The 114,913-nt window shown below is 66.9% G+C and carries 107 protein-coding genes, 1 tRNA gene, 1 other RNA gene, 1 pseudogene and 1 riboswitch (2 of these 111 only partly in view); of the genes and pseudogenes, 77 read left to right on the top strand and 33 right to left on the bottom strand.

The genetic code is table 11. The annotated features are described in order from the left end of the window. From LK10_RS03165 to ssrA, 13 genes are all read left to right on the top strand, one after another. Window positions 1-336: the end of a type II secretion system F family protein gene (locus LK10_RS03165; RefSeq protein WP_043120003.1), read on the top strand. Its footprint begins 516 nt before the window's first position; 336 of the gene's 852 nt are visible here — the last part of the coding sequence; its start codon lies off the left edge, out of view; its stop codon occupies window positions 334-336. Then, window positions 333-1,274 carry a type II secretion system F family protein gene (locus LK10_RS03160; protein ID WP_043120001.1) on the top strand — a complete coding sequence of 314 codons (942 nt, stop codon included), beginning with the start codon at window positions 333-335 and terminating at the stop codon, window positions 1,272-1,274. The genes LK10_RS03165 and LK10_RS03160 overlap by 4 nt, the downstream gene beginning before the upstream one ends. A gap of 140 nt (window positions 1,275-1,414) precedes the next feature. Further along, window positions 1,415-1,597: a hypothetical protein gene (locus LK10_RS22980; protein ID WP_052206913.1), complete on the top strand. Its 183-nt coding sequence runs from the start codon at window positions 1,415-1,417 to the stop codon at window positions 1,595-1,597. Window positions 1,598-1,602: 5 nt separating this feature from the next. Further along, window positions 1,603-2,007 carry a TadE family protein gene (locus tag LK10_RS03155; RefSeq protein ID WP_043120000.1) on the top strand — a complete coding sequence of 135 codons (405 nt, stop codon included), beginning with the start codon at window positions 1,603-1,605 and terminating at the stop codon, window positions 2,005-2,007. A gap of 112 nt (window positions 2,008-2,119) precedes the next feature. Then, window positions 2,120-2,512: a hypothetical protein gene (locus LK10_RS03150; RefSeq protein ID WP_043119999.1), complete on the top strand. Its 393-nt coding sequence runs from the start codon at window positions 2,120-2,122 to the stop codon at window positions 2,510-2,512. A 47-nt stretch (window positions 2,513-2,559) separates the two neighbouring features. After that, complete coding sequence (locus tag LK10_RS03145; RefSeq protein ID WP_231567571.1) at window positions 2,560-3,045, top strand: pilus assembly protein TadG-related protein; 486 nt, start codon at window positions 2,560-2,562, stop codon at window positions 3,043-3,045. Between the two features lie 24 nt (window positions 3,046-3,069). Beyond that, window positions 3,070-4,188, top strand: a complete 1,119-nt coding sequence (gene prfB, locus LK10_RS03140) for a peptide chain release factor 2 (protein ID WP_043119998.1) — start codon at window positions 3,070-3,072, stop codon at window positions 4,186-4,188. Window positions 4,189-4,338: 150 nt separating this feature from the next. After that, window positions 4,339-5,115, top strand: coding sequence for a cell division ATP-binding protein FtsE (ftsE, locus tag LK10_RS03135; RefSeq protein ID WP_043119997.1), 777 nt, complete (start codon window positions 4,339-4,341; stop codon window positions 5,113-5,115). Next, a complete protein-coding gene (gene ftsX, locus LK10_RS03130; RefSeq protein WP_043119995.1) occupies window positions 5,115-6,029 on the top strand; it encodes a permease-like cell division protein FtsX in 915 nt (304 codons plus the stop codon). Before ftsE ends, ftsX begins: the two co-directional genes overlap by 1 nt. A gap of 1 nt (window position 6,030) precedes the next feature. Further along, on the top strand, window positions 6,031-7,458 hold the full coding sequence (locus tag LK10_RS03125; RefSeq protein WP_043119994.1) for a M23 family metallopeptidase: 1,428 nt from the start codon (window positions 6,031-6,033) through the stop codon (window positions 7,456-7,458). Between the two features lie 83 nt (window positions 7,459-7,541). Then, entirely contained in the window at window positions 7,542-8,012 is a 471-nt protein-coding gene (smpB, locus tag LK10_RS03120) for an SsrA-binding protein SmpB (RefSeq protein ID WP_043119992.1), read from the top strand. 59 nt (window positions 8,013-8,071) lie between these two features. After that, window positions 8,072-9,376 carry a glycoside hydrolase family 3 N-terminal domain-containing protein gene (locus tag LK10_RS03115; protein ID WP_043119990.1) on the top strand — a complete coding sequence of 435 codons (1,305 nt, stop codon included), beginning with the start codon at window positions 8,072-8,074 and terminating at the stop codon, window positions 9,374-9,376. Window positions 9,377-9,460: 84 nt separating this feature from the next. Then, window positions 9,461-9,829, top strand: a transfer-messenger RNA (tmRNA) gene (ssrA, locus tag LK10_RS21145). Window positions 9,830-9,876: 47 nt separating this feature from the next. Here ssrA and LK10_RS21680 read toward each other — a convergent pair. Then, window positions 9,877-10,095, bottom strand: a complete 219-nt coding sequence (locus LK10_RS21680) for a hypothetical protein (protein ID WP_156144007.1) — start codon at window positions 10,093-10,095, stop codon at window positions 9,877-9,879. Between LK10_RS21680 and LK10_RS03110 the strand changes: the two genes are divergently transcribed. Next, window positions 10,067-11,701, top strand: coding sequence for an MFS transporter (locus tag LK10_RS03110; RefSeq protein WP_197061832.1), 1,635 nt, complete (start codon window positions 10,067-10,069; stop codon window positions 11,699-11,701). The two genes, LK10_RS21680 and LK10_RS03110, sit on opposite strands and share 29 nt — an antisense overlap. A gap of 20 nt (window positions 11,702-11,721) precedes the next feature. Here LK10_RS03110 and LK10_RS03105 read toward each other — a convergent pair whose 3' ends face one another. The 8 genes and pseudogenes from LK10_RS03105 to LK10_RS22505 all read right to left on the bottom strand — a co-directional run. Further along, window positions 11,722-12,432 (bottom strand): metal-dependent transcriptional regulator, encoded by a 711-nt coding sequence (locus tag LK10_RS03105; protein ID WP_043119988.1) that lies wholly within the window; start codon window positions 12,430-12,432, stop codon window positions 11,722-11,724. A 10-nt stretch (window positions 12,433-12,442) separates the two neighbouring features. After that, window positions 12,443-13,717, bottom strand: coding sequence for an Nramp family divalent metal transporter (locus LK10_RS03100; RefSeq protein ID WP_081998227.1), 1,275 nt, complete (start codon window positions 13,715-13,717; stop codon window positions 12,443-12,445). 116 nt (window positions 13,718-13,833) lie between these two features. Next, the gene (locus LK10_RS03095; protein WP_043119987.1) at window positions 13,834-14,592 is read right to left on the bottom strand and encodes a class I SAM-dependent methyltransferase; all 759 of its coding nucleotides are present in this window, start codon (window positions 14,590-14,592) and stop codon (window positions 13,834-13,836) included. An 85-nt stretch (window positions 14,593-14,677) separates the two neighbouring features. Next, window positions 14,678-16,120 carry an aminotransferase class V-fold PLP-dependent enzyme gene (locus tag LK10_RS03090; RefSeq protein ID WP_043119986.1) on the bottom strand — a complete coding sequence of 481 codons (1,443 nt, stop codon included), beginning with the start codon at window positions 16,118-16,120 and terminating at the stop codon, window positions 14,678-14,680. Between the two features lie 33 nt (window positions 16,121-16,153). Next, a riboswitch (SAM riboswitch) is annotated at window positions 16,154-16,266 on the bottom strand. A 124-nt stretch (window positions 16,267-16,390) separates the two neighbouring features. Next, window positions 16,391-17,209: a histidinol-phosphatase gene (hisN, locus tag LK10_RS03085; RefSeq protein WP_043120184.1), complete on the bottom strand. Its 819-nt coding sequence runs from the start codon at window positions 17,207-17,209 to the stop codon at window positions 16,391-16,393. 49 nt (window positions 17,210-17,258) lie between these two features. After that, the gene (gene rsgA / locus LK10_RS03080; RefSeq protein ID WP_043119985.1) at window positions 17,259-18,407 is read right to left on the bottom strand and encodes a ribosome small subunit-dependent GTPase A; all 1,149 of its coding nucleotides are present in this window, start codon (window positions 18,405-18,407) and stop codon (window positions 17,259-17,261) included. Window positions 18,408-18,411: 4 nt separating this feature from the next. Then, window positions 18,412-19,800, bottom strand: coding sequence for a 3-phosphoshikimate 1-carboxyvinyltransferase (gene aroA / locus LK10_RS03075; RefSeq protein WP_043119982.1), 1,389 nt, complete (start codon window positions 19,798-19,800; stop codon window positions 18,412-18,414). Window positions 19,801-20,033: 233 nt separating this feature from the next. After that, window positions 20,034-20,552 (bottom strand): annotated as a pseudogene (locus tag LK10_RS22505) (DoxX family protein); the annotation flags it as partial. 183 nt (window positions 20,553-20,735) lie between these two features. On the opposite strand from LK10_RS22505, the gene LK10_RS03065 reads away from it, so the two are divergent. Both LK10_RS03065 and rsrA read left to right on the top strand, forming a co-directional pair. Next, the gene (locus LK10_RS03065; protein WP_081998224.1) at window positions 20,736-21,425 is read left to right on the top strand and encodes a sigma-70 family RNA polymerase sigma factor; all 690 of its coding nucleotides are present in this window, start codon (window positions 20,736-20,738) and stop codon (window positions 21,423-21,425) included. After that, the gene (gene rsrA / locus LK10_RS03060) at window positions 21,422-21,688 is read left to right on the top strand and encodes a mycothiol system anti-sigma-R factor (RefSeq protein WP_043119981.1); all 267 of its coding nucleotides are present in this window, start codon (window positions 21,422-21,424) and stop codon (window positions 21,686-21,688) included. Before LK10_RS03065 ends, rsrA begins: the two co-directional genes overlap by 4 nt. Before the next feature lie 155 nt (window positions 21,689-21,843). Here rsrA and LK10_RS22975 read toward each other — a convergent pair whose 3' ends face one another. From LK10_RS22975 to LK10_RS03040, 5 genes are all read right to left on the bottom strand, one after another. After that, a complete protein-coding gene (locus LK10_RS22975) occupies window positions 21,844-21,918 on the bottom strand; it encodes a 50S ribosomal protein bL37 (RefSeq protein WP_096498094.1) in 75 nt (24 codons plus the stop codon). A 109-nt stretch (window positions 21,919-22,027) separates the two neighbouring features. Then, complete coding sequence (locus LK10_RS03055; RefSeq protein WP_043119980.1) at window positions 22,028-22,747, bottom strand: PadR family transcriptional regulator; 720 nt, start codon at window positions 22,745-22,747, stop codon at window positions 22,028-22,030. After that, window positions 22,744-23,601, bottom strand: coding sequence for a DUF4097 family beta strand repeat-containing protein (locus tag LK10_RS03050; protein WP_043119979.1), 858 nt, complete (start codon window positions 23,599-23,601; stop codon window positions 22,744-22,746). The genes LK10_RS03055 and LK10_RS03050 overlap by 4 nt, the downstream gene beginning before the upstream one ends. A gap of 120 nt (window positions 23,602-23,721) precedes the next feature. Further along, window positions 23,722-24,324, bottom strand: a complete 603-nt coding sequence (locus tag LK10_RS03045; RefSeq protein WP_043119978.1) for a GDSL-type esterase/lipase family protein — start codon at window positions 24,322-24,324, stop codon at window positions 23,722-23,724. A gap of 237 nt (window positions 24,325-24,561) precedes the next feature. Next, complete coding sequence (locus LK10_RS03040) at window positions 24,562-28,446, bottom strand: multifunctional oxoglutarate decarboxylase/oxoglutarate dehydrogenase thiamine pyrophosphate-binding subunit/dihydrolipoyllysine-residue succinyltransferase subunit (RefSeq protein WP_052206872.1); 3,885 nt, start codon at window positions 28,444-28,446, stop codon at window positions 24,562-24,564. Between the two features lie 450 nt (window positions 28,447-28,896). Here LK10_RS03040 and LK10_RS03035 point away from each other — a divergent pair, with 450 nt between their 5' ends. The 6 genes from LK10_RS03035 (at window position 28,897) to LK10_RS03010 (ending at window position 36,083) form a co-directional block, all read left to right on the top strand. After that, entirely contained in the window at window positions 28,897-30,219 is a 1,323-nt protein-coding gene (locus LK10_RS03035; protein WP_043119977.1) for a hemolysin family protein, read from the top strand. Further along, window positions 30,219-31,289, top strand: a complete 1,071-nt coding sequence (locus LK10_RS03030) for a hemolysin family protein (RefSeq protein ID WP_043119975.1) — start codon at window positions 30,219-30,221, stop codon at window positions 31,287-31,289. Before LK10_RS03035 ends, LK10_RS03030 begins: the two co-directional genes overlap by 1 nt. A gap of 118 nt (window positions 31,290-31,407) precedes the next feature. Beyond that, window positions 31,408-32,397, top strand: a complete 990-nt coding sequence (locus tag LK10_RS03025) for a metal ABC transporter solute-binding protein, Zn/Mn family (RefSeq protein WP_043119974.1) — start codon at window positions 31,408-31,410, stop codon at window positions 32,395-32,397. A gap of 25 nt (window positions 32,398-32,422) precedes the next feature. Then, window positions 32,423-33,322 (top strand): metal ABC transporter ATP-binding protein, encoded by a 900-nt coding sequence (locus LK10_RS03020; protein ID WP_081998223.1) that lies wholly within the window; start codon window positions 32,423-32,425, stop codon window positions 33,320-33,322. Beyond that, window positions 33,319-34,233, top strand: a complete 915-nt coding sequence (locus LK10_RS03015; protein ID WP_043119973.1) for a metal ABC transporter permease — start codon at window positions 33,319-33,321, stop codon at window positions 34,231-34,233. The genes LK10_RS03020 and LK10_RS03015 overlap by 4 nt, the downstream gene beginning before the upstream one ends. A gap of 410 nt (window positions 34,234-34,643) precedes the next feature. Continuing rightward, the gene (locus LK10_RS03010; protein WP_156144005.1) at window positions 34,644-36,083 is read left to right on the top strand and encodes a hypothetical protein; all 1,440 of its coding nucleotides are present in this window, start codon (window positions 34,644-34,646) and stop codon (window positions 36,081-36,083) included. 90 nt (window positions 36,084-36,173) lie between these two features. Here the strand turns inward: LK10_RS03010 and LK10_RS03005 are convergent, their stop codons facing one another. Then, window positions 36,174-36,632 carry a Fur family transcriptional regulator gene (locus LK10_RS03005; protein ID WP_043119971.1) on the bottom strand — a complete coding sequence of 153 codons (459 nt, stop codon included), beginning with the start codon at window positions 36,630-36,632 and terminating at the stop codon, window positions 36,174-36,176. Between the two features lie 111 nt (window positions 36,633-36,743). On the opposite strand from LK10_RS03005, the gene LK10_RS03000 reads away from it, so the two are divergent. From LK10_RS03000 to LK10_RS02980, 6 genes are all read left to right on the top strand, one after another. Continuing rightward, entirely contained in the window at window positions 36,744-37,400 is a 657-nt protein-coding gene (locus LK10_RS03000) for an MBL fold metallo-hydrolase (protein ID WP_043119968.1), read from the top strand. A gap of 62 nt (window positions 37,401-37,462) precedes the next feature. After that, window positions 37,463-38,326 (top strand): sulfurtransferase, encoded by an 864-nt coding sequence (locus tag LK10_RS02995; protein WP_043119967.1) that lies wholly within the window; start codon window positions 37,463-37,465, stop codon window positions 38,324-38,326. 760 nt (window positions 38,327-39,086) lie between these two features. Next, window positions 39,087-39,383 carry a hypothetical protein gene (locus LK10_RS21670; protein ID WP_156144004.1) on the top strand — a complete coding sequence of 99 codons (297 nt, stop codon included), beginning with the start codon at window positions 39,087-39,089 and terminating at the stop codon, window positions 39,381-39,383. 14 nt (window positions 39,384-39,397) lie between these two features. Beyond that, on the top strand, window positions 39,398-39,829 hold the full coding sequence (locus tag LK10_RS02990; protein WP_043119966.1) for a hypothetical protein: 432 nt from the start codon (window positions 39,398-39,400) through the stop codon (window positions 39,827-39,829). 120 nt (window positions 39,830-39,949) lie between these two features. Then, window positions 39,950-41,161 (top strand): NAD(P)-dependent alcohol dehydrogenase, encoded by a 1,212-nt coding sequence (locus LK10_RS02985; RefSeq protein ID WP_043119965.1) that lies wholly within the window; start codon window positions 39,950-39,952, stop codon window positions 41,159-41,161. After that, the gene (locus LK10_RS02980; RefSeq protein WP_043119964.1) at window positions 41,158-41,586 is read left to right on the top strand and encodes an HIT family protein; all 429 of its coding nucleotides are present in this window, start codon (window positions 41,158-41,160) and stop codon (window positions 41,584-41,586) included. Before LK10_RS02985 ends, LK10_RS02980 begins: the two co-directional genes overlap by 4 nt. A 20-nt stretch (window positions 41,587-41,606) precedes the next feature. Here the strand turns inward: LK10_RS02980 and hrpA are convergent, their stop codons facing one another. Next, window positions 41,607-45,695: an ATP-dependent RNA helicase HrpA gene (gene hrpA, locus LK10_RS02975; RefSeq protein ID WP_043119963.1), complete on the bottom strand. Its 4,089-nt coding sequence runs from the start codon at window positions 45,693-45,695 to the stop codon at window positions 41,607-41,609. Between the two features lie 76 nt (window positions 45,696-45,771). Continuing rightward, window positions 45,772-46,554 carry an SDR family oxidoreductase gene (locus tag LK10_RS02970; protein WP_043119962.1) on the bottom strand — a complete coding sequence of 261 codons (783 nt, stop codon included), beginning with the start codon at window positions 46,552-46,554 and terminating at the stop codon, window positions 45,772-45,774. A 736-nt stretch (window positions 46,555-47,290) separates the two neighbouring features. On the opposite strand from LK10_RS02970, the gene LK10_RS02965 reads away from it, so the two are divergent. The 4 genes from LK10_RS02965 to LK10_RS02950 all read left to right on the top strand — a co-directional run bounded on the left by LK10_RS02965 (window position 47,291) and on the right by LK10_RS02950 (window position 50,139). Beyond that, the gene (locus LK10_RS02965) at window positions 47,291-48,031 is read left to right on the top strand and encodes a CPBP family intramembrane glutamic endopeptidase (RefSeq protein ID WP_156144003.1); all 741 of its coding nucleotides are present in this window, start codon (window positions 47,291-47,293) and stop codon (window positions 48,029-48,031) included. Next, window positions 48,028-48,966, top strand: coding sequence for an ABC transporter ATP-binding protein (locus LK10_RS02960; protein WP_197061831.1), 939 nt, complete (start codon window positions 48,028-48,030; stop codon window positions 48,964-48,966). The genes LK10_RS02965 and LK10_RS02960 overlap by 4 nt, the downstream gene beginning before the upstream one ends. A 91-nt stretch (window positions 48,967-49,057) precedes the next feature. Further along, complete coding sequence (locus LK10_RS20700) at window positions 49,058-49,705, top strand: hypothetical protein (protein WP_156144002.1); 648 nt, start codon at window positions 49,058-49,060, stop codon at window positions 49,703-49,705. Between the two features lie 35 nt (window positions 49,706-49,740). Then, window positions 49,741-50,139 carry a hypothetical protein gene (locus LK10_RS02950; RefSeq protein WP_043119958.1) on the top strand — a complete coding sequence of 133 codons (399 nt, stop codon included), beginning with the start codon at window positions 49,741-49,743 and terminating at the stop codon, window positions 50,137-50,139. 71 nt (window positions 50,140-50,210) lie between these two features. On the opposite strand, the gene LK10_RS02945 is transcribed toward LK10_RS02950, so the two are convergent. The 5 genes from LK10_RS02945 to LK10_RS02925 all read right to left on the bottom strand — a co-directional run bounded on the left by LK10_RS02945 (window position 50,211) and on the right by LK10_RS02925 (window position 53,613). Continuing rightward, window positions 50,211-50,286: transfer RNA gene (locus LK10_RS02945), tRNA-Arg, on the bottom strand. A gap of 110 nt (window positions 50,287-50,396) precedes the next feature. After that, window positions 50,397-50,639 carry a DUF2630 family protein gene (locus tag LK10_RS02940; protein WP_197061830.1) on the bottom strand — a complete coding sequence of 81 codons (243 nt, stop codon included), beginning with the start codon at window positions 50,637-50,639 and terminating at the stop codon, window positions 50,397-50,399. 56 nt (window positions 50,640-50,695) lie between these two features. Next, window positions 50,696-52,228 (bottom strand): FAD-dependent oxidoreductase, encoded by a 1,533-nt coding sequence (locus LK10_RS02935; RefSeq protein ID WP_043119954.1) that lies wholly within the window; start codon window positions 52,226-52,228, stop codon window positions 50,696-50,698. After that, window positions 52,225-53,091 carry an FAD:protein FMN transferase gene (locus tag LK10_RS02930; protein WP_043119952.1) on the bottom strand — a complete coding sequence of 289 codons (867 nt, stop codon included), beginning with the start codon at window positions 53,089-53,091 and terminating at the stop codon, window positions 52,225-52,227. Before LK10_RS02930 ends, LK10_RS02935 begins: the two co-directional genes overlap by 4 nt. Before the next feature lie 9 nt (window positions 53,092-53,100). After that, on the bottom strand, window positions 53,101-53,613 hold the full coding sequence (locus LK10_RS02925; protein WP_052206869.1) for an FMN-binding protein: 513 nt from the start codon (window positions 53,611-53,613) through the stop codon (window positions 53,101-53,103). Between the two features lie 167 nt (window positions 53,614-53,780). Here LK10_RS02925 and LK10_RS02920 point away from each other — a divergent pair, with 167 nt between their 5' ends. The 24 genes from LK10_RS02920 (at window position 53,781) to LK10_RS02805 (ending at window position 81,506) form a co-directional block, all read left to right on the top strand. Further along, on the top strand, window positions 53,781-55,079 hold the full coding sequence (locus LK10_RS02920) for an MFS transporter (protein WP_052206868.1): 1,299 nt from the start codon (window positions 53,781-53,783) through the stop codon (window positions 55,077-55,079). A gap of 4 nt (window positions 55,080-55,083) precedes the next feature. Beyond that, the gene (gene argS, locus LK10_RS02915; protein WP_043119949.1) at window positions 55,084-56,742 is read left to right on the top strand and encodes an arginine--tRNA ligase; all 1,659 of its coding nucleotides are present in this window, start codon (window positions 55,084-55,086) and stop codon (window positions 56,740-56,742) included. Between the two features lie 2 nt (window positions 56,743-56,744). Beyond that, window positions 56,745-58,295, top strand: a complete 1,551-nt coding sequence (locus tag LK10_RS02910; protein WP_231567570.1) for a diaminopimelate decarboxylase family protein — start codon at window positions 56,745-56,747, stop codon at window positions 58,293-58,295. A 19-nt stretch (window positions 58,296-58,314) separates the two neighbouring features. After that, entirely contained in the window at window positions 58,315-59,697 is a 1,383-nt protein-coding gene (locus tag LK10_RS02905; protein ID WP_081998221.1) for a homoserine dehydrogenase, read from the top strand. Further along, entirely contained in the window at window positions 59,697-60,809 is a 1,113-nt protein-coding gene (gene thrC / locus LK10_RS02900) for a threonine synthase (protein ID WP_043119948.1), read from the top strand. Before LK10_RS02905 ends, thrC begins: the two co-directional genes overlap by 1 nt. A 10-nt stretch (window positions 60,810-60,819) precedes the next feature. Beyond that, a complete protein-coding gene (thrB, locus tag LK10_RS02895) occupies window positions 60,820-61,800 on the top strand; it encodes a homoserine kinase (RefSeq protein ID WP_043120166.1) in 981 nt (326 codons plus the stop codon). 278 nt (window positions 61,801-62,078) lie between these two features. Beyond that, window positions 62,079-64,193: a transcription termination factor Rho gene (gene rho, locus LK10_RS02890; RefSeq protein WP_043120165.1), complete on the top strand. Its 2,115-nt coding sequence runs from the start codon at window positions 62,079-62,081 to the stop codon at window positions 64,191-64,193. Window positions 64,194-64,290: 97 nt separating this feature from the next. Next, window positions 64,291-65,364: a peptide chain release factor 1 gene (gene prfA / locus LK10_RS02885; RefSeq protein WP_043119947.1), complete on the top strand. Its 1,074-nt coding sequence runs from the start codon at window positions 64,291-64,293 to the stop codon at window positions 65,362-65,364. A 4-nt stretch (window positions 65,365-65,368) separates the two neighbouring features. Further along, on the top strand, window positions 65,369-66,289 hold the full coding sequence (gene prmC / locus LK10_RS02880) for a peptide chain release factor N(5)-glutamine methyltransferase (protein ID WP_043119946.1): 921 nt from the start codon (window positions 65,369-65,371) through the stop codon (window positions 66,287-66,289). Next, window positions 66,286-67,092 carry an L-threonylcarbamoyladenylate synthase gene (locus LK10_RS02875; protein WP_043119945.1) on the top strand — a complete coding sequence of 269 codons (807 nt, stop codon included), beginning with the start codon at window positions 66,286-66,288 and terminating at the stop codon, window positions 67,090-67,092. The genes prmC and LK10_RS02875 overlap by 4 nt, the downstream gene beginning before the upstream one ends. Further along, window positions 67,085-68,968, top strand: coding sequence for a glycosyltransferase (locus LK10_RS02870; RefSeq protein ID WP_052206867.1), 1,884 nt, complete (start codon window positions 67,085-67,087; stop codon window positions 68,966-68,968). Before LK10_RS02875 ends, LK10_RS02870 begins: the two co-directional genes overlap by 8 nt. A 3-nt stretch (window positions 68,969-68,971) precedes the next feature. Then, window positions 68,972-70,507 (top strand): MraY family glycosyltransferase, encoded by a 1,536-nt coding sequence (locus tag LK10_RS02865; RefSeq protein ID WP_081998219.1) that lies wholly within the window; start codon window positions 68,972-68,974, stop codon window positions 70,505-70,507. A gap of 75 nt (window positions 70,508-70,582) precedes the next feature. Then, window positions 70,583-71,119, top strand: coding sequence for a hypothetical protein (locus LK10_RS02860; protein WP_231567568.1), 537 nt, complete (start codon window positions 70,583-70,585; stop codon window positions 71,117-71,119). After that, window positions 71,112-71,408, top strand: coding sequence for an AtpZ/AtpI family protein (locus LK10_RS02855; protein WP_052206903.1), 297 nt, complete (start codon window positions 71,112-71,114; stop codon window positions 71,406-71,408). The genes LK10_RS02860 and LK10_RS02855 overlap by 8 nt, the downstream gene beginning before the upstream one ends. 88 nt (window positions 71,409-71,496) lie before the next feature. After that, window positions 71,497-72,300 carry a F0F1 ATP synthase subunit A gene (gene atpB / locus LK10_RS02850; protein WP_043119943.1) on the top strand — a complete coding sequence of 268 codons (804 nt, stop codon included), beginning with the start codon at window positions 71,497-71,499 and terminating at the stop codon, window positions 72,298-72,300. Between the two features lie 65 nt (window positions 72,301-72,365). Then, a complete protein-coding gene (gene atpE / locus LK10_RS02845; RefSeq protein WP_043119941.1) occupies window positions 72,366-72,584 on the top strand; it encodes an ATP synthase F0 subunit C in 219 nt (72 codons plus the stop codon). Window positions 72,585-72,641: 57 nt separating this feature from the next. Next, window positions 72,642-73,190, top strand: coding sequence for a F0F1 ATP synthase subunit B (locus tag LK10_RS02840; RefSeq protein ID WP_043119938.1), 549 nt, complete (start codon window positions 72,642-72,644; stop codon window positions 73,188-73,190). After that, on the top strand, window positions 73,190-74,020 hold the full coding sequence (locus LK10_RS02835) for a F0F1 ATP synthase subunit delta (protein ID WP_043119936.1): 831 nt from the start codon (window positions 73,190-73,192) through the stop codon (window positions 74,018-74,020). The genes LK10_RS02840 and LK10_RS02835 overlap by 1 nt, the downstream gene beginning before the upstream one ends. A 93-nt stretch (window positions 74,021-74,113) precedes the next feature. Beyond that, window positions 74,114-75,751: a F0F1 ATP synthase subunit alpha gene (atpA, locus tag LK10_RS02830; protein ID WP_043119933.1), complete on the top strand. Its 1,638-nt coding sequence runs from the start codon at window positions 74,114-74,116 to the stop codon at window positions 75,749-75,751. A gap of 91 nt (window positions 75,752-75,842) precedes the next feature. Then, the gene (locus LK10_RS02825) at window positions 75,843-76,733 is read left to right on the top strand and encodes a F0F1 ATP synthase subunit gamma (RefSeq protein ID WP_043119932.1); all 891 of its coding nucleotides are present in this window, start codon (window positions 75,843-75,845) and stop codon (window positions 76,731-76,733) included. A 63-nt stretch (window positions 76,734-76,796) separates the two neighbouring features. After that, window positions 76,797-78,248: a F0F1 ATP synthase subunit beta gene (gene atpD, locus LK10_RS02820; RefSeq protein WP_043119930.1), complete on the top strand. Its 1,452-nt coding sequence runs from the start codon at window positions 76,797-76,799 to the stop codon at window positions 78,246-78,248. A 1-nt stretch (window position 78,249) separates the two neighbouring features. Beyond that, window positions 78,250-78,531, top strand: a complete 282-nt coding sequence (locus tag LK10_RS02815; RefSeq protein WP_043119929.1) for a F0F1 ATP synthase subunit epsilon — start codon at window positions 78,250-78,252, stop codon at window positions 78,529-78,531. 9 nt (window positions 78,532-78,540) lie between these two features. Beyond that, entirely contained in the window at window positions 78,541-78,972 is a 432-nt protein-coding gene (locus LK10_RS02810) for a DUF2550 domain-containing protein (protein ID WP_043119928.1), read from the top strand. Next, complete coding sequence (locus tag LK10_RS02805) at window positions 78,963-81,506, top strand: phosphatidylglycerol lysyltransferase domain-containing protein (RefSeq protein WP_052206866.1); 2,544 nt, start codon at window positions 78,963-78,965, stop codon at window positions 81,504-81,506. The genes LK10_RS02810 and LK10_RS02805 overlap by 10 nt, the downstream gene beginning before the upstream one ends. Window positions 81,507-81,600: 94 nt before the next feature. On the opposite strand, the gene LK10_RS02800 is transcribed toward LK10_RS02805, so the two are convergent. The 3 genes from LK10_RS02800 to nucS form a co-directional block, all read right to left on the bottom strand. Then, window positions 81,601-81,804 carry a cold-shock protein gene (locus LK10_RS02800; protein ID WP_043119926.1) on the bottom strand — a complete coding sequence of 68 codons (204 nt, stop codon included), beginning with the start codon at window positions 81,802-81,804 and terminating at the stop codon, window positions 81,601-81,603. Between the two features lie 272 nt (window positions 81,805-82,076). Next, entirely contained in the window at window positions 82,077-83,312 is a 1,236-nt protein-coding gene (locus LK10_RS02795) for an N-acetylglucosamine-6-phosphate deacetylase (protein ID WP_043119925.1), read from the bottom strand. A gap of 86 nt (window positions 83,313-83,398) precedes the next feature. After that, entirely contained in the window at window positions 83,399-84,100 is a 702-nt protein-coding gene (nucS, locus tag LK10_RS02790) for an endonuclease NucS (RefSeq protein ID WP_043119923.1), read from the bottom strand. A 71-nt stretch (window positions 84,101-84,171) separates the two neighbouring features. On the opposite strand from nucS, the gene LK10_RS02785 reads away from it, so the two are divergent. Both LK10_RS02785 and LK10_RS02780 read left to right on the top strand, forming a co-directional pair. Beyond that, window positions 84,172-84,528: a hypothetical protein gene (locus LK10_RS02785; RefSeq protein WP_043119921.1), complete on the top strand. Its 357-nt coding sequence runs from the start codon at window positions 84,172-84,174 to the stop codon at window positions 84,526-84,528. A gap of 31 nt (window positions 84,529-84,559) precedes the next feature. Then, window positions 84,560-85,363, top strand: coding sequence for an alpha/beta hydrolase (locus LK10_RS02780; protein ID WP_043119920.1), 804 nt, complete (start codon window positions 84,560-84,562; stop codon window positions 85,361-85,363). 99 nt (window positions 85,364-85,462) lie between these two features. Here LK10_RS02780 and LK10_RS02775 read toward each other — a convergent pair whose 3' ends face one another. Beyond that, window positions 85,463-86,632, bottom strand: coding sequence for an AI-2E family transporter (locus LK10_RS02775; RefSeq protein WP_043119919.1), 1,170 nt, complete (start codon window positions 86,630-86,632; stop codon window positions 85,463-85,465). Window positions 86,633-86,892: 260 nt separating this feature from the next. Here LK10_RS02775 and LK10_RS02770 point away from each other — a divergent pair, with 260 nt between their 5' ends. The 8 genes from LK10_RS02770 (at window position 86,893) to LK10_RS22500 (ending at window position 96,875) form a co-directional block, all read left to right on the top strand. Continuing rightward, entirely contained in the window at window positions 86,893-88,656 is a 1,764-nt protein-coding gene (locus LK10_RS02770) for a hypothetical protein (protein WP_043119917.1), read from the top strand. A 73-nt stretch (window positions 88,657-88,729) separates the two neighbouring features. Next, on the top strand, window positions 88,730-89,740 hold the full coding sequence (locus LK10_RS02765; RefSeq protein WP_043119916.1) for a tetratricopeptide repeat protein: 1,011 nt from the start codon (window positions 88,730-88,732) through the stop codon (window positions 89,738-89,740). A gap of 86 nt (window positions 89,741-89,826) precedes the next feature. Further along, the gene (locus LK10_RS02760; protein ID WP_052206902.1) at window positions 89,827-90,624 is read left to right on the top strand and encodes an ABC transporter ATP-binding protein; all 798 of its coding nucleotides are present in this window, start codon (window positions 89,827-89,829) and stop codon (window positions 90,622-90,624) included. Beyond that, window positions 90,609-92,186: a hypothetical protein gene (locus tag LK10_RS02755; protein ID WP_043119915.1), complete on the top strand. Its 1,578-nt coding sequence runs from the start codon at window positions 90,609-90,611 to the stop codon at window positions 92,184-92,186. The genes LK10_RS02760 and LK10_RS02755 overlap by 16 nt, the downstream gene beginning before the upstream one ends. A gap of 62 nt (window positions 92,187-92,248) precedes the next feature. After that, window positions 92,249-92,572, top strand: a complete 324-nt coding sequence (locus LK10_RS02750) for a DUF3039 domain-containing protein (RefSeq protein ID WP_043119914.1) — start codon at window positions 92,249-92,251, stop codon at window positions 92,570-92,572. Window positions 92,573-92,599: 27 nt separating this feature from the next. Beyond that, entirely contained in the window at window positions 92,600-93,991 is a 1,392-nt protein-coding gene (locus LK10_RS02745; RefSeq protein WP_052206864.1) for an MFS transporter, read from the top strand. Further along, window positions 93,988-95,769 carry a DEAD/DEAH box helicase gene (locus tag LK10_RS02740; RefSeq protein WP_043119912.1) on the top strand — a complete coding sequence of 594 codons (1,782 nt, stop codon included), beginning with the start codon at window positions 93,988-93,990 and terminating at the stop codon, window positions 95,767-95,769. Before LK10_RS02745 ends, LK10_RS02740 begins: the two co-directional genes overlap by 4 nt. A 563-nt stretch (window positions 95,770-96,332) precedes the next feature. Beyond that, window positions 96,333-96,875, top strand: coding sequence for a DUF559 domain-containing protein (locus tag LK10_RS22500; RefSeq protein WP_231567566.1), 543 nt, complete (start codon window positions 96,333-96,335; stop codon window positions 96,873-96,875). A 151-nt stretch (window positions 96,876-97,026) separates the two neighbouring features. Here LK10_RS22500 and LK10_RS02730 read toward each other — a convergent pair whose 3' ends face one another. Beyond that, window positions 97,027-97,611 (bottom strand): isochorismatase family protein, encoded by a 585-nt coding sequence (locus tag LK10_RS02730; RefSeq protein WP_043120155.1) that lies wholly within the window; start codon window positions 97,609-97,611, stop codon window positions 97,027-97,029. A 19-nt stretch (window positions 97,612-97,630) separates the two neighbouring features. Beyond that, on the bottom strand, window positions 97,631-98,980 hold the full coding sequence (locus LK10_RS02725) for a nicotinate phosphoribosyltransferase (RefSeq protein WP_043119910.1): 1,350 nt from the start codon (window positions 98,978-98,980) through the stop codon (window positions 97,631-97,633). Between the two features lie 72 nt (window positions 98,981-99,052). Between LK10_RS02725 and clpS the strand changes: the two genes are divergently transcribed. Genes clpS through LK10_RS02705 form a run of 4 tightly spaced genes read left to right on the top strand, consistent with a single transcriptional unit; the run spans window position 99,053 to window position 101,783 of the window. After that, window positions 99,053-99,370, top strand: a complete 318-nt coding sequence (clpS, locus tag LK10_RS02720) for an ATP-dependent Clp protease adapter ClpS (RefSeq protein WP_043119909.1) — start codon at window positions 99,053-99,055, stop codon at window positions 99,368-99,370. Beyond that, entirely contained in the window at window positions 99,363-99,980 is a 618-nt protein-coding gene (locus LK10_RS02715) for a DUF2017 domain-containing protein (protein ID WP_052206863.1), read from the top strand. The genes clpS and LK10_RS02715 overlap by 8 nt, the downstream gene beginning before the upstream one ends. A gap of 4 nt (window positions 99,981-99,984) precedes the next feature. Beyond that, entirely contained in the window at window positions 99,985-100,989 is a 1,005-nt protein-coding gene (gene murI, locus LK10_RS02710) for a glutamate racemase (RefSeq protein ID WP_052206862.1), read from the top strand. Further along, window positions 100,986-101,783, top strand: coding sequence for an MBL fold metallo-hydrolase (locus tag LK10_RS02705; RefSeq protein WP_043119907.1), 798 nt, complete (start codon window positions 100,986-100,988; stop codon window positions 101,781-101,783). Before murI ends, LK10_RS02705 begins: the two co-directional genes overlap by 4 nt. On the opposite strand, the gene lgt is transcribed toward LK10_RS02705, so the two are convergent. Continuing rightward, a complete protein-coding gene (gene lgt, locus LK10_RS02700) occupies window positions 101,748-102,653 on the bottom strand; it encodes a prolipoprotein diacylglyceryl transferase (protein WP_043119906.1) in 906 nt (301 codons plus the stop codon). The genes LK10_RS02705 and lgt overlap by 36 nt on opposite strands. A 61-nt stretch (window positions 102,654-102,714) precedes the next feature. After that, entirely contained in the window at window positions 102,715-103,587 is an 873-nt protein-coding gene (locus LK10_RS02695) for an aldo/keto reductase (RefSeq protein WP_197061829.1), read from the bottom strand. Between the two features lie 126 nt (window positions 103,588-103,713). On the opposite strand from LK10_RS02695, the gene rph reads away from it, so the two are divergent. Both rph and rdgB read left to right on the top strand, forming a co-directional pair. Then, complete coding sequence (rph, locus tag LK10_RS02690) at window positions 103,714-104,484, top strand: ribonuclease PH (protein WP_043119905.1); 771 nt, start codon at window positions 103,714-103,716, stop codon at window positions 104,482-104,484. Beyond that, window positions 104,481-105,119, top strand: a complete 639-nt coding sequence (rdgB, locus tag LK10_RS02685) for an RdgB/HAM1 family non-canonical purine NTP pyrophosphatase (protein ID WP_043119904.1) — start codon at window positions 104,481-104,483, stop codon at window positions 105,117-105,119. Before rph ends, rdgB begins: the two co-directional genes overlap by 4 nt. A 26-nt stretch (window positions 105,120-105,145) precedes the next feature. Here rdgB and LK10_RS02680 read toward each other — a convergent pair whose 3' ends face one another. Together LK10_RS02680 and LK10_RS02675 are read right to left on the bottom strand one after the other, a co-directional pair. After that, entirely contained in the window at window positions 105,146-106,360 is a 1,215-nt protein-coding gene (locus tag LK10_RS02680) for an MFS transporter (protein ID WP_081998218.1), read from the bottom strand. Next, window positions 106,361-107,113 carry a DedA family protein gene (locus LK10_RS02675; protein ID WP_156144000.1) on the bottom strand — a complete coding sequence of 251 codons (753 nt, stop codon included), beginning with the start codon at window positions 107,111-107,113 and terminating at the stop codon, window positions 106,361-106,363. 69 nt (window positions 107,114-107,182) lie between these two features. On the opposite strand from LK10_RS02675, the gene LK10_RS02670 reads away from it, so the two are divergent. Both LK10_RS02670 and LK10_RS02665 read left to right on the top strand, forming a co-directional pair. Beyond that, window positions 107,183-108,187 (top strand): exonuclease domain-containing protein, encoded by a 1,005-nt coding sequence (locus LK10_RS02670; protein WP_043119902.1) that lies wholly within the window; start codon window positions 107,183-107,185, stop codon window positions 108,185-108,187. A 70-nt stretch (window positions 108,188-108,257) separates the two neighbouring features. Next, a complete protein-coding gene (locus LK10_RS02665; protein WP_052206860.1) occupies window positions 108,258-108,785 on the top strand; it encodes a DUF4395 domain-containing protein in 528 nt (175 codons plus the stop codon). 12 nt (window positions 108,786-108,797) lie between these two features. On the opposite strand, the gene LK10_RS02660 is transcribed toward LK10_RS02665, so the two are convergent. Continuing rightward, window positions 108,798-109,766 carry an ADP-ribosylglycohydrolase family protein gene (locus LK10_RS02660; RefSeq protein WP_043119899.1) on the bottom strand — a complete coding sequence of 323 codons (969 nt, stop codon included), beginning with the start codon at window positions 109,764-109,766 and terminating at the stop codon, window positions 108,798-108,800. 204 nt (window positions 109,767-109,970) lie between these two features. Between LK10_RS02660 and LK10_RS02655 the strand changes: the two genes are divergently transcribed. The 3 genes from LK10_RS02655 to LK10_RS02645 all read left to right on the top strand — a co-directional run. Beyond that, window positions 109,971-110,996: an aquaporin gene (locus LK10_RS02655; RefSeq protein ID WP_052206859.1), complete on the top strand. Its 1,026-nt coding sequence runs from the start codon at window positions 109,971-109,973 to the stop codon at window positions 110,994-110,996. Between the two features lie 65 nt (window positions 110,997-111,061). Next, on the top strand, window positions 111,062-112,225 hold the full coding sequence (locus LK10_RS02650) for an exonuclease SbcCD subunit D (RefSeq protein WP_043119898.1): 1,164 nt from the start codon (window positions 111,062-111,064) through the stop codon (window positions 112,223-112,225). Beyond that, window positions 112,222-114,913 carry the 5' portion of an AAA family ATPase gene (locus LK10_RS02645; RefSeq protein ID WP_043119896.1) on the top strand. It continues 443 nt past the right edge of the window, so the window shows 2,692 of its 3,135 coding nt (coding positions 1-2,692); it begins with the start codon at window positions 112,222-112,224; the stop codon falls past the right edge of the window. The genes LK10_RS02650 and LK10_RS02645 overlap by 4 nt, the downstream gene beginning before the upstream one ends.

The following is a 114,913-nucleotide window of genomic DNA, read 5'->3' as shown; positions in this document are numbered from 1 at the left end:
GACAGGATTGTGGAAGCGCTCCGATTGACGCGAGACGTCGGCGGATCCGACCTCGGCCGTCTCCTCGCCACCCTGGCGGAGTGCCTTCGCGAGAACCTGCGGACGCGAAGCGAGCTTGAAGCCCGGCAATCGTGGACAGTCAATGGCGCCCGTCTCGCCGTCGCGGCACCTTGGGCCGTCCTTCTCCTGCTAGCAGCCAGACCGGAGGCGATGGAGGCGTACGCCCGGCCGGCGGGGCTCTTGGTCCTAGGCGGGGGGCTCGTCGTCTCGTTCGTCTGCTACCGGCTCATGCTCCGAATTGGTGCCCTGCCCTCGGAAGAGCGAGTGCTTCGATGAGTCCTCTGACCGGATGGGCCGTTCTGAGCGGCGCGCTTCTTGGCCTAGGGCTGTGGATCACGTGCGCCCGCCTGCCTGTCCTACGCCGCACAACCTTCGCAGAACGTGTGGCTCCACAGTTGCGCTCGGTGGATGCGTCGTCGCGCCTGCTTCGATCAGACCACCTCGGTGTGACGCCGTTCGGCTCGATTGAGCGCGTTCTCCGACCAGCGGTTGCCGAAGCTGTCGCGGTGATGTCGAGTTTCGGTGCAGGCAAGGCGGCGCTCGAAAGGCGACTCGCACAAGCTGGCTTGTCCAGTCGAGTAACCGAATTCCGATCAGAGCAGATCCTCTGGGCAGGGCTTGCGTTCGGGGTTGGGTCCGTGGCGGCAATCGGGGCCGCTTCCGCCGGGAAGATCCCGCCCCCTCTCGCTGTTCTGCTGTCCCTCGCGGCCGGTGTCGCCGGGTTCTTGGGCCGGGAGTTCGCCCTTACAGCCACGATCCGCAGACGTCACCGCCGCATTCTCGCGGAATTTCCCGCTATAGCTGACATGTTTGCTCTTGCCGTAGGGGCAGGCGAGACCGCCGCCGGTGCTCTGGATCGCCTCGCGGGTGTCTCTGCGGGAGCACTCGCGGAGGAATTCTCAAGGGTAACGGCCGAGACAAGGGCGGGCGCAACGCTCGTCGGCGCCCTTCGAGCCATGGCCGTAAGAGTCGACCTCGCCCCAATTTCCCGGTTCGTTGACGGCCTGATAGTGGCGATCGAGCGTGGCACCCCGCTTTCGGACGTGCTTCGAGCCCAAGCTCAGGACGTACGTGACGCGGCGAAGCGAGACCTGATGGAGGCAGCCGGGCGTAAGGAGATCGGCATGATGGTCCCGCTAGTCTTCGGAATCCTCCCGCTCACCATCTTGTTCGCGGTTTTTCCCGGGTTCGCGAGTATCGCATTGGGGCCATAACGCCGTCCCCGTGCCTCGAAGCGACCACAAGCTATTCCACGCCAAGCAAGCGAAAAATCAACCGAAAGGGAATCATGAGCACCATCGCGCGTTACGTCCTTCATACTACGGGCAGATTTGGCACCCTGGTTCTCCCACCAATGGGAAGGGGTAGGGCTAGTCGCCCGGAAGAATCTCGTCATTCCGAACGGGATCGCGGGGATGTGCCGGGCTGGGTCATGATCACACTTATGAGCGCCGTGTTGGTCATGGGCCTGCTAGCCATCGCCGCGCCCGCGCTGGAAGGCCTGTTCCAGCAGGCGATCAGCAAGGTGAGCAAGTAGGCCTCATGCTGCGCGTTCCGTCTCATCGATGGGACCATCGTCCTGTCGACGCAGGTTCGGCTCCTGCCGACTTCGTGCTCGTCGGCAGCTTTCTGACTGTCCTCTTCCTCGCCATTGTTCAGCTCACGCTCGTGCTCCACGTTCGCAACACGCTTGTCGACGCAGCATCTTCGGGAGCCCGGTACGGTGCGCTTGCAGATCGTGGCCTCTCAGATGCGACCGGACGGACGGCCGAGATCGTGCAGGCGGCGCTCGGCCCCGCCTTCGCGTCTGAGGTGGAGGCCGTGCGAACGACGAGCGCGGAGGGAACACCGCTCGTCGAAGTCCGGGTGCGCGCTCCTCTGCCCCTCGTCGGCTTCGTTGGCCCTCGCGGCGTCCTCGGAGTATCGGGCCATGCGCCGCTTTCCTAGTCGGTTTCACACGGCTCGCCTGCTTCCCCAGCACCCCTCGGAAGGGCGAGCTCGAGCCGAGGCACCCATAGAAGGCGAGGCTGAAACGACCGCTGGCCAAGCGGGGAGCGCCGTGGTCGAGTTTGTCGTACTAGGCGCCCTACTGCTTGTTCCCGTGGTGTACTTCGTGTTGACCATCGGAATTCTCCAAGCGGCCGCATATGCCGCTGTGGGGGCTGCCGACCATGCGGCCAAGGCGTTTGCCGCGGCTCCTGATATCTCTGCCGCCAGGCTGCGGGCGGAGGAATCCGTCCGTGTAGCTGTTGCGGACTTCGGGATGGGAGCCGGAAGCGCCACCGTAAACGTGGCGTGCAGTCGCTCGGATTGCCTCGAGCCCGGGAACGTCGTCACGGTGAGCGTGGAGATCACGGCTCCACTCCCGCTCACCGAATCATGGGGAGAGGGCCAGCCGGGCGCTGGACGAGTCACGGCAAGGGCCAGTCACATCGTCGGGCGGTATCGATGACTCGGGGGGTACTAGCGATGAGGGGTCGTGCCCTGAGGCGCGGCCCGGTGGCGTACGAAGCGATGGGGACTGCGCGGCGGGCTGGGGGACAGGCGGGCCGCCAGCAGGAGTCAGGTCAGATCCTGCTTCTGCTCGCTGGATACGTCATGCTGTGCCTGATGGTCGCCTCTGTTGTCGCGGGTGTTTCGGCCGTTCATATTGAGCGCCAACGCCTGTTGTCAACGGCAGACGGGGCGGCAGAGGCTGCCGCTGACAGCTTCACATTGATCGACATCGTCGGCGGTCCTGACCTGCCCGGAGCAGCCCTGAGGCCTGAACGCGTGCGCGGTGCCGTAGCGGCTTTCCTAGAGGAAAGCGGTGCAGAAGAGCGCTTCGAGGGCTTCACAGTGGGCAGCGCTACCGGTTCGCCTGACGGCCGAAGCGCTCGGGTGACTCTGTGCGCCGTCGTCCGCTTTCCTCTCGCCGGCATCCTGCTGCCGGAAGGCATTCAGATCGAGGCGACCTCGACCGCACGGGCGCGGCTTAGCCGCTGAGCGATGACGTAACCTTGGAGGGTTATGGCTGAGATCGACTTCCCCGCAGAAATCCGCGCCCTCCGGAACACCCACGATTCCATCGAGCAGGTGACGGACGTGGATGCACTGCGCAAAGAGATCGCCGAGCTCAGCGAGGCTGCCGGAGTCCCCGACCTCTGGGACGACCCCGCCAAGGCCCAACAGGTCACCTCTCGCCTGTCCCACCGTCAGTCCGAGCTCGAACGCGTCGAGAAACTCGGAACGCGAATCGACGATCTAGAGGTGCTCGTCGAGCTCGCCCAGGAGGAATCCGACGCAGACTCCATGGCGGAGGCGGCAAAGGAGCTCGAGGCGATCAGGAAAGCCCTCGAGGAGCTCGAGGTGGTGACTCTGCTCAACGGCGAATATGACGAGCGCGAGGCGGTCGTCACCATCCGTTCGGGCGCGGGCGGTGTGGACGCGGCTGACTTCGCGGAGATGCTCATGCGGATGTACCTCCGCTGGGCCGAGCGGAGAGGGTACGCGACAAAGGTCATGGACACGTCCTACGCGGAAGAAGCGGGCATCAAGTCCGCGACGTTCGAGGTCAACGCTCCTTTCGCCTATGGCACTCTTTCGGTCGAAGCCGGCACCCACCGTTTGGTTCGCATCAGCCCCTTCGACAACCAAGGCCGCAGGCAGACGTCATTTGCCGCCGTCGAAGTCATTCCGCTCATTGAGCAGACGGACTCGATCGAGATCCCGGACAACGAGATCCGCGTGGACGTCTTCCGCTCGTCTGGTCCGGGCGGCCAGTCGGTCAACACGACCGACTCGGCGGTCCGCCTGACTCACATTCCCACCGGGATCGTGGTCTCGATGCAGAACGAGAAGTCGCAGATCCAGAACCGTGCGGCAGCCATGCGCGTCCTCCAGTCTCGTCTCCTCCTGCTCAAGAAGGAGCAGGAGGACGCTGAAAAGAAGGCGCTCGCCGGCGACGTGAAGGCTTCGTGGGGCGACCAGATGCGCTCCTACGTCTTGAACCCCTATCAGATGGTCAAGGACCTTCGCACCGAGCACGAAGTGGGCAACCCCGCGGCGGTGCTCGACGGCGATATCGACGACTTCATCGATGCCGGCATCCGCTGGCGGGCGTCTCAGCGACAGCTCGCGGAGAGCTAGTTCTTCCGCGGTCCGGCGACACGCCGCCACAACTGGTGGGCGGAAGCCGGGCCCCATGCTTATAGTCGAGCAGCCGGCGCTCTCCGTCCCCGAGCCCTGCCCGTGCGCCGGGTGCTGGATCTGTTGCGTCCATGCCGGGCCGGAAGTGCCATGATCCGCTTCGACAATGTCACGATGGTCTACGACAAAAAGGCCAGGCCAGCGCTCGACTCGGTCTCGATCGAGATCGAGCGTGGCGAATTCGCATTCCTCGTCGGCCCGTCGGGTTCTGGTAAGTCGACCTTTCTGCGCCTGGTGCTCCGAGAGGACCGCGCCACAGCTGGCGCTGTTTTCGTCGCGGGACAGAACGTCGCCAAGCTCTCCAGTTGGCGCGTTCCGCGGCTTCGCCGTGGAATCGGCGTCGTCTTCCAGGATTTCCGCCTCCTGCCCCAGAAGACTGTCTTCGCCAACGTCGCCTTCGCGATGCAGGTCATTGGGAAGAACCGGAGCGTCATTCGCGAGACGGTCCCGGAGGTGCTCAAGACCGTAGGACTTGAGGGCATGGGCCACCGCATGCCGCACGAGCTCTCGGGCGGCGAGCAGCAGCGCGTCGCCATCGCACGCGCCGTCGTCAACCGCCCGGGCATCCTGCTCGCCGACGAGCCGACCGGAAACCTTGACCCGACCACTTCGCAGGGCATCATGCAGGTTCTCGACAAGATCAACCAGAACGGGACGACTGTCGTCATGGCGACGCACGACGACGACATCGTCAATTCGATGCGCAAGCGAGTCATCGAGCTTGGGGCGGGCCGGGTACTTCGTGACGAGGCAAAGGCCCTCTACACCTCGATGATGCCTGCCGTCCGTCCCCCTCGGCTGGGGGAGCCCGCCGAGGACCGCCATAGTGTTTCGTCTCCCGCGGGTGCGGGCGAGGAGGAGATCTAATGCGCCTCGCGTTCATCCTCGGCGAGATCGCCAGCGGCCTCCGCCGCAACCTGTCCATGGTCGTTTCCGTCATCCTGGTGACGTTCGTGTCGTTGACCTTCGTCGGTGCTGCGGGCATTCTCCAGCTGCAGATCAACCAGATGAAGGGCTACTGGTACGACCGCGTCCAGGTCGCCATCTTCCTGTGTGGCCCGGGCTCAAGCTCTGCCGGCTGCGCGAGCGGGCCGGTGACCCCGGACCAGCAGAAGGCGATCCAGGCACTCCTCGACTCGCCCGCCGTGTCCCAGTACATCAGTGACTATCACTACGAGTCCCAGGCTGAGGCGTACCAGCACTTCAAGGAACAGTTCGCGAACTCGCCAATCGTGGACTCGGTCACTCCGGACCAGTTGCCGTCATCCTTCAGGATCAATCTCAAGGATCCGCAGAAGTACCAGATCATCAGCGAGACGTTCTCGTCGCGCCCAGGAGTTGAGACCGTCATCGATCAGAGACAGCTGCTGGAGAAGCTCTTCTCGGTGATGAACGGTGCATCAGTCGTGGCCATCGTGATTGCGGCGGTCATGATCGTGTGTGCAATTCTGCTGATCGGCACAACGATTAGGCTCTCCGCCTTCAGCAGAAGGAGGGAGACCGGCATCATGAGACTCGTGGGGGCTTCGAAGCTCGTGATCCAACTGCCCTTTGTCCTCGAGGGGGTGATCGCCGCGGTCATCGGAGCGGTACTCGCCTCCGCAACGGTGTGGGCGGTGGCGAAGTTCTTCCTCGGCGACGTCCTTGCACAGCAGTACCCGGACACCGCCTTCATTTCGCCGGGTCAGGCGCTCATGCTGTCCCCGCTTCTCGTCGGACTGGGCGTCGTGCTCGCAGGCACCTCATCCATGTTGACGCTTCGCCGCTACCTGAAGGTCTGACATGCCGACCACTTGCACCCCTGACGCTGGCCGGAGAGGGGCCGCGGCAGCATTCCGCGGGCCGGCCACTGTCGCCGCCATTTCGCTCGCCCTGACCCTTGCGGCCTCCGGTGCCGCCCGGGCCGATGACCTCGATGATCAGAAGGCCCAGCTCGCGCAGCAGGCGCAGCAGGTGGAGTCGTCCCTGGAGTTCCTCGACGGGCGGATCTCCCAGTCGGCATCCGATCTTGCGACCTACCGGGCGCAACTCCCGGGTGCGCAGCAGGCGCTGGTCGACGCGCAGGGGCGTGTTGCCTCCGCGACAAAGGAAGCAGACGCCCTCGCCGTTCGCGTGGATGCGGCGCAGCAGAACAAGGCCAAGATCACCCAGCAGATCGCCGACGATCGCGGCAAAGCGCAAGAGACTAAGAAGCTCATTGGACAGATCGCGACTCAGGCCTACAAGGCGGGCGGCGTTCCATCCGACCTGAGCCTGATCTTCGGCGACACCGGCGGCGGGAGTCTGACCGGGAGCATCGACCTCGCCGATCAGGCGCTGCGGAGCCAGAACGCCGCGCTCGAGCGGCTCTCGCAGCAGACGGCAGCGAACGTGAACTCGGAGGCTCGGCTCACCGCCGTGGAGAGCGAGATTCAGGATCTCAAGTCTCAAGCGGACCAAGCGCTCCAGCGTGAGCAGGCGGCACGCGACGACGCGGCGTCCAAGAAGGCTGCTGTCGACAAGCTCGTGTCTGACACAGACCGTCTGAACAAGGAACTCGAGGCACAGCGTCCCGCGATCCAGCAGCAGATGGCGGATGTCAAGCGACAGCAGGACCAGATCGCAGCGCAGATCGCAGACCGCGATCGCCGGCTGCGCGAGGCATGGGAGGCAGAGCAGCGCAGGCTCGCCGAGCAGAAGGCGGCCGAGGCGCGTGCTGCGGCGCTCGCAGCGGGCCGGAACAACTCAGCGGCCGACGCCGCAGCGCAGTCCGTGAGAGACCAGGCAGTCCAAGTCGGGTCGCCGTCAGCGTTCGGCCTGCGCTACCCGTTCGCTGGCAATCCGCCCATCACTTCGGGCTTTGGGTGGCGGGCGACGCCGCCCGGCACCATCGACTTCTTCGGCACCGGCGGCTACATGCACACGGGCATCGACTTTGGCGTGGGATGCGGAACGCCAGTGTATGCGGCGGCCGCGGGAACCGTGACGGTGGGCGGCTGGACGAACGGCGGCGGTGGATGGACTGTGATGATCTCCCATGGTGTGATCCAAGGGAACTCGCTCACGACGGTCTACTACCACAACTCGAGCGTCACGGTCTCGCCGGGTCAGTCAGTGAGCCAAGGCCAGCTCATTGCATACTCAGGCAGCACCGGAAACTCGACCGGATGCCATGCGCACTTCGAGACGTGGCTCAATGGCTCGGCGGTCAACCCGCTCACGATCATGTGAGTCCACTGCGATAGAATTTGAGGTCTTCGGGAGCCACCGGCTCCCCATCGAACCGGATCCGAGCCCAGTGAGGAGGGACAGGCGTGCCCAAGGAAACCGGCCGCAAAGCAGTAGCAACCAATCGCAAGGCCCGGCACGACTACCACATCCTCGATACGTGGGAGGCCGGGCTAGTGCTCATGGGCACCGAGGTGAAGTCCCTCCGGGACGGGCATATCTCCCTCACTGACGGCTTCTGCACGTTCTCCAACGGAGAGCTCTGGCTTGAGGGTGTCAACATCCCCGAGTACACGCAAGGGAGCTGGACCAACCACTCGGCGCGGCGGCGGCGCAAGCTGCTGCTGCACCGCGAGGAGCTCGTGAAGATCGAGCACAAGGTCAACGAGCAGGGACTGACCGTGGTCCCGTTGCAGGTGTACTTCAACGAGGGTCGAGCCAAGGTCGAGATCGCGCTCGCCCGAGGCAAGAGGGAATACGACAAGCGTCAGGCCCTTCGCGAAAAGCAGGACAACCGCGAGGCCCTCAGAGCCATGAGGGCCCGCAACCGTCGTTGAGTCGGTTGCTGCGCTGAATTGCCGAAGCCGAATTGCCGACCCCCTGACAGGAAGGGAACGTGGCACAGCCGAGCCGTAGGGCGGTGATCGCTATCGCCGTGAGTGTCGTGCTCGTCCTCGGCGGCGTCGCGGCTGTTGTAGTTCCCGGCCTGCTGGCCTCGATGACGACGCCGAGCGCCGCTCCGCCGTCGTCGAACATCCCGAGCCCGTCCCCGAGCACCCACTCACCTAGTCCCACCACGTCCACGGCGCCAGCGCGCCCCGGACCCACGCCGTCGGCCGCTCCGCCGCCGCCCCCAGCGCCGCCGCCGCAGAGCCGTGCGCAGCAGCTGCTCGCGTCGATGACGCTCGAACAACGCGTTGGGCAGGTAATCATGACGAGCGTTCCGGTCTCAGGGCTTGATGCGGCCTCTCTGGAGGCGCTCGGCAGCGATCACATCGGCAACGTGTTCCTCAAAGGGCGGACGACGGCGGGGGCTGCTGCCGTGGCGGAAGTCGTCCGGGCGGCGCGAGCCCAGGCCACTCCGGCGGCGACGCTCGGCGTCGCCCCCTTCGTGGCGACGGACCAGGAGGGCGGTCAGGTCCAGATCCTCCGGGGCCCCGGATTCTCCGAAATGCCATCTGCCCTCGTTCAAGGCACCATGTCTCCCGACGCATTGCGCGCCGCTGCCACGGAGTGGGGGCGCGAACTTGCAGCCGTCGGAGTGGACGTGAATTTCGCTCCCGTGATGGATACTGTCCCATCGGCGGCCTTTGCCCCGCAGAACGTACCGATCGGCAAGTATCAGCGCGAGTTTGGGTTCACCCCCGCTGAAGTCGCAGCCCATGGCGTGGCCTTCGCGCAAGGCATGGCCGACTCCGGAGTTGAGGCTACTGTGAAGCACTTCCCGGGCCTCGGAAGAGTCACGGCGAATACGGACACAAGTACAAACGTCACCGATTCCGTGACCACTCGAAGCGACCCCGACGTCGCGCCTTTCGCAGACGCTGTCCAGGCCGGGGCGCCATGGGTGATGCTGTCCAATGCGTTCTACCCTGCTATCGATCCCAACAACTATGCCGTCTTCTCGCCAACGGTGATTCAGGGAATGCTGCGTGGAGACTTGGGATTCAAGGGCATAGTCGCGTCCGACGACATTTGCGACGCCAAGCAGGTCTCCGGATTCCTCCTCAACTATCGGGGGGCGGATTTTCTGGCCGCTGGAGGCACTATGGTTCTTTGCTCCGACCAGACGCGCGCGCCTCTCGTCTGGCAGGGAATCGTGGACCGTGCCCGCTCCGATCCCGGATTCGCGAAGGTCGTAGATGCGGCCGCCCTGACGGTGCTTGAAGCGAAGGACCGGGCGGGACTCCTACCCCACTGACGGACGGGAATAGCGGGGCAGCCGAAGGCGCTATACTGGATGTTCCGGTCGCCGCGAGGTGCCGGTCGGTTTGACAACCGAATAGGGGATGATCGGTTTCGACGGTGTTGGTCGAGACAGGTGAAGCGGGCCGAGGATGCAGAGTCATCTCGTCAACGCTCTCTGCAAAACAATAAGTGCCAACTCTAAGCGCACTGACTTCGCTCTCGCTGCCTAAGTAGCGAACGAGTCCGTCAGCCCGGGAACGCTATCGTCCCGGATCCTGGCGTCGATTAGATAGCCACTGCTGGTAGCCCTCGTCATTGGGGCTGCTGGGACTTTTAGATGACTGAGCCCGGGTCAGCCACTTGTGTGCATGATGGCTGGGGCCGAGAAATCCCGAAGCACACTGCGCCCGGAGAAGCCCTGACAAAGCCGCATCGGACGGGGGTTCAATTCCCCCCATCTCCACATTCCACCCCCGGTCTTCGGACCGGGGGTGTTTTGTTTCTCGAGTGAGGCTAGGCGAGATGGTCGCCGTTGAAGTCCCGGAATCCGTAGGCCCGAAAGCGCGGGGCTCGGCCATGATGGTGGGAGGCGTTGTGCTTTTCGGCGCACGCGCGTGCTTGGTCCTTCTCCGGGAACACCACACCATACCGATGGGCATCACAGATGCTCAGGTACGCTCGGCCCTCACTGCTGTAGACCGGTGTGACAAACGCCCCGCCTGAAGACTTCATCGTTCTCCTCCTTTCCTTTCGGCTTACCCGATTCGGCCTCGCGCGAATCACGCGCGCCGTCCCCCTCGTGGGCGGGCTACCGATCCGCGCCCAGCCGAACGGCGAGGGTCGGGACCAGCCTCTCGACCTCAACCTCGCACGGGAGCAGGATGAGTCTGTGACGACGCCCCGTCCTGACCGCGACGAATCCGCGGCGATGACCCAGAACCAGCGACGGGTGCTATTCGTCGCGGTGTGCTCGAGCTGCCTCGTCATCCTCGACGGGAGCGCCGTCAACCTCGCACTCCCGGCGATGGGCCGGGAGCTCGGTGGCGGACTCGCCTTCCAGCAGTGGGTCGTGGACGGCTACCTTCTCACACTGGGCGCGCTGATCCTGGCCGCAGGGACGGTCGCAGACCGCTATGGTCGAGCCCGCCTTCTTGAAGTCGGGATCGTCGCCTTCGCCGTGACGTCCATCATCTGCGGGATTTCCTGGAACGCTTGGATGCTGGTCGCGGCGCGAGTCCTCCAGGGTACGGCCGCGGCGGTAGTGACGCCCAGTGCGCTTGCGCTCATCATTGGCTCGGCTTCCGGGGGAGTGAGAGCCAGAATGATCGGGCAGTGGACTGCTTGGACGGCGGCAGCATCAGTCGCGGCGCCGTTCATCGGGGGAGCAGCGGTGGATGTCGCGACGTGGCGGCTCGTCTTCCTCATCAACATCGTCCCATCAGCCCTCATGTGGCACCCGCTTGCGGTGCTCCGGCGGGAAGCACCGCCGCCGGGCAAGGCGGGCAGGCTCGATGCGCTCGGGGCGGCGCTCGCCGTCGTCGGCCTCGGCGGCCTGGTACTCGGCCTCATCCAGCAAGGAGCAGCAGGCTGGGCGGATCCCTTTGTGATCGCATGCTTGGTGATAGGCACCGTTGGCTGCGTGGGGTTTGTCGCCCGTCAACACACGGCAGCCTCGCCCATGCTCCCGCTGGGTCTCTTCGGAGAAAGGAACTTCGCGGCCGGCAATCTCGCGACGCTGTGGGCCTACGGCGGCCTGGGGATGAGCTTCTTCGTGCTCGGCCTGTATCTTCAGCAGCGGATGGGACTACACGCATTCGAGGCGGGGCTCGGATTGCTCCCCGCGACCCTCTGCCTCCTCTTCCTCTCTCCGACCGCGGCGCGGCTCGGCGCCCGGATCGGGCCGCGCATTCCCATGGCTGCGGGCCCGGCACTCGCGGCCTGCTCGTGCGCGTGGATGGCATTCGAGGTGCCTCCGCTCAGCTACTGGCGGGACATTCTTGCGCCTGTCATCCTGTTTGGCCTCGGACTCGCGCTCATGGTCGCGCCACTCACCTCCGCCGTCCTCGGGGCCGTGCCCACCGAGGACTCCGGCATCGGCTCTGCAGTGAACAACGCCGTCGCTCGCATTGCGTCGCTGGTCTGCATCGCGTCCGCTGGCGCGATCATGGGCGGGAAGGTCGACGACGCGGGGTTCCAGCGAGGCATGATTGCCACGGGCCTGCTGCTAGCAGCGAGCGCCCTCAGCTCGGCGCTGTGGATCCGTAACCCGGGTCGCAGCGAGACGGGCGCGGCGGGCGGAGGACTGTCCGGAGACGCAGCGAGCCAAGCAGGAGACTGAGCAGCAGGAGACCGAGGTGATCAGACCTGTTCGAGCGTGCAGCCCTCGTGCGGCGCCTCGGTGTGGACCCAGAGGGATGAGGCGATCGTGTCGGGCACGTCGAATTCGTGTGCGGTGCTTCCCGCGCCGATCCGGATCACCAGCGGGCCGCCGAACGGCTTCCGGCGCACGACATGGATGGTCGTATCGAGCACAATGTGCTCGCGCGCGAGATAGCGGAGCATCTCGGGGTCGTCGTCACTGATCCGGGTGATCAAGCCCTCATGCCCGGGGTCGAGCGAGCCGAGGGGGAGCGCCGGGGGGTGCTCGACGCGTCCGTTCGGGCTGGGGATCGGATCGCCATGGGGATCCCGCTCGGGGTGGCCGAGCTTCTCGGCGAGCCGCTCGACGAATGTGTCGGAGACTGCATGCTCGAGCTGTTCTGCCTCGTCATGCACCTCGTCCCAGCTATAGCCGAGCTCTTGAACGAGGAACGTTTCGAGGAGCCTGTGGCGCCGCACCATGGTGAGGGCGAGGCGTTCACCTTCCGGGGTCAGGCGGACCGCTCCGTAGGGCCTATGGTCTACGAGCCCTTGGTCCTTGAGCTTGCGCACCATCTCGGAGACGGAAGAGTTGGCTACGCCGAGACGGGCAGCGAGCTGGGATGACGTGATCGGCTTGTCTTGCCATTCCGTGAACGAATAGATCACCTTCACGTAGTCCTCGATTGAGGAGGATGGCTGGCTCTTCACCTTTCCAAGCCTACCGTTGGGCGATCGGCACGAGCGTGAGCCACAGGAGCGCGAGATTGAGTGCGATGACGAGACCTGCGCTGGCCCACGACGCCGCCTTGAGGAGGGGCGAGGATGCGAACGCGCCAACGAGCCGACGTTCGGACGTGAGCCGGATGAGCGGGATGAGTGCGAACGGGATCCCGAAGCTCAGAACCACTTGGCTCACGACGAGCGAGAGCGTCGGATCGACTCCAAGCGCGAGGAGCAGGACGGAGGGGACAAGAGTGATGGCACGCCGGAGCAGGACCGGGATACGGCGCTGAAGTAGCCCGTCCATGATGGTTGCGCCCGCGTACGATCCGACGGCGCTTGAGGCGAGCCCGCTGGCCAGGAGCCCGACGGCGAACACCGTCCCCACGAGCGGTCCGAGCGCCCCGGTGATCGCCGCGTGCGCACCTTCGATGGTATCGGTGCCGCCCCGGCCGCCCAGCGTCGCCGCCGCCAGGAGGAGCATTCCCACGTTGACGACGCCGGCGACCCCCAGCGCGATGAAAACGTCCAACCGCGTCCCACGGAGCAGACGGGCGACGGCGCTCGCGGGCACGTGCGTGTGGGAATCGGCCCTATGGCGGTCGCGGGAGAGCGCCGAGTGCACGTAGATCGCATGCGGCATCACGGTGGCCCCCAGCATCGAGGCTGCGAGCAGCACCGTATCGGAACCCTCGAAATGAGGCACGAGTCCCGAGGCGAGGCCCGCCGCCGAGGGAGGGCTCACCGCTAGTCCGGCGAGGAAACCGATGGTGATGACAGCCAGGAGGCCCATGATCGCCAGTTCGAAGCGTTGCTGGGTCCGGTGATCCTGGATCGCGAGGATGCCCAGGGAGACGGCGCCTACGATGAGGGCGCCGATCGGCAGCGGCACCCGGAACAGGAGCTGGAGGGCGATGGCGCCGCCCACGACTTCCGCGAGATCGGTCGCAAGCGCGACGACCTCGGCCTGGAGCCAGAAGAGACGCCTTGCGCGCGGCCGAAGGCGTTGGCTCAGAAGTTCGGGGAGCGTCTGCCCCGTAACAATTCCCAGTTTGGCGGACTGGTACTGGATGAGCATCGCCATTCCATTCGCGATGACGAGCACCCAGACGAGGAGATAGCCGTAGCGGGCGCCGGCGGTGAGGTTGGCGGCGACGTTCCCCGGGTCGACATAGGCGATGGACGCGACGAAGGCAGGGCCGAGGAGCCCGGCGGCGATGCCCCATGCGCCGCCCCGGGCCACCCGCGCAGTGTCCCGCGTCGTCCTGCTCATTCTCTCCGCCCCAATCGACCCCGCCCTCCCGACCGGCTAGATCTTTGACCCGCCTCATCCAGAGGTTTCGGTCTTCCTAAATCTATGCGTCGGCCCGGTGGAAGGACAAGGGTTGATCAGGCCGGAACGGCGCGCCAGACCTGGGTGATGTACGGGAGCAGGATCAGTTCGGTGTCGTCATGGCCCAAGTGATCGTGGAGATACCAATCGAGGTTCGCCTCGACGCGGTCCCGGTGCTTCTCCGAGGCCCGCAGATAGTAGCTTCGCGACTTCGCGAGTTCGACGATCCCAAGTGTGGTGACGGGCTCCTCCCAACGGAACGCAGCGGACTCCCAGGCCGCGAGTTCCGGTCCGGACGGAGGACGGTAGTCCGCCTTGTGGACATCCCCGGCATGCATGATGCGCGAGAGCCGGTGGACCCACGGAACCGACGTGTCGAGTTGGTTCCATACGAGCGCGGCGCAGCCGCCCGGCGCGAGCAGTCTGACCACTTCGCGCGTTGCCGCCCCTGCATCGAACCAGTGCCAGGCCTGCGCGGCCACGACGAGGTCCGCCGACGCGTCCGGCAGGCCCGTGGACTCGGCCGTGCCGACGACGGCGTGAACTCGCGGGTGCAGGCGGCGCAGCTCGCCGAGCATGTCGAGGCTGGGATCCACGGCGCTCACCTCGAGTCCGCGGGCTGCGAGCTGGCCTGAGAGCTTGCCGGTGCCGGCACCGAGGTCGACGGCGGTGCGAGCCCCGAGCGGGACGAGCCAGTCAACGGCGTCCTCGGGATACCCCGGGCGCACCTTCTCGTAGTGTTCTCCGCCAACCATGAACGCTTCGGCGAGCTCGCGCCGTCGTCGATCGTCGAACTTGGGGCCGCCCCGCGCCATGCCTTCTTCCTCCCGGAGAGCTTGTCCTCCGCGGAGGAATCTACCCGCCGGGAAGGCCCAGCCGCACCTCGGTGAAGGGACGTGCTCAGTCCTCGGATGAGCAGGGAGCAGCGCCGGCAGTCCCTGGCGTGTTCGGCGCCCATGCAGGGAACGGACGCGAGTCGGCCGCGGGAACCCAGCGACCGGCGTCGACCGTGTAGTCGAGTCCCAAGCCGCGGTCCACGAGCTCACGCACACCGGTCACGAGCCTTTCGACATCCTCTAGCCGTGAGCCGAGACCAAAGCTCGCGCGGAGAGACCCTGATGCGAGACCGAGGCGACGCAGGGCGGGATGCGCGCAGAAGCGCCCGTCGCGGAGGCCCACGCCATGCTCGGCCGAGAGATATGCGGCTGTCAGCCCCGCGTCATGGCCTTCGACCGAGAAATTGACGATTCCGACAGCACCACGGGACGCAGCGCTGACGCCAAGGGCCGAGTCTTCGAAGAGGTTGTGGACGGTCACGCCGTCGATCTGGCGAAGACCTGCCACGAGGGCGTCCCGGAGCTGCTGTTCGTGGGCGTACCACGAATCCGTGTCGAGGCTCGCGAGGACCTGTGCGGCCTTGGCAAGGGTGGCTGCACCGAGCACATTTGGCGATCCCGCCTCGTGTCGAGCGGGGCCCTCCGCCCAAGCCACGGAGTCGAGACGGACCTCGCGGACGGCGCCGCCCCCGGCAAGGTAGGGGCGTCCATTGTCGAGCCAGTCGCGGCGGCCTACGAGGGCTCCCGCTCCAAACGGGGCGTAGAGCTTGTGGCCCGAGAAAGCGAGATAGTCGATATCCGCGGCCTCGATGTCGATGCGGCGGTGGGGCGCGAGCTGCGCTGCGTCGACCACGATGCGGGCGCCATGTTCGTGCGCGAGGGCGGCCAACTCGGCGATCGGCAGGATCTCGCCCGTAATGTTGGAAGCCCCCGTGACAGCGACGAGACTGATCTCGCCGGCCTTGAGCCACGCCCTCACCCGCTCGAGCGTTTCCGCGAGCGTGCGGGCGGCGACGACGCTCCGGTGGGGCCGCCCCTGCCAAGGCAGGAGGTTGGCGTGGTGCTCGATGTCGAGGTACAGGACCTCGCCGGCGGCAGGAAGGCAGCCGGCGAGCAGATTGAGCGAATCGGTGGTGTTGCGGGTGAAGACGACCTCGTCGTCGGGCCGCCCACCGACGAACTCACGCACGATCGTTCTGGCGTTCTCATAGACGGAGGTGCTGACTTGGGAGGCATATCCGGCGCCCCGGTGCACACTCGCGTAGAACGGCAGCACCTCGGTGAGGTGCGTCGCGACCTCGCTGAGGGCGGGGGCGGATGCCGCGTAGTCGAGGTTCACGTACCGGGTGCTCCCACCGCCGACGAGCGGAGTGACGAGCTCTGCGCCGACCACTTCGGCGAGCGGTCGAGTGACATCCGGACGGTCCTTTGCCGTGACGGGCGCCGGGGATCCAGCGGAAGGAACCGGGTTCGCGGGGGACGGAGAAACGACGGTGGGTGTGCTCACGGTGCACCTCAGGGTCGGGGCCCCGCCTCGCGGGGGCCGCGCTTGCCAAGTCCGCTCCGGACTGGCCTGGTCGTCACCCGGGGCACCCCGCCGCGTCGGAGGGTTGCCGGCCAGCAAGCCGGGGCTTCGCGCTGGCACTCGTGACCTGACCACGAGAGTAGAGGACGAGGTGCGCCCGCCTCCAGCCCGCCACGGCGTATTACAACTCGTTAAGACTCACGCTGTTCGCGCAGCCCGCGATGCCGCTCCCTTTCTCGTGCGGGGAAGCTTTTATGAGCTGAGGAGGTCGTCGTGTTCCGGATTGAGGCGACGCAAAGCGTCCGAGTGGAGGATCCCGTTTGTCGCGAGCGCGTTGCTGCCCCAAGGGCCCTCGACGCCGTCGAGCGATGTGAAGCGTCCCCCTGCCTCCGTGACGATCGGTACGAGGGCAGCCATGTCGTAGAGCGCGAGTTCGGGTTCGGTGGCGATGTCCACGGCACCTTCGGCGACCAGACAGTACGACCAGAAGTCGCCGTAGGCGCGTGTGCGCCACACGTCCTCCGTTAGGGTGAGGAAATTGCCGAGGCTTCCCCGTTCCCGCCAGCCGGAGAGGCTTGAATAGGAGAGCGAGGCGTCTTCGATGCGGGCGACGTCCGAGACCTTGAGCCGGGTTGCCGCCGCGAGGGAACGGCCGGTGTACGCGCCGGCGCCCTTCGCAGCCCACCACCTGCGCCCTAGGGCCGGGGCACTGACGACACCGACCACGATCTCGTCGCCGTCAGCAAGAGCGATGAGGGTGGCCCAGACGGGGACTCCTCGGACGAAGTTCTTCGTCCCGTCGATGGGGTCGATGATCCAGCGGCGGGCTCCGTGGCCGGTCGTGCCGAACTCCTCGCCGATCACCGCGTCCCGGGGGCGCGAGCGTGCGAGCTGCCCTCGGATGGCCTCCTCCGCCGCTCGGTCCGCATCGGTGACGGGGGTGAGGTCCGGCTTGGTCTCGACCTTGAGGTCGAGGGCCTTGAACCGGTCCATCGTCTGGGCGTCGACCGAATCGGCGAGTACGTGGGCCAGACGGAGATCATCGGTGTAGCCTTCGGCGGCAAGGGTCATGGAGCCCACGCTATCGCTTCACACGCCCACCGAGTGGGAGGCTCTGGGCTCAGAGTGTGCCGAGCTCCTTCGCGTCAGCGGCCTCGTCGCGCGGGCTTGCCCCCAGAAGGCGGCGGAACGACGCGAGCCGTGCGGGGCCTTGGCTGCCTGCGTTTCCCCCCGCGACCCAGGCATCCAGACCGCACTCGATGGCGTTCGCGTCGTGACGGCAGCCGCGTGCGCACTCATCCGTCCCAGGGTCGAGGTCTGGGAAGGCACGCAGGATCCGATCGGGATCGACGTGTGCCAGCCCAAAGGAGCGGATTCCCGGGGTATCGATGATCCAACTTCCTGGAGGCGCCCCTTCGAGTCGGAGCGCGAGAGCCGACGACGACGTGTGGCGGCCTCGACCAGTCACAGCGTTGACCCCTCCCGTGGCACGGCTGGCCCCCGTGAGCGCGTTGACCATGGTCGACTTGCCGACGCCGGAGTGCCCGAGCAGCACAGTGACCTTGCCGTCGAGCTCTTCTCGCAGGCGTGCGACAGCGTCATCGTCGAGCCGCACACCGCGCGCCATCGGCTCGGTTCCATCGTCACCCCCGGCACCGTCGGCTCCAGCTTCGGCTTCGGTGGGCTCGGGCTCTTCGGGCTCCTCCGCGGTGCGGCTCACGACGACGGAGAGCGGCAGGAGTTCGTAGTTCGCCAGCAGGGGGGCGGGGTCCCTGAGGTCAGCTTTCGTGACCAGCAGAAGCGGCTCGATTCCCGCATCGTAAGCGGCGACCAAGGCTCGGTCGATGAAACCGGTTCGCGGCTCGGGGTTGGCCGCTGCGACGACGATGACGAGCTGGTCCGCATTGGCGACGACGACGCGCTCGACTGGGTCGTCGTCGTCCGCGCTCCGCCGGAGGACGGTGCGGCGATCTTGGACCCGCACGAGACGGGCCAGGGTGTCCGGACGCCCGCTTACATCGCCGACCAGCCCAACGAAGTCCCCCGGGACGACGGCGGTGCGGCGCAGTTCGCGGGCCCGAGCAGCGATGACGATCCGCTCGTCGGGGGTATCCTCGCCGACAACTGCGGTATAGCGCCCTCGGTCGACGGTGATGATCCGGCCGGTCACGGCGTCGTCGTGACTCGGCCGATCCTTCGTCCGAGGACGGCTTCCGCGCTTGTTGGGACGGATGCGGACGTCGCTCTCATCCCACTCACGGGCAGGCATCGGGTCAGGGGGCCTTGACCGTCTCGTTCGGCACCGGAGCGTCGCTCGAAGACCCCTGCTCCCCGGCGCTCTGGCCGAGCATGCGAGCCCACATCTGGGGGAACTCGGGCATCGTCTTGGACGTCGTGCCGATGTCTTCGACCTCGATGCCTTCGACAGCGAGACCCCAGACCGCCCCCGCAGTCGCCATGCGGTGGTCCGCGTAGCTTCTCACGAGGCCCCCGTGGAGCGGGGCCGGCCGGATGATGAGACCGTCGGCAGTCTCCTGCGCGTCGCCGCCGAGCCGGGTGATTTCGGAGACGAGGGCTGCAAGCCGGTCCGTCTCGTGCCCTCGAAGATGCGCGATCCCGGTGAGTCGCGACGGAGTCTCGGCGAGGGCGCACAAGGCGGCGACCGTCGGTGCGAGTTCGCTCGTTTCAGCGAGGTCTGCGCCCGTGATCCGTTGGCCCCCGCGCACGGTGAGCGTGCCGCCGTCGAGCGTCACCTCCGCGCCGAGCTTGGGGAGGATCTCCCGCCAGGAATCCCCGACCTGGGTCGTGTGCTCAGGCCAGTTCGGAATGCGGACAGTGCCGCGCGTTGCGAGCGCGGCAGCGAGGAACGGCCCCGCATTCGAGAGGTCCTGCTCGATGCGGACGTCGAACGCGCTGATCGGCCCTGGCTGCACAATCCAATGGTTCGGGACGGAGTCGTCGACCTCGACCCCGAGCTCCCGGAGAACGCTCACCGTCATGGCAATGTGGTCGAGGCTCGGCACTGGCTTGCCGACGTGCTCGAGATGGAGGCCCTCGTCGAAGCGAGCGCCCGCAAGCAGGAGTGCGGAGACGAACTGGCTCGACCCGCTCGCGTCGACCACGACGTGGCCGCCCGGCACGGACCCCGTGCCGTGCACCGTGAACGGGAGCGACGTGGGCCGCCCTCCGTCCGGGGAGGAGAGGGAGACGCCGAGGGCCTCAAGGGCGTCGATGACGGGACCCATAGGGCGGACCCGCGCGTGTGGGTCCCCATCGAAGGCGATGTCGCCACGGGACAGCGCTGCGAGCGGCGGCACGAACCGCATGACCGTCCCCGCGAGCCCGCAGTCGATTGCGACTTCGCCGAGACCGCCGCTAGAGCCAAGGCCTCGCGACTCCGGCGGGATCGGGGTGATCTCCAGGTCGGGCCCGAAGTCGCCGTCGCCCGCAACCTCCCGCACGCGCGCCCCGAGGCTGCGCAGCGCGGCGACCATGAGCGCCGAGTCGCGCGAGTGCAGGGGCGCGCGGAGCCTGCTCGGACCCTCTGCGAGCGCCGCGAGGATGAGGTACCTGTTTGTGAGCGACTTCGAGCCCGGAACGGTCACGGTCGCGTCCACCGGCCGGCGCGCCAAAGGCGCCGGCCAAGGTACGGGAGCACTCACGCGAAGCTGCCGCTGGAAAGCTGATGGGCCGCGGACCGGGCGGCTTTGGCGGCGTCGTCCTTGGCCGCGAGGGCAGCCTTGACTGCGTCCTCACGCACGCCCTTCGCCGCCTTGAGCGCGTCATGCTTCATGTGCTGCGCCTTCTTGGCAGCCTTCTTCGCAGCTTTGTTGGCTGCCTTCGAGGCGTCGGCGCGCACCGACTTGGTCGTGCGCGCTGCGTCGGAGCTGACCGAGCGGGCCGCCTTCGCGGCGTCGGAGCTGACCGAGCGGGCCGCCTTCGCGGCGTCGGCGCGCATACCCTTCGTGGTCTTGGCCGCGTCCGCGGCGAGATGCTGGGCGCGCCACGCAAGGCTGGGATTCCCGGCCGTATCGACCGAGGCGAGCAGGACGCCGCCGACGAGCGAGATGTTGCGGAGGAGGCGGCCGCGCCGAGCCGAGCGGAGCTCCTGCGACCCGATATCTGCCGTCCGCCACTCGACAAAGGTGTTGAGGGCACTCGTGAGGGCGAGTACCGAGGCCGAGAACCGCGGCGCCTTGCCGAACGCGAAGAGAACGCCCGCGCCCAGTTGGGTCGCGCCCACGGCACGGGCAAGCGTCTTCTCTTCCACGCGCACCGGGAGCGCGTCGGCCGCGCGACGCAGGACCGGCGAGAGTTGCTCGGCCGTCTCGTCCGCGTTCTTGAGCTTGTCCACGCCCGCGACGATGAACGAAGAAGCGAGCAGGGGTCGAGCGAGGAAACGAACTACCGACATGGGGCCTCCTACGTGGATTTCCGTGGCTAGATAGGCTTTCCAGCTGCTCCAGTCTTGCACTTTCAGGGAATATTTTCCCTTTACACGCAGTTGCCCCCTTAGTCGAGCACGCCAACTGGAGAAGGAGAGCCCGTGCTGGTCTTGGACCAACCGCGTCCCGCCCCGCCAGTAGACTGGACCGCAATGAGCACCGTCGATTCCATCGAGCCCGACGAGCCTGCTGCCGGTTCTGCCGCTGGCAAGGGTCCTGCCGAGGAAACCCCCGAAGAGCGGCGTGAGCGCTTCGAGCGCGACGCCATGCAGTACGTCGATCAGCTGTACTCCGCGGCCATGCGCATGGCGCGCAATCAAGCCGATGCTGAGGACCTGGTCCAAGAGGCGTACGCGAAGGCCTTTGCTGCCTTCCACCAGTACAAGCCGGGCACCAACCTCAAGGCGTGGCTCTACAGGATCCTGACGAACACCTACATCAATCTCTATCGGAAGCGTCAGCGGGAGCCGCAGCAGGCACAGTCGGACACGGTCGAGGACTGGCAGTTGGCACGGGCCGAATCGCATTCGTCGACGGGCCTGCGTTCTGCCGAAGCAGAGGCGCTCGACCACTTGCCGGACTCAGACGTGAAAGATGCGCTCCAGTCAATTCCCGAGGAGTTCCGTCTGGCGGTCTACTTCGCGGACGTCGAGGGCTTCGCCTACAAGGAGATCTCGGACATCATGGGCACGCCGATCGGCACGGTCATGTCGCGCCTCCACCGCGGGCGGAAGCTCCTGCGGGACCGCCTCGCGGACTACGCGGCGGAGCGCGGCTTCGCGGGCGCGCGGTCGGCAGGGGCAGTGGACTCGGACTCGAGCAAGCAGGAGAAGGAACAATGAGCAACTGTCAGGGACTCGGAGACTGCGACGAATCGCGTCTCGAACGCCTCTACGAATACCTTGACGGCGCCCTTCCGGCTGCCGATGTCGCGGAGATCCGCGCGCACCTCGAAGCGTGTACGGAGTGCCGCGAGGAGCACAATCTCGAGTGCATGATCCGCAGTGCGATGAAGCGCAGCTGCACGGAGCAGGCCCCGGCAGCGCTCAAGGCAAGCATTCTCGACAAGATTCATTCGATCCGCGCGGAGGCCGCCGAGGTCTAGGAAGCATCGTCTAGGAATCATCAGAAGAAACATCATCTGAAGAAACGAGGAAGGGCCCGGAGCGAAAGCTCCGGGCCCTTCTGCACCACCACGGTTCCCATCAACGCGTTTGTCCGTCAAGCACATTTGTTCCTGACGGTCAGCCTGCCGGCTGCTCAGGCGTTGGGACGCTTCCCGTGGTTTGCGCCGCCCTTCTTGCGGTCACGGCGCTTGCGTGCACGCTTGCTCATAGGTGGCCTCCTTCCGACTCAGTGACATGTGGCCCAGAAGGCCCTCAATATCCTCCCATACAAGCGGCGAAGGCACCTAAACGAGGTCCGGGTCCTGGCTCTTATTCCCTCATCCCCGGAGCGAGTTCCGTACTGCGATACGCGCCTGGTCAAGGACCGTCCGCAGAGTTTCGACAGTCACGTCGGTCACCGGCTCGCGTGCTGCGTGGCTCCGAAGCTCGACCCGTACATCGTCCCGGAACGCTTGGACGAGCATTTCCGCTTCCTTGAGCCGCCCTTGGCTCTCTCGGCTGAGGGGCTCGCCCGAGGGCTTTCGGGGCGGCGTCTCGCTCGGCTCATTTCGGTGAGCGGACGACGTCGCTCCGTCACCCGCGGACCGCTGGCTCGGCGTCGTCCATGGCTCGCCGCGCGCCCCCCGCGCTGACTCCTTCGCGCGAAGCCGAGCCGACTCCGCGCTCGCAGCGAGGTCGGCCCGCAGTCCCCGCATGCTCGAACGCAGTTCGTCTCGCAGAGTGTCCGCGAGGCGACGGACCGAGGCGCTGATGTCCTGCTCTACGTCCGCGACCTCGTCACGGCGTGCATCGAGCTCGGCCCGACCGGCGTCGGTGATGCGGTAGACGCTCCGCCGCCCCTCCGCCTCAGCGGCAACGAGGCCTTCCTCCTGCAGCTTCGCGAGGCGCGGGTAGACGGTTCCTGGGCTCGGTGCGTAGGTGCCACCGAAGCGATCGCTGAGTGCCTTGATGAGTTCGTAGCCGTGCCGGGGCCCATCTTCGAGGAGGGCCAAGAGGTACAGCCGGAGCGCCCCATGCGCAAAGACCGGTGGCGTCACCCCGCCGCCTGCCCGTCGTCGTGCGCGCTGCCCGCCTGAGGCGCCGAGGCCCGGTCATCGGCATGCACCACGGACACGTCGCCTGAGACGGTGTTGGTTCTCAGGAGCATGAGCTGAAGATCGTTGCCGAGGATCGTCTCGAGCTTGCCCTTGAAGGACGTGAAGCGGGATTCGCCGACGACGACGCGTCCCGACACAGTGGTCGCCGCGAGGTCGACCCCGACGTCGCGGGGGAGACGGATCGTGACATCACCGCTCACTGTGCTCGCGCCCAGCGAATGGCAGTAGCCCTCGGTGTCGAAGACAAGATCCCCTGAAACGGATTTGGCCCGCACGTCCTTGAGGCGCCCCGAGGCGGTGATCTCGCCCGAGACGGTGTTCGCCGTCAGGATGCCGTCATGGTTCCGGGCAATGACGTCTCCGCTCACCGTGTTGAGGTGGAGTTCGCCCTCAGTGCGGTCGCTGAAGACGGAACCCGACACCGTGTTGAGCTTCGTGAGGGGGCCGGTGCCCGAAACGAGGCCGTCTCCTCCGACAGTGCCGATCTCCACCGCGGTACCCGCAGGAACCGCGATCGAGATGACTGCCCAGTTCTCGCTCGTCCCCGAGACCGTTCCCATGAGGTTCTTGAACCAGCCTTCGAGGCCGTGCAGCTGGTGACGCACCTCGAGGCGGCCGTCATGGAGGCTCACGGCGACCGGATCTCCCCGCACTTCACTGACCTCGATCACCGCGTCTTCTGATTCGTGGACGATCACATCGAGGCGGCCGCCCACGATCCCCGCGCGCAACGAGCGAACGCCTTCTACCGTGACGGTTTGGGGCTCGGTGATGCTCCAGTTTTCCTCTGACATGTCCCCTCCTCGCCCGGCGTTCGCCGTCGAAGCCGGAGAACGCGTTATAACTCGATGTTCAAATCACGATATATCGCGAACGGACCGGTGGCAAGCCCCTGAATCAGAGGCTTCGCAGGCTTACTGAGGCTGGGGGAGGCGCAGCCAGGGGAACCAGCCGCGGTGGAGGACGAGCCAAGCGATGAGGCCATAGCCGGCCTGGCCCGGCGCTCCGGCATTTCCGGCGAGATCGCCGCGCCATTGCTCATGGTTGAGAAGGGGCGAGAACGTGTCCACGTAGTAGTGCTTACGCCGCGTCGTCACATCGGCGAAAGCCGTGTTCAGCTCGGCCAGCCGCCGGTTCTGGACGGGGTCGAGCGTCGGGGGAGGTCCAACCACGAACACTTCGGCGCTGTTCTGGGCCGCGCTGTCGAGGATGTTGGCCACGTTGAGCCGACTGCGGGCAGGGGAAATGCCGAATTCGATGTCACGGCCGGAGAGCCCTATGACCAAGCGATTCTCGAAGCCGTCGCCGAAGCGGCGCTGTGCCTCGTCGAGCCAACGGGTCGAGAGGGACTCCGTTCCTTCCTGAGGTGCCGCGAGCACATAGCTCTCGAGAGTGAGTTCTTCCCGCGGTGTGCGCGCCAGTACCCGGCCCAGCCAGCCAAGCGCGCGGGGATCACCGTTGCCTGCGAGCAGTTCGTCGCCGATCGCCGCGAGGCGAACCTTCCTCTCGTGCGCCATGCGCCCCTCCCAGTGACCAGCTTCCGCCGTGCGTCAGCACGACTCCTTCGGCTCCCGAGTCTAGCGAACGGAGGGCGCGGTACTGGGGACGCCGTGCCATCGGGGCGGGTAGCTTGAGCAGACGTTCCGGCTAGAGCAGACGACGGCGGCCGCACCTTCGCTGGGAAGGTGCGGCCGCCGTCGTTCTTGGCTTTCCGGGTGCTCCGCCGCTGAGGAGCCGAGCACCCGCGCTATCGGCTAGGCGTTGGCCCCAACCCCCGCGCGGAAGCAGAGCTCCAGGAGGGTGGACTCCTCAGCCGCGTGCCGCTTCATGGAGCCGGCGGACGTGGCCGCCGACGCGGGCCGCGACACGACGCGCAGTGGCCGGTCGAGGGTGGGTGCCAAGTTGAGGGCGAGGTAGGTCCAAGCACCCTGGTTGTTCGGTTCGTCCTGTGCCCACACGACCTCGGCGTTCGGGTACTTCGCGAGCTCTGCGGCGATCTCAGCCTGCGGCAGCGGGTAGAGCTGCTCGATGCGGACGATCGCCGTCGTCGTGTCCTTCGCCTTGGTGCGCGCGGCCAGCAGGTCGTAGTACAGGCGACCCGAAACGAGCAGGACACGCTCCACCCGCTGACCGTCGAGGTTCTCGTGCTCAGGGATCACCGGGCGGAACGTGCCCGACGTGAACTCCTCGACTGGCGACGACGCCGCCTTGAGGCGAAGGAGCTGCTTCGGGGTGAACACAATAAGCGGCTTCCGGGGCCGGCTGTACGCCTGGCGACGCAGCAGGTGGAAGTGCGACGCCGGCGTGCTCGGGTGCGCGACGATCATGTTGTCCTCGGCGCACAGCTGGAGGAAGCGCTCGATGCGGGCGGACGAGTGGTCAGGCCCCTGCCCCTCGTAGCCGTGGGGGAGAAGCATGACGAGTGAGGAGCGTTGGCCCCACTTCTGCTCTGCGGAGGAGATGAACTCGTCGATCACGGTCTGGGCGCCGTTGACGAAGTCGCCGAACTGGGCCTCCCAGAGGACGAGCGCGTCGGGGCGCTCGACCGAGTAGCCGTACTCGAAACCGAGGGCGGCGTACTCCGAGAGCGAGGAGTCGTAGATCGAGAGCTTCGCCTTGCCGTCGGAGAGGCTCGCGAGCGGCGTCCACTCAGCGCCCGTCGTCCGGTCGTGGAAGACCGCGTGGCGCTGCACGAACGTGCCGCGGCGTGAGTCCTGACCGGAGAGACGGACCGGCACGCCCTCGGAAACGAGCGAACCGAAGGCTGCGAGTTCACCGAAGCCCCAGTCGATCCCGCCCTCGCGCGACATCTGCTCGCGCCGCTCCAGGAGCTGCTTGAGCTTGGGATGGACCGTGAAGGAGTCCGGAATCTCGAGATGGGCATGACCGATGCGAGCGAGCAGCTCGGTGCTGATCGCGGTCGACTCCGGCCGCTGTTCGCCCGAGTCCTCCTGCTGCTGTGAGATCGGGCGCTCGAGGTCCGAGACGGCCTTGAGGTCGCTCGTGACGATCGGGATGGGCGACGTCTGCGCCGCGTGCGTCTCCGCGAACACGCGCTCGAGTCGCTCCTGGTAATCGCGGAGCAGCTGCTCGGCTTCTTCCTGCGTGATGTCGCCGCGCCCGATGAGGCTCTCCGTGTAGAGCTTCCGCACGGAGCGCTTCGCCTCGATGAGGTTGTACATGAGCGGCTGGGTCATCGACGGATCGTCGCCCTCGTTGTGACCCCGGCGGCGGTAGCAGACGAGGTCGAGGACGACGTCCTTGTGGAAGCGCTCGCGGAAGCGGTAGGCGAGCTGCGCCACGCGGACAACGGCCTCGGGGTCGTCGCCGTTCACGTGGAAGATCGGCGCCTGAACCATCTTCGCGACGTCCGTCGAGTACACAGACGAACGCGAGGCCGAGGGCGACGTCGTGAAGCCGACCTGGTTGTTCACGATGATGTGGATCGTTCCGCCCGTGCGGTAGCCGCGCAGCTGCGAGAGGTTGAGCGTCTCCGCCACCACGCCCTGCCCGGCGAACGCGGCGTCGCCGTGGACGAGGATCGGGAGGACAGGGAACGCTTCGCCGGCGTCGAGCCGGTCCTGCTTGGCGCGGACGATGCCTTCCAGAACCGAATCGACGGCTTCGAGGTGCGACGGGTTGGCGGCGAGGTAGACCTTCGTCTTCTTGCCGTTCTCCGCGGTGAAGGTCCCCTCGGTGCCGAGGTGGTACTTCACGTCGCCGGAGCCCTGGACGCTGCGCGGGTCCTGCGTGCCCTCGAACTCGCGGAACACCTGAGCGTAGGTCTTGCCGGCGATGTTCGTGAGGACGTTGAGGCGTCCGCGGTGGGCCATGCCGATGCCCACCTCGTCGAGGCCGTCCTCGGCGGCCTCTGAGAGGATCGCGTCCAGCATCGGGATGAGCGATTCGCCGCCCTCGAGCGAGAACCGCTTCTGGCCGACGAACTTCGTCTGGAGGAACGTCTCGAACGCCTCTGCCGAATTGAGTCGCGAGACGATCCGGAGCTGCTCCTCACGGCTCGGCTTCTTGTAGGGATGCTCGATCTCGTCCTGGAACCATTTCCGCTCGGCCGGCTCCTGGAGATGCATGTACTCCGTGCCAGTGGTGCGGCAGTAGGCGTCGCGGAGAACACCCAGGATGTCGCGGAACTTCATCTTCGGCTTGCCGCCGAAGCCCCCCGTCGGCCATTCACGGTCGAGGTCCCACAGCGTGAGCCCATAGGTGAGGACGTCGAGGTCAGGGTGCCTGCGCTGGACGTACTCGAGCGGGTTCGTGTCCGCCATGAGGTGGCCGCGCACGCGGTACGCGTGGATGAGCTGCTGGATCCGGGCCACCTTGTTGATGGTGTCCTCGGGGTTGATCTGCAGGTCCGGGCTCCAGCGCACGGGCTCGTACGGGATGCGCAGCGACTCGAAGATCTCGTCGTAGAAGCCCTGCTCGCCGAGCAGGAGCTGGTGGACGATGCGGAGGAACTCGCCAGATCCTGCGCCCTGGATGACTCGGTGGTCGTAGGTCGAAGTCAGGGTGATGATCTTGCCCACAGCCTGAAGCGCGAGGGTCTTCTCCGACGCGCCCTGGAATTCCGCGGGGTATTCGAGCGCACCGACGCCGACGATGGCCGCCTGCCCCTTGGAGAGGCGCGGAACCGAGTGAACGGTGCCGATGCCGCCCGGGTTGGTGAGCGAGACAGTGGTGCCCGAGTAGTCATCCGCGGTGAGCTTGCCCAGGCGAGCGCGCTTGATGAGGTCCTCGTACGTGTGCCAGAACTCCGAGAAGTTCATCGTCTCGGCCTTCTTGACGTTCGGCACGACGAGGAGGCGCGTGCCGTCGTCCTTGGGCAGATCGATGGCGATGCCGAAGTTGACGTGTGAATGCTGAATGGCGACAGGCTTGCCGTCGATCTCGTCGTAGCTCACGTTCATCGACGGCATGAGCTTCAGGGCGCGGATCACGGCGAAGCCGATGAGGTGCGTGAAGGAAACCTTGCCACCGCGGACGCGCGTGAGGTGGTTGTTGATGACGACCCGGTTGTCCATGAGGAGCTTCGCGGGGACCGCGCGCACCGTCGTGGCCGTCGGGACCTCGAGGCTCGAGATCATGTTGGACGCGATCGCCTTCGCGGGGCCGCGGAGGGTCGTGACGACGTCTTCCTCGACCGTCTCGTCCTTGGCCTTCTTCGGCAGCTGGGCGGGGATGGGTCCGCTCGCCGAAGGCTTGGCGCCATCGCGTACGACGGCGGCAGCGCCCTTCTTCGGGGCGGCGGCCGAGGGAGCCTGCTGGCTTGGGGCGGTCGGCTGTGCCGGGGCTGCGGCGGGCCTGGCCTGGGCCGCGGGGGCGGACTGGGGGGGAGCAGCAGGCTGCGCAGGGGCCGTCTGCGCAGGCGCGGCAGGGGACGGCTTGGTGGCCGGAGGCATGGTCGGCAGCTGCTTCGTCAGCGTGTCGACGGTCTGCGCCTTCGCGGATCCGTTCACAGCCGGAGACCCGTTTGGCGAGCCTTCGTTTTCGAACGATTCGAACAGTGGCCACCACTTGGAGTCGACCGAGTTCTTGTTTTGCTGGTACTGCTCGTAGAGCTCGTCGACAAGCCACTCATTGCCGCCGAATTCTTCAGGCAGGCGGTGGGTTGGCAGTTCTGGCACTGGAGATACGCCTCTTCCATCGATCTGTTGGGCCAGGAGGCAGGTCTTCACAGGCCAGCCACCGGACCATGGCCCGGCAGGCGGTTCGATGTCGGGACAGGAGCCGCCTGCCACCGTGAATCGGAGAAGACTGGGCCTTCCGGTTCACACTCCCGTCTAGTCTAGTGAGGCAGCGCGCGAAACGGGCAATCCGTGGGCAGTGTCACATCCTTGATCGCCATCCGTTTCAGTGCCAGTGCCGCTCCGCTGAGGGGAAGGCATGGCTGATAAGCTGGAACGGCCATGGACGACGACCCTCCACGAAGTTCCAAACCGTGCCCTGAACCGAGTTGCAAACCAAGTTCTAAAAAGCGTTCTTTCAGCACAGCGCGGGGAATTCGAGCAATTTCTACACTCTGTCGAAATTCCGAATTTCATCTCCCTGCATTCTCCCGGGCGGTCGGTGCCTGAATGGAGTGGCTTCTCCTCGCTGCGGGAATCATCCTCGTCCTCGGCACTGGCTTCTTTGTCTCAGTCGAGTTCTCACTCGTTGCGCTTGATCACTCGACAGTTCAACGGAGCATCGACCGTGGGGAGCCGGGGGCCAAGGCGCTCATGCAGTGCATCACGAGCCTTTCGACGCAGCTCTCGAGCTGTCAGCTCGGCATCACTCTCACGACCCTGCTGACGGGCTTCGTCATGGAGCCTTCAGTGGGCAAGCTGCTCGAGCCGCCGCTCGCGGGCCTCGGTGTTCCGGCTGCGGACGCCGTCTCGCTCGTCATCGCCATGATCATCGCGACGCTCGGTTCGATGCTCCTCGGAGAGCTTGTTCCCAAGAACCTCGCGATCGCCCGAGCGTTGGGCGTGGGCCGCGCCGTCGCCCGCCCGCAGCTCATCTTCACGGCGGTGTTCAAGCCCGCCATTGTCGTGCTCAACGGATTCGCCAACAAGGTCCTCCACGCAATGGGCGTGGAGGCCCAAGAGGAGATCTCGGGCGCGCGCTCGCCCGCGGAGCTTGCCTCCCTTGTGCGGCGCTCCGCCGAGCTCGGCACCCTCGATGAGGGAACTGCCCGCTTCGTCTCCCGCACGTTGAGCTTCTCGGAACGCACGGCGGCCGATGTCATGACGCCTCGGATGCGCGTTACAACCGTTGACGCCACAGATTCAGTGGAGGACGTCATCGTCGCCGCCCGGGCCACGGGGCACTCTCGTTTTCCTGTCATCGGTGACTCGCCCGACGATGTCCGGGGACTCGTGCACGTCAAGAAGGCCGTCGCGGTCCCTGCCGAGCGCCGTGCCTCTCTCGAGGCCGGCGCGATCATGACTGACGTGCTCCGCGTGCCCGAGACGATCCATCTCGACGCGCTCATCTCCCAGCTTCGCGCCGGCAACTTGCAGCTTGCCGTGGTTCTGGACGAGTACGGCGGAACCGCGGGCGTCGTCACTCTCGAGGACCTGGTCGAGGAGATCGTTGGCGAAGTCTCCGACGAGCATGACCGGCTCGCGCCCGGTGTGCTCCAGAGCGCCGCCGGCGATTGGTTCTTCCCGGGGCTCATGCGCCCGGACGAAGTGTCCGAACAGGTGCCCGGGCTGGTCGTCGACGACGATCCCGCCTACGAGACTGTGGGCGGCTTCGTGATGCGATCCCTCGGCCGTGTGCCCGTCCAAGGTGACCGAATCGACGTCGAGGGCGGGGCACTCGAGGTGACCCGGATGGACGGGCGTCGCGTCGACAGGCTCCGGTTCGTTCCCGCACCGAAGGTTTCTGCCGGAGCCGAAGGGGCCGAGGCGTGATGGGCGACTGGGGAGGCATCGTCTGGCTCGTCGTGCTCCTGCTCGGCAACGCGTTCTTCGTGTCGGCGGAGTTCGCCATCATGTCGGCGCGCCGCAGCCAGATCGAGCCGGTCGCCGAGGCCGGCTCCAAGCGGGCGGCCACGACGCTGCGCGCAATGGAACACGTCTCGCTAATGCTTGCGTGCGCCCAGCTCGGCATCACGGTGTGCTCGCTCCTCCTGCTCCAAGTCGCAGAGCCCGCGATCCACGATCTCGTCGGCGTTCCGCTCGCCGCGCTCAACATTCCTGCGGAGGCCTCCGAGACCGTTGCGTTTATCGTCGGGCTTGGGCTCGTCACGATCCTGCACGTGACGTTCGGGGAGATGGTGCCGAAGAACCTCTCGGTGTCCGTCGCCGACCGCGCCGCGATCGTGCTCGCGCCGATCCTCGTCGGGATCTCGCGGCTCGTCCGTCCCATCATCGTAGCGCTCAACTGGTCGGCGAACGGCGTGCTGCGCCTCTTGGGGGTGCAGCCCAAAGACGAGGTGTCCTCCTCGTTCACCCTTGAGGAGGTCCAGTCGATCGTCGAGGTCTCGACCAAGTCTGGCCTCGTCGACGACGAGTCCGGCCTTCTCTCGGGCGCGCTCGAGTTCTCGGACCAGACGGTCGCCTCGATCATGGTGCCGCTCGAGCTGATCGTGACGCTTCCGACGTCGGTCACGCCCTCAGGCTTCGAGAAGGCGGTCGCGAAGACGGGCTTCTCCCGCTTCCCCATGGTCGACGACGACGGCGAGCTCACGGGTTACCTTCACGTCAAGGATGTCCTTGCAATCCCGGAGGCCGCACGCGACCGCCCGATAGGAGAGGCCCGCGTTCGCTCCTTGGCCAACCTCGGTCTGGACACCAATATCGAGGACGCGCTCACGGCGATGCAGAAGACCGGCCTCCACGTGGCCCGTGTGATTGGCCCTGAGGGCGGCACACGAGGGGTGCTCTTCCTCGAGGACGTCATCGAGCAGCTCGTGGGCGAGATTCGGGATGCGACCCAGGCGGGACAGTCCCGCCGGTTCGAGAGGGAGCGGCGAACCTGAGTCTGCAGGGCTAAATGGGAATTGTTCCCAAGAGGCGCTACAGTGACTCTTGTTGCGATGAATTCGCATTAGCCTGTCTGTCGGCCCTCCCTGCCGCTCGAACCGAACCGAGGTCCCAGTGCACTTTTCGTTCCCCAGCCTTGCTCGGCGCCTTCTTTCCCACGCTTCTCCTACCCGCCTTGGACTGGCGTCGGTCTCCCTCGCAAGCGTCGTAGCTCTCAGCGCATGCGGTACGCAAGCCGCAGGGGGCTCGGGAGCGGGCGCGTCGGGCTCCAGCCAGATTTCGGTCGTCGCCTCGACCAACGTCTACGGTGACATCGCGAAATCGATCGGCGGCGACAAGGTCAGCGTCACCTCGATCATCTCGAAGGCCAGCCAGGATCCGCACTCGTATGAGGCGACGACCCAGGACCGCCTTGCGGTCGCGAAGGCGAAGCTCGTCATCGTCAACGGCGCGGGATACGACGACTTCATGACGAAGCTGACCGACGACGCCAACCTCTCGGGCGATGCCGTCCTCAATGCCGTTGACGCGTCGGGGCTCCGCGCAGGTGCCAGCGCCTCAGCCGCAGCCAACTTCAACGAGCACATCTGGTACAGCCAAGATGCAATGCAGAAGGTCGCCCAGACGATTGCTGACAGACTGGGGAAGCTCGACCCGGCCGACGCCCAGGCGTTCAAAGACCGGGCCAGCCAATGGGACAGCAAGCTCGCCGGGATCACCTCGAAGCTCCAGGCCATCAGGGCAGCCCACTCCGGGGAGGGTGTCGCAGTGACCGAACCCGTGCCGCTGTACATGTTGGAAGCCGCGGGTCTCCAGGATAAGACGCCCGAGGCCTTCAGCTCGGCCGTCGAGGCAGGCAACGATGTGCCGCCCGCGGCGCTCAAGGAGATGCAGGACCTGCTTTCGAGCCACAGCATCAAGCTGCTCGCCTTCAACCCGCAGACGGAGAGTCAGCAGACGGAGGCGCTCAAGACGTATGCGCAGAACGCGAAGGTCCCGGTCGCGAACTTCTACGAGACGATGCCCGAAGGCAGCGACTACGTCACATGGATGACGCAGAACGCCGACGAAATCGCAACGGCGCTCGGGGGCGCCCGCTCGTGAGCGGGCTGACCTAGACTTGGCAATCATGACGAACGACGGCGGTCGGGCCAGCGCGCGCGAGAGCGCCTCCGGTCAGCGGCCGGAGGCATCCGCCGTCGTGCTCCGGGGAGCCTCGTTGGCGTTCGGGGCGCGCACGCTCTGGAGTGGGCTTGACCTCGATATCAAACCGGGCGAATTCTTCGCCGTCCTAGGGCCTAACGGCAGCGGCAAGACCAGCTTCCTCAAGGTGCTCCTCGGGTTGCTCCCGCTCACCTCCGGCACCGCGCGTGTGGCTGGGCATTCGCCCGGGTCCAGAGGGCGCGACATCGGCTACGTCCCCCAGCAGAAGGGGTTCGCAGCTGATGTGCCGCTTCGCGCCCGGGACCTCGTGGCGCTTGGCGTGGACGGCCATCGCTGGGGCGTCCGCTGGCGGCGGCGCGACGTGGACGCCACTGTAGACGCTCTGCTGGAACGCGTGGGCGCCACCCCCTACGCGAAGGTGCCGGTGGGACAGCTCTCCGGCGGCGAACTGCAGCGGCTCCGGGTCGCGCAGGCGATTGCCGGGAACCCGAAAGCGCTCCTCTGCGACGAGCCGCTCCTCGCGCTCGACCTCAACCACCAGCAGGGCGTAAGCGCCCTCATCGATCGGCAGCGGGCCGAGACCGGGGCTGCAGTCGTCTTCGTGACGCATGAGATCAACCCGATCCTCGACTATGTCGACCGCGTTCTCTACCTCGCGGAGGGCCAGTTTCGCGTCGGCTCCCCCGAGGAGGTCATGCGGACCGAGATCCTGTCCGAACTCTACGGAAGCCGAGTGGAGGTTTCGCGCATCAACGGCCGAATCGTCGTCGTAGGCCTCCCGGACGCGACGACGCACCTCCACCATGGGCATGCGCTTCCGTCTGAAGACGAGTCGGCAGGGGAGAAGGAAGGGGCTGACAGATGAGCTTCTCCGACATCTGGAACTCGATCTTCTCTTTCGACAACTATGGCCAGCTCCTTCAATTGGTCCAAGACTCGGTCTGGGCCGGAGCCGTCCTCGGCCTGCTCGGCGGACTGGTCGGCACCTTCGTGGTGCGGCGCGATCTCGCGTTCGCCGTCCACGGCGTCTCGGAACTCTCATTCGCCGGGGCCTCATTCGCGTTGCTCGCCGGGACCGACGTCGTAACGGGCTCGCTCGTGGGCTCGGTCCTGGCAGCGCTCACGATGGGTTTCATGGGAGGCCGCGCGCGGGCGAAGAACTCCATCATCGGGGTCTTGATGCCGTTCGGCCTTGGTCTCGGCATCCTCTTCCTCTCCCTGTATCAGGGGCGTTCTGCCAACAAGTTCGGGCTCTTGACCGGGCAGATCGTTGCGGTGGACACGGTCCAGCTACAAGTGCTCGCGATCGCGGCGATCGCTGTGATCGTCGTGCTCCTGATCGTGTGGCGCCCCCTCTCCTTCTCGAGCGTTGACCCAGACATGGCACGCGCGCGGGGTGTCCCCGTGCGGTTCCTCGGGATCCTGTTCATGTTCCTGCTGGGCGTCAGCGTCGCGCTCTCGATTCAGGTGGTCGGCGCCCTCCTGGTTCTCGCCCTGCTCATCACCCCCGCGGCCGCGGCACAGAAGGCAACCTCGTCCCCGGCCCTCGCGGTGTTCCTGAGCGTGGTCTTCGCCGAGATGGCCACCGTCGGCGGCATCCTCCTCTCGCTGGGCGGCCGCATTCCCATCAGTCCCTACATCACGACGCTCTCGTTCCTCATCTACCTCGTGTGCGCGGGGATCGGGCTCCTGCGCGTCCGCCGAGGGAATTCCGGAAGGGTGGTCGAGGAGGGGTCGACCCGGGAAGCCGCGCAAACGGCGGAATCTGCCGTCTAGGAGCGCCTTAAGGCAACCGCCCTGACCACTGACCCGTTCTGAAAGCAAACACTCAATTCGGCCGCTGCTGCCACTGAGATGTGTCTGGAAACGGGGCAGACCACGGAGAGAGTTGCCTCAAGGACACTGACCCGGGGAAGCCAGGAAATAGCGTGAACGAGGCGTTGCCTCGTGGCTCGCTGCGGTAACCGTTCAGCTCACGTGCGCGGACTTGTCTAGGTCGCCCTTGGGGGCGCTCCTCTTGTAGGCGCCAGAGGGACCTGTCCCGATACGCCCGGGAATTCGTCCGTGGACCGACGTGTCGATCGTGCCGCCATAGCAGTACTCGCACCTGAAAGGCATTTTCTGGCATGCAAGAGCAGAAGAATACATTGGGGCGCCGTTCCGTCCTCCAAGGAGCAGCTTGGACCGTGCCTGTTGTTGCTGCCGTCGCCGCGGCTCCACTGGCAGCAGCCTCCGGATCAGGCACCATCTCCTTTGATCAGCCGAACTATTCCACAAACGCGGGCGGCACGTACACCACGATCTCGGGCAAGGTGACGTTGACGTCCGGCACCTACCCCAGCGTCGTCACCTTGCTCTACCCGGACGGCTTCACTGGGCCCCCTACGGCAACCGTGGATCCGGTCACCGGGGCTTTCACCGTTGGCCTGGTCAAAGCTCCGGCCACGCCGGTCGCCTCTGCCACTCTGACAGCCTCAGCGACGAGTTTCACCCCTGGCAGCACAACCCTGTCCGTGACGCTGGTCGCCGTACCGCTCGCGGGGAGCGGCCTGGTCTGGGGCTACGGGACTATGAATGGAACCGGAATCTCGCAGACGCCCTACAACCGTCCCTATGCGGCGGCGCCACAGCGGGTGATCGACCAGGGCTGGACCCGGTACCGCGACGTCGCCCAGGTGGGGGACGAGCACACCTACATGATCTCGCCCGACGGGCTCTCCTACGTATCGTTCGCTGGCTCTCCGGTGACAAGGACCAATCGCACCATTGCGTTGAATCCGGGCGAGACCATGGTGTCGCTCGCCGGGGGTCCACAGGTCATCGCTATCCTCACGTCGCAGGGCCGGGTATTCACGGAGCACTACGTCACGACGAGCATGACCGCGAGCCAGGTGCGCAATCCTCCAGGCGTGACGTTCGTGCAGATCGCCCACTTCTGGAACGATCTCGCCGGGGCAGTGGCGCTCTCCTCGGACGGCAGGGTCTTCATCCTCCCGTCGAGGAACACGGGCCCTGCGCCCGTCACGGTCAAAATGCAGGACGGCACCGATCTCCGGGGGGTTGTTGAAATCGCAGCAGGCACCGACCCGCAGATCACGGCACGGAAGGCGGACGGCACCGTCTGGTCCGTCCGGGCGACCACCGGGACGTCCACCCGGCTCGCGGGATACGCCGAGCAGGTTTGGGCCGGAAGCCAGAACTCACCCCTTCTGGCGAAGAGCCTCGCGGTGCACACAAGCCCGTACACGGATTCGGGATACGTCACGGCGGCGGTTGGCCAGGACGGACTGGTGTGGGTCTGGGGCGGTCGGACCCCGACCACGGTTGCCGGCGGCAGCGTCATGGATCGGTTCGCGCGATCCGTCGACGTGGTCCGTGCCCTCGGCCTGTCCGGGGTGACCGTCAAGAACGTCTCGGTCTCGGCGCCGGTATTCGCGACCCTGTCAGACGGGCGCGTCGTCAGCTTCGGGAATCCCAGCGACGAATGCGAACGCGGACAAGGCCCGGCGAACCAGTTCCTTACAACGGTCGCTCCGGGGTTCGTGGTGGATGTCAACGGCGCTCCGATCACCGGCATCGACCGTGTCGCCACGACGCGCGGTGGAGGGTGGGCGATCCGCCCCTGATCATCTCGAAAAGGTGGACGGGGCGAGAGCCGCGGGCTCTCGCCCCGTCCCTCTTCCTTCCGGCGTCCCTTTATCCTTCGGAGTGCTCGGCTATCCTTCGGAGTGCTCGGCGGCCAAAGCCGCCGAGCACTCCGGGCAGAGCCCGAAGATCTCTACCGTGTGCTCGACGGCCGTGTAGCCGTTTTCTGCCGCGATCCTGCTTGCCCAGGCCTCGACCGCTGGGGCCTCGATCTCGACCGCCTTGCCGCAGCGGCGGCACACGAGGTGATGATGATGGCCGTGGGCCTCGCAACGACGGTAGCGCGCTTCGCCGTCGTCCGCCCGGAGGACGTCGAGCAGCCCATCCTCGGCCATCGACTGGACGATCCGGTAGGTCGTGGCGAGCGAGATCGAGGCGCCTCGATCCTGCAGGATGCGGTGCAGCTCCTGAGTGGAGACGAAGTCCGCGAGCTCATCCAACGTGTCGCTTACCGCGACCTTCTGCTTCGTGACGCGCTGCTCACGTCCGCCTGCTGCGCGGGCTCGGCCCGACGCCGTCGTCTCGGCCACTGCACCCTCTCTTCCGCGGGAGGGGAATTCCCGCCCGATTCTTCCCGCGGAGGCAAACGTGGCGCGTCCCCGCAGGTATTCCAGCCTAGCAAGCCTGCCTAGACTGACCGCATGAAGCTCACCAAGTACACCCACGCGTGCGTCCGCTTCGACAAGGGCGGGCGCGCTCTCGTCATCGACCCCGGCAGCTTCTCAGAGGTTGAGGACGCCCTTGCTGGCGCCGAGGCCCTTCTTGTGACCCATGAGCACGCGGATCACCTGGACATTGACCGCGTCAGTGCAGTTCTCGAAGGGACGGACTCACTCTCGGCTTGGGCTCCCGGGAGGGTCGCCGATCAGCTGCGTGATGCGGCGCCAACTGCAGCCAGTCGCGTGCACACGGCGGAGCCGGGCCAGGAGTTCGAAGCGGCAGGCTTCCGCGTGCAGACCTTCGGCAGCCAGCACGCTCTCATTCATCCTCTGGTTCCCGTAGTGGCCAACATCGGCTACGTCGTCGACGGGGAGGTGTTCCACCCCGGAGACTCCTTCACCGTCCCGAACGGCATCGAGGTCGAGACACTGCTCGTGCCGGTGCATGCTCCGTGGAACAAGATTCAAGAGGTCATCGACTTCATCATCGCAGTGCGGGCACGGCGTGCCTTCCCCATCCACAACGCGCTCATCAACGACCTCGGCACGGGCATCGTGGAAGGCCACGCGAAGCGGATCGGCGCCCTTTACGGCACCGAGTACCGGCATCTCGAACCGGGGGAGTCGGTCGAGATCTGAGGGAAGCACGCCCAGCTCCTCCGTTCGCGGTTAGGTGAAGACGCGTGGTTAGGGTGAAGACCATGGAAATCCAGCAGCAGGTGCTCATCGGCATTGACGAGCTCAAGCGTCGCCTCGACGCGGAGCAGCGCACTGTCCTCCTCGATGTCCGTTGGTCCCTCGCTGGGCCGCCAGGCCGAGAGGCCTATGCGGCTGGGCACCTGCCGGGAGCGGTCTTCGTGGACCTCGAGCAGGAACTTGCCGTTCCTGTTGGTTCCGGGAGTCCTGAAGAGGCTGCCGGGGGCCGCCACCCTCTGCCGACTCCGGAAGGATTCGAGGCAGCGGCGAGGCGGTGGGGCATTGACGACGGCGACGTGGTCGTCGCGTACGACGATTCGGCAGGGCAGGCCGCGGCACGGGCTTGGTGGCTCCTGCGCGATGCGGGTTTCGAGAACGTCTATCTCCTCGACGGCGGCCTCGGCGCGTGGCGTGCCGCTGGCTTCCCACTGGCCGAGGGCGTGGAGACTCCGACGATCCCCGGCACAGTGCACTTGGACAGCAATCGGCTGCCGACCATCGACGCCGACGAAGCGGCTTCGTTCGAAGGACTCCTCCTCGATGCGCGCGCTCCCGAAAGGTACCGGGGCGAAGTCGAGCCGGTCGATCCGCGTGCGGGGCACATCCCTGGCGCCGTGAGCGCTCCCACCTCGCGCAATCTGGGCGACGACGGACGGTTCCGGCCTCCCGAGGAGCTCAGACGCCGTTACGCCGAGCTTGGGGCCGAACCCGGCCGGCCCGTCGCGGTCTACTGCGGCTCCGGCGTCACTGCAGCGCACGACATCGCCGCGCTCGCCATCGCAGGGATTGACGCGGCACTCTATCCCGGTTCCTTTTCCCAATGGTCCAGGGACCCCTCTCGGCCGGTGGCGACGGGTGAGGAGCCCTGAGCGTAGTGTCTGGCCGAGGTCAGGAGGCATCTACTCGTCTGGCCTGATCTTCGGGTTCCGGTCATCGCGCGGCGGCGGTTTGACGAGGTGAATAACACCGATTCCCCCGTCTCCGAGCACTGAGAATCTCGAAGAACCCGTCCTCCAACACGGACGGCGGGGCCTGAAGTACGGATGCGACATTCCACTCCACGGATTTTTCTTCCTGGTGCCACTGATTCTCCTCTGTTCGATGGACTCAGTGTTGCGAGGATACTCGTTGTAGACCTAAGCTCTCAGGACACATACCTAAACCCTTATAGAACAAGGAAGTTCGGGGGAATTATGACTGGGTTGGTAAATCGCGTAAGGAAATTATCACTAGTGCCCTTGACGGCATTCCTCAGTGCTCTCAGCTTACTCATGGCGTCGCCCCTGATGCATTGCAATCAGCATCGGGATTGATGGGGATAAGATGAAGAAGCCAGCAGTTACCGTCTCGGCCGCCCTCGTCTCCGCGATAGCCATTGCCGTCGGCTCTGGAGCCAGCGCCCAACCTCTTGCCAGATTGGGAGCCGAGGATCTGGCTCCAGGTCTGCTCCGCGCGCCCTCTGAAGCAGACATCGCTGCGACCAGGAGTTTGGCGTCCCCATTGTCCGCCCGCATCGACGCTGGCTCTCTGCGCATCGCCGGGACAGACAAGTTAGGCCGATATATGCTTGCCTCCGCTCAAGACAAGCGGGAAGTGTGTATGCTCCTCACCACATCCTCGGCTCGACCTGTGACAATCGGAAGCTGTGCAAAGACCGAAGACTTCTACGATATCGGCTTGCGTTTGGACACAGGGGGATCTGCGATAGGAAGAAATCTTGTTGTCTTCCTGCTTCCAAAAGGGGTCGATGCGACTCCCCTGAAGTTGCTTCCCGGCGTCTCTTATGTCGGTACGGGCAAGGGAAACCAGCAAATTATTGCATCCACGACTCCTGAAGAAATCCCTGCGAGGTTGGAGTTGCGCCGCGATCTTGGCCCTGCCTTTGAATTTGATGGAGTCAAGAGAGTGGTAGGCGCTGTGCGTTGAGGGAAAGGATTTCAATGGGCAGCCGGAGAATATTCCTAGGGATCGCTCTTGCCGCAGTGACGGCAACGGGTCTCGGATACATAGCCATGATGATTGAGGGCCTGACTCACGGCTATATCCTTGGCCTCAACGGCGTCCCTGCCTACGCACTTTCGCCCAGATATCCCTGGGAGCTGCAGGTTGCACAGTTCCTAATTGTGGCCGCGTTCTGCGTCCTGTACCAGCGAAGGCTTTCTCAAAGGGCGTCGCGAGTTGCCATTCTTCTCTTCTTGTCTGGCACCGCCGTCTTCGGGGCAATTAATGCCACATCATTGGACCAGCGGGCCGCCTTGCCGCCTCCCGTCGTGCTTGCTGCTTATGCAGGAACGTCACCCGCGTGTGCCGTTCTGGCAGGGGTCGTGGCCTTCATCCCGGACTGGAAAAGGCCCCACTCCGGCACGCCTTGATCAGGGCCATTCCTCGCTGAGGTCGGATAGCTTCTGGGAACATTCGGGCAGGTGCCGTGCACCCGATAGACCGGATCGGGTGGGTGCGTCGGATAGTCCGGATGGGATAGCTTCGACGGTATGAGCCCAGGACGTCCTGTCATCCCCGGTGCGGATAAGGTGCGGCGCACGTTGACCGACCAAGGGGGCGAATCGCCGTCGCCCGTTCGAGGAAGCGAAGCGGAGGCTTCGAGCAGTGGGCGGGAAGTAGCTGCGTACGGTGCCACCTCTGCTCAAAGCGGCCTTGTGCCGCTCACGATCAGGCGTCGGGCACTCAAGCCTGACGACGTCGAGATCGACATCGACTTCTGTGGCCTGTGCCATTCCGACGTGCACGCGACGCGCGGCGAATGGGGAGAGCGTCCGTGGCCGCTCGTTCCGGGTCACGAGATCGTTGGGCGCGTGCGTCGGGTAGGCGACGACGTGCGGTCTTTTAGTGTGGGGGAAAGGGTCGGGGTCGGCTGCATGGTCGACTCGTGCGGGGAGTGCGAGAACTGCCTCGACGGGGTCGAGCAGTTCTGCGATCGTGGAAACGTCCTCACGTACGGTTCAGTAGACCCGCGCAACGGCGGGGAGATCACTCAAGGGGGCTACGCGCAGCGGATCGTGGTGACGGAGAAGTTCGTGCTCCACGTTCCCGAGGCCCTCGACCCGGCCGCCGCGGCGCCCCTCCTGTGCGCCGGGATCACGACCTATTCGCCCCTCCGTTATTTCGGGGTCGAACCTGGCGAGCGGGTCGGCGTCGTCGGGCTGGGAGGTCTCGGCCACATGGCCGTCAAACTCGCGAAGGCCATGGGGGCGGAGGTGACCGTCTTCACACGCTCGGCGCGGAAAGCCGACGCGGCGCGAGAACTCGGTGCGGACGGCGTCGTCGTCACGTCCGAGGCGGGCGCCCTTGAGGGCGCCCAGCGCACTCTCGACCTTGTGATCGACACAGTCGCCGCGCCTCACGACGTGAACCCATACCTGCAGACTCTTCGCCTCGACGGCGCGCTCTTCCAGCTCAGCCTCCCGTCCGGGACCATGGCGCCCGTCGATCCCGGGCTGCTCATCCGACGGCGGCTCTCCTACGGCGGCTCGCTCATCGGCGGGATCGCAGAGACGCAGGAGATGCTGGACTTCTGCGCTGAGCACGGCGTGACGGCGGAGGTCGAGCTCGTCTCCGCTGACGAACTCAATACGGCCTACGACCGTATGGTCGAGGGGGATGTCAAATACCGGTTCGTCCTCGACGCCACGACTCTGGCGAGTACGGGGACAGGTTCGGCTCAGGCCGAGGAGGGCGAAGAATGAGTACGATTTTCACGAAGATCATCGACGGCGAGATTCCGGGACGGTTCGTCTGGAAGGACGAGGACGTCGTCGCGTTCCTGACCATCGGGCCCCTCGCGGACGGCCACACGCTCGTGGTGCCGCGCGAGGAGGTGGACCGCTGGACGGATGCTTCGCCCGAGCTTCTCAGCAAGGTCATGCTCGTCGCCCAGCGGATTGGGCAGGCGCAGGTCCAGGCGTTCGACGTCGAGCGAGCAGGCATGATCATCGCAGGCTTCGAGGTCCACCACCTCCACGTACATGTATGGCCCGCGACGTCGGAGGCCGAGTTCAATTTCCAGCGGGCTCAGCACAACCCGGACCCGGCGACCATGGACGCAGCGGCCGAGAAGCTCCGGCAGGCCCTCCGCGATGGGGGCCACGGCGAGTTCGTCCCCGAGTCGTAGCCGAAAGTTCGCGAGGGCTACTACGCCGGCGCGAGCGCCTCGTTGAGCGCCTGCCGCACGCGCTTCTCCGAGACCTTTCCCGCAGTTCCGAGTTCGACGGCGAAGAGGCTCACCCTGAGCTCCTCGATCATCCAGCGCACCTTCTCGAGCTTCGCGCGGTTCCGGCCGGTGGGCGCGAGCGCGGCCACCGCGTCGTCGTAGTCGTCCTCGAGCGCCTGGACCGCCGCCATGGCGACCGCATCTCGCTGGACGTTGGCCGGCATCTTCTCGAGCCGCCGTTCGATCGCCCGGAGGTAGCGGGGGAGATGCATGAGCTGGGCGTAGCCGGTCCGCGCGACGAAGCCGGGATAGACGAGCTGCTCGAGCTGGGTCTTGATGTCGTTGAGCCCGCTCACGAGGGCAAGGCTCGTGGTCCCCTTGAGCTGCTTTGCGATCCGGTTGGCCGAGGCAAGGATCTCCTCGACGATCGCTGTCACGGCGAAGACCGTGTCGATGAGCTCCGCCCGCACGTGGTCATAGAGCGCGTCGAACGCCGCGCGATCCCAAGGCAGCGATGCCGGGACGAGCCGGTCGATCGCCGCGAGCACGCAGTCTGCGATGAGGTCCGCGACGCTCCCGTGCGGGTTCTGGCTGAACGTGAGCTTCTCGCGGTTGTTGAGGTGCTCGAGCACGTATCTGTCGGGCGGGGGAACGCGCAGCGCGAGGAGGCGGATGACGCCGCCGCGATGGGCCTGAAGCTGGTCGTCCTCGCTCTGGAAGACTCGCAGGGCCACCGTGCCTCGCGCCTTCGGCTGCCCCTTGGTGCCCCGTCCTTCGTCCACCAACGCGGGATAGCCGGTCACGGTGTGTCCGGCGACCACGGTGCTCGCCGTGCGCGGAATGCTCCCGACGCTCCATTCGGTCAGTCCGCTCCGTTCGGCCAACCCTGCGCCGTCGTCGCCCGCCGTCGTCGTGCCCCGTGCCGATGTGGCGCCCTTCGCCGACGATGACGACGACGCGAGCGCCCCAGCGTCTGCTGCCGAACGCTCGCCTCGCGGCTTCGACGACCGCGCGGACTTCGGCGTCGCCCCGAGGGATTCGGCGATGGCGCGGCGGGTTGCGGGTGCGAGCTGCTCTTGGAGCGATACGAGGTCCTTGCCTGATCCGAGCACCTTTCCCCTGGGGTCGACGACGTTGAACGACATCTTGAGGTGGGGTGGGACGGCCTCCCAGTTCCACGAACCAGGGGGGACTATCTGGCCCTTCACGCGGCGGAGGGCGAGTTCGAGCGAAGGTTCGAGCTCGTCCTGCTGCGGATCGAAGTCCGCGTCGAGGACGGCGACTGCCTGCCGCGCGACGTCCGGCGCCGGGACGAAGTTCTTCCGGACCTGTTTGGGGAGCGACTTGATGAGAGCCGCAACGAGCTCGACGCGCTGCCCCGGGATCTGCCACCGGAACGGCTCGGGGTCCAGCTGGTTGAGGAACAGGACGGACACCTCGGCCGTCACCCCGTCGTTCGGGTCGGGCGTTCCCCCTGGGGCGACGGGCTGGAACTCATAGCTCAGCGGGAGCTCGAACGATCCTTGCCTCCAGACCTTGGGGTAGGCGGCGTCGTCCACATCCTCGGCGCGCTCGCTCAGGAGCAGCGCCCGGTCGAAGTCGAGGAGGTGAGGGTCCTCCTGCTTGGCCTTCTTCCACCACGCGTCGAAGTGCCGCTCCGACATGATGGTCGCGGGAAGCCGCTCGTCGTAGAAGTCGAAGAGGGTCTCGTCGTCCACCCGAAGGCCCCGCTGCCGGACGCGCGTCTCGAGCTCGTCGACCTCTTCTAACAGCTCACGATTACGTCGGAAGAACGCATGATGCGTGCGCCAGTCGCCCTCGACGAGCGCGTGGCGAATGAACAGCTCGCGGGCGAGTGCCGGATCGACGCGCCCGTAGTTGATGCGGCGCTGGGCGACGACAGGAACACCGTAGAGAGTGACCTTCTCGTACGCCATGACCGAGCCCATGCGCTTCGACCAGTGCGGCTCCGAGTACGAGCGCTTGACGAGGTGCGGGGCCACGAGTTCGGCCCACTCAGGATCGATCTTTGCGGCCGTCCGTGCCCAGAGCCGGCTCGTCTCGACGAGCTCTGCGGCCATGACGTAAGTGGGGCTCTTCTTGAAAAGGGCCGAGCCGGGGAAGATGGCGAAGCGCGTCCCGCGGGCGCCCGCATACTCGCGCTTGCGCTCGTCAAGGAGCCCGATGTGACTCAGGAGCCCGGCGAGAAGCGAGATGTGGACGGCGTCGTGGTTGCCCACCGGATCTGTTTCCCTGCCCTGCCCAAGGCTGATGCCGAGCGGTCGTCCCAGCTGACGGAGCTGCTGGAACAGCTCCTGCCACTCCCGGACGCGGAGATAGTTGATGAACTCTGATTTGCAGAGCCGGCGGAACGCCGACGAGGAGAGCTCGCGCTGCTTCTCCTGAAGGTAGTTCCAAAGATTGAGGTAAGCCGAGAAGTCAGAGTTCTCATCCTTGAAGCGCGCGTGCTTTTCATCGGCCTGCTGCCGCTTCTCCGTGGGACGCTCGCGGGGGTCCTGGATGGTGAGCGCCGCGGCGAGAACCATGACCTCGCGCGCGCAGCCCCGCTTCGAGGCCTCAACGATCATGCGACCGAGCCGGGGGTCGACGGGAAGCTGGGCGAGCTGATGCCCGACGGCGGTCAGTCCGCCTGGGCGGCTGCCCTCCTTGCCGCGGCCACGGCCGTTCTCGCGCCCCCTGCCGAACTGTTCTGGTTGAGCTCCGGGCTCCGCCAGAGCGCCGAGCTCCCGGAGGAGCAGGACGCCATCGTTGATTGCGCGGGTCTCCGGCGGTTCGACGAAGGGGAACGCCTCAACATCCTTCGGTCCTCTCGCGATGCCCATCGCGGTCATCTGGAGAATGACGGCGGCGAGATTGGTCCTCAGGATTTCCGGGTCCGTGAATTCGGGCCTCGAGAGGAAGTCCTCTTCGGAGTAGAGACGGATGCAGATGCCCTCCGAGACGCGGCCGCAGCGGCCCGCGCGCTGGTTCGCGGAGGCTTGCGATACCCGTTCGATCGGCAGCCGTTGGACCTTTGTCCGATGCGAGTACCGCGAGATGCGGGCCGTGCCGGTGTCGATGACGTACTTGATGCCCGGCACGGTGAGCGAGGTCTCGGCAACGTTCGTCGCGAGGACGATCCGTCGTCGTCCCCCTGGCGTGAAGACGCGGTGCTGTTCCGCTAGCGAGAGCCGCGCGTAGAGCGGGAGGATCTCCGTCCCGGCGAGGCGGCGGTTCGATTGAATGCGGGCGCCGAGGGCATCTGCGGCGTCTCGGATCTCGCGCTCACCGGAGAAGAAGATGAGAATGTCGCCGGGGTCTTCGCGGGAAAGTTCGTCGACGGCGTCGCACACAGCGTCGAGGGGGTCCCGATCGTCCTCGAGCGCATCGTCGGACCGCGCGACGGTTGTCTCGTCGTCGTTCGCTGCGCCGGCGGCCGGTGCGTCGGCAACCAGCGGGCGGTAGCGAATCTCGACAGGATAGGTGCGGCCCGAGACTTCGAGCACGGGTGCCGGCTCGCTCGTTCCGTCGGGCAGCTCCCGCGCGAAGTGACGGGCGAACCTCTGCGGGTCAATGGTCGCCGACGTGATGATGACTTTGAGGTCCGGCCGTTGGGGGAGGATTCGCTTGAGGTAGCCGAGGATGAAGTCGATGTTGAGGCTGCGTTCGTGCGCCTCGTCGATGATGATGGTCGAGTAACGCCGGAGGAGACGGTCCCGCTGGATCTCGGCCAGCAGGATGCCGTCCGTCATGAGCTTGACCTTGGTTTCCGGGCCCACCTCGCCTGTGAAACGGACCTGGAACCCGATCTCCTGGCCGAGCTCGACACCGAGCTCGTCGGCGATACGCTCGGCGACCGTCCGGGCTGCGAGTCGCCTCGGCTGGGTGTGGCCGATCAGCCCCTTCTCGCCGAGGCCGAGTTCGAGGCACATCTTGGGGATCTGGGTTGTCTTCCCCGAGCCGGTCTCACCCGCGATGATGGTGACCTGGTTGGCGGCGATGGCCTCCATGAGCTCGTCGCGCCGCTCTGAGACCGGCAAAGCGCTGGGATAGGTGATCGTCAAGGCCATGGCTGATCCAGTCTAGTTGGCCCCTCCAAATCCCTAGGCTTCTACGCTGGCGCCACTCGAGCGGCGCGAGGCTGGTTCACCAGACGGCATCGCCTCGCAGAACAACGTCGCTTCCGCCGTCGACGTAAATGATCTGCCCGCACACGTGCGTGTTCTCCTCGCCGCCGAGCCACGCCAGCAGTCGGGCGACGACGATGGGATCAGCGATGCCGTTGAGGGGCATCGGGACGCTCTGCAGCAGGGCCTCGCGTCCCTGCTCCGTCGAGATGAAATCTGCTGTCATGGGGGTGGCGATGATGCCGGGAGCGACGGCATTGAGGGGGATCCCAGAACCGGCCCACCGTTGAGTCGCAGCCTCACGGCGCACCCAGCGGGAGAGGCCGAGTTTGGTGGAGGCGTAGATGAGTGCGCCCGTTGTAGCTGGTTCCTTGGCGAGCACCTCCGCCCGGGCAAGTGCCCCTGCCTCGTCCGCTGCTGAGAGCAGGCCGACGAGTTCTTCATCGCTCGGCATGAGGGCTGCCATCGACGAGACCAGGACTGCCCGCGGCGAGGGAGAGCCGAGCAGAAGCGGGCGGAGCCCGTCGAGTGTTGCGACGGTGCCGAAGAAGTTCACTGCCACGGTGGCCGAGGTCGGGGCGGCAAGGCCCGCGACGGCGAAGACGGCGTCGATCGAGCCTCCGCTGAGCTTGCGGACGCTGTCCACCAGCGCCAGACGGCCGTGCGCCGTCGAGAGGTCGGCCTCGACATCTGCGTCGTGGAGGTCGACGCCGATGACCCGTTCGCCGCGCTGCTCCAGCAGCTCCTTGGTTGCCTTTCCGATGCCGGAGGCGGCACCGGTGACGACTGATGTGCGTGACATGAGTCCTCCCATCCTTGTTTCTTTATGAGGTGGATGCTTGTGGGCTGGATTCCGCCGACGGGGCGGCTTCGCCCACAGTCCCAGAGTCGCTCTTACCGGGGACTTGGTTCAGAGGCGTAGGTCCCGGAATGCGGCTAACTACCGGTGGACCAAGGAACAGCTTGTATTTGTAGTGGCAGATACTTGTATTTTCGACAACCTGAATTTGACAGCGGCGGTCCGATCGCATCACGATCTATCTGACAAGCACCAGAGCGAATAAGTGGGGGACACAAATGGTGTCAGCAGCAAGAGCCTCTAATCCAGTCCGAACCAAGGCTGTTGCCGCCGCTTTGGCCGCGGCTGTCCTTCTTTCGACGCCTACTGTGGGACGACTGTTTTCAGCGACGCCAATCTCTCCAGCATCGATATCAGCCACCGGGCAGAAGTTGGGGGAATTGGGCCTCCGATCGATGACGCCTCTCCCGCAACTCAACGGTGTGGGCCTACCCTCCGGATCGGATGGGGTGATCAAAGACGGGCAGAAGCGTATCAACGTGGGGCCTCTCCTGAACTGGATTTGGTCCAATGCGCGTTACCTCTGGAATTCGATAGTCAATGCCGTTAGGTGGGGGTGGTCGTCCTTCGTCGGCTGGTGGAACGGTCTGAACGGCTGGGTACGCGGTGTATTCAGTTGGTTCGCCGGCGGAACACTCTGGGACATTTACGTCAGTCTCAGGCACTACTTCTTCGGGTGGTGACACCTTCCTTCGGTCCGACAGGGACGAGGAGCCAGCTCGGCAGACTCGTAGCCGCAGCCCTTGCGCTTCTCGGGATGGTGGCCCTTCTGCTCGCTTCGAATGCTGTCGCCTCAGCCATGGGGGCTTCCGAAGAGCTCGCGAACTCGGCTGCGCTCGCCGTCACCACGGCGATCACGAGTGTCGTGGTGAGAATTGGAGGCTTGTTTGCGCCCCAATTGTTTGGCCGTACACAATTTGTACGTCGACTGGGCATCGCCTCGGTCCTGGCGTCCCTCATTCTGGTCGCTGGATCGATTGGTGCAGGTCTCGCCGAGGAGAAGCTGCGAGCTCTCCTGTTGGTTCCGTCGGCGTTATTCGAAGAGCTGCTTTTTCGGGGCCTTCCGTTCCTGATCCTTACCTCGGGCCGGAAGCTTCGACGCCCCGTACTCGTCGCGGGCGTCGTCCTGACCTCATTCGTCTTTGCACTACTGCACCCCTCGCCGCACATCTCCGTCTTCTTCGATGCATTTGTTTTTTCTCTGCTGGCATTCGGGATGCTCTTGGCTACACATTCCATATGGCCGGCGGTTGCCTTCCATATAGTGGCCAACGCGACGGTTGCGACTTTCCCGGACGCCATCTTCGGTGGCGAGGCAAGAATTTCGACGGTCATCTTTGATGCAGTGCTAGGTGTGCTGATTCTTGCGTTTCTCGCCTTCTGGCTCAAGAGGGCGAAATGGAGGGAGGTGTCGCGATGAAACTCGAGGTCGAAGACATCTCCAAGTCCTACGGGGGGATTCAAGTCTTGAGCCACGTGGGCTTCTCGTGCGACGCGGGAACGATCATGGGTTACATCGGGCCCAATGGCTCTGGAAAATCCACCACTCTCAAGGTGATCGCCGGCCTTGTACGCCCCGATGCGGGCCGTGTTCTCATCGATGGCCAGCCCTATCGGTCGCTCGAGAATCCGGGCCGGAAGGTTGGCTTTCTCCTGGACCCGGGAGCGCACCATCCAGGAAGATCGGTGCGAGAGACGGTCACGCTCGCGGCCATGATGATGCGTCTCCCCAGAAGCCGAGTGGATGCGGTGTTGACCGAAGTCGGTCTTGCATCTGTGCCGGCGCGGAAGGTAGGCGCCCTCTCCCTTGGGATGCGTCAGCGCATGAGCCTCGCCATTGCGCTCCTCGGAGAGCCCGAGGTTCTGATTCTGGACGAACCGGCAAACGGCTTGGATGTCGAGGGAATGACGTGGCTCAAGAGGCTGCTGCGTTCGCTTGGGGACAAAGGCACGGCAGTCGTCGTCTCAAGCCACCTGCTGAATGAATTGGAGACCTACGTCGACAGAGCGGTCATCCTCGATCGCGGCCGGGTGGTGTCAGATCAGATCGTGCGGCGCGGGGCCGTGAGCGAGTGGAGCTTTGTCAGCGGCCCTGATTTGGATGAGATCGAAAAGGTTCTTGTTGCCCAGGGATTCGAGCACCGTCGAGGGGACGAGCCATCCGCTGGTCCAGGATTTCGGGTCCGCCGTACGGCGAACGAAATTGGCGAGGCAATGTGGTCGCGCCGGGTCCGAGTGAACCATCTCGGCCCAGCTGCAGCAGTGACGCTTGAGGCCCGGTACGGCGCGGTCACGTCGCCACAATTCAGGGCCGGTTCCATTGAGCACGCCATCGGCGACGGGGAGGAAACCTAAGATGCCAGCCTTCCTTTCGGGGCCTCTTGCCGTTGCTGTTCGGGTGGAGTCACGGAAGCTCGTGGACACTCGGAGTGCACGCTGGCTCCTCTTGGCGATGATTCTCGTCGGCCTGACGGTGATAGCTCTCGCGGCGGGACTGGCTGTCGAAAGAGGCGGCGTCTTGGAAGTGTCCCTCCTCTTGATGGGATTGGCACTTCCAGGAGCCATCGTCGCGCCCCTGCTTGCTATCCTTTCGGTGACTTCGGACTGGCAGCACAAGGACGTGATGACTTTCTACGTTCTGCAGCCGAGGCGGCTCGCGATCTTGGGCGCGAAGTACATCGCGGTCACACTTTTTGCGACGGCGGTCATGGCGGCAATCTGCCTCTTGGCGGTGCTCGTCGCGGTGGTGCTCGCGGGATTCTCCAGCCTCGAGGTTACTTACGCGGGCCTCGGGCAGGGGCTCTGGTACGCCGCCTGCGCCGTTCTGATTGGTTCGATCTCGGGCGCCGCGGTTGCTTCAGCCCTGATGTCAACGCCCTTGGCCGTTGTGGTCGTCCTGATCCAGTCCACAGTCGCCGATCTCTTGATCGGGCTGGTCCCCAATATCCCGACGTCGTATGTGCAGTCTTCAACGTTTTCCAATTTCCTCAGCGAAGGCGGCGAGGTTCTTCCCGCCCTGAGCTCCGCGGTGATCTGGATTCTGGTGCCGGCAGGAGTTGGAGCATGGCGGCACAGGCGTAGGGACGTGAATTAGGCAGGAGGTTGGCTGGGACATGACGAGAGGGTGTTATGGAAAGAGCACAAGCGAAAGAACTTGCCTCGGCACTGCGCAAACGCGGCGTCGGCGAGTCCGCCCTTCCGGGCTTGCTCGCGAAGGCAGACGAGATTTCAGTGGAGCAAGGCGATCGCTTCCGGCCCTGTCTCTTCGCAGAGCAGGTCCCGCGTTCGAAGCATCAGTCAACAGGAAAGATACTGGGGAACCTTGCGGCGTATTTCGCAATCCTCGCCCTCGGCGTGCCTCTCGCAGTCAAGCTGCTGACGGGCGCGTCCTTGGGGCTGCGCGGACAACTCGCCTATTTGGGGTGCGCGATTGTGATCCTGCTCGCGCTGGTCCTCACGGCCGCGAGCCTCGACCGAAGACTGCCTGCAGGATGGAAGCCGGAAGGCGATCCAGAGCGTAAGGCGTGAACCGGCCTCGCCGAAGTCGTTGCCTCTCATTGCCAAGAAGGCCCCGCCGACCAAGTCGGCGGGGCCTTTCGTGGTGCCCTCGATAGGATTCGAACCTACGGCCTTCTGCTCCGGAGGCAGACGCTCTATCCCCTGAGCTACGAGGGCCCGTCCGGGGGGACCCATTGAGCTTAGCAGGTGCTCACCCCGGCCACGCAAGCCGGCCGGCACGCAACCCGCCACGCCGTTGGAAGCCGCGGAAAGGCCAGCCGCCGCGCCTATTCGAGGTAGTTCTCGACGACGTCCTCGGATCGCGGAGCTGCCTCGTTCGGGTTCTCGCCGTACTGGCGCTTCGCACGCCGTTGCCGCAGGAGATCCCAGCACTGGTCGAGCTGCGCCTCGACGGACGTAAGCCGCCGGTGCTCCTCATCCTCGGAAATACTTCCGTCCCCGAGGGCCGAGCGCAGGCTGTGCTCTTCGTCGATGAGTTCCTTGATGCGGTTGTGGATGTCCTGGTCCATGCTCACTCCTTCCAGAAGGGGTATCCGCTCGTCAGCCTACGCCGATGGGCAGCCCGTCAGTAGCCCGAGAAGGCGTCGCGACGGACGTGCCGAGCCCCGGCAGCGCGCAACTCCCGCGCCACGGCTCCCACGAACGATGGCGGCCCGGAAACGTACGCCGTACGCGAAGCGATATCCGGAACGAGCTGTCGAAGCCTCGCGGCAGTGAACGGCGCGGAGCCGGCGTCCTCGGCGAAGTCTGCGGGAGCTCCGCCGTCGGACGCCCGGACGATGACCCGCGCGACGGAGGTTCGCAGGATGTCCGCGAAGGCGAGCTCATCGGGGTTGGGCACTGAGGCGACGAGCACGACGTCGCGCGCATCGCCCGAGTTCCGCATCGCCCTGAGCATCGAGGCGAACGGCGTGATTCCGATGCCTCCGGCGACAAGCAGGAGCGGCCGATCCACGTCGCGGGGGAGCACGAAGTCGCCCCCGACGGCTGCCAAGTACACCCTTTGGCCCGGAGTGAGGTTCATGAGAGAACGCTTGGAGTGCGAGACTGGCGGGGCGGTGCTCACGCCGAACGCGAGGATGTCGGAGGAAGGCGCACTCGTGAAGCTGAACGTCCTTCGGCTGCCAGCGCGGGCCGGGCCTCCTCTGGGAAGGGAGAGCTCGGCGTATTGACCGGCCGCGAAGCGCACGCGGCGTGACGGCACGAACACGAACTCGTGAGAGCTGGGCGTAAGGGTGCGCCTTTCCACGAAGCGAAGGCTCACGCCACGGGTCAGCCCAAATGCGAAGGCGGCGAGATTGCCGACGAGGAGCGCGAGCTCGGGCGAGCTTGAGACAGGGCCGAGGGCAAACGGCAGCGCGTACGCGAGGCCGATGAGCGCGGAATAACCGAGTTGATGGAGACGCCGGCCTGGCATCGTGAGCGGCTCAGAGAGCATGAAGCCGGCGAAGAAGACGAGCGGGCCCTGAGAAAGGGCCTGCCAGAGTGACGAGAGCGGGCTCACGCCGACTTGGGCGACGACCGCGATGGCGACGGCGAGGGCAACGACGGCGAACAGGCCGGCCATCGCGAGGCGCTGCACGCGATAGAGCACGAGGAGGGCGCCGGGGAGTACGAGCCACAGCATGGCAGGCGTCCCCACCCACCACGTGGCAGCCCCCCATCCGGTGAGGCCGACGACGAACGCACCCAGAGCAGCGGGATTGAACGCGTGGCGACCCCGAAAGGCCAGCAAGTACTTGGAGAGGGTGGCCGCGGTGGCTGCGAGCGCGGTGACGGCGAGATCGAGAGGAGCGAGGCTCGGCCAGAACAGGAAGTACAGCAGTAGGCCGGTGATGAGCGCGGAGTCCGGCTGCGGCGCGACGTGGGCCGCGGCCGCGGTGACCCGGTTGACGCCGTAGGAGACGGCAAGGCAGACAACAAGGGAAGCGAGCATGGCCGGGGCAGTGAAGGGCAGCCAGTCGAGGACGCCGAGCACCAGGCTGTAGGCCGCCAGGACGGCGAGGACCAGGACGACGAGGCGGTACATGGTGAGCCGCCCGAGGGCAGCGACGAGGCGCAGGCGCGCGGCGTTGGGCGCCGAAACAGTGGGCGTCACGAGAAAAGGCCTTCGAGGAAGACCTGGCTGCCCTCAGCATGACCGTCGGAAAAGACCTGGAGCCACTGAGGATCCGCTTCCGGGAATTCGGCCGTGAGCACGGAACCCGGCGCGACGAAGAGCGCGGTGGCGAGGGCGTCGGCGGTCATCGCGTCGTGGGCCATCGCCCAGGTCGCGACGACGGAGCGCACCGGGGAGCCGGTCCGCGCGTCGAGCAGGTGATGGAAGCCGTCTCCCCAAGCCCGACGGTTGCCTGCCGACGCGCAGAGCGCGCCTTGGGCCAGTTCAACGATTCCGATCGCTTCTTCCGGATCGTAAGGGTGCTCGAGCGCGGCTCGGATCGGTTCGGTTCCCGAGTGCAGGATGTCGCCGCTTCCGTCGACCACGTAGGCGTCGTGCCCGGCGTCATCGAGGATCCCGCCCAAGCGGTCGACGAGGAGTCCCTTTCCGGCCGCCCCGATATCGAGGACGGCAGGACGGGCGAGGACGACGGCGGTGCCTTCCCACATATGGTCGTCGTCCCAAAGAGGGGCAGGCTCGGGCGCACCGGTCGGTACGAGTTCGTAATGAGGGCCGTAGCCGAGGCGCTCGAGACTCGAGCCGATCCAGGGGTTGATCGCGCCGCGGGTGACCCTGTAGAGCCGGGCGTAAAGCCTGGCCAAGTCGGCGCTCTCGGAGGGCATGTCCCACCGGCCTCCATTTGCCCGCATCTGCGCTACGAGCGAGTCAGGCCGGAAGCGCGACCACACCCAGTCGAAGCGCTGGGTCTCCCTCAGCAGCTCCCGGCCGGTCCCGTCGTCGAGCTGGCCCTTCGTGCGCACCTCGAACCGTGTCCCGAGGGCGTCGAACGCGAACGTCTCCATCCCGCCGTCCTAGGACGCCTCGCGCTTGATGACCGAGACCGCGTCGTTGAACCCTTGCCCTGTGAGCGACGAACCGGAGACGACGCCGACGTTGAGGCTGTCGAGCTTCTTCCCCACGACCACGTCCTTGATGCCCGACGCGAAGTGCCGCTGGTAGAGACGGGTGTTGGCGCTCGTCGGGTGCTCTATGATCTGCACGTTCGTCACGACGCCCGACTTGAGCGTGAGCGCTACGCCGATCGTCTCGGGACCGTTGGGGGAGACGTAGTGGCCGTCGGCGCAGAACGTGCCGTCGCGGTAAGGCTGCGACCCGGCGCCGCTGGCCGAGCCGGAACCCGCGGACCCAGTCGGCGAGCTCGCACAGGCCGCAGGGCTCGTCGTCGGGTCCGGACCTGCAGCCGCACCCGAGGGCGCACATCCCGCGACTGCCCCGACGAGGGAAGCGCCCGCCAAGGTGGTCAGGACGACCTTCCGCGCGGGGAAGGAGGAGGGATGAGCTGCGGACGGGGGCAAGGCTGGCATGAACGTGCTTCCTGGAGATGGTGAGGGAGGGAGAATCTCCCCATTAAACGTAGCCCCGGCTTGAGCACTTCATGCCCCTCTGGTCTGTGTGGAGGCTATGAGGGTGCCGTTGGAACGCTGAGTATCCCGATGGATCACGTTCCCCGTGACTGCTGTAACGTCGTGGGGTGAGCGAACCGGGGACACGAGCGAATCAGGCGGACGGCGAGAGAAACCAAGGGTCCCGTACTCGCAATCGCATCCTTACCGGCGGTGGCATCCTCATCGTGGCGTTCACGCTGCGCACCGCCGTCACGAGTGTTCCCCCGCTCACAGGCGCCATCGCCCACGATCTCTTCCTCCCGACATGGCTCGTCGGCGTCCTCGGGATGCTCCCAACTGCGCTTTTCGGGATCGCGGGACTCGTGACTCCTCTCCTCATGCGGAGGTGGAGTGTGGAGGCATTGGCGGTGATGGCGATGGGAGCGGCGGCCGTCGGCGAGATCGTCCGCGCCGTTGCCCCGGAGACCGGACTCTTCCTCGCGGGTTCGGCTGTCGCGCTCGCGGGCATGGGAGCCGGCAACGTCGTCTTGCCGCCCATGGTCAAGAAGTACTTCCCTCGCCGCATCGGTCTCATGACTTCCCTCTACGTGACGCTCATCAGCTTGGGGACGACGATTCCGCCGCTGCTCGCCGTGCCCGTCGCGGACGCCGAGGGGTGGCGCCTGTCGGTCGGCTGGTGGGCGGTGGTCAATGTCGTCGCATTGATTCCGTGGCTCACCGTGTGGCCGCGCCGAGTGGATGAGGGTGCTGCTCACGCGGCCCGTGTGGCCGCGTCTGCCCATCCGCGCACGGTTGTCCGACCCTGGCGCTCGCCGGCCGCTTGGGCGCTTTCGCTCCTGTTCGGGATCACGTCGCTCAATACGTACACTCTGTTCGCCTGGCTTCCCGAAATCGCTTCGGGCGCGGGACTGAGCACAGGCGATGCTGGTCTGCAGCTAGCGATCTTCTCGGGGATCGGACTCCCTCTCAGCCTGATCGTCCCCCTTCTCGCGGGGCGGATGCGCAATCCGTACCCGATCGTGGCCTTCGGTCTCGTGTGCTTCGTGGGTGGTTACCTTGGACTCTGGCTCATTCCCGGGACAGCGACGTGGCTGTGGTCCCTGCTCGCCGGCATGGGGCCGGCGACGTTTCCCCTCTCACTCGTCCTGATCAACTTGCGGACGCGCTCGCACAGGGCGTCCGGGGCGGTCTCGGGCTTCGCGCAGGGCGTGGGATACCTGCTCGCGTGCGCTGGACCGCTCTTCGCCGGCATCCTGCACGACGCGACAGGCGGCTGGACCGCGACGTTTGCCTTCCTCGGCGTGACCCTCGTGGTGCTGGCGATCGCTGGATGGGTTATCTGCCGACCGCGCTACATCGATGATCATCCCGGCGTCGTGGAGGCCGTGCAGTTTCAGGGCGGCGGGGCGCCGCCGGTAATCTAGGTCCGTGACTCCCGAAGAACTCTCCTCCGCCATCTCTGCCTGCCTTGCGGATGCCGTCCGTGCCGGCGAACTCGCCGTCGACGTGCCGGAGGAGGTTCGTGTGGAGCGACCCAAGAACCGGGAGCACGGCGACTGGGCCACCAACATCGCACTCCAGCTCGCCAAGAAGGCGGGCATGAACCCGAGGGCATTCGCTGAGGTCCTGGCGGGCCGTCTCTCGTCGTTCGACGGTGTGAAGAGCGTTGAGGTTGCTGGACCCGGGTTTCTCAACATCACGCTCGACGCCGCCGCTGCCGGTGCGTTGGCGAAGATCATCGTCGAAGCGGGCCCCGTCTATGGGCGCAACAATGCCCTCGCCGGGCACATAGTCAATATGGAGTTCGTCTCGGCGAATCCGACTGGCCCCCTCCACATCGGCCACACCCGCTGGGCAGCGCTCGGCGACTCGATCGCACGCGTGCTGCGCGCATCGGGCGCCGAAGTCACGGCCGAGTACTACATCAATGACGCTGGCAACCAGATGAACGTCTTCGCGAATTCCGTGCTCGCCCGCCTGCATGGGCGCGATGTTCCTGAGGGCGGGTACCCGGGCCAGTACATCGTGGACCTCGGACACGATGTCCTCACCGCCCATCCCGACGTGCGCGAGCTGACGGACGACGCCGCCCTGCCGATCGTCCGCCACGCGGCTTATGAGGCCCAGATGCGTGACATCAAGGAGACGCTCGCCGCCTTCGGGGTCTCCTTCGATGTCTACTTCTCGGAGAAGGAGGGGCTGCACGACTCCGGGGCGATCGAATCGGCCGTGGCCCGTCTGCGCGAGCAGGGCCACGTGTACGACGACGGGGGCGCCGTCTGGCTGCGCACGACCGACTTCGGCGACGACAAGGACCGCGTGCTCGTCCGCGCGAACGGTGAACCGACCTACTTCGCGGCCGACGCCGCGTACTACCTGTCGAAGAAGGACCGCGGGTTTCCCGAGAAGATCTACCTTCTCGGTGCCGATCACCACGGCTACGTCAATCGCCTCAAGGCGATTGCTGCCTGCGCAGGGGACGACCCCGAACAGAGCATTGAGATCCTCATTGGCCAGCTCGTGTCCGTCAACGGCGCCAAGCTCTCGAAGCGGGCGGGCAACATCATCGAGCTCAAGGACCTCATCGACTGGCTCGGCAAGGACGCGGTGCGCTACTCGCTCGCCCGGTACCCTGCCGATTCACCCCTCACGCTGGACCCGGAGCTGCTCCGCAAGCACTCGAATGAGAACCCGGTCTACTACGTCCAGTACGCCCACGCACGTTCGCGGGGGGCTGCGCGCAATGCCGTGGAGGCCGGCGTCGAGCGTTTTGTCGACGGGCGTGACGCGTTCGACGCCTCACTCCTCACCCACCCCACCGAGGGCGAGCTTCTGGCGCACCTCGCGGCCTACCCGTCGATCGTGGGCAAGGCCGCCGAGTTCCGCGAGCCGCACCGGGTGGCCCGGCACCTCGAAACCGTCGCGACGGCGTACCACTCGTGGTACGACAACTGCCGGATCGCTCCCCGCGGCGACGAGGAGATCACCGACGTCAACCGCACGCGCCTGTGGCTCAACGATGCCACGAGCCAGGTCCTCGCCAACGGCCTCGACCTCCTCGGCGTCTCCGCCCCGGAGAGGATGTGAGCATGGCCCCGGACATGCAGCCCGGATCGGGTGCGCGCGCAGCGTCCCCCCTGGCTCCGGCCTGGCTTGCGCTCCCACGCGACCTCAATGAGCTTGAGCCGAAGATGTGGGCGCACGACGTCGAGCGGACCCCGAGCGGCGAGCTCGCCGTGGGTGGGGTGAGCGTGGAGCATCTGGCCCACGAATTCGGAACGCCGCTCTTCGTCATGAGCGAAGACGATTTCCGCGCCAGGGCGCGGGCGTTCAAGGAGGCGTTCGACGCCGCTTTCGCCGACGTGTGCGGGGGAGTGGATGTCTACTACGCCGGCAAGTCCTTCCTGTGCTCCGCCGTCGCGGCGTGGGTCGCGGAGGAGGGGCTCCGGCTCGACACCTGCTCCGGCGGCGAGCTCGCCGTGGCCGCCAAGGCAGGCCTCCCCGGAGAGCTGTTGAGCCTCCACGGCAACAACAAGTCGGACTCCGAGATCGAGCGCGCGCTCGACCTGGGTGTGGGACGCATTGTGGTGGACAGTCTCGACGAGCTCGAGCGGGTCGCGGCGATCGCTGCAGCAAGAGCAAGCCAAGACCCCCAGCATCGCGAACTGCGCGCGAAGGTCATGCTGCGCCTGACCCCCGGCGTCCATGCGCACACCCACGAGTTCATCGCCACGGCGCACGAGGACCAGAAATTCGGCCTGTCGATGGCCCCCGGAACGGCGAGTGCTGAATTCCGGGCGGAGGTCGCGGGGGAGTCCGGAGAGGCCGCGGCCGGGGCCGTCTCGGCCGCTGAAGAGGCGGTCGCGGCGGCCGCAGGCCATGACAGCATCGAGCTGCTCGGCCTGCATTGCCACATCGGTTCGCAGATCTTCGAGTCTGAGGGCTTTGAGCTCGCGGCGAGCAAACTGCTCACGTTCCTCGCAGCGATGCGTTCGGCGTACGGCGTCGCCCTTCCGGAACTCGACCTCGGCGGCGGCTACGGGATCGCGTACACGCCGGTGGACACCCCGCGCCCGCCGCAGCAGATCGCTCAGGCAATGGCCGCCGTCGTCCGCTCGACGTCAGCCGAACTGGGCATCACGCCGCCGCGCATCTCGATCGAACCGGGCCGCGCAATCGTCGGCTCGACGACGTTCACCCTGTATCGAGCGGGCGTCACCAAGGACGTGGTCGTAGACCTGCCGGGTCCCGGCGAAGAGTCGTCGGAAACTACGGCGGTGCGACGCTACCTCTCCGTCGACGGTGGCATGAGCGACAACGCGCGCCCCGTCCTCTACGACGCGGACTATTCAGTAGTGCTCGCCTCACGGGCCTCCGACGCCGCCCCGCAGCTCACGCGCGTGGTCGGCAAGCACTGCGAGAGCGGTGACATCGTGGTGCGCGACGCTTACCTTCCCGACGACGCCGGGCGCGGTGATCTTCTCGCGGTTCCGGGGACAGGCGCCTACTGCTGGGCTCTCTCGAGCAACTACAACTACCTCGGACGGCCCGGGGTCGTCGCAGTGCGTCACGGTTCGGCGCGATGGATCGTCCGCGGCGAAACTGAACAGGACCTGCTCTCCCGTGACATGGGAGTGTGACGACCCGATGGGAGATCGGATGACCGAGACTCAGACGCGGCCCGAGCCAGAAGCTGCCCTCGACGATGCTGCAGCGCCCGAGGCACGCAAGGTGCTGAAAGTTGCGCTGCTCGGCTGCGGAACAGTCGGCAGCCAGGTGGCCCGCATCCTGCTCGAGGACGGGGACTCGCTCGCCGCCCGCTCGGGGGCGCGGCTCGAACTCGCCGGCATCGCCGTGCGCAGCATGGACGCGAAGCGCGACGTCGACCTCCCGCGGGAGCTCTTCACGGACGAGGCGGAGGCGCTGGTCGACTCGGCTGATCTGGTAGTCGAGCTCATGGGCGGCATAGAGCCGGCGCGCTCGCTCATCCTCCGCGCCATCCGCAAGGGCGCGTCGGTCGTGACGGGCAACAAGGCGCTGCTCGCCCAAGACGGGCCGGCGCTGTTCGAGGAAGCGGACCGCAACAATGCCGAGCTGAGCTTCGAGGCCGCTGTCGCAGGCGCCATCCCGATCATCCGGCCGATCCGCGAGAGCCTCTCGGGAGACCGCATCACCCGGGTATTGGGCATCGTCAACGGGACCACGAACTACATTCTCGACCAGATGGACACCACCGGGGCCGCGTTCGCCGACGCGCTCGCCGAGGCCCAGCGGCTCGGGTACGCAGAGGCTGACCCGACGGCCGACGTCGAGGGCCACGATGCCGCCGCGAAGGCCGCACTCCTCGCGACCCTCGCTTTCCACACCCCGGTGAGCCTCGACGACGTTCGCTGCGAGGGCATCACCAAGGTCACGGCCGAGGACATCGCTGCGGCAAAGGATTCGGGCTTCGTCATCAAGCTTCTTGCGATCGCAGAGCTGGTCCGGCTAGGCGACGGGGACGGCGCCGAGGGCACGAGCGTGCGGGTCCACCCGACTCTCCTCCCGCGAGAGCACCCTCTCGCCGCAGTGCGCGGGGCGTACAACGCGGTGTTCGTCGAAGCCGAGAATGCCGGTCAGCTCATGTTCTACGGCGCCGGAGCTGGCGGCCGTCCCACTGCGTCAGCCGTTATGGGCGATCTGGTCTCGACAGCACGCCGCCTTGTAGCGGGGGCGCCAGGGCGCACCGACACGGCGACACGCAGACTGCCGATGGCCGGTGTCGAAGGAATCTTCACGAGCTACAGCATCGGACTCGAGGTCGCTGACCAGCCTGGCGTCCTATCGAGGGTCGCGGCCGTCTTCGCAGAGCACGGGGTCTCCATCGAGGCCATGCGCCAGACGCTCGGCGACGGTGCGGCGGGTGCTGGAAACAGCCGCGCCGAGCTGCGCTTCGTGACCCACCGTGCGACGGAGAAGGCTCTCGCCGAAACCGTAGCGGACATCAAGAACCTCGACGCCGTCGAATCCGTGACGAGCGTCCTCCGAGTCGAAGGAGTCTAGTGGCCCACCAGTGGCGCGGAGTCATCCGCGAATATGCCGATCGTCTGCCCGTCACCGAGGCCACCCGAGTGATCACGCTCGGCGAGGGCGGGACCCCGCTCGTCCACGCCCAGCAGCTCTCGGCGCTCACGGGCTCGGAGGTGTATCTCAAGGTCGAGGGGATGAATCCCACCGGTTCCTTCAAGGACCGGGGAATGACCATGGCGATGACCGCGGCCGTGCAGGCGGGGGCGAAGGCGGTCGTGTGTGCCTCGACGGGCAACACCTCCGCCTCGGCGGCCGCCTACGCGACCACTGCTGGGCTCACGTGCGCCGTCCTCGTGCCCGAGGGCAAGATCGCGATGGGGAAGTTGAGCCAGGCGATCGCGCATGGCGCGACCCTGCTCCAGGTGGACGGCAACTTCGACGACTGTCTCGAGATCGCGCGCAAGCTCGCCGAGGCTTACCCGGTCTTCCTCGTGAACTCGGTCAACCCCGCCCGCATCGAGGGGCAGAAGACGGCGGCCTTCGAGATCGTCGACGCCCTCGGGGACGCGCCGGACGTCCATGTGCTGCCGGTCGGCAACGCGGGCAACATCTCGGCCTACTGGAAGGGCTACAAGGAGTACGCAGGCGAGTCCTCGTACGGCGAGGGGGCCGAGGCGCGGACCCTCCCGGCCGTCTCGACGAAGCTTCCCGTGATGTGGGGATTCCAGGCCGAGGGCGCGGCTCCGTTCGTCGCGGGCCACCCCATCACCCACCCCGAGACGATCGCGACTGCTATTCGCATCGGGAACCCGGCTTCATGGGAGACCGCGGTGGCAGCGCGCGACGAATCCGGCGGACTCATCGACGCAGTCTCGGACGAGCAGATTCTGGCAGCGCACCGCTGGCTCTCGGCCAAGGAGGCCGTGTTCGTGGAACCCGGTTCGGCGGCGAGCGTCGCGGGCCTGCTCAAGATGCACGCAGCCGGGAAGGTCCCGGCGGGGCAGCGGATCGTGTGCACCGTGACCGGCCACGGCCTGAAGGACCCGCAGTGGGCGCTCCGCACAGAGAGCGGCGAGCAAGTCGAGCCGGTGAAGGTTGCCAACGACGTCGTGAGCGTCGCCGGTGTCCTTGGCCTTGAACCGTAATCCGGTGACCATGCAGTCCACTGCCCGGGAATCTTCGCTCCGGACCGTCGAAGCAGGGCAGCGCGTCACAGTGCGGGTTCCGGCGACGAGCGCCAACCTAGGGCCCGGATACGACAGCCTGGGCCTCGCCCTCTCGCTTTACGACACGGTCCGGGTGGAGACGGCCGACGACGGCGAGTTGGCTTTCGAGCTCAGCGGTGAGGGGGCCGACACTCTCCCGCGCGACGCAACCCACCTCGTAGTGCGCACGGTCGACGCAGCGCTCGCGCGGCTTGGCTACCGCCGCGAGGGGCTGCGCATCACGGCAGAGAATGTGAGCCCCCACGGGCGAGGCCTCGGTTCCTCCGCGTCGGCGACCGTGGCCGCCGTGTTGGCCGCGACGGAACTCGTGCCGCTCAATGAGCGGCCCGGACGTGAATGGGTACTGCAGCTCTGCAGCGAGATCGAGGGCCACCCAGACAATGTCGCGCCCGCGATCTTCGGCTCGCTCGCGCTGTCATGGCAGGACGGCGATGCGTTCAGGACGGCGATCGCCCGTGTGCATCCCGATGTCGTGCCGATCGTTGCGGTGCCCGACTACGAGCTCTCAACGGAGCTTGCGCGCTCGCTCCTGCCCTCCTCCGTGCCGCATCAGGCCGCCGCTGCGAACGCGGGCCGGGCGGCGCTCCTCGTGCACGCCCTGACGAAGGATCCGTCGCTGCTCGTCCCGGGCACCGAGGACTACCTGCATCAGAGCTACCGCGCCTCCGCTATGCGCCCGAGCGCGGAACTCATCCAGCGCTTGCGGGCCGAAGGCCATGCCGCCGTCGTCTCGGGCGCGGGACCGACCGTGCTTGCCCTCGCGGGAGGCGAAGCCGAAGCAGACGAGGTGCAGGCCGCCGTCGAACGCTTTGCCTTGGGAAGCGAGACTCGGGGAGGCGAGACTCGCTGGCGTGTCATGCGGCTCGCTGTGGATTCTGAAGGTGCTAGAGTAGAAGTGCATTCGCGGTAGCTTTCGCCCCGCAGGCCCACGTCCTTCTCATCGGGACATCCAGCAGGCCCAGCACATCCGCTTCGAATGCCGTCCCTACCAGCTCCGCAGCCGGTCAGCCCGCTTGCAGCTGCCGCAAGCTCTGTCCCCCTTCGTACGCCTGGGGCGAATCCGCAGTGTGCTCCGTTCCGCCGTTCTGGCGCGACGGAGCAGCCATCCGACCGCTGTATCTGAATGCGGTCACCAACACGATGCGGCCGCTTCTGATAGCTGCCGCAGTCGACGGGGAAGGATCCTTCGTGACACAGACCACTGAGCTGAACCCGGCAGTGGACGCCTCCACTTCGCCTGAATCCAAGGGCATCGCGGGCCTCAAGCTCGCACAGCTCCAGGCGCTGGCCTCCCAGCTGGGTATCACCGGCGGTTCCCGCATGCGGAAGGGCGACCTCGTGGCCGCCATTTCCGCCCACCAGAAGGGCGAGCCCGTGGCGCGTCGCAGCGCCCCGGCCGCCAAGCCGTCCGAGCAGCCGGCCGCTGCTCCCGAGGCCAATGAAGCCGCTGCGCCCGCCGCTGAGGAGGCGGCTCCGGCGCGCGGTCGAGGCCGCACCCGTCGTCGCGCTGGAAGCGACGGTGTCGTGACGGCGCCCGCCGAGACGGCGCAACCCGTGCAGGCCCAGCCTGCTCAGGAACAGCCTGCTCAGGCTCAGCCCACTCAGGCTCAGCCCACTCAGGCTCAGCCCACTCAGGCTCAGCCCGCCCAGGAGCAGCTTCCGAGCGAGGCGACCACCGAGCGTGCCGAGGCTGCGCCTGAGGCGGCTCCGTCAGAGGCGCCGCGTCAGCCGCGCACCCGCAACCGGAACCGTCGTGCAGCGAGCGATGGCACGGTTGTCGCCGAGTCGGCCCCCGCCACCGAGGTCGCTCCCGAGTCTGCCCCGGCCGAGGCTCCTGCGCAGGCGCCTGCCGAGGCCGGTCAGCCCGATGGCCAGCCTGCTGAGGCCGGTGAGCGTCGCCGGGAACGTGGCGACCGCGGCGACCGTGGCGACCGCGGCGACCGCGGCCAGCAGGAGCGCCGTCGCGACGACTCCGAGGGCGAGGACGGGGGCAACCGCCGCAGCCGTCGCAACCGGCGCGGGCGCGAACGTGACCGCGAGGAAGGCCGCAACGAGCGCTTCCGCGACCGCAACGACCGCCGGCGCGGCCGGAACCAGGGCCCTGACGTCGATGAGACCGAGGTGACTGAGGACGACGTGCTCGTCCCTGTTGCCGGCATCCTCGATGTCCTTGAGAACTATGCGTTCATCCGCACGTCCGGCTACCTCCCGGGCCCGAACGACGTGTACGTGCCCCTCGCCCAGGTCAAGAAGTACAACCTGCGCAAGGGCGACGCGGTCGTCGGCGCCATCCGTGCGCCCCGCGACGGCGAGGACAACCGCCAGAACCAGGGCGGCCGTCAGAAGTTCAATGCCCTCGTCCGGGTGACGAGCGTGAACGGCAAGAACACCGAGGATCTCAAGAACCGCGTCGAGTTCAACAAGCTCGTCCCGCTCTACCCCTCGGAGCGACTGCGGCTCGAGACCGACCCGAAGAAGGTCGGGCCTCGCGTGATCGACCTCGTAGCACCGATCGGCAAGGGCCAGCGTGGCCTCATCGTCTCGCCTCCGAAGGCTGGCAAGACGCTCATCCTGCAGTCCATCGCGAACGCGATCACCGTCAACAATCCTGAGGTCCACCTCATGATGGTGCTCGTCGACGAGCGGCCTGAAGAAGTCACCGATATGCAGCGATCGGTCCGCGGCGAGGTCATTGCCTCGACGTTCGACCGTCCTGCGGACGACCACACGACCGTCGCCGAACTCGCGATCGAGCGCGCCAAGCGTCTCGTCGAGCTTGGCATGGACGTGGTGGTGCTCCTCGACTCCATGACCCGCCTCGGCCGCGCCTACAACCTGTCCGCGCCGGCCTCGGGACGCATCCTCTCCGGCGGTGTCGACTCTGCAGCCCTCTACCCGCCGAAGCGCTTCTTCGGCGCGGCGCGCAACATCGAGAACGGTGGCTCGCTCACCATCATCGCGACAGCGCTTGTAGAGACCGGCTCCAAGATGGACGAGGTCATCTTCGAGGAGTTCAAGGGCACGGGCAACATGGAGCTCCGGCTCTCCCGCCAGCTCGCCGACAAGCGCATCTTCCCCGCGGTGGATGTCAACGCTTCCGGCACGCGCCGGGAAGAGAACCTGCTTTCTTCGGACGAGGTCAAGATCATGTGGCGCCTGCGCCGCGTGCTCTCCGGGCTCGACACCCAGCAGGCGCTCGAGCTGCTCACGTCCAAGATCCGCGAGACGCAGTCGAACGTCGAGTTCCTCCTGCAGGTGCAGAAGACGACGCTCGCGTCGAAGTCGGAGAACGACAAGCACTAGCTGCCCCGCACGGCGGCCGGCCCGGATACTCCGGCGCCGGCCGCCGTCGTCGTTTCTCGAGCCTCAGAATCCGCCAAACCCTCAAGAAAGGCCCCACATGTTCGAGTCCGTGAAAGGACTGCTGGACGAGCACGCAGACCTGCAGAAGCAGCTGAGCGACCCCGCGGTCTACCAGGACCAGGCGCTCGCGCGGAAGCTCGGCCGTCGCTCGGCTCAGCTCAACGGCATCGTCGAGGCCCACACCCGGTGGAAGCAGCTCTCCGACGACCTTGAGGCGGCGCGGGAAATGGCGGCCGAGGATCCTGACTTCGCCGCGGAGGTGCCGGAGCTTGAGGCCTCGCTCGCGACCGCGCAGGAGAGGCTTCGCCGGCTGCTCATTCCGCGGGACCCCAACGATGCACGCAACGTCATCCTCGAGGTCAAGGGCGGTGAGGGTGGCGACGAGGCGGCACTCTTCGCGGCCGACCTCCTGCGGATGTACACGCGTTACGCGGAATCGAAGGGCTGGAAGACCGAAATCCTGTCCTCGACGGAGTCGGACCTCGGCGGCTACAAGGACGTGCAGGTCGCCATCAAGGGCTCGTCCAACGACCCGGCGGAGGGCGTATACGCGCACCTCAAGTACGAGGGCGGCGTCCACCGCGTGCAGCGCGTGCCGGTGACGGAGTCGCAGGGACGGATCCACACCTCGGCGGCGGGCGTGCTCGTTTTCCCGGAGGTCGACGAGCCCGAGGAAATCGAGATCAACACGAACGATCTCAAGATCGACGTGTACCGTTCGTCAGGCCCGGGCGGCCAGTCCGTCAACACGACGGACTCCGCGGTGCGCATCACTCACCTCCCGACTGGCATCGTCGTGGCGATGCAGAACGAGAAGTCGCAGCTGCAGAACCGCGAGGCCGCGATGCGGGTCCTCCGCTCGCGCCTGCTTGCGCATCAGCAGGAACAGATCGACGCGGAGAACGCCGAGGTGCGCAAGTCCCAGGTCCGCACCATGGACCGCTCGGAGCGGATCCGCACGTACAACTACCCTGAGAACCGGATCGCAGACCACCGCACCGGCTACAAGGCGTACAACCTCGATGCCGTCATGAACGGCGACCTCGGTCCCGTGGTGCAATCCTGCATCGACATGGACGAGCAGCATCGCCTCGACGCGCTGGGCGAGTAGGCACGTGGGCACGCTTGCTTCCGAGGAGGGCGGCGAAGACCTCGCGAGCGCGCTGCGAAGGGCGACGGCGATGCTCGCCGAGGCGGGTGTGCCCAGCCCCCGAGCGGATGCGGAACTGCTGGCCGATCATTTGCTTGGATGCGGGCTCGGGCGCCTCCGCTCCCTCGCGGTCATCGGCGCCGGCGTCCCGGACGGCTTCTGGGAGCTCGTCGAGGAGAGGTCCAAGCGCGTTCCGCTCCAGCACCTGACAGGGACCGCGCACTTCCGGCACCTCACGCTGAGCGTGGGACCCGGCGTGTTCGTTCCCCGGCCGGAGACCGAGACCCTCGTCACCCTCGCGCTCGACTGGATCTCGGCCCAGAGCCCGGTGCTCGCGGCGCCCGTCGTCGTCGACCTCGGCACTGGTTCCGGAGCAATCGCCGCCGCGATCGCCGCCGAATGCCGGGCGAGTCGAGTACATGCAGTGGAGCTGTCCGAATTCGCGTACGCGTGGGCAGCCCGGAACGTCGCGCTGCCAGAGGTGGGCGGCCGCGTGGAGCTGGTCCTCGGCGACTTGCGCACGGCATTTCCGGAATTGGACGGCCAAGTGGATCTCGTCGTGAGCAACCCGCCGTACATTCCGGCAGGCATGGTTCCCCGAGAGCCCGAGGCTGCGGAACATGATCCCGAACTTGCACTGTACGGCGGCGGTGAGGACGGACTCGAACTCCCGCTCGCCACGATTGCGTCGGCGGCCCGACTGCTGCGTCCGGGCGGATTCTTCGTCATGGAGCACGCGGAGGTACAGGCTGAAGCCCTTTCGGCGCGCCTCGCCCGCGACCCTGCCTGGACCAGTGTGACCTCGCATCGCGACCTCAATGACCTCCCACGCGCCACGTCGGCTGTCCGGGTCGAGGCCTCGCCCGTGGAAGAATTGAGGCCGTGACGACCACAAGCTACGACTGCAACGACCGGGAACGGCGAGCCGAGGGGCTCGCTCATGCACAGCGGGCCATCGCTGCCAAGCAGTGCGTCGTGATGCCGACGGACACCGTCTACGGCATCGCGGCCGACGCGTTCTCGGCTCAGGCAGTGGCGACCTTGCTGGCCGCGAAGGGTCGCGGCCGGTCGATGCCGCCGCCCGTTCTGATCCCGCGGCTCCAGACCATGGACGGCCTCGCAACCGAAGTCCCGGATGCCGGGCGCCGCCTTGCCGAGAAGTTCTGGCCGGGCCCGCTCACGCTCATCTTCCATGCGCAGCCGTCGCTGACGTGGGACCTTGGCGATACACAGGGAACCGTCGCGCTCCGCATTCCTGACGACGAGGTCGCCCAGGCACTCTTGACCATCACCGGGCCGCTTGCGGTCTCGTCCGCGAACCGCACGGGGCACAAGGCGGCTCAGACCGCGGGCGAGGCCCAGGACCAGCTCGCCGAGTCCGTCGAGGTCTACCTCGACGGCGGGTTCCGCCCGGTTGGCGGCGGTGCCGAGGGCGTCCCGTCGACGATCATCGACTGCACGGGGGAGCGGCTGCGGGTTGTGCGCCAGGGCGGTGTGAGCCTCGACGCCCTGCGGGAGATCGTGCCGGACATCCTCGGCTTGGGCGAGGAGCCCGAGAGCACCGAGCCCGAGACCCTCGCGCCCGAGAACACGCCTCAGAACACCGAGCTTGAGCAAACCGACGCCGAGGGGCCAGCAGCAGGGCAGGAAACGATCGCGGGGGTCACCTCGGAGCAACCGCGTGACTGAGGCCCGCGCGCCGCGGGTAGTCGCCGTCGTCGTCAGTTACAACCGACGCGAGCTGCTCGAGCGGTCCCTCCTTGCGCTTGCGGAGGGCGAGCGGGCCCCCGATGCGCTCGTGGTGGTCGACAACGCCTCGACAGACGGATCGGGCGAGTTCCTCGAGGGGCTGGAAGTTCCCTTCGAATACGAGCTGATCCGTCTCGCCGAAAACACCGGCGGCGCCGGGGGCTTCGCCGTCGGGATGGCCGCCGCTCTCACGCGGCACCGCCCCGACCTCGTCTGGATCATGGACGACGATACGGTTCCGCTGCCGCGCACGCTCACCGAGGCATTACGCCTGTGGGCGGCCTATCCTGCGACTGACAAGCCGGCGTTCATCGCAAGCCGCGTCGCCTGGAGCGACGGCCGGGACCACCCGATGAACACCATGCGCGACAGGTGGGATGCAGCTCCCGCCGACCGGTCCTTCGCCGCCGGCCATCGGGCAAGGGTCATTCGCTCGGCGTCGTTTGTCTCGCTCTTCGTGGATGCGGATGCCATCAGGGACCTCGGCCTGCCTGTTGCCGACTACTTCCTCTGGAACGACGACTTCGAGTTCACCGCGCGCCTCGCCCGCCGGCGCCTCGCCCTCGCGAGCCTCGACTCGGTCGTCGAGCATCACACGAAGGCATACGACTCGCACACTGTGGACGTGGGGGAGCGTTTCCGCTTCGAAGTCCGGAACAAGGTGTGGATGTTCTTCCGCTCGCCCGCCCTCGCCCCGGTGGACAAACTCCTCTACGGTGGCTCGACCCTGCGGCGCTGGGGCGTCATGGTGCGGAACAGCGCTCACCCGGGGATCGTGCTCAAGGCCGGCCTCGCAGGGCTGTGCGAGGCGGTCTCCCACGCTCCGCGGCCGAATGAAGAGGTTCTCGCCGCCGCTGGCGGCCTCCCCGGGGCCGCGCCCTCAGACCCGCAGGGCGAAGCCGCCGCGCCCGTGCAACAGGAACGGGGTGCGCAACGGGAGCGGGGCGCCTTCCCCGAGTTCTCGGTCCTCCTGCCCGTCTATGCAGGAGACGCGGCAAACCGGGTCAGCCGGGCGATCGCCTCGGTCACCGTTGACCAGACGGTCCCGCCGGCCCAGCTCGTCATCGTGCGCGACGGGCCTGTGGGGGATGACATCGAGGCCGTCCTGCGTGAGGCCGAGGGCAACCTCGATCATCCGGCGGACGTTCTGCGGCTCCCCGCGGGCGTCGGCCTTGCCGGCGCACTCGACGCGGGGCTCGAGCGCTGCCGCCACGACGTCGTCGCCCGCATGGATGCGGACGACGTCGCACTGCCCGAGCGCTTCGAGCGGCAGCTGGCGCTTCTCGCAGAGGGCTACGACATCGTCGGTTCGGCGATAGCCGAGATCGGCGACGACGAGTCCCACCGTTTCGCGAGCCGTCCTGTCCCAGTGACGCACCGCGAGATCATGGCACAGCTGGACTTCCGCACCCCGTTCAATCACCCGAGCGTGATGTACAGGGCCTCGGCCGTTCGGGCAGCGGGCGGCTACCGGGGCGTTCCGGACATGGAGGACTACTGGCTGTGGGCCAGGATGCTCCACGGCGGAAGCCGCGGGGCCAACGTGCCGGACGTCCTCGTGCTGTACCGCGTGAGCGACGGTGCCTATGCCCGCCGGGGCGGAGGCCGGATGCTCCTTGCCGAGCTCCGGCTTCAGCGCCACATGCTTGCCTCGGGCTATCTCGGGCCGCTTTCCTTCGGCCGCAACGTCCTCGTGCGCGGCGCGTACCGCCTCGTGCCCACCCGGGTACGCCGACGGAGCTATCGGAGCGCATTCACTGAGCTTCCCGCCGCAGCGCAGCAAGCGAGGGTGGGCTCGGGGGAGGCCGCCGGCTGACCCATGTTCATCTATGTCCTCGTGGCCATGCTGGCCGCCATCGTCACGTATGCCGCGACCGGGGTAGTGCGCGTCGTCGCTCTCAAGCTCGGGATCGTCTCGCCTGTACGTGAGCGAGACGTCCACACGCGCTCTGTGCCGCGTCTCGGAGGGATCGCGATGCTCGCGGGGTTCGCCGCCGCGTTCTGGGCGGCATCGCAGACCGTCTGGATCCGCTCGATCTTCTTCGACACACCGCAGACGTGGGCCGTGCTGGGAGGGGCGGCGTTCATCGTCCTGCTGGGCGCGATCGACGACATCGTGGACCTCAACAGCTGGGTGAAGCTCGCCGGCCAGATCGTAGCGGCCGGAATCGTGGCGCTGTGGGGCCCGCGCGTCACGTTCCTGCCCCTGGGCCTTCTACCCGTGACCCAGCCTTGGCTCCAAATCGGCCTCACGATGTTCCTCATCGTGCTCACCGTCAATGCGATCAACTTCGTGGACGGCCTCGACGGTCTCGCGGCTGGGGTGGCCGGCATCGGGGGTTTTGCGTTCTTCCTGACCGCGTACTGGGTGCACCGGAACGCACTCCTGCCGGACTACACCGATCTCTCGACGCTCCTCATGGCACTCCTCGTAGGAATCTGCGTGGGCTTCCTGCCGCATAACACGCATCCCGCGAAGATCTTCATGGGCGATTCCGGCTCCATGCTGCTCGGCCTCGTCATGGCCACAGGTGGTGTTGTCGCGACGGGCCAGATTGCCTCGGGCCTGTACGACCGGGCGGAAGGCATCCCCACCTTCGTCCCCGTCGTGCTGCCCATCGTCGTGATGGTCCTCCCGTTCCTCGACCTCATCCTCGCCGTCCTGCGCCGCACGGCCAGTGGACGCTCACCCTTCTCGCCCGACCGCGAGCATGTGCACCACAAGCTGCTCGACCTCGGCTACACGCACCGCCAAGCCGTCGCCGTCATGTACGTCTGGACCGCCTTCGTCGCGTTCGGCGGAGTCGCGTACGCGTTCGTCCCGTGGATCCCGCTCACGGTCTTCAACCTCATCGTCCTGCCCGCGGTCGCATTTCTGACCATGCACCCGTGGGTCCGGGAGAACGTTGCCAGCAGCCCAGTCCGGCGCGTATGGCTGCGCTTTACCCCGTGGGTTCCGCGGTTCACCGTGCCGTTCGCGGCGACGGTCGCGGCTGCCACGTTCCTCGGGTTCACGGGCCTCGGGAACGGGGGAGTGCCTTTGCTCTACTCGACGTTCCTCTCGCTCGCGGTCGTGGGGGTTTGCGGGGGTGCGCCGGTTGTGATCCTCCACGCCGCGGCTCCTACGCTTCCGTTCCGGCGCCGCACCCTCGTCGCCGATGTGCTCATGAAGGTGGTCGCATTCGCGATTGCGCTCCTCGTCGTCGGCTCTCCCCCCTGGTCGGACAGGGGCTGGTACTGGCTCTCGCTCTGGGTGTGCGGAGCGGCGTGGGTCGTAGCGCAGGCGGCGGTGGCACTTTCCCAGTGGAAAGCGACGACGGGCGGTGTGGCCGCACGTCCGAGCGTGGGCCATTGAGTTCTATCTCATGTAGAATAGAGACCGCACCCACACCCACGCCGGCACCGCTACGATGACGCACAGCATCGACGGATGGCCGCCGACGAACGGCTCGAGATGAACAGCACGCCCGCACGCCCCGGTCGCAGCACCGGACCCGCTGGCGTGACCTTCTCCTCAATCTGGCTGCGACTCGCCGCCCTCTGCTCGGGCGCGACCGCGGCCTTGGACGCCGTTCTCGCTCTCGTCGCGTGGCTGGCCACGGGCGCCGCCGCCGCTGGGAGCGTCGCCTTCGCCGCCGTCGTCGTCATCGCCTTCTTCGCCATCAGCCTCCTCGTGGGTCATTTCGTCGGGCGGCGCAATCCTGCTGGGGCGATCGGCATGTTCGCCGTCGTGTACCTCATCAAGATCGTCGGGTTCGCGGCAGTGCTGATCTGGATCGGCACGCCTGCTTGGATCAACCCTCCGTGGTTCGGAGCGACCGGGATCGCGACGGTCGTCGTGTGGCAGGCCGTCGAGCTGTGGGGGTTCAGCCGCGTGCGGCTCCAGATCTTCAACGACCCGGAAGACCCCGGCCAAGGCGCTTCGCCGACCTCTGGAGCGACACCTGAAGGTGGTCCTCGTGCCTGACCGTGAAGCTGCTCCTGAGCCCCGTAATCCACCGCCATCGGGCGGCAGCGGCTACAACGGCGGTATGGCCGTCTTCAGCTACATCATTGGCGGGACCCTTGTCTGGAGTTTGATAGGGTGGGGGCTGGATACTCTCCTCAAAACCAGCTGGTTCGTGCTCGTTGGAGCCCTGCTGGGGATTGCTGGTGGCCTGTACCTCGCCGGCAAGCACGGACTCTTCTCGCCGCAACGCGGACCAGCGAAGACCGAATCCGGAGACGACGACGTCGAAGGGAACGGTGGCTCGTGATGGAGCAACCGACAATTTCACATGTGGGGGTCGAAGCCACTCGCCCCGGCACCTGCCCGATGAAGGACACTGCAAGAGAGGAAATGCGTTGACCCCGCTCACGCTTCCGGCTGCTGACAACAGCAGCACTTTCACCCCTCCCGGCCTCGAAAGCCTCCACCTCCCGGCCATCCTGCCATGGGGGGCGGACGAAGGCTTCACCAAGCAGATGCTGCTCGTCCTGCTGTCTGTCTTCTTCATCGCGTGGTTCTTCATCGCGGCCTCCCGCAAGCAGCAACTCGTGCCGGGCAAGCTGCAGTTCCTTGGCGAGCAGCTGTACGGCTTCGTCCGCAACAGCATCGGCAAGGACGTCATCGGCGGCCGGGACTTCATGGCGTTCGTGCCGCTCCTGTTCGCGCTGTTCTTCTTCCTCCTGCTGAACAACATCTACGGCGCGATTCCCCTGTTCCAGCTCCCGACGATGTCCCACGTCGGCGGCGCCTACTTCCTCGCAGGCCTGGTTTACGTCATCTGGATCGGCGTCGGCCTCAAGCGCTTCGGCATTCGCTACCTCAAGCTCGCGGTGGTCCCTTCGGGCGTTCCCTGGTTCATCATGCCGATCGTTGTTCCGATCGAGATCATCTCGAACTTCATCGTGCGTCCGATGACCCACAGCCTCCGTCTGTTCGCGACGATGCTGGCCGGCCACCTCGTCGTCGCCCTCGCGGGCTCCGGCATCGCGTTCCTCATCGCTCAGGAGAACGTGCTGGTCAAGGGGATCAGCGTCCTCGTCCTCGTCTTTGCTATCGCCATGTACATGCTCGAAGCGCTGATCATGGTGCTTCAGGCTTACGTCTTCACGCTTCTCACTGCGATCTACATCCAGGGCGCAGTGGCGGCGGACGCCCACTGAGAATTCCCCTCGGTGAGGGGGCAATCAACCCATCAACCTGCCTGCGGGCGATTGAAAGGAAGAAAATGAACGGCACGATCAACGGCAGCATCAACCTCATCGGCTACGGTCTTTCCGCCATCGGCGGTGCCATCGGTGTTGGTCTCGTCTTCGCGGCCTACATCAACGGTGTTGCCCGTCAGCCTGAGGCGCAGCGCGTTCTCCAGCCGCTCGCGTTCCTCGGCCTGGCCCTGACCGAGGCGCTCGCCATCCTCGGCCTCGTGTTCGCCTTCGTCCTGAAGTAAATCGGACCGAACCGAGCCGAGAACCAGCTACTTCAGTAGATAGGAGGGGTGGAACACATGCATCAGCTCATGGTGCAAGCAGCCACCGAGAGCGCCAGCCCGCTCGTACCGAACTGGTGGGAGGTGCTTGTCACCGCGATCGGCTTCGCCATCCTGCTCTTCATCGCCGTCAAGTTCGTCGTGCCGGCGTTCGAGAAGACCTTTGCGGCGCGCGCGGAGGCGATCGAAGGTGGCATTGCGAAGGCCGAGAAGGCTCAGGCCGAGGCTTCCGCCGCCCTCGAGGAGTACAAGCAGCAGCTTGTCGACGCCCGGACTGAGGCGAACCGCATCCGCGAGGAGGCTCGCGCTGAGGGCGCTCAGATCCTCGCCGAGCTCAAGGAGCGGGCGGCCGTCGAGGCCGCGCGCATCACCGAGCAGGCTCACGTCCAGATCGAGGCCGAGCGGCAGCACGCCCTCGTCTCGCTCCGTACCGAGGTCGGCTCGATGGCAACGACGCTTGCTGGACGGATTGTCGGCGAGTCCCTGGACGACGACGCGCGTGCAAGCCGCGTGGTCGACCGCTTCCTCGCGGACCTGGAAGCCCAGAACGCAGGTGCGGCGAAGTAATGGCAGGAGTATCGAGCGAATCGCTGGCCACCGCGCTGGCGGACCTGGAGACGAAGCTGCCCACGGCATCGCTGTCGCTGGCGGATGAGCTCTTCGGCATCCTGCGGGTTCTCGACGGCTCGGCGGGCCTCCGCCGAGCGCTGACGGACCCGTCCCGCGAGGGTGCGGAGAAGTCAGCCCTCGTCCAGCGGCTTCTCGCCGGCAAGGCCTCGACGGACGCGGCGGAGATCGTGTCGCAGTTGGCCTCGCAGCGTTGGGCGGGCTCCCGCGATATCAGCGATGCACTCGAGACCCTGGCAGCGACTGTGGCGATCGCCGTAGCCGAGCAGAGGGGCGGGGTGTCGGGGCTGAGCGGCCTCGAACGACTCGAGAACGACCTGTTCTCGTTCGTGCGCACCGTTGACGACAGCCACGATCTGCAGGCCGCGCTCAGCGAGCCGCAGGCTACTGCAGAGGCGAAGCGGGCGCTCGCGCTCCGTCTCGTGCCTGCTGCCTCGGACGAGGCGCGCCTGCTCATCGGCCAGGCCGCGGCAGACCCGCGCGGCCTCAAGCCGACGGAGCTCGTGAAGCGTTTCGCCGCGCTGGCAGCCAAGCGTCAGGAGCGCTGGATCGCGGAGGTCGTCGTCGCGCGGCCCCTGACCGACCAGCAGGCGGAGCGGCTGCAGGCCGGCCTCAACCGGCTGTACGGCCGCGAGCTCAAGATCAGCACGACGCTCGATCCCCAGCTGCTGGGCGGCGTCCGCGTCACGGTCGGCGACGAGGTGCTCGATGCCTCGACGTTGGCACGGCTCACCGAACTGCGCCGCCAGCTCGCGGGGCAGACCGGCTAAGACGCCACAGCACACTTCGAACCACACAAGAAGGTCATCACAGCCAGCACTGCACCGATGATGACCACGAGATGTAGAGAGCAGGGACTGCAGATGGCCGAATTGACCATCAATGCCGATGACGTCCGCGATGCGCTGAACGACTTCGCGGCGTCCTACGAACCCGGAACCGCCGAGCGCGTCGAGGTCGGGACCGTCGTCCAGGCCGCCGACGGCATCGCCCGTGTCGAGGGACTTCCCTCGGTCATGGCCAACGAGCTGCTGCGGTTCGAGAACGGCGTTCTGGGCCTCGCCCAGAACCTCGACGTCCGCGAGATCGGCGTCATCATCCTCGGCGAGTTCGCCGGCATCGAGGAGGGCCAGGAGGTGCACCGCACCGGGCAGATCCTCTCGGTTCCGGTCGGCGATGCCTTCCTCGGCCGCGTGGTCGACCCGCTCGGCCAGCCGATTGACGACCTTGGCCCGATCGCCGCGGAGTCGACCCGTGCCCTCGAGCTGCAGGCCCCGGGCGTCACCCAGCGCAAGTCCGTCCACGAGCCGATGCAGACCGGCCTCAAGGCCATCGACGCGATGATCCCGATCGGCCGTGGCCAGCGTCAGCTCATCATCGGTGACCGCCAGACCGGCAAGACCGCGATCGCGGTCGACACGATCATCAACCAGAGGGCGAACTGGGCTTCGGGCGACGTCACCAAGCAGGTTCGCTGCATCTACGTGGCCATCGGTCAGAAGGCGTCCACGATCGCGGCTGTGCGCCAGACGCTCGAGGACAAGGGTGCACTCGAGTACACGACGATCGTGGCCTCTCCTGCGTCCGACCCGGCCGGCTTCAAGTACCTCGCGCCGTACGCGGGCTCCGCGATTGGCCAGCACTGGATGTACGGCGGCAAGCACGTTCTCATCATCTTCGACGACCTGTCGAAGCAGGCTGAGGCTTACCGTGCCGTCTCGCTCCTCCTGCGCCGGCCGCCGGGACGCGAGGCCTATCCGGGTGATGTCTTCTACTTGCACTCCCGCCTCCTCGAGCGCTGCGCGAAGCTCTCCGACGAGCTCGGCGCTGGTTCGATGACGGGTCTGCCGATCATCGAGACCAAGGCGAATGACGTCTCGGCCTACATCCCGACGAACGTCATCTCGATCACCGACGGCCAGATCTTCCTCCAGTCGGACCTGTTCAACGCCAACCAGCGTCCCGCTGTCGACGTCGGCATCTCGGTCTCCCGCGTCGGTGGCGCCGCCCAGGTCAAGTCGATGAAGAAGGTCTCCGGCACGCTCAAGCTCGATCTTGCGCAGTACCGCGACATGCAGGCGTTCGCGATGTTCGCGTCCGACCTCGACGCTGCCTCGCGTCAGCAGTTGACCCGCGGCGCGCGCCTCATGGAGCTCCTGAAGCAGGGGCAGTACTCGCCGTTCCCGGTCGAGGAGCAGGTCGTCTCGATCTGGGCCGGAACCAACGGCTACCTCGACAACGTTCCGGTCGAGGATGTCCGTCGCTTCGAGGCCGAGTTCCTCGAGTATCTCAAGCACCGCACGTCGATCCTCACAACGCTCGCCCAGACGAACGTTCTCGATGACGACACGGTCGAGGCACTCAAGTCTGCGATCACGGACTTCAAGCAGGGCTTCTTCGGGCAGGGCGACAGCTATCTCGTTGCCCCTGGCCACGAGGAGCACGAGGCTCTTTCCGAGGGCGATGTCAACCAGGAACGGATCGTCAAGCAGACGCACTGATTCCACTCGGTGACCCGGCGGTGGCCGCCGGTGCGGAGGGCAGCTCCGCCCGGCGGCCTCACGGGTCAGCGATGGACAGGAAAGGACAAGAATGGGTGCCCAGATCCGGGTCTACCGCCAGAAGATCGCCTCGACGACCTCGATGCGCAAGATGTTCAAGGCGATGGAGCTGATTGCCACCTCCCGCATCGGAAAGGCGCGGGCTCGCCTCGCCTCCTCCCTGCCGTACGCACGGGCTATCACCCGCGCGGTCTCGGCGGTTGCGTCCACGAGCGACTTCGAGCACCCGCTGACGACGGAGCACGAGAATGTCCGCCGTGCCGCCGTCCTCGTGCTGACCGCTGACCGCGGACAAGCGGGAGCGTACTCGGCGACCATCCTCAAGCGGGCCGAGTCGCTGACGGAGCTTCTGCGGAGCCAGGGCAAGGAAGTCGCAACGTACCTCGTGGGCCGCAAGGGCCAGGCGTACTTCGACTTCCGCAACCGCGCCTACGCCCAGGTGTGGACGGGGCAGACGGACAGCCCGGAATTCGAGCGCGCTCGTGAGATCCGCACCGTCCTGCTCGAAGCGTTCTCTGCGCCGTACGAGGAAGGCGGAGTCGACGAGATCCACGTCGTGTACACGTCGTTCAGGTCGATGGTCGTTCAGGAAGCCGTGGTCATCCGGCTCCTCCCGCTCGAGGTGGTATCGGAGAAGGCATCGGAGGCGAACGAGATCCTCCCGCTCTACGAATTCGAGCCTGAGCCCGAGAAGGTGCTCGACGCACTCCTGCCCCGATACATCGAGTCTCGGATCTTCGCTGCGATGCTGCATTCGGCCGCGAGCGAGCTCGCGTCGCGTCAGCGGGCGATGAAGAACGCTGGCGACAATGCGAGCGACCTGATCAAGAAGTACACGCGACTGCGCAACACCGCCCGGCAGGCGGAGATCACGCAGGAGCTCACGGAGATCATCGCAGGCGCGGACGCGCTGAACGCCTGAGGCCCCGGAGCCTCGGCCCCACTCAATAGACTGACTACACGCCAAACTGGAGAAGTGAGAGACATGACTGCCACTGCCCCCGAAGCGGTTGCCACCGCCGGCGCGACGGGCCGGATCGCCCGCGTGATCGGTCCGGTGGTCGACGTCGAGTTCCCCGCGGACTCGATCCCGGAGATGTACAACGCGCTGACCACCGAGCTCACGCTCGACGGCAAGACCCACACCATCACCTTCGAGACCGCCCAGCACCTCGGCGACAACCTCGTCCGCGCCATTTCGCTGCAGGCCACTGACGGCCTCGTCCGAGGCACCAAGGTCCAGGACACCGGTGCTCCGATTTCGGTTCCGGTCGGCGACGGCGTCAAGGGCCACATCTTCAACGTGCTCGGCAAGCCGCTCGACGTTGACGAGTCCGAGATCCAGGCATCGGACTACTGGCCGATCCACCGCAAGGCGCCGTCCTTCGCTCAGCTTGAGGGCTCGACGGAGATGCTCGAGACCGGCATCAAGGTCATCGACCTCCTCACCCCTTACATCAAGGGTGGGAAGATCGGCCTCTTCGGCGGCGCAGGTGTGGGCAAGACCGTCCTGATCCAGGAAATGATCACCCGTGTCGCGCGCAACTTCGGCGGCACCTCGGTCTTCGCGGGCGTCGGCGAGCGCACCCGCGAGGGCAACGACCTCTGGGTCGAAATGGACGAGGCCGGCGTGCTCAAGGACACCGCTCTCGTGTTCGGCCAGATGGACGAGCCCCCGGGAACGCGTCTCCGTGTCGCCCTGTCGGCGCTGACCATGGCGGAGTACTTCCGCGATGTCCAGAACCAGGACGTGCTCCTGTTCATCGACAACATCTTCCGGTTCACTCAGGCGGGTTCCGAGGTGTCGACGCTGCTCGGCCGCATGCCTTCTGCTGTTGGCTACCAGCCGAACCTTGCCGACGAGATGGGCGTGCTCCAGGAGCGCATCACGTCGACGCGCGGTCACTCGATCACGTCCATGCAGGCCATCTATGTCCCTGCCGACGACTACACCGACCCGGCGCCCGCGACGACGTTCGCGCACCTCGATGCAACCACCGAGCTTTCGCGTGAAATCGCGTCGCGCGGCCTCTACCCGGCCGTCGACCCGCTCTCCTCGACCTCGCGAATCCTCGATCCGCAGTACATCGGCAAGGACCACTACGACGTTGCGGTTCGCGTCAAGCAGATCCTCCAGAAGAACAAGGAACTGCAGGACATCATCGCGATCCTCGGCGTCGACGAGCTCTCCGAAGAGGACAAGATCGTCGTGGCCCGTGCCCGCCGCATCCAGCAGTTCCTCTCGCAGAACACGTACACCGCGAAGCAGTTCACCGGTGTCGAGGGGTCCACGGTTTCGATCAAGGACACCATCGAGGGCTTCAAGGCCATCTGCGACGGCGAGCTTGACCACATCGCGGAGCAGGCGTTCTTCAACGTCGGCGGCCTCGACGATGTTGAGCGCAACTGGGCCAAGATCCAGGAATCGACGAAGTAGCATGGCCGAACTCGAAGTCGAAATTGTGGCGGCGGACCACTTCGTGTGGTCCGGCGGCGCAAAGATGCTGAAGGCCCGAACGGCCGACGGCGAGATCGGGATCCTGCCCGGCCACACTCCGGTCCTGGCAATCCTGCACGAGGGCACGATCGAGATCCAGCCCGTCTCCGGCGACCGCATTGTGGTCGAGGCAGACGGGGGCTTCTTCTCGGTCGATAGCAACCGCGTGGTGATCGTCGCCGACAACGCCCAGATCAGCGAGTCAGTCGCGGGGACCCGTTAGCCCTCCTTGATGGACGATTCTGCTCTTCCGTTCATCGTCCTGGCAGCGGTCTTCCTGCTCCTCGCAGCCCTGCTCTGTGCCCTCGGGGTGCGCCGCTTCGTCCTGCGGCGCACCCTCGGCACGGTAGATGCCTCCATCAGCCTGTCCTCCGGGGCATGGCGGATGGGGGTTTGCCGTTATCAGGACACCGAACTCGAGTGGTTTGACCTCCTTTCCCTCAGTCCCCTTCCCAAACGTCGCTTCACGCGCAGCGCACTCGTCCTTCAAGGTCGCCGAATGCCGACGGAGGCTGAACGCCCCAAGGTGCAGGCCGACGTCGTCATCGTGGAGCTGACCCACCTCGGCAGCCAGGTGCGCTTCGCCATGGACTTCCGCGCCTACGCCGGTCTCGCCTCCTGGCTCGAAGCCGGCCCAGTGATCGGTGTTGGAACGTGGCGTTGACCACCGAGGTCGACGCGCCAGAGACTCGGCGTCTGGCCGAAACGGTGCGTGCCGGAGCAGCCCGGCGTCTAGTCTCGATCGGCCGATATCCGGTCACGCTCTCGCTCATAGCCGTCTTCTGGGCCGTCGGCGCTGCGACGGGCAGCATTCTCTCCGGCCCGAATGCTCAGCTCTACGGCCTCATCAGCGGTGACTTCGCCTCGCTGCGCTCTGGCCAATGGTGGGGCGTGGCCACCTCGATCTTCTTCGCGTCAAACCCGTTCGCCTACCTCGCCGGAACCGTGGTCATTGCGGCGCTCGTGCCGTTCTCGGAACGCGCCTTCGGCCCGCTGCGGACCATCGCGCTGTTCTTTGGCGGCCAGCTCGTGAGTCTTATCGCGTTCTTCGCAGTGGCCCAGATTGCCCAGTGGGCTGGCGACGACTGGATCGGGGCGATGGTCGATGTGCCGGTGCTCGGGCCGTACCCGGCGGCGCTCGTCTGCGGCCTCGGAGCGAGCGGGACATTGCGCGCGTTCATCCGGCGGCGCCTGCGCGCCGTCGTCATCGCTGTGGCCGGAATGCTCGTCCTGTACATCGGGCACTCCGAGACGGTGCTCGGACTCATCGGGGCGCTCGTGGGCCTTGCTGTCGGCTGGTGGTTCCGCACCGGTGTCCCCGAGCAGACGTTCAGGCTCCCCAGCATTCGAGAGCGCAGGAACCTGCTCGCGCTATGCGTGGCGTTCGTCGCGGTCGGGCCGATCCTCACCGCTTTCAGCCACAGCCCGAGCGGGCCACTCGCTCTCGTGCGGGACATGGTCCTCAACCCGCTCCCCGCCTTGACCCAGCTCGAGCAATACTGCGGCGGAACGGTGGACAGTGAGTGCCTGCAGGCAGGCCAGCCGACGGTCCTCTCAGCGGCGGGCTACCTCACCTCGCTCTTCCCCATCCTGATCCTCCTGGTGTGCGCTGAAGGCCTCCGCCGGGGCCGCTTGGTAGCGCTCCGCATCGCCGTCTTCGTCCAACTCGCGGTTGCAGCGCTCACCGCCGGCTATCTGGTCTTGTTCCTTCGGATCCCGTACCGGCCAGTGCGGAGCCGCATCGGAATCCTTGGGTCGAGCTTCGTCCACCTCCTGCCGGTCGCGGCCTGCGCGCTCGCACTCGTGATCCTGCTCTGGATGCACCGGGACCTCTTTCCCGTCGAGACGGCCCGGGGGACGCGCCATAGGCTTCAGATCGCAGGAGCCGTGCTCGTGGGCGGCTTCGTGACGGTCTACGTCCTCCTGTGGCTGCGGGACGGTGGCCTCAGCCTCCCTGGGGGAGTGCTCGGGCTCGTGGGCGAGATCCTCCGGCAGTACGTGCCCTCGCCCATCCCGATTACCTATGCCCCGATCTTCCGCAATCGGAGTCCGCTTGAGCTCTGGATCTTCACCTACAGTGGGCTCGTCGTCTGGGCCGCCGCGCTCGTCGGCGTCAGCATCGCCGTCCTGCGTGGCCAGCAGACCCTCGGCAGGAGGGATGACAGCCTTCTGCTAGCTCGGCGCCTCGTGCACGAAGGGGGCGGAAGCCTGTCCTGGATGACGCTCTGGCCTCCGAATCGCTTCTGGTTCGAGGAGCGGTCGACGGCGGGCGTCGCCTTCCAGCAGCATGGTCGGGTCGCGCTTTCGGTCGCCGGGCCGATCGGGCCTGCAGACCGTTGGACCTCGGCTGTCGAGGGTTTCATCGGCTACTGCTCCCGGCATGCCCTCGTGCCGTGCTTCTACTCCGTCACCGAGGATTTCTGGCCGTTCCTGCGTGACCGAGGCTTCCGCCGCGTGGAGGTCGCCCAGGAGACGCGGCTGCGGATCCGAGAGCTCGAGTTCAAGGGGAAGGACTGGCAGAACGTGCGCACCGCGGTGAACCGGGCCCGCAAGCTCGGTGTCCGCGCCGAATGGTCGCGCTACGTGGCGCTTGGGCCGCAGCGACGCTCGCAGCTGCACGTCCTTGCCGAGGACTGGTCCGCGCAGAAGGCTCTCCCCGATATGGGGTTCACGCTGGGCGGCCTCGACGAGCTCGCGGATCCGGAAGTGCTCCTGTGCCTCGCAGTCGACGGCGAGGGGATGCTTCACGGCGCGACGAGCTGGCTCCCGGTCTACCGTGAGGGCCGAGTAGTGAGCTGGACCCTCGACTTCATGCGCCGGAGTCCAGACGGTTTCCCAGGGGTGATGGAATTCCTCGTAGCCTCGGCCGTGACCCAGCTTCGGTCCACGGTGGATACCATTTCGCTTTCCGGCTCACCGCTTTCGTCAGATCCGAACGGAGAGCGTGCCGCCGTCGAGGGTGAGGACGAGCTGCTCGGCAGGATTCTCGACGCGACCGGTCAGGCCCTCGAACCCGTTTATGGGTTCCGTTCCCTCGCGCGCTTCAAATCCCACTTCCAACCCGAATATCGCGCGCTCTACATGTACTACCAAGACACCTTGCACCTGCCCGCTATTGGCCGCGCTCTGGCCGAGGCGTATCTACCCGGTATCACTACGAGGCACCGGATGCGGCTTCTGCGCAGACTCGTCAGGTAAACGCCGATTAGTGACGGGGGCGGTCAAGAATATTCACAGAACGCAAACAACAGGGCCCCGGAGTTACCCGGGGCCCTGTGCGAATGTGTCGAGATCAGAGCGCGGTGACGCCCGTAGCCTGCGGTCCCTTCGAACCCTGGCCGATCTCGAACTCAACGCGCTGGTTCTCCTCAAGCGTGCGGAAGCCCGTCGACTTGATCTCCGAATAGTGGACGAAGACGTCGCCTTCGGCGTCGTCCGGAGTGATGAAGCCGAAGCCCTTCTCAGCGTTGAACCACTTGACGGTTCCCTGTGCCATTCCTTGATTCTCCTGTGGATTGCCGATCGATGGCCTTCCGCGGTGCGGAAAGCCCAGTTACTCCGCGGGAAGAACCTGACACGCACTGTTATCAGGAGCTTCGCGCTCGCAACGGTCTTGCGAGCATGTTCTGCTAGCTGAACAAGCTGCTAGCTCACAGATACTGCTGACTACTCAAGACTGGTTATAGCCAATCATGCCCAGAAGGCACGGTCAATGGCATAGAAAGACGTGCCCCAAATTCCGAGAGAACAATTTCTGAATCGAGCGTCTCAACCCGCGTTCGGCAGAGGCAGGACCTGGCCGTGGCGCACGACGGCGGCGAGGCCCAGTTCGGAATCAGTCGCCACGAGGTCTGCGCACAGGCCACGCCGCAGGCTCCCGAATTCGTCGATCCGGCCGAGCACTTCCGCCGGTACGGCGGTGGCCGAGCGTACGGCAGCAGCGACCGGGACTCCGCCCTCGACGGTCTTGCGGACGACATCGAGCAGGGTCGCGGTGCCCCCGGCGATCGCCCCGTTTGAATCGAGGGTCGCGACGCCATTCCGCACAGTGACAGCCGACGGCCCGAGCATGTACTGGCCGTCGCCGAGCCCAGCGGCCGCCATCGAGTCGGTAACGAGCGCGATGTTCTCCTCGCCGACGAGCGAGAAGATGGTCCGGACCGTGGCGGGGTCGAGGTGGACGCCATCCGCAACGAGTTCGATGACGGCGCGCCCCTCCGCGGCAGCGCGAAGGCACGCGGCCACGGGTCCGGGCGAGCGGTGGTGCAGCGGCGGCATGCCGTTGAACAGGTGGGTCACGGTCGGGAGGGTCTCTTCGCCGTCGAATCCGGCCGTCGTCAGTTCATCGCGAGCCTGGGCCAAGGAGGCCTCGGCCGTAGCGTCGTCGCAGTCGGTGTGGCCAAGCGATGGCGTGACGCCGTGCTGGATGAGGAGGTCGACAAGCGCCGCAGCTCCGGGAAGCTCGGGCGCATACGTCATGGTCTCGAGGTTCCCCTCCGCGGCCTCGATCAGGTCTTCGGCGAGGCCGATGTCGGGCTCGAGCAGGAATTCCGGGTTCTGGGCGCCGCATCGCGCAGAGGAGAGGAAGGGTCCCTCGAGATGGATGCCGCTCACGAGGCCCTCAGCATCGAGGCGTGCGAAGAGGCGCACACCCTTCAGGAGATCCTCGGGAGGGGCGGTGACGAGGCTTGCCAGCAGGCCCGTTGTCCCCGAGCGGTGAAGGAAATCGAGGGCGCGTCGGGCGGCTGCCTCATCGCCGCTCGGGAAGTCGCCTCCGGCAGCACCGTGGCAATGGAGGTCGACAAGCCCGGGGAGCAGAAGCGCGCCCTCCGGCAGAGGTAGCTCCTCGCCGCCGAACTCCGCGGCGTCGAAGTCCGCTGCCAGTCCTGCATACGCGATCCGGTCGCCCTCGATGGCGACCAGCCCGTCGTCGAGCGTTTCCCCATCGCTCACGATGCGGCCGCGCGCGATGAGGCGGGTCTGCTGGGAGGTGGGGGAGGTCATACGACGATCATAGGCGAGTAGGTCGTGTCGCGTCCGTCTTCGATCTCGGAAAGCGGCCAGCGACGAGGCATCTGGAGCGGTAGCCGCTAGAAGAGCCTGCTCTCGGAATCGTCGACGCCGCGCATCGCGTCGTAGTCGAGCGTGAGGCAGTCGATGCCCCGGTCGGTTGCGAGGACCCGGGCCTGCGGCTTGATCTGCTGCGCCGCGAAGACGCCACGCACCGGGGCGAGGAGCGGGTCACGGTTGAGGAGTTCGAGGTATCGGGTGAGCTGCTCGACGCCGTCGATGTCGCCGCGCCGCTTGAGCTCGACGGCCACTGTCCGGCCCTGAGCATCCCGGGCGAGGATGTCGACGGGCCCGATCGCCGTCGCGTACTCGCGCCGGATGAGCGTGTACCCCGCGCCGAGCGTCTCGATCTGCTCGGCGAGGAGGCGCTGGAGGTCGGCCTCGACGCCGTCCTTGATGAGCCCTGGGTCCACACCGAGCTCATGGCTCGAATCATGCAGGTGCTCGTGGATGTTCACGATCAGGCGGTCATCCGATTTCGCGGATTGAACAGTCCACCGTTCGATGACCCCGTCCTCGAACTGACCTCCCTCGGCGTCCGCGACTGTGATCCGCAGAGTCGCGGGAGGACTCATCCAGTTGAGCGGCTTGTAGGAGCCGCCGTCGGAATGAACCAGGACTGACCCGTCTGCCTTGACGAGGAGGAGCCGGGTCGCGAGGGGGAGGTGGGCCTTGAGGCGGCCTTCGTAGTCCACCGAACAGCGGGCAATGACGAGTCGCACCCGAGAACTCTACCGCCCGCCACGCATCCGGCCGTGACAGATCAGCTTCGAGGTCGCGAGAGAATGGGCGCATGCCGCGTTCCAACCGTCCCCGTCGCCCGGCGCGCCCCGCTTCCAGTGGTCGCGGGCGCGCGACCGGTGCCTCCAAGCCGGACGACGGCGGCGAGGACTTCGATCTCGAGCGTGTCCTCGCAGGCTTTGCGCGGCTCGAGTCCGCGCCCGACGGCGACTGGCGGGTGCGGCAGGTGACGACTCGGAACGCGGCGAAGGACTACACGTGCCCGGGCTGCTCGCGCACCATTCCTCCTGGGGTAGCCCACCTGGTGGTGTGGGCGGATGATCACCTGTTCGGCGAGGAGGCTGGAATCGCCGAGCGGAGACACTGGCACACCCATTGCTGGCGGACCCGCTCTTACAGATATCGGTAAGGGCGGGAGAGGCGGCCGATAGTCTGGGCTCATGCCCTTCGACCCCTCTTCCTACGAGTTCACGCCGACGTCTGGCCCCATCGAGGTCCGCCCGAACACGGTGCTGCCCGCTCGGCGCGAGAACATCGAGCTTCGGACCGAGGACGGCCTCACGCTCGTCGGCGAACTCGCGCTCCCTGCGGAGGCAGAGCCCAAGGCGACCCTCGTGACGCTCCACCCGCTCCCTACCCATGGCGGCTTCATGGACTCGCACGTCTTCCGGAAGGCGTCCTTCCGGCTGCCCGCGCTGGCGGACCTCGCCGTCGTCCGCTTCAACACCCGCGGGACCTCAAGCCCTCGCGGCACGAGCGAGGGAAGCTTCGAGGAAGGCATCGGCGAACGCGCGGATGTCGAGGCTGCCGTGCGCTTCGCAGCCGATCGAGGACTTCCAGGGCTTTGGCTCGTCGGCTGGTCATTCGGGACGGAATTGGCCCTCAAGTACGGCGCGCTCCCGCCGGTCGAGCCGCAGATCGAGGGCGCGGTCCTGCTCTCGCCGCCCCTCCACCGCGCTGGCGAGGATGACCTCGCCATGTGGGCCTCGTCGGGCAAGCCGCTCACAGTGATCGTGCCTGAGCACGACGACTACCTGCGGCCGGCCGAGGCCCGTGAGCGATTCGCGGCGGTACCCCAGGCCAAGGTCATCGGGGTCGACGGCGCAAAGCACCTGTGGGTCGGGGAGAAGTTCGTGCAGCGGGTTCTGGGGGAGATCGTCTCGACTGTCACCGGCGAAACTGCGGGAGCGGCCGCGCCCCTGCCGACGTCGTGGGAAGGACCGGTAGCCGTCGCTGCCAGCTGACCCGCAGCAGCCCGTCAGGACTCCCGTCGCACCGTGGCCGTGCCGCAAGTGCTGGTCTGGGCGTCGGTGCTGGTTCGGGCGTCCGTGCTGGTTCGGGCGTCAGTGCTGGTCTTGGCGGGCGATGAAGACTTCGCGGATCAGGAGCATCGCGGCAGCTGCCGTGGGGATGGCGATGAGGGCGCCGAGAACCCCGAGCAGGCTCCCCCCAGCGATCACGGAGATGACGGCGACAGGCCCGGGAACAGCGACGGCCTTCTGCATGATCCGAGGGGAGACGAAGTAGGCCTCGAACTGTAGATAGCCGAAGTAGGCGATCGCGAGCACGACGGCGGTCTGCCAGCCGGCCGTGAGGGCCACCAGGACGATGGTCGTTCCCGCGATGACCCCGCCGACGAGCGGGATGAACGCGAGGAACCCGACGACGAACGCGAGGAGCGCGGCAAACGGCACGCGGAGGATGCTCATGACGATGAAGGCATATGTCGCGTTGAGCACCGCGACGCACACTTGGCCGATGACATAGTTGCCGACCGACCTCGTGATCTCCTCGGAGAGCGCCTCCACCCTGGCCCTCCGCGAGCGCGGGGCCAGGCGGTAGCCCCAAGCTTTGATCGCCGGGAGCGCCGCGAGGAAGTACAGGCTCAGGACGAGGACGACGAGGGCACCGAACGTCGTGTTGGCGATCGTGGTGCCCACACCGAGCACGCCGCCGAAGACATTTGTGACCGCCTCGGAATTCTGGCCGAACTTCTGCAGTTCGTCGGTGATGCGCTGCTTGATTCCGAACTGTTCGTCGAGGCTCCTGTACCAATCCGAATGCACGATGCTGTTGATCCAGTTCGGGAATGCGGTGACCAACTGGCTGATCTGGTCGACGAGCGTCGGGATGAGGGTGCCGAAGAACGCCGCGAAGATCGCGAGGAGGGCCAGCAGAGTGATGGTGATCCCCGCTGCGCGCGGCACACGCCGTCCCTCGAGCCAGCGGACCACCGGGTCCAGGCCGAGGGAGATGAAGAGGGCGGTCAGGATCCACACGAGAAGCTGCGTCGTGTGCTGGGTGATGTAGTAGAGCGCAAGCGCAATGCCGACGCCGACCGTGCCCATGAAACCGACGTACAGGGGGTGCTGGGTCGACATGCGCGGCCCCGGCTTGCCGAACTCGCCCTCGGGTTCAGGCTCGGTTGCCTCAAGGAGCGGCGGCATCTGGAAGCGCACACGCGGCTGAGCCCCCGGGATCGGGCGGCGAAGCCGGTTCGCAAAGGAGCGCATGTCCCACTGCCGCCGGACAGCTCGGGCACGGGCTTCCTCCGTCGAGGGGGTACCGAGTCCGGCCGAACGGTCATCCGGCGTTCGAGTCGGTTCGTCTGCCACAGCTTCTGCCTTCCGATCGCGCCTTTCGTCACCCTATCAGCCGCGTGATCACGGGGTTGGGAGGGCCGGATGGCGGGGATCGGAACGGCCCGACTCGGCCTTCAGGTCACGATTTGGTTACCATTAACCGTCCCTTTCCCCGACGTGAGGTGTTTTCTGTGCGAGTCAAGACCGCAGCCGCGCTCCTGCTGCTGGGCCTGATAGCTCTCGTGGCCGGCATCGGCCAACTGACGTTCTGGGCGCCCCCAAGCACCGTGACGGCGACTCTCCCCGCCGGCACAAAGGCGGCCCCGCTCACAGTGATCGATTCAAAGCTCGAGAGCCTCCGGGGAGGGCAATCCGAGATATCGATCAAGGGCGACGGCGCTTTCGTGCTTGCCGTTGGACGCCCCGACGATGTCGCCGCGTGGGTGGGCAAGACGGCCCACACCACGATCGACGGCGGTTCGGCTGACGGAAAGCAGCTGACCGCGAACTACACAGCGGGCGACGCTTCGGCGCCCTCGCCAGCCGGTGCAGACACGTTCGCGACGACCCAGAATGCTTCGGGCACCCTCGACTACCACTGGAACCTCCCGGACGACGGCAACTGGCAGCTTGTCCTCGCGACGGATGGCACAAAGCCCGCTCCGCATGACATCACGGTCACGTGGCCGAGCAACGCGACGACCCCGTGGGGCGTTCCGCTCATTGTCCTCGGGTGCCTCCTCATCGTGGCGGGTGCCGTGCTCCTTGTGCTCCACCGCCGTTGGCCTGGCTCGGGCCAGCCGGTGACTGCCTCTGGCGGCCCGAGCGCAGCCCCACGAAACGCGCAGCCTGAGACGCCCGCCGCCGGTCGGGCAGAGCGTCGGGGTCTCGCCCGCTCCGCCTCGGCCGCGGTCGCCGTCGTCCTCGCCCTCACGGGCGGCGCGGCTGCAGCGCACGCGACCACGAGCCCTGCTCCCTCGGCGACCCCCTCTGGTTCGGCTAGCCCGTCTGGTTCGGCCAGCCCCTCGGCCTCCTCCAGCGCCAGCCCCTCGGCTTCGCCCGCCGCCACGCCGAATCCCCAGGACAAGGTCCTCGTGGACGAGCAGTTCCAGCGGATCCTCGACCAGGTCGCGAGCACCGTTGCGGCAGGCGACCAGGCCAAGGACGCTGCCAAGCTGCAGCCGCGAGTCGACGGTACGGCGCTTCTGGCGCGGATCCAGAACTACAAGATCCGGGCGTCGGTGTCCTCGGCGGCCGCCCTCGCGCCGGTCCGGAGCTCCCGCCTCCTCACGAGCGTCGTGACGGTCCAGCGCAGCTGGCCCCGGACGGTTGTCGCTGTGACGCAGGGCGACGGCAACACGACGCCACAGATCCTGACGCTCAAACAGAATGACGCCCGGTCCAACTACAAGCTCATCGGGGCCTCGCCGCTTCTGCCGGGCGCGACCTTCCCCAACGCGCTCAAGGCTGGCGCGCAGCAGATCGGGCTCGACTCGAACGGCGGTATTGCCTACAGCCCGAACCTCGCTCTGGCGGGACTCGGCGACCGGCTGACGAATACCAACAGCACGTGGAAGAACGCGATTCCGGACAACGCGTACACCAAGGACACCATCGGTTACGAGACGGACATCGTGAACTCAAGCCCGAATGGCAATCTCGTGTTCACCCACGCCCCGACGGGCAACGACACGGTTGCGTACCGTACGGCCGACGGGGGAGCGCTCGTCGTCGCCACCCTCAAGTTCACGATCGACGGCACACCCAAGTCGGCCGGCGACAAGATCACCGTCCAGGACGACGCTGCCGCCCTCGCTGGCGGGAAGGAAGCGACGACCAAGATGAGCCTCGAGTTCCTCGAATCCGTCGCGCTGTACATTCCGCCGGTGGGCTCGAAGCAGCAGCTCACTCTCGTGTCGGCGACGCGCAACCTGGTGGGTGCAAGCGTGAGCTAGCCCTCGCCGGTTCGATTTTCGCGAGGGGCGGAGGCGCTGTGAGCGTCTCCGCCCCTCGCACTATGGTGGAGGCATGAGCGTTCCCGGTTCCCGCCAGCCAAGCCCTCTGCCCTCAATGAGCCTCCGCGGCGCCGTCGATCTCTCGGCGCTCAAGGCGCGAGCGACGGCGACCCCGCCTGCGCACGCGCCGAGCGCAAGCGCGGCGAATTCGGCGGCGAGTTCGTCTGCCCAGGCTCAGACAAGCCGGGAGCAGCCCGGCGCGGACTCCGGACAGACGATTCAGATCGACGAGGCCAACTTCCCGCAGCTCGTGCAGCTCTCGGCGCAGGTGCCCGTCGTCGTCCTCCTGTGGGCGCAGTACTCGCCCGAATCACAGCGCATGCGGGACGAACTCGCGGCGGAAGTCGCTGGGTACGGCGGCCGCCTTGCGTACGCAACTGCCGACATCGAGGCGTTCCCCCAACTTGCGCAGGCATTGGCGATCCAAGCGGTTCCCACCGCCGTCGCGTTCCTCAAGGGGCAGCCCATCCCGCTCTTCCAAGGTGCTGCAGCTCCAGACCAGTCCCGTCAGCTCTTCGAAGAACTGCTCCGCGTGGCGGAGGCCAACGGCGTGACGGGCACGGTCGACGGCGAGCCGGCGTCCGCGCCCGCGGAGCCCCCGCTCCCGCCCCGCCTCCAGGAAGCGTACGAGGCGCTTGAGGTGGGCAACTATGCCGCGGCTGAAGCCGCCCTGACGAAAGAGCTCGCCGAGCACCCTGCAGACCATGAGGCGAAGGCGATGCTTGCGCAGGTCCACCTCATGTCGCGCGTCGAGAGCCTCGGCCAGGATGAGGCCGAACGGGTTCGGGCGGCAGCAGCCTCGTCTCCTGATGACGTCGAGGCGCAGCTCGCGGTCGCCGATCTGGACCTCGTGGGCGGCCACGTCGAGGACGCATTTGCGCGGCTGGTCGGCTTTATTGCGAAGAACTTCGGACCCGAGCGCGAACAGGCCAGAGTCCGCCTGCTCGAGCTCTTCGAAGTGATCGGCACGACGGATCCTCGCGTCAGCTCGGCGCGTCAGCAGCTCGCCCGGGCGCTCTTCTAGTCCCTGCTCGGTTCGGGAGAATTCCTCCTCAGGGTGTCCTCCGTAGGAGGGATCCCATTGCGTGGTCGGCTTGCTAGCGTGTGGTCATGACTCTGCCCAGCTACCCCGTGCCCGAGGGCGCGGGGTACCCCGCCGGCTCGGCTCTCTCGATCCGAGGCCTCGCGAAGTCCTTCGGGGGTAAGCCGGCCGTCAACGGCATCAGCCTCGAAGTGCCCACCGGGTCGTTCTATGGGCTCGTGGGTCCCAACGGTGCCGGGAAGACGACGACGCTGTCGATGGCGACGGGCCTTCTGCGCCCCGACGCTGGGACGGCCCTCGTATTGGGCATCGACGTATGGCAGGACCCGCTCGGCGCCAAGCGCCTCATGGGTGTGCTGCCGGACGGGGTCCGGCTCTTCGACCGGCTCAGCGGAGAACAGCTCATCACGTATGCGGGCCTCCTGCATGGGCTCGACCGGGCGACCGTGGCCGCGCGCACCCGCGATCTCCTCGAAGCCTTCGATCTCACGGCTGACGCGCGGACGCTCGTCGTGGACTATTCCGCCGGTATGACCAAGAAGATCGCGCTCGCCGCGTCCCTCGTGCATGCGCCGCGACTGCTGGTCCTCGACGAGCCGTTCGAGTCCGTGGATCCCGTCTCGGCCGCCAACATCCGTGCCATCCTGACTGACTACGTCCACTCGGGCGGAACGGTGATTGTCTCGAGCCACGTGATGGACCTCGTGCAGCGGATGTGCGATCACGTCGCCGTCGTCGCTCAGGGCCAGCTCCTCGCTGCCGGGACGGTCGACGAGGTGAGGGGCGAGTCGACGCTCGAGGACCGCTTCGTGCAGCTTGTAGGAGGCCACGGTCCGGCAGAGGGGCTCTCGTGGTTGCGCACCTGATCACCCTCAAGCTCGTGCTCCTCCGCAACGGCCTCCGCCGAAGCGTGGGCCAGCTGGTCGGTCTCATCATCGGCTCGCTCTACGGGCTCGGCCTGCTCTTTCTCGCCGTACTTGGCCTCATCCTGCTTCGCCTCGCGGACGCGGCCATCGCGGAGCCCATTGTCGTCCTCGGCGGTTCCGCGCTCCTCGCCGGGTGGGCCTTCGCGCCGATCCTTGTCTCCGGCGTCGACCTCACGCTGGATCCCGGGCGTTTCGCGCTCTATCCCATCCCGCTGTCCCGGCTGCTCGTCGGTCAAGCGCTAGCCGGGATCATCGGCGTTCCCGGTGCCTGCACCGCTGTCGCCCTCGCCGCGACCGTGGTGACGTGGGCGCGGGACCCGCTCACGTTCATCGCCGGAATCGTGGGCGCGGCACTGGCCCTCGGCCTCTGTGTCGTGGTGAGCCGCCTCGTCGCGAGCGCCGTGACGGACCTTGCTACGTCGCGGCGCTTCCGTGAGGGGAGCCGCATGATCATGATGGTTCCGATTGTCCTGCTCGGGCCTATCGTCGGCCTCGCGATACGAGGAATGGAAACGAACCTCGAAGCGATGCGATCGCTCGCACAGGTCCTCGCCTGGACGCCTCTCGGCGCGGCGCTCGCCGTACCCGGTGCGGTCGCCGAGGGGCATCTGCTCGAGGCGTTCGCGAAACTCCTCATCGCGGCTGCGTCCCTCGCGGTGGCGGCCTGGGCTTGGTCACGAGCCCTCGCGCGGGCGCTCGTCACCCCCGCGAGCCGGGCCTCATCAGGGAGCAAGGCGGGGCGGAGGGGCCTCGGGCCGTTCGGTTGGATGCCGGCCAGCCCGGCGGGTGCCGTTGCCGCCCGCGCGCTGATCTACTGGGTCCGCGACCCGCGGTACGGAACCGCGCTCATCATCGTTCCGCTCGTCCCGGTGATCCTGTTCTTCTCGTCGGCCCAGCAGCACCAGTCAGACGTGTTCCTCCTTTCAGGCCCCCTCGCCGCGTTCCTCCTCGCCTGGTCACTCGCGACGGACGTCTCCTACGATTCGACCGCATTCTCACTTCACCTCACCGCGGGTGTGCGCGGGCGGGCCGATCGCTGGGGAAGGGCGCTCGCCCTCCTGACTTTCGCTGTGCCTGCCGCGATCGTCATAGCGCTCGTGCCGTTCGCGGTGTCCGGGCGATGGGGCCTCCTGCCTGCATACATGGGGCTCGCGTTGGGCGTCCTCCTCAGCGGCAGCGGACTTGCCTCGGTCGTGTCCTCGAGGTTCACCGTGACCGTTCCGCTCCCGGGAGAGAGCCCGTTCAAGCGGCCGCCGGGCAACGCTACGCAGACCTTCCTCGTCCAGATCGGCGGCCTCCTCACCCTTGGGCTGCTTGTCCTGCCAGAGATCGTGCTCGTGGCGCTGTCGGTCGGGACAGGGGAGACGGGCTACGGCTGGGCTGCGCTCCTTGTCGGCGTAGTCCTCGGAAGTGCGCTCTTCGTGCTTGGAATAACGCTCGGGGGAATCTGGCTCGACCGTCGTGGGCCGGAGGTCTACGCCTCCCTCGTTCGCTCTGGGTGACGCCATTCGAAAGCGGCCCTCTGGCCCCCGGCGAAGGTGGAGGCCGTTGCTAGCATGGAGTAATGAGCACAGCTGACCCCTTCGACCCGTATGCGAATGATCCACGGGACCCCTCGGGAGCCGGTTCAACGGCAACCATCGAGCGCGAGGAGGTCCGCGAGGAACTCGAGCCAGGCGACCGCGAGCGCTTCTCGCACTACGTTCGCAAAGAGAAGATCATGGAGTCTGCCCTGACCGGCGAACCCGTGATCGCATTGTGCGGCAAGGTCTGGACGCCCGGTCGGGACCCCCAGAAGTTCCCGATCTGCCCGACGTGCAAAGAGATCTACGAGGGCCTTCGCCCCGGCAACGACGGGGGCAACGGCAACAACGGCGACGACGAGTAAGTGGCCAAGGGTGGTGCCCGGGGCCTTATGTCCCGGGCCTACCGCGGCCTCGTCATAGGGCTTCTGGCCATTGTCACGTGCAGCGCGTTCGAGGCGATGGCGGTCACCACGGCAATGCCCGTGGTAGCTGCGAATCTCGGAGGGCAGCGATCCTACGGCCTAGCCTTCTCGCTTTATCTCACGGCGTCTCTCGCCGCCACGGCGGCGGCTGGTTCCTGGAGTGACCGGGCAGGCCCGCGTCCGTCCCTTCTCACGGGCCTTTTGCTCATGTGCGGAGGGCTCCTCCTGTGCGGCGGAGCGTGGGACTTCACCGCCTTCACCATCGGCCGCATGGTGTCCGGCGCAGGCGCCGGATTCATGATCGTGCCCGTGTACGTCATCATCGGCCAAGCACTGCCGTCGGTGCTCCAACCCATCGTGTTCGGTTGGTTCAGCGCGGCATGGGTCGTTCCTTCGCTCGTGGGCCCATATGTCTCAGGGCTCCTCGCCGAGCATGTGAGCTGGCGCTGGGCCTTCTTCGGCGTGGTTCCTATCGTCGTCGTGGCGGTGTTGCTCATGTGGCCTCGGATCAAGTCGCTGGGCGCCCCGGAAGAGAAGTCGATGGCCGCCGGTGAGGGCCGGCGTCGTGCCTTCCTCGGTGCGGGGCTCGCAGCGGGTGTCGCGGTCGCGCAGTGGGCGGCGCAGTCATCCGCAGACCCGGGGATGAGGGCCGCCGTGACGCCTGTAGCGCTCGCGCTCCTCGGGGCGGTGGGCCTGGCCGGCGTCGTGCTGACTGTCCCCCGGCTTCTCCCTCCCGGTTCCTTCCGCGTCGCGCGCGGGCTGCCCGCCGTCGTCGTCGTGCGCGGCCTGCTGACTCTCGCATTCTTCGGAGCCGAGGCGTTCGTGCCCCTCATGCTCGTGGACCGCTACGGGCTCGAGCCCTCCATCGCGGGCCTCGCGCTCACGGGCGGAGCGCTCGGCTGGACGCTCGGTTCCTTCGCCCAGGCCAAGGGCTGGCTTCCGCGGCCGGCGTTTCTCGTCGTCGGGCCCGCGGTCGTTGCCGCCTCCATGGGCGGCGTCGCTCTCGTCGTCCTTGTCCAGGCTCCGCCGCTCTTGCTCGCCTCGGCGTGGGCAGTGGCGGGCATGGGGATGGGCCTCGCGACGTCGACGACGTCGGTGCTCGTGCTCGAGTTGAGCGACGCGGCCGAGCGAGGAAGGAATTCGGCCTCGCTTCAGTTGGCCGATATGCTCGGTGGAGTGATTGGAACCGCCGGAGCAGGAACGCTGTACTCCCTGATGCTGACCCCGAATAGGGTCCCCGGGCCCGGTGCCTTCGCCCTCTTGGTCGGCGCCCTCGCCATTTCCGCGTTCCTGAGTGGGGCGGCGGGGTCCAGGACCAGCACGCCGTCTCCAGCGGTCCGTGAGGCGGATCGGGCGTGACGGATACGCTCTTCGGCGGGCAGGAGTCTTCGCGGGCGCTCTCCCCGGCCTACCCCGAACGTGCCGCATGGGGGACCGCACCAAAGCTGCGCGCGTGGCAGCAGGAGGCGCTCGACAAGTACCTCGAACGCGCCCCTCGTGACTATCTCGCGGTCGCAACGCCCGGTGCCGGAAAGACCACGTTCGCCCTTCGGGTTGCCTCCACGCTCATCGATCGTGGTCTGGTCAACCGGATCACCATCGTGGCGCCGACCGACCACCTCAAGCGACAGTGGGCCGATGCGGCGGCGCGCGTTGGGATCGCGATCGATCCCAACTTCAAGAACTCCGACGGCCAGCATGGGCGCGACTTCATCGGCGTGGCCGTCACCTATGCCCAGGTGGCGAGCAAGCCGCTCCTCCACCGCGCCAAGACCGAGGCCGCTCGGACACTGGTCATCCTCGACGAGATCCACCACGGCGGCGAGTCGCTCTCATGGGGCGACGGCCTGCGCGAGGCCTTCGATCCGGCGGTACGACGGCTCGCCCTCACCGGCACCCCATTCCGCTCCGACACATCGCCCATCCCGTTCGTCGACTACGTGGAGGACGCAGATGGGATCCGCCGCTCGAAGGCTGACTACACGTACGGGTATGGCGAGGCGCTCCGCGACCACGTCGTTAGGCCGGTCATCTTCATGGCCTACTCGGGCCAGATGAGATGGCGCACGAGTGCGGGTGAGGAGATGGCCGCGTCGCTGGGTGAAGCCGCGGTGACCAAGGACGTCACGGCGCAGGCATGGCGCACTGCGCTCAATCCACAGGGAGAGTGGATCCCTGCGGTCCTCGCCGCTGCGGATCGCCGTCTCACCGAGGTCCGCCGCACCGTTCCCGACGCCGGGGGACTCGTCATCGCGACTGATCACGAGGACGCGCGCGCCTATGCGGGCCAGCTCAAGAAGATCACCGGTGAATCGCCTGCGATCATCCTCTCCGACGATGCCAAGGCGTCAAGCCGCATCGAGGAGTTCTCCTCCGACGAGTCGCGATGGATGGTTGCGGTTCGCATGGTGTCTGAAGGGGTCGATGTGCCGCGGCTCGCCGTGGGCGTGTACGCCACGTCCACTTCGACCCCGCTGTTCTTCGCCCAGGCCGTTGGCCGCTTCGTGCGCGCACGACGGCGGGGGGAGACGGCGTCGGTGTTCCTCCCCTCCGTGCCGCAGCTCATGGCGCTCGCGAATTCGATGGAGGCTGAGCGGGACCATGCGTTGGACCGTCCCTCGACGGACGAAGACGGGATCATGGACCTCGAGGAGTCTCTTCTCGATGAGGCGAACCGTGAAGAGAAGGCCTCGGACACACTCGCCAAGGGCAAATACGAGGCGCTCGAATCACAGGCGGCATTCGACAGGGTGCTGTTCGACGGCGGCGAGTTCGGCACAGGCGGTGAGATCGGCTCCGATGAGGAACTCGACTTCCTCGGCATCCCCGGCCTGCTCGACGCGGATCAGGTCGCGATGCTGCTCCGCCAACGCCAGCAGGAGCAAGTGTCTCGGCGGAAGACGAAGCCCGTCTCGTCGTCGCCCGCTGGAGTCCCGGATCACCGTCTCCTCATGGACCTCCGCCACGAGCTCGCGAAGAACGTCTCCGCGTGGAGCGCGCGCACCGGGACTCCGCACGGCGTCGTCCATACGAAGCTGCGGGAGGTCTGCGGCGGCCCCGCCGTCGCCCTGGCGAGCGAAGATCAGCTGCGCGCGCGGCTCAAGAAGCTGCAGGAGTGGTTCATCGGCCGCGCCTAGCCGCAGCTGCCATCCACCCGTCACCTCCCGACGGTGTGTTGGGGTTCAGGGGTCACCTCCCGACGGTGTGTTGGGGTTCAGGGGTCAGCTCCCGACGGTGTGTTGGGGTTCAGGGGTCACCTCCCGACGGTGCCTGTGGATAACTCAGGGCGGAGTTCCGAATTTCCCGCCAGACTGTGGCCATGACTGCTCGCGCACCCCTTCCGGATCCCCTCTCTCGACAATCGTTTACCTACGCTGAGGCGTTGGGCGCTGGCGTCGTCCCCCGAAGGCTACGCGCGAAGGACCTCGAGCACCGCAGTAGGGAGATCTACTGGCCGGCTGGACACAGGCCCGGGGTCGCGGAGCGGCTTGAGGTGCATCTCGCGGTGACACCACAAGCCTGGGGCTCGCATCGCACAGCTGCGGCTGTCCAAGGTCTCCCGCTTCCGCCATGGTGCGAAGACCACGGGCAACTTCATCTCAGCAAACCAAGTCACCTTTCCCGCGTGCGGCGGAAGGGCGTTGTTGGGCATTCGGTCCGAGTCTTTCCCGGCGAGCTTCACCACATTCAAGGCATGCTGGTGACGACGCCAGCCAGAACTTGGCTTGATCTTGCCAACGAACTGACTCCGGATCATCTCGTTGCCCTCGGCGACCAGCTCATCCGCATTCCTCGCCCAGAGTTCGAAGGACGCGAACAGCCGTACTCCACGCTCGGCTCCCTTTATGAGATGGTGAAAGCACATTCGTGGTCGCGTGGGGTTGGCCGAGCAAAGGCTGCGCTGGAACTGATGCGGGTCGGTGCAGATTCCGTTCCCGAAACCCTCCTGCGGCTGGCAATTCACTACGCGGGGCTACCCGAGCCCGAGCTTCAGATAGCGCTCTTTCCGGAGAATCCAAAGTCGCCGACGGCTGATCTTGGGGTCCGGGCTTATCGGCTCGCGATCCAATACGAGGGTTCACATCATCTCGACGAGGCCCAGCGGCTCAGCGATGCTCGGCGGGATCGAGCATTCCGGGCCGCTGGCTGGTCGATTCTCCATGTCACCGTCGAGGACCTCCGCGACGACTTCCACGGCGTCATACGGCGGATTCGGCAGCATCTGGCCCGGACAGCTGCATGACCGTCGGGAGGTGACTTCTGCATGGTCGCGGAGCGTCGGGAGGTGACTTCTGGATGGTGGCTAAGCGTCGGGAGGTGACTTCTGGATGGTGGCGGAGCGTCGGGAGGTGACTTCTGGAGGGTGGGGACCGTCGGGAGGTGACGGACGAACGCTAGGCGAGCGTGATCCCAGCCGCCTCGAGTTCGTGGAAGGTGGGGGAGAGATCCTCAGCGATCCCGGCGCACAGGCCGGGGAGCACTCTCGTGCGGTAGCCGAGGCGGGCGGCGTCGAGGGCGGTCGCCCGTACGCAGTAGTCGGTTGCGAGGCCGGCGACGTCGACGTCGGTCACCTCGTGCTTGGCGAGCCAATCGGCGAGGCCCGGTGAATCGTCGGACGAGCCCTGGGCATCGCCTGCCTGCGCCAAGTGCCCCTCGAACCCAGAATAGGCGGCGGCGTACTGGCCCTTGCGGAACATGGCATCGACGCTCGAGACGTCGAGGCTCGGGTGAAAGGAAGACCCTTCGGTGCCCGCGACGCAGTGTGGGGGCCACGAGTCCACGTAGTCCGGCGCCGGGGAGAAGTGCGAGCCCGGATCGATGTGCCAATCCTGCGTCGTCACGATCGCCCCGTACTCGTTTCCGTGCTGCGCGACGTAGTCGGTGAGCCGCGCCGCGACGGCGGCGCCGCCGTCGACCGCCAAGGAACCGCCCTCGCAGAAGTCGTTCTGCACGTCGACAATGATGAGTGCACGCTTCATGGGGTCTATCTTCGTCACTTCATTCCCCGTCTTCCATGTACACCGTCGGAATCACAGCCTCGCCGCGGTGCATTCGACGCGCGGAGGCGGGGAGCTCAGCGATCGAAGCCTCATGGCGAGCCCGGGCCCGCTCGACCCCTTCGGGCCCGGTCCAGCCGGGCTGCAGCTCGCCCTTGACGATGAAGTGCTCGAGCAGGAGACGGTCGTTGCTGTCTCCCACGGGAGGACGCCCGACGCCGATGACCTCGGTGGTCGCTGTGCCGCGCTCGTCGAGCCGCCGTAGGGCGTACTTGCGTCCGCCGACCGATTGCTTGTTCTTCGCGGCCTTGGCAACTGAGACGAATTCCCCGTCGTCGTCGGTGCGGCTCACCAGCTTGTAGACCATGGAGGCCGTCGGGGCGCCCGAGCCCGTCACGAGGGCGGTGCCCACGCCGTATGAGTCGACGGGCGCGGCGGCGAGGGCCGCGATCGCGTACTCGTCGAGGTCAGAGGTCACGACGATTCTCGTGTTGACATTGCCAAGCTCGTCGAGGAGCCGCCGCACGGAGTGCGCCTGGCCGATGAGGTCCCCAGAGTCGAGGCGGACGGCGCCCAGCCGCTCACCCGCGATCTCGACGGCCGTACGGACGGCGGACTCGACGTCGTACGTGTCGACGAGCAGCGTGGTGTCTGCCCCCATCGAGGCGATCTGCGCCTCGAACGCCGCGCGCTCGGTGTCGTGGAGCAGAGTGAACGAGTGTGCGGCGGTGCCCACGGTGCGAATGCCGTAACGGAGCCCCGCTTCCAGGTTCGAGGTGCTCGCGAAGCCGGCGACGACGGCGGCACGCGCCGCGGCGACGGCAGCCTCCTCGTGGGTCCGGCGAGATCCCATCTCGATGCATGGCCGCCCGTTCGCCGCGATGGTCATGCGCGAGGCGGCCGAGGCGATTGCCGAATCATGGTTGAGCACCGACAGGAGGTACGTCTCGAGGATGCAGGCCTCGGCGAACGTCGATTCGACGATGAGGATCGGCGAGTTCGGAAAGTAGGCCTCGCCCTCGGCATAGCCCCAGACATCCCCGGAGAACCGGAAGTCGGCCAGATAGTCGAGCGTCTCCCGATTCACGACAGCCGCGCGCTCGAGGAACCCGAGTTCGGTCTCCGAGAACCGGAACCCGGCGATTCCCTCGAGCAGTCGGCCGGTACCCGCGACGACGCCGTACCGCCGCCCGTCGGGAAGCCGCCGGGCGAAGACCTCGAACACGGCGCTACGGTGCGCGGCCCCCGAGTGCAGGGAGGCCTGGAGCATCGTCAGCTCGTAGTGGTCGGTGAAAAGCGAGGTGCGGGGCGGTTCCTGCGGCGAGTATTCCTTGGCGCTCGAAGAGGTCACGGCCTTACTCTATCCGCGGCCGCGCGAGTGGGTGCCGAGGACCGGGGCACGGGCCTGCCTAGAATGGAAGCCATGAGCCTGAGCGTCGCCACGGAACCAAGTCCTGGCCTCCGAGAACAGACGACGGCGGGAACGGACACCGCGCACATCGTCCCGTGGAACCTCGTCGTCTGGAACGACCCCGTCAATCTCATGAGCTACGTGAGCTACGTGTTCCAGACCTACTTCGGCTACAGCGAGTCGAAGGCCGAAGCGCTCATGATGCAGGTCCACACCGAGGGCCGCTCGATCGTTTCGCACGGTTCAAAGGAGACCGTCGAGCGGCAGGCCGTCGCGATGCACAACTACGGGCTGTGGGCCACAGTCGAGAGGGCTGGCGAAGATGGCTGAGCCGTTCACGTACGGCCGGAAGGGCATCAGCGCTCGTTTCGAGGACGCCGAGCGTGAGCTCCTCCGCGGGCTGTTCCGGGATGTCGTCGCCCTTCTCGAGCCGGAAGAGCAGCCGGACGAGGATCCCCTCGCCGCGCTCGTCGGGATCAGCCCGAATGCTTCGGAGCCGGAGGACCCCGCGGTCAAGCGCCTCCTTCCGAACATCTCGAAGGACGACGGGGAGGCCTCGCTCGAGTTCCGTCGGCTCACCGAGCGTTCGCTGCGGGAGACGAAGGCTGGCGCGCTTCGTGCGGCCGCGCTGGGCCTTGAGGCGCGCGACGTCGTGCTCGACGCGACGGCCGCCGAGCACTGGGCCACGGCGCTCACAGATGTCAGGCTCGTCCTCGCCGAGCGGCTCGGCATCAGAAGCGAGGAGGACGCCGAGCGCGTCCATTCGGTGGCTGACTGGTCCGACGTCGGGGATGACGACGTCGATGCGTACCTGGCGCTCGTCTACAACTTCGTGACGTGGCTCCAGACCACGCTGATCGATGCAATGATGACCGCCCACCAGGCGAAGGCTGGTCGCGTGAAGCGACGCGGCGACACGCCGGGCAGCGGAAAGGGCTAGGTGAATGATCAGAAGGGCTGAGAGCGGAGAGGACGCGACGCTCGAGCGCTCGGAAAGGCCGATCGGGATCTTCGATTCGGGCGTCGGGGGCCTCACAGTCGCCCGGGCAGTGATCGATCAGCTGCCGAACGAGTCTGTCCTGTACGTGGGAGACACCGCCCATGGTCCCTACGGCCCGCTTCCCATCGCCGAGGTCCGCGCGAACGCACTCGGCGTGATGGACGAGCTCGTCGACTCCGGCGTGAAGCTCCTGACGATCGCGTGCAATTCGGCGTCGGCGGCGGTGCTCAGGGACGCTCGGGAACGCTATACCGCTCGCTACGGCATCCCGGTGATCGAGGTCATCCAACCAGCCGTGCGGCGGGCCGTCGTCGCGACCCGCAACGGCAGGGTCGGCGTCATCGGAACGAGCGCGACCGTAGGCTCGCGCGCCTACGAGGACACTTTCGCCGCCGCGCCCGACCTGGAGATCAGCTCTGCAGCCTGCCCCGAGTTCGTGCCCTACGTCGAGGCCGGCGTTACGACGGGGCCCGAGCTCCTCGAAGCGGCGGAGGGCTACCTCGCGCCCCTCCGCGAGGCTGGCGTGGACACGCTCGTCCTGGGCTGCACGCACTACCCGCTGCTCACCGGCGTCATCAGCTACGTCATGGGCGACGGCGTGACGCTCGTCTCGAGCGCCGAGGAGACCGCGAAGGACGTCTACCGCGCCCTCGTCAGCCACGGCCTCGAGCGGCGCTCCTCGGAGCCTCCCACCCATACCTTCCTTGCGACAGGCGACGCCGCGCAGTTCGAGATCCTGGCCCGGCGCTTCCTCGGGCCCGAGGTGCAGCGCGTCGAGCATGCCGAGCACGTCGCAGCGCATTACCCCACGGGAAGCCTCGCGCGCATCACCCCCGAGATGATCGAGGCGGCGCGCGAGGACGCGAGCGCGGGCAGCATGGGGCGCGTCTCGTATTTCGTGGAGCCCTCCACGGCCGCCGACCCGGCCGCGGATAGGATTCACCCGTGAAGCTCACTATCGTCGGGTGCAGTGGTTCCTTCCCCGGCCCGAGTTCGCCGGCGAGCTGCTACCTCCTCACGGCGAACGACGGCGACCGCGACTGGCGGGTCCTCCTCGATCTCGGCTCGGGCGCGCTCGGGACCCTGCAGAGGTACATGGATCTCGAGGACATCGACGGGGTCCTGCTCAGCCACCTGCACCCCGACCACTGCATGGACCTCACAGGCCTCCAGGTCGCGATCCACTGGGACCCGAAGGGCTGGGCAGCGGGGCGCGTTCCCGTCTGGGGGCCCGAAGCGACGGCGCGCCGGATCTCGATCGCCCTCGACATGGAGCCTGCAGCCAATCTCCACGAGGACTTCGAATTCCACACGTGGACCGTGGGGGAGACAGTCGAGCTCGGGCCGTTCCGCTTCAGCGTCCACGCTGCACGCCATCCGATCGCCGAGGCGTACGCCATGCGCATCGAGGCGGTCGAACCGCGGCGGGATGGAACGATCGAGCGGCGGATTCTCGCGTATTCAGGGGACACCGACTCCTGCCCCGGATTGCTCGACGCCGCACGCGATGCGGACATGTTCCTGTGCGAGGCCGCTTATCACGAGGGCCGGGATGACGCGATCGACGGCGTGCACCTCACCGGGCTCCGGGCAGGGCAGGCGGCGTCCGACGCCGGAGCGAAGCGCCTGCTCCTGACTCACCTTCCAGTGTGGAACGACGCCAATCGCACCGTGGCCGAGGCGCAGCAGGCGTATTCGGGACCGATCTCAGTCGCTGTCGCGGGCGTCCACTACATCGTCTGACGTGCCGCTTCCCGCCGCCTTCCCTCGTCCATCAGCGGTTGGCCGGCTGCGGGCTCGCAGCATCACGAGAGTGAACGCCACGGCTCCGCCGAGGAAGACAAGCCCGGCGACCCATGTGTTGACCCGGAGCCCGAGGATCAGGTTCGCGTAGTCCGAGCGCATGAGCTCGATGACGAAGCGACCAGCCGTGTACACCATGACGTAGAGCGAGAACTCGGCTCCGCGCGGCAGGCGGAAACGCCGGGACGCGAAGATGATCGCGAAGCCGCCGAGCGTGCACCACAGGGCTTCGTAGAGGAACGTGGGCTGGAAGTAGCCGATGACGATGGGACTGCCGTCCGGGCCGACGGCCGCTCCGCCGCTCGCGGGGTCCATCTGATGGATCTGAAGGCCCCACGGAAGCGACGTCGGGTCGCCGTAGAGCTCGTTGTTGAACCAGTTTCCGAGGCGTCCGAGCGCTTGGGCGAACAAGAGTCCCGGTGCGAGCGCGTCTGCGAACGCGGGAAGGCTCGCCTTCGCGCGGCGGCACCCCAGCCACGCACCGAGCCCTCCGAGAGCGATGGCGCCCCAGATGCCGAGGCCGCCGTCCCAGATCGCGAACGCGTTCCACGGGTTCTTGCCGGGCAGGAAGTAGAGCTCGGGGTCGGTGATGACGTGGTAGATGCGCCCGCCCACGATGCCGAACGGGACGGCCCAGAGCGCGATGTCGAGGACCTCGCCTGGCTTGCCTCCTCGGTGCACCCAGCGCCGGCTCGTGAGCCAGAGGGCGACGCCGATGCCCGCGAGGATGCACAACGCATAGAAGTGGATCGAGAGCGGACCGATCTTGACGGCGTTGATCGTCGGCGACGGAATGTAGGCGGGGAGCACGTTCCTCAGTCTAGAGGGCCGCCGGAACCCTGAAGAAAAGGTCCAGAGATACCCTGAGCGGTCACAGCATCTCGAGCGGAACGGGGCTGCTCGGGCGTGGGAACGCCGCTTCGAGCGCGGCGAGATCCTGTGACGTCAGGCGAAGGTCGAGGGCCTGCCGGTTCTGGGCGGTATGCTCCGGGGTCGACGACTTGGGGATCGCAATGACGCCCTCGTTGCGGAGGACCCAGGCGAGCGCTACCTGGGCGTCGCTGGCCTCGTGGCGACGGGCGATTTCGCCGAGCGCGGGGTGGCCCAGCACCCGCCCCTGCTCGATGGGGGAGTAGGCCATGACGGGAACTCCGGCCGAGTTCAGCTGGGGCACGAGATCGAGCTCGATTCCGCGCCGAGTGAGGTTGTAGAGCACCTGGTCGGTCTGGAGTCCGTGGGGTCCGCTGGCACCCGTCATGCTGTCCAGTTCGGCGAGGTCCGCTGGATCCAGGTTGCTCACGCCCCAACCACGGATCAGGCCAGCCTCTTCCAGCCCGATGAGCGCCTCGATGCTCTCCTCGAGCGGCACCGAACCTCTCCAGTGATAGAGGTACAGGTCCAGATAATCCGTCTCGAGCCGGCGGAGACTGGCCTCCAAGGCCGCCCGTGTGCCCCGTCTTGTGGCATTCCACGGCAGGACCTTGCTCACGAGGAACACTTCGTCCCTGCGGCCGGCGATCGCTTCCGCCACGAGTTCCTCGGACCTTCCGTCGCCGTACATCTCGGCGGTATCGACGAGCGTTAGGCCGAGGTCGAGGCCAGTGCGCAGGGCGCGGAGTTCCTCGTCGCGTCGAGAGCGTTCCTCGCCCATGTACCACGTACCTTGTCCGAGCCGCGGCACCTCGGTGCCGTTGGGAAGGGCAAGGCGGGGCACGCCGTCGTCGTTCGCATTCGCGTTCGGCATGCGCCCAGCCTAGCCCGCACCGCTTGATCCCCGCCCGCACCGCTTGATTCCCGCCCGCACAGCGGCGTCACCCCTTGACTGGCCGCCAACCCGCGGACGACGGCGGTCGGCGGCTAAGCTGGTGCCATGACCCCGAGCACTCCCATGAGTCCCTCTGTGCGCGCCGACGGGCGCAACCCCGACGAACTGCGTCCCATCAGCATCACGCGGGGGTGGTCGAAGCAGGCCGAGGGCTCTGCGCTCATCGAATTCGGCAACACGCGCGTGCTGTGCACGGCGTCCTTCACGGAGGGGGTCCCGCGCTGGCTCAAGGGCGAGGGGCGTGGGTGGGTCACCGCCGAGTACGCCATGCTGCCGCGCGCGACCAATACCCGCTCCGACCGCGAGTCCGTCAAGGGCAGGATCGGCGGCCGCACCCACGAGATCTCCCGGCTCATCGGCCGCTCGCTCCGCTCGATCATCGACACGAAGGCGCTCGGCGAGAACACGATCGTGCTGGACTGCGACGTGCTGCAGGCTGACGGCGGAACCCGCACCGCGGCGATAACGGGAGCCTTCGTGGCTCTCGCGGAGGCGGTTCGCTGGGCGAAGGACAAAGGGCTTGTCGAGCCGGGCGCCGAGCCGCTGACCGATACCGTTTCCGCCGTCTCGGTCGGCATCATCGACGGCGTGCCGATGCTCGACCTCCCGTACGTCGAGGACGTGCGCGCGGAGACCGACATGAACGTCGTGGTGACCGGATCGGGGAAGTTCGTGGAGGTCCAAGGCACGGCGGAAGGCGCGCCTTTCGACCGGGACGAACTCAACAACCTTCTCGATCTTGCCCTCATCGGCACGGCGCAGCTCGCCGACATCCAGCGCGAGACCCTCGCCGAGGCGCTGAGGACGGCTCCGTGAGCACGGACCGACCACGCCTCGTCCTCGCGACCCACAACCAGGGGAAGCTCCGCGAGCTGCGGGACCTGCTGCGAGGGCAGGTGCCGGGACTCGACGTGGAGACCCAAGTCGTGGATGCGGCGGCGGTGGGCGGCCCCGACGTCGTAGAGGACGGAGTCTCGTTCGCCGAGAACTCCCTGCTCAAGGCTCGGGCTGTCTCGGCTGCGACCGGCCTCGTCGCGATCGCGGACGATTCCGGCCTTGCCGTCGACGTGCTCGGGGGAGCGCCGGGCATCTTCTCCGCCCGCTGGGCGGGGCGGCACGGCGACGATCAGGCGAACCTCGAACTCCTCCTCGCCCAGCTCTCCGACGTCCGCGACGAGCACCGTGCTGCTGCCTTCGTCTGTGCCGCGGCCCTCGTGGCCCCTGCTGCGGACGGCGGCGACCCGTACGAGCACGTTGAGTACGGCGAGCTCAAGGGGACCCTCCTGCGTGAGCCACGGGGCGAGGGCGGATTCGGCTACGATCCGATCCTTCTTCCCGAGGGGTTCGACCGCAGCTGCGCAGAGCTGAGCCGCGAAGAGAAGAACGCGATCAGCCACCGTGGGCACGCCTTCCGCGCGCTCCTTCCCGCGATTGTCCGGGCGCTCTCCTAGCCCCGCCGCCAGTCGGAGCAGCCGAATCAGCGGACGCGCTCCGTTGCGGGTTCGGCCTCGCCAGACCCTACGAAGCGTCGACGGCCCGAGAGGGCGCCGAAGACGGCGGCGAAGCAGCCCACACACGCGAAGAGCGCAGCGACTGCGGTGAAGGAGCCCGTGGCTGCGCGCAGCTGGGCGACGAGGAGAGTCCCGGTCGAGCCGAGTCCGTAGCCGAAGCCCTGCATCATCCCTGAAAGGCGCGCGGCGGTCCCCGCGTCATGAGTGCGCAGCATCGCCATCGTGAGGGCGAGCGCGGTGAGACTGCCTTGGCCGAGCCCGAGCATCGCGGCCCACACCCAGATGCCTCCGAGGGGGCCCACGATGCAGAGCGCGAATCCACCGCCCGTGAGCAGTGCAGCGACGACGTTGGGCGCGCTCTGGCGCGTGAGGCGAGCTGCGAGGGAGGGTGCGACGAGGGAGCCTGCCATCTGCAGGATGATCGAGAACGAGGCGAGAAGCCCGGCTGTCGCGCCGTCTACCCCACGTTCGCGCAGGATCGGAGCCAACCAGGCGAAGACGCTGAACGACATCATTGCCTGGCCGACCATGAAGAGAGTCACCTGCCAGGCCATGGAATCCCGCGCGAGCCGCGGGCCCTGCCCGTCCGCTGTGTGCAGGGGGTCGCGTCCGTTCCAGGCGAGCGGCGCGAAGACGAGGGCGACGACGGCGGCCGGTATCGCCCATGCGCCAAGCGCGAGCTGCCACGAGCCAGTCGCCGCGAGCAGGGGATACGTGAAGCCCGCAGCCAGCGCGGCCGAGGCGACGATCGCCGTCGTATAGAGCCCGCTCATGAGCCCGAGGAGATGCGGAAAGTCCCGCTTCACAAGCCCCGGCAGCAGGACGTTCCCCAACGCGATCGCAAAGCCGCATGCCGCTGTCCCGACGAGGAGCGAGGGAAGCGCGCCCCAGCCGGGCACCGTCGTCGGACGCACCAGAAGACCTACGGTGAGGACGGCCATCGCGGCGAGAAGGACACGTTCCGCCCCGAAGCGCCGCGCAAGCGGGGGAGCGAGTGGAGCGAAGATGCCGAGGCAGGCAACGGGGGCAGTCGTGAGGACGGTGACCGCCCATGCTGGAACTCCCGCGTCGGCCCGGACCTCAGCCAAGATGGCCGAGAAGCTCGAGAAGACTGTGCGGAGGTTGAGGCCGACGAGGATCAGGCACACCCCGAGGGCCGCGAGCCTCTGCCTCCGCGACACTCAGCGGCCCTCGGGACGCTCCGCGTCGCCGTCCTCCAGGGGAGCCAGCCCGCGGGCCGAGCCTCGACGCTTCGCTGCTCGCGCCTTGGCGAACTCCACGAAGATCGGAATGAGGGACACGAGCACGATGAAGAGGAAGATGAGGTCGATGTTCTTGCCGACCCACGCGTAGTGCCCGAGCCACGCGCCGAGCAGCGTCACGCCTGCGGCCCAAGGAATTGCGCCGAGCACGTTGTAGAGGAAGAACTTTCCGCGTTCCATCCCGGCCACCCCGACGATGACCGGGACGAACGTCCGGATGATCGGCACGAAGCGCGCGAGAATGAGCGACTGGCCGCCGTGCCGCTCGAAGAATTCGTGGGCCTTGCGCACGTTCTCCTGCTTGAAGAACCGCGAGTCCGGGCGGCTGAACAGTGCCGGGCCGATCTTCGCCCCGATGAGGAACCCGACTTGATTGCCGAGGATCGCCGCGATCACCACGAACAGCGCGAGAAGCCAGATGTTGAACTGGATCGCGCCTGTCGCGACGAGGAGTCCGGCCGTGAACAGCATCGAATCGCCGGGCAGGAAGAATCCGATGAGGAGCCCTGTCTCGGCGAAGATGATGACGCAGACCACGAGCACGATCCACGGACCGAGCGGGGAGTCGCGGAGGAAGACGTCGGGGTTCAGCCAATCCGGGAGGATGGAGGCCCTCGGCTGGACAGCCGCAGGGATGGCGACGGCCAGGTGGGTCAGCGCGGCGGGGATCACTCGTCAAGCCTACCGGAGCAGCCGTGGCGGTCCCGGGAGAGCGGGGGGCGCGTGGCTAGACTCGCCAGCGTGGCTCTTGACTTCACCGCGATCGACTTCGAGACCGCCAACGGATTTCGGGGATCACCGTGCGCCGTCGGCCTCGTCAAGGTGAGGGGCGGCCGGCTCGTAGAGACCGCGACGTGGCTCATGCGCCCGCCACAGGGACACGACGAATTCGATCCGAGAAACGTCGCCATCCACGGCATCCGTCCTGATGACGTCGCTCTGCACCCGCGCTTCGGGGAGCTCTTCGCCGAGATCGGCGGCTTCATCGGCGCTGACGTGCTTGTCGCGCACAACGCGGCCTTCGACCTCGGCGTCATCCGATCCGCGCTCGAGGTATCGGGGCTTCCCGGGCCCGCCTACGACTACGCGTGCACCGTCGTCCTGTCGCGAAGGACCTACGACCTGCCGTCCCATTCGCTTCCGTTTGTCGCCGAAGCGGCGGGCGTCCCGCTTGTCAACCACCACGACGCGAGCGAGGACGCGGCCGCGTGCGCGGGAATCCTCGTCGACATCGCCCAGCGGCATGGAGCCGCGGACGTCGCGGAACTCTACGACGCGCTCCACCTAGCCCTGCCGCGGCATCCCGAGTTCGTACCTGGGCGGGACGCCCTTTCAGCCGCGACCGCAAAGGCCCTCCGGGGCTCTGCCGCGCCCCGCCGTTGGGTGAACTGGCCGGAGGAAGGCGCAAACCCCTCCGCCAATTCGGGGGCCGATCCGGCCCACCCGCTTTACGGCCACCGCGTCGTCTTCACGGGCGCGCTCGGGATGAGCAGGGCCGAGGCCAAGTCACGGGCCGCGGCGCACGGTGCCCAGCCCGCGAGCTCGGTGACGCGCGCGACAACCCTCCTCGTGGTGGGTGACGGCTTCGTGGCGTCGGACCTGCGGGCTGGCCTGGGGACTGGGCGGGTGACGTCGAAAGCGAGGAGGGCGCTCGAGCTTCGCTCGGCCGGCTACCGAGTGGAGGTCTTGTCAGAGGGGGAGTTCCTCCAGATGCTCGGCGGCGTCTGGCCCGCGAGGAGCGCGTGACCCCAGGCTGCGAAGTCGCACTACGCAACATTCCTTTTCGCCTGACGCGTCAGCTTCCTAGGCTGGAGGGGTGACGACTCCAACCGGGACAGCCCCGCGCAGTGCGCTCCGCCGTGCCTTCGACTTCCCCAACCCGGTGAACGAGTACGCGGCCCGGAGCACGGCCGGGATCATCGTGGTCCTGAGCCTCGCCGTGCTCGCCGTCGGGCTCGTGACAGGTTGGGGTTGGCCTCTGTGGCTCATTGCCCTTGGCTTCTGGCTCCGCGTTGCGGGTGGCCCACGCTATTCCCCGGCCGGCCGTCTCGCGGTCCATGTGATCGTCCCACGGCTCGGCAAGCGCAGGCTCGTCGCAGGGCCGCCGAAGCGCTTCGCCCAGACGATCGGAGCCGTTCTCTCCACAGCAGCCGCGATCCTATGGACCGTCGGCCTGGCTCCCTTGGCCTGGACCCTCCTCGGACTCCTCATCGTCGCTGCCTCACTCGAATCCTTCGCAGGCTTCTGCCTCGGCTGCTGGATCTTCGGGCGCCTCCAGAACGCGGGAATCATCCCAGAGGGCGTATGCGAGGCGTGCAGCAACATCGCCCTGCGGAGGAGCTGAGGCCCCGAGAGGTCAGTCGAACGCGCCTGCGGCGTCGGCGAGCATCGCCGCGAGACGAGCGACGACGTGCGCCCCCTCGAGGCGTGCGCTCCATTCTGCCGGAACGGCCTCGTGGCCCCACGCCGTTCCGAGAAGTGCCCCGGTGATCGCTGCTGCGTCCGGGCCCGCCTCGGAAGCCCTCACCACTGACTTCTCGAAGACGCCAGCATCCCCTTCTTGGCCCGCAGAGAGTGCCGCGCGAACGCCTTCGGCCAGTGACAGTGCCGCCTGCCCTGCCTCTGGCCGGAGCTTCTCCGAGGAATTGCCGGTGAGCGCGTCGACGATGTCCTGTTCGGGGGAGCGGAGGCCTGCGATTGCGCCTCTTGCCGCGTCCACGGCGCCCCCGAGGGGAGAACCTGCGAGCGCGGCGTGCACGGCCTGCGCGAGGGCGATGGACGCTTGGACGGCGTCAGGGTGCCCGTGGGTGAGGGAAGCGCCGTCGACCGCCATCGTCAGGACGGCCGACGACGGCGTCCCCGGGACGAGGCCGAGCGGCGCCGTCCGTGCGGCGGCGGCGGCGTCGTCGAACTCGGGGCCAAGCGGGCGGGCTGCGGTGCCCATCTCTCCTGAGGCGAGGGATGCGAGCCACGCGGGACGCACGGGAAGCGGCCGGGCGACGGACGGCTCCGTGTCGATCCAGCGGGGCGGCGCCGGCGGCGCGGACGAGGGGAGCTCGACCCCTTGGACCGCAGCCCACCGCAGCCCGGCGAGCCACAGAGTCGCCGCCTGGTCCGCGTAGACCCCTTCGTTTGCCCACTCGAGCACCTGGACGAGCGCATCTGCCGTGTAGAGCGCAAGCTGGCCGTCCGCACCGAGCCGCAGAACGCCGTCGTCCGCGCCGTCGCGTGCTGCGCCCCTGTGCCTGAGGGCGACGGCCTCCGCCGTGGCAAGGCCCAGAAGGCAGCCGTGGATGCGAGACCGAGTGCTGGGCGTGCGCGTCACCCCTGCAATGTACCCCTCCCTCGGGGTCCCCCTTCGATGCCCCGAAGCTTCGCTGTGTCGAGGGCCACGCAACGAACATGGCGAAGGAAGGTAGCATGAGGGCGGTCAAGTGCCCGGCCACGTTCGGTGGTGGGTGCTGAGAGAAGACCCTCGCCATCGGGCGGCAGGACGCCGTCCCCACCGACGACTCGAAAGAGGAATCCCATGACCACCCCTGCGGTCACCACCGCTGAGGCCGTTCCTTCGGACACGAAGGAATTCGGCATCGTCGCGAAGCTCGCCGCCGAGGCATTCGGCACGTTCCTTCTCGTCTTCGGCGGCCTCGGCGTTGCCCTCTTCAGCAATCCCTCCTCCGCCCCGCTGCCCGCTCCGCTTGCAATCGGCCTCAGCATCGCCGTCAGCATCGCTGCCTTCGGCCACATCTCCGGCGGCCACTTCAACCCTGCCGTGACCCTCGGTACGGCTGTCGCCGGGCGCACACCCTGGAGGCGCGTCCCCGGCTACATCGTGGCGCAGCTCGTCGGGGGCGCGATCGGCGCGCTGATCCTGTGGATCGCCGTCAAGACCCTGCCGGGGCTTTCGAACGTCCAGACGATCTTCACGCAGCTCTCGAACGGCGTGGACAGCCTTTCGCCGAACAAGTTCCCCATGGCAGCTGGCCTGCTCGCTGAAGTTGTCGCGACCGGGGCATTCCTCGCGATCATCCTCGCCGCTACGTCGAGGCGCGCAGCGAAGGGTGTGGCGCCGTGGGCGATCGGCCTCGGCCTCGCGATCCTCGTCCAGGCGATCGCACCCATCACCAACGCGTCCCTCAACCCCGCCCGGTCCACCGCGACGGTCATCTTCGCCGAGCCTTCGGCGCTCGGACAGCTGTGGATCTTCTGGGTCGCGCCCCTGCTCGGTGCCGCGATCGCGGGCCTCATCTTCCGCGGCTTCGGCTCCCCTGAGGACGTCATCGTGACCGGCGCCCCGGGCGCACCGTCCTTCACAACCGTCGAGGGCGAGCCGACGCTCGGGATCACCGTCGCCGAAGAGGAGGAGGCCTCGGGCCACGGCGCTCACCGCGGGGAGCGGGAGTCTGCGGCCGACGGCGCGCCCTCCGATGGGGCACTGGGGCAGGGCACGCTGGGCGAGGGCAGGCTCGGCGAGGGCACGGAAGTTCCCCCGACGGCCGAGGCTCCCGGCTCCGATGAGGACGACGCCAAAGACTTCTTCGACAAGAACAAGTAAGCCTCATTGATGCTTCTGAGCGGGTGGCACCGAGAATTGTCGGTGCCACCCGTTAGCCTTCCGGCATGAAGATCCTGCACACGTCTGACTGGCATCTCGGGCGCTCGTTCCATGGGCTCGGACTGCTCAGCGCGCAGAGCGAATGGCTCGATGGACTGGTGGAGTTCGTCAAGGGCGAGAAGGTCGATGCAGTGCTCGTTTCGGGCGACGTGTATGACCGCGCCCTGCCTGCCGTCGACGTGGTCGCAATGCTCGACAAGACGCTCGTGCAGCTCACTCAGGCGGGCGCGCAGGTGGTCCTCACGAGCGGGAATCATGACTCTGCCGTCCGTCTGGGCTTCGGTTCCCACCTCCTCGCACGCGCAGGGGTGCACTTGCGGACCCGCATCGCCGAGATCGATGTCCCCGTGCTGCTCACGGGAGATGACGGGACCGAGGTAGCCGTCTACGGCCTGCCGTACCTCGAGCCACGCCTCGTCGGAGCGGAGCTCGAGGCCGAGGGCTCGGGACACGTCGCCGTCACGCGCGCGGCGCTCGAACGGGTGCGGTCGGATCTCGAGAGGCGCCGCGCCTCCGCCGACCTCCACTCCATCGTCATGGCCCACACGTTCGCCGCGGGCGGCGTGGCCACGGAGAGCGAGCGTTCTCTCGCGGTCGGCGGCCTCGACGTCGTGCCGGCCGCACTCTTCGACGCCTTCGACTACGCCGCGCTCGGTCATCTCCATGGCAGGCAGCGCCTCACGGACACCGTTCGCTACTCGGGGTCTCCGCTCGCCTACTCCTTCGGAGAGGCCAAGCAGTCCAAGGGAGCGTGGCTGCTCGAGTTCGCGCCACGGGGCCTGGAGTCGGCGACCGAGGTCGGTTGGCCCACGGCTCATCGGCTCGCCGTGCTGCGCGGCACGCTCGAGGAACTCCTCGCCGATCCGGCGCACGTGGCTGCCGAAGGCGCGTGCTGTCAGATAACCCTCACGGATGCCGAGCGGCCCCAGCGCGCGATGGAACGTCTGCGCGTCCGTTTCCCGCTCGCTCTTTCGCTCCAGTTCGAGCCGGAAGGGGGAGCGGAGCGAGCGGCCTCAACCTACAGCGGCCGGCTCGCTGCCGCGCGGGACGAGCTCGAGGTGTGCTGTGGATTCTTCGAGCACGTGCGCGGTCGCGGCCCGGACGAGCGCGAACGCTCAGCCCTGACGGACGCCCTGGAGTCTGTCCGTCTTGCGGAGGCCGGCAGATGAGACTCCACCGCCTCGAGATGGCCGCGTTCGGTCCGTTCGCCGCGCGGCAGAGCATTGACTTCGATTCCCTCGCCGAGCATGGCCTCTTCCTCCTCAACGGGGCTACCGGGGCGGGCAAGACGAGCGTCCTCGACGCGGTCTGCTTCGCCCTGTACGGCGGCTTGCCGGGCGCCCGGCAAGGCAGCAAGTCGCTCAAGAGCCATCACGCCGACGCCTCGGCCGAGCCGTTCGTCGAGCTGGAGTTCAGCGCGCAGGGCCGGCGTTTTGAGGTCCGTCGGACTCCCGCGTGGGATCGGCCCAGCGCGCGTTCGAAAAACGGGTCCACGCTCCAGCAGGCAACCACCCAACTGCGCGAGCTCGTCGACAACGAGTGGGAGGCGCTCTCAGCGCGGAACGACGAGGCCGCGAGCCTGCTTCGCGACGTGCTCGGAATGGATCGCGAACAGTTCACGCGCGTCGCGATGCTTCCGCAGGGCGAGTTCGCGGCGTTTCTCCGTGCGGACCCGAAGGACCGCGAGAAGCTTCTCGAAAGCCTTTTCGCGACGGGCCGTTTCGCCGACGTCGAGGCGGAACTCGCTTCGATGGCACAGGAAGCAGAGGCGAGCGCGGCGAAGGCCGAGACCGCGGCCCGGATTCCCGTCCGTCAGCTCGTGGCCGAACTGGCGGCGCATCGCGAGCTTGCGTCCGCAGACGGGAACGGCGCATCAGAAGACGAGGATTCCCCGCAGCTCGGGGTGACGCTGCCGGTGCCCTATGAGGGCGTGGCCGCAGATGAGCTGGCTCTTGCCGACGCGGAGGCCTGGTTCCGGGCGGCCGACGGCTCGTTTGAGGAGCTTGCCCAACGTGCGCAGGCTGCCAGTGCCCGCGCTCGGGACGAGGCAGTGGCGGCCCGTCTGGCTGAGGAGGAATGCCGACGTGCCGTGGAAGACGCGGCAGAGCTTGCAGCCGCGCGCGAGCGGCGAAAGCGCTGGGAGGCCAAGGCCGCGGATCATGCGGCGCGGCTCGACCGATTGGACCGGTCACGGGCGGCAGCAGCATTGCGGCCGGAGCTGGAGGAGGACCGTCGTGCCGCCGCGGCCTGCGCCGCTGCGGAAGAGGAACTCCGCGCAGCGCTCGGCGCAGCTGCCGCAGTGGGCTGGACGAGTGCGGACGACGACGAGCTCTCGCCGAGCGCGCTCCGCGCCGAGGCTGGCAATACCCGCGCAGAGGCAGCTGTGCTCGCCGAACGCGTCCCGCTGGAGGACGAACTCGACCAGCTCATCGCTGAGCAGGGCCGGGCCGTATCCGCAGCCAAGCGCGGGCGCGAGTCGCTTTCACGCCTTGAGGCAGAACGGTCTTATCTCGATCGAGCAGAGGCCGAGCTTGTGGCCGAGAGGGAGAGGATCGAGCCGATCGCGGCGGCGCGAGCGGGCGACGAGCGAGACGAGCAGTCGGCGCGCGCGGTTATGGAGGCCGTAAAGGAGTACGGCTCGGCCGCCGGGCTGCTCGAGACTGCGCAACAGCTCCTGCTTCGGCGACGCGCCGAGGCGCTCGAACTCCGCGAACAGTGGCTCGACCTTCGCCAGGAGCGCCTCGACCACACAGCCTTCGAGCTCGCGGCCAGACTTGAGGACGGAATGGAGTGCCCGGTGTGCGGCTCTCCGGACCATCCCCGGCCCGCGGTTGGGGATGACGATCCGCTTCGGCTCGTCGACCGGGAGAAGGCGGCCGCCGCCGCTGCAGAGGCAGGCGTCGAGCGTGAGCGGTCGGCCGCGTCGGATCTCGCCGAGGCGAGAGCCAAGGTGGCCGCGGTGGTAGCCCGCGGAGGTGACGCCGATCCGGACAAGGGCGCACGGGTCCTCGCCGAGGCGAGCGCTCGGCTCAAGCACGCTCGCGCAGCCGAGGAGCGGCTTAAGTTGATTTCGCAACAGCTGGCGGTGATCGAAACCAGGCGCCGCGAGGCGGCAGGGGAGCGCGAGGCAGCGGCCACTGAGCTGGCAGTTGCCGAGGCGACGCTCGCCCGCCTCTCGGGTGAGATCGAGCAGCGCCAAAGCGACCTGATCGAGTGGCGGGCGGGGTGGGCTAGCCTCAGCGCAAGGCACAGCGCGCTCACCGCCCTTGTTCGCGCACTCGAGCCGCTTGCCGACGCCGCCGCGAAGGCCGCGGCTGGCCGTGCTCACGCGGCCAGTGCCGCCGAAGCCCTCTGCGCCGCGCTTGAAGGGAGCCGTTTCGCAGACGCGGACTCCGCCCGAAACGCGCTTCTGACGGAGGCCGAGGCTCAGGCTCTGCAGTCCGCGGTGGAGTCGCATCTCGCGGAGGAGCAGGCCATCGCAGGGTTGCTTTCGTCCGCGGCGGCGAGAAGGGCCCTTGCGGCCGAACAGGACACGGGGTCTGAAGCCGCTCCACAAGTTCACGAGCGACTCGAAGCGTGCCAGCGTGAGCTGGCTCGAGCTGAGGCGGCGCTCGCTACGGCTCAGACGGCCCAGCATTCGGCGGTCGCGGCGCGAGGGCGGTGCGAAAGGCTGCACAAGGAGTTCGCGCAGGCGCTCCCGGTCGTAAGCTCCGCCCGCGCGCGCGCAGACCTGCTCGGCGAACTCCAGAGGACGGCGCGCGGGAGTGGCGACAATCGCCTCCGGATGTCACTTCATCGCTATGTGCTCGCAGCCCGGCTCGAACAGGTGGCCGTCGCAGCGACCGAGCGGCTCGCCG

Source organism: Sinomonas humi, assembly GCF_000802235.1.
Lineage (GTDB): Bacteria > Actinomycetota > Actinomycetes > Actinomycetales > Micrococcaceae > Sinomonas > Sinomonas humi.
Note: the sequence above shows the minus strand (reverse complement) of the source record. Positions and strands in the feature narration are given on the sequence as shown.

Excerpts from the sequence above, each read along its gene's own strand:
- LK10_RS03160 (WP_043120001.1), top strand. The coding sequence starts at position 333 with ATGAGTCCTCTGACCGGATGGGCCGTTCTGAGCGGCGCGCTTCTTGGC.
- LK10_RS22980 (WP_052206913.1), top strand. The coding sequence starts at position 1,415 with ATGGGAAGGGGTAGGGCTAGTCGCCCGGAAGAATCTCGTCATTCCGAA.
- LK10_RS03155 (WP_043120000.1), top strand. The coding sequence starts at position 1,603 with ATGCTGCGCGTTCCGTCTCATCGATGGGACCATCGTCCTGTCGACGCA.
- prfB (WP_043119998.1), top strand. The coding sequence starts at position 3,070 with ATGGCTGAGATCGACTTCCCCGCAGAAATCCGCGCCCTCCGGAACACC.
- ftsE (WP_043119997.1), top strand. The coding sequence starts at position 4,339 with ATGATCCGCTTCGACAATGTCACGATGGTCTACGACAAAAAGGCCAGG.
- ftsX (WP_043119995.1), top strand. The coding sequence starts at position 5,115 with ATGCGCCTCGCGTTCATCCTCGGCGAGATCGCCAGCGGCCTCCGCCGC.
- LK10_RS03125 (WP_043119994.1), top strand. The coding sequence starts at position 6,031 with ATGCCGACCACTTGCACCCCTGACGCTGGCCGGAGAGGGGCCGCGGCA.
- LK10_RS21680 (WP_156144007.1), bottom strand. The coding sequence starts at position 10,095 with ATGAAGTCTTCAGGCGGGGCGTTTGTCACACCGGTCTACAGCAGTGAG.
- LK10_RS03100 (WP_081998227.1), bottom strand. The coding sequence starts at position 13,717 with ATGAGCAGGACGACGCGGGACACTGCGCGGGTGGCCCGGGGCGGCGCA.
- LK10_RS03095 (WP_043119987.1), bottom strand. The coding sequence starts at position 14,592 with ATGGCGCGGGGCGGCCCCAAGTTCGACGATCGACGACGGCGCGAGCTC.
- hisN (WP_043120184.1), bottom strand. The coding sequence starts at position 17,209 with ATGACCCTTGCCGCCGAAGGCTACACCGATGATCTCCGTCTGGCCCAC.
- rsgA (WP_043119985.1), bottom strand. The coding sequence starts at position 18,407 with ATGCCTGCCCGTGAGTGGGATGAGAGCGACGTCCGCATCCGTCCCAAC.
- LK10_RS03065 (WP_081998224.1), top strand. The coding sequence starts at position 20,736 with ATGAGCACCGTCGATTCCATCGAGCCCGACGAGCCTGCTGCCGGTTCT.
- rsrA (WP_043119981.1), top strand. The coding sequence starts at position 21,422 with ATGAGCAACTGTCAGGGACTCGGAGACTGCGACGAATCGCGTCTCGAA.
- LK10_RS03050 (WP_043119979.1), bottom strand. The coding sequence starts at position 23,601 with ATGTCAGAGGAAAACTGGAGCATCACCGAGCCCCAAACCGTCACGGTA.
- LK10_RS03045 (WP_043119978.1), bottom strand. The coding sequence starts at position 24,324 with ATGGCGCACGAGAGGAAGGTTCGCCTCGCGGCGATCGGCGACGAACTG.
- LK10_RS03035 (WP_043119977.1), top strand. The coding sequence starts at position 28,897 with ATGGAGTGGCTTCTCCTCGCTGCGGGAATCATCCTCGTCCTCGGCACT.
- LK10_RS03030 (WP_043119975.1), top strand. The coding sequence starts at position 30,219 with ATGGGCGACTGGGGAGGCATCGTCTGGCTCGTCGTGCTCCTGCTCGGC.
- LK10_RS03020 (WP_081998223.1), top strand. The coding sequence starts at position 32,423 with ATGACGAACGACGGCGGTCGGGCCAGCGCGCGCGAGAGCGCCTCCGGT.
- LK10_RS03015 (WP_043119973.1), top strand. The coding sequence starts at position 33,319 with ATGAGCTTCTCCGACATCTGGAACTCGATCTTCTCTTTCGACAACTAT.
- LK10_RS03000 (WP_043119968.1), top strand. The coding sequence starts at position 36,744 with ATGAAGCTCACCAAGTACACCCACGCGTGCGTCCGCTTCGACAAGGGC.
- LK10_RS02995 (WP_043119967.1), top strand. The coding sequence starts at position 37,463 with ATGGAAATCCAGCAGCAGGTGCTCATCGGCATTGACGAGCTCAAGCGT.
- LK10_RS02990 (WP_043119966.1), top strand. The coding sequence starts at position 39,398 with ATGGGCAGCCGGAGAATATTCCTAGGGATCGCTCTTGCCGCAGTGACG.
- LK10_RS02985 (WP_043119965.1), top strand. The coding sequence starts at position 39,950 with ATGAGCCCAGGACGTCCTGTCATCCCCGGTGCGGATAAGGTGCGGCGC.
- LK10_RS02980 (WP_043119964.1), top strand. The coding sequence starts at position 41,158 with ATGAGTACGATTTTCACGAAGATCATCGACGGCGAGATTCCGGGACGG.
- hrpA (WP_043119963.1), bottom strand. The coding sequence starts at position 45,695 with ATGGCCTTGACGATCACCTATCCCAGCGCTTTGCCGGTCTCAGAGCGG.
- LK10_RS02970 (WP_043119962.1), bottom strand. The coding sequence starts at position 46,554 with ATGTCACGCACATCAGTCGTCACCGGTGCCGCCTCCGGCATCGGAAAG.
- LK10_RS02960 (WP_197061831.1), top strand. The coding sequence starts at position 48,028 with ATGAAACTCGAGGTCGAAGACATCTCCAAGTCCTACGGGGGGATTCAA.
- LK10_RS02950 (WP_043119958.1), top strand. The coding sequence starts at position 49,741 with ATGGAAAGAGCACAAGCGAAAGAACTTGCCTCGGCACTGCGCAAACGC.
- LK10_RS02940 (WP_197061830.1), bottom strand. The coding sequence starts at position 50,639 with ATGGACCAGGACATCCACAACCGCATCAAGGAACTCATCGACGAAGAG.
- LK10_RS02930 (WP_043119952.1), bottom strand. The coding sequence starts at position 53,091 with ATGGAGACGTTCGCGTTCGACGCCCTCGGGACACGGTTCGAGGTGCGC.
- LK10_RS02925 (WP_052206869.1), bottom strand. The coding sequence starts at position 53,613 with ATGCCAGCCTTGCCCCCGTCCGCAGCTCATCCCTCCTCCTTCCCCGCG.
- LK10_RS02910 (WP_231567570.1), top strand. The coding sequence starts at position 56,745 with ATGGCCCCGGACATGCAGCCCGGATCGGGTGCGCGCGCAGCGTCCCCC.
- LK10_RS02905 (WP_081998221.1), top strand. The coding sequence starts at position 58,315 with ATGACCGAGACTCAGACGCGGCCCGAGCCAGAAGCTGCCCTCGACGAT.
- thrB (WP_043120166.1), top strand. The coding sequence starts at position 60,820 with ATGCAGTCCACTGCCCGGGAATCTTCGCTCCGGACCGTCGAAGCAGGG.
- prfA (WP_043119947.1), top strand. The coding sequence starts at position 64,291 with ATGTTCGAGTCCGTGAAAGGACTGCTGGACGAGCACGCAGACCTGCAG.
- LK10_RS02865 (WP_081998219.1), top strand. The coding sequence starts at position 68,972 with ATGTTCATCTATGTCCTCGTGGCCATGCTGGCCGCCATCGTCACGTAT.
- LK10_RS02860 (WP_231567568.1), top strand. The coding sequence starts at position 70,583 with ATGGCCGCCGACGAACGGCTCGAGATGAACAGCACGCCCGCACGCCCC.
- atpE (WP_043119941.1), top strand. The coding sequence starts at position 72,366 with ATGAACGGCACGATCAACGGCAGCATCAACCTCATCGGCTACGGTCTT.
- LK10_RS02840 (WP_043119938.1), top strand. The coding sequence starts at position 72,642 with ATGCATCAGCTCATGGTGCAAGCAGCCACCGAGAGCGCCAGCCCGCTC.
- LK10_RS02835 (WP_043119936.1), top strand. The coding sequence starts at position 73,190 with ATGGCAGGAGTATCGAGCGAATCGCTGGCCACCGCGCTGGCGGACCTG.
- atpA (WP_043119933.1), top strand. The coding sequence starts at position 74,114 with ATGGCCGAATTGACCATCAATGCCGATGACGTCCGCGATGCGCTGAAC.
- LK10_RS02825 (WP_043119932.1), top strand. The coding sequence starts at position 75,843 with ATGGGTGCCCAGATCCGGGTCTACCGCCAGAAGATCGCCTCGACGACC.
- atpD (WP_043119930.1), top strand. The coding sequence starts at position 76,797 with ATGACTGCCACTGCCCCCGAAGCGGTTGCCACCGCCGGCGCGACGGGC.
- LK10_RS02815 (WP_043119929.1), top strand. The coding sequence starts at position 78,250 with ATGGCCGAACTCGAAGTCGAAATTGTGGCGGCGGACCACTTCGTGTGG.
- LK10_RS02810 (WP_043119928.1), top strand. The coding sequence starts at position 78,541 with ATGGACGATTCTGCTCTTCCGTTCATCGTCCTGGCAGCGGTCTTCCTG.
- LK10_RS02800 (WP_043119926.1), bottom strand. The coding sequence starts at position 81,804 with ATGGCACAGGGAACCGTCAAGTGGTTCAACGCTGAGAAGGGCTTCGGC.
- LK10_RS02795 (WP_043119925.1), bottom strand. The coding sequence starts at position 83,312 with ATGACCTCCCCCACCTCCCAGCAGACCCGCCTCATCGCGCGCGGCCGC.
- LK10_RS02785 (WP_043119921.1), top strand. The coding sequence starts at position 84,172 with ATGCCGCGTTCCAACCGTCCCCGTCGCCCGGCGCGCCCCGCTTCCAGT.
- LK10_RS02780 (WP_043119920.1), top strand. The coding sequence starts at position 84,560 with ATGCCCTTCGACCCCTCTTCCTACGAGTTCACGCCGACGTCTGGCCCC.
- LK10_RS02775 (WP_043119919.1), bottom strand. The coding sequence starts at position 86,632 with ATGCGCTCCTTTGCGAACCGGCTTCGCCGCCCGATCCCGGGGGCTCAG.
- LK10_RS02765 (WP_043119916.1), top strand. The coding sequence starts at position 88,730 with ATGAGCGTTCCCGGTTCCCGCCAGCCAAGCCCTCTGCCCTCAATGAGC.
- LK10_RS02760 (WP_052206902.1), top strand. The coding sequence starts at position 89,827 with ATGACTCTGCCCAGCTACCCCGTGCCCGAGGGCGCGGGGTACCCCGCC.
- LK10_RS02750 (WP_043119914.1), top strand. The coding sequence starts at position 92,249 with ATGAGCACAGCTGACCCCTTCGACCCGTATGCGAATGATCCACGGGAC.
- LK10_RS02745 (WP_052206864.1), top strand. The coding sequence starts at position 92,600 with ATGTCCCGGGCCTACCGCGGCCTCGTCATAGGGCTTCTGGCCATTGTC.
- LK10_RS02730 (WP_043120155.1), bottom strand. The coding sequence starts at position 97,611 with ATGAAGCGTGCACTCATCATTGTCGACGTGCAGAACGACTTCTGCGAG.
- clpS (WP_043119909.1), top strand. The coding sequence starts at position 99,053 with ATGAGCCTGAGCGTCGCCACGGAACCAAGTCCTGGCCTCCGAGAACAG.
- LK10_RS02715 (WP_052206863.1), top strand. The coding sequence starts at position 99,363 with ATGGCTGAGCCGTTCACGTACGGCCGGAAGGGCATCAGCGCTCGTTTC.
- murI (WP_052206862.1), top strand. The coding sequence starts at position 99,985 with ATGATCAGAAGGGCTGAGAGCGGAGAGGACGCGACGCTCGAGCGCTCG.
- LK10_RS02695 (WP_197061829.1), bottom strand. The coding sequence starts at position 103,587 with ATGCCGAACGCGAATGCGAACGACGACGGCGTGCCCCGCCTTGCCCTT.
- rph (WP_043119905.1), top strand. The coding sequence starts at position 103,714 with ATGACCCCGAGCACTCCCATGAGTCCCTCTGTGCGCGCCGACGGGCGC.
- LK10_RS02655 (WP_052206859.1), top strand. The coding sequence starts at position 109,971 with ATGACCACCCCTGCGGTCACCACCGCTGAGGCCGTTCCTTCGGACACG.
- LK10_RS02650 (WP_043119898.1), top strand. The coding sequence starts at position 111,062 with ATGAAGATCCTGCACACGTCTGACTGGCATCTCGGGCGCTCGTTCCAT.